The 115343-nt window shown below is 50.9% G+C and carries 88 protein-coding genes, 5 tRNA genes and 1 pseudogene (1 of these 94 only partly in view); 71 read left to right on the top strand and 23 right to left on the bottom strand.

The window, feature by feature from the left end; genetic code table 11:
* The 12 genes from urtA to ureG all read left to right on the top strand — a co-directional run.
* Window positions 1-354, top strand: the final stretch of a protein-coding gene (gene urtA / locus PJE062_RS03470) for an urea ABC transporter substrate-binding protein (protein WP_008547067.1). Its footprint begins 945 nt before the window's first position; 354 of the gene's 1299 nt are visible here — the last part of the coding sequence; its start codon lies off the left edge, out of view; the stop codon is at window positions 352-354.
* 77 nt (window positions 355-431) lie between these two features.
* Window positions 432-2051, top strand: coding sequence for an urea ABC transporter permease subunit UrtB (gene urtB / locus PJE062_RS03465; protein ID WP_208982121.1), 1620 nt, complete (start codon window positions 432-434; stop codon window positions 2049-2051).
* Entirely contained in the window at window positions 2048-3190 is a 1143-nt protein-coding gene (urtC, locus tag PJE062_RS03460) for an urea ABC transporter permease subunit UrtC (RefSeq protein WP_008546943.1), read from the top strand. The genes urtB and urtC overlap by 4 nt, the downstream gene beginning before the upstream one ends.
* Window positions 3187-3939, top strand: coding sequence for an urea ABC transporter ATP-binding protein UrtD (urtD, locus tag PJE062_RS03455; RefSeq protein ID WP_008546616.1), 753 nt, complete (start codon window positions 3187-3189; stop codon window positions 3937-3939). Before urtC ends, urtD begins: the two co-directional genes overlap by 4 nt.
* 3 nt (window positions 3940-3942) lie before the next feature.
* Window positions 3943-4641 (top strand): urea ABC transporter ATP-binding subunit UrtE, encoded by a 699-nt coding sequence (gene urtE, locus PJE062_RS03450; RefSeq protein WP_008546993.1) that lies wholly within the window; start codon window positions 3943-3945, stop codon window positions 4639-4641.
* Between the two features lie 46 nt (window positions 4642-4687).
* Entirely contained in the window at window positions 4688-5503 is an 816-nt protein-coding gene (locus tag PJE062_RS03445) for an urease accessory protein UreD (RefSeq protein WP_008546972.1), read from the top strand.
* A gap of 18 nt (window positions 5504-5521) precedes the next feature.
* On the top strand, window positions 5522-5824 hold the full coding sequence (locus tag PJE062_RS26850; RefSeq protein WP_008546448.1) for an urease subunit gamma: 303 nt from the start codon (window positions 5522-5524) through the stop codon (window positions 5822-5824).
* Between the two features lie 9 nt (window positions 5825-5833).
* Entirely contained in the window at window positions 5834-6139 is a 306-nt protein-coding gene (locus tag PJE062_RS26845; RefSeq protein ID WP_037035868.1) for an urease subunit beta, read from the top strand.
* On the top strand, window positions 6140-7852 hold the full coding sequence (gene ureC, locus PJE062_RS03430) for an urease subunit alpha (protein WP_008547070.1): 1713 nt from the start codon (window positions 6140-6142) through the stop codon (window positions 7850-7852).
* A complete protein-coding gene (locus PJE062_RS03425) occupies window positions 7852-8316 on the top strand; it encodes an urease accessory protein UreE (RefSeq protein WP_008546749.1) in 465 nt (154 codons plus the stop codon). The genes ureC and PJE062_RS03425 overlap by 1 nt, the downstream gene beginning before the upstream one ends.
* Complete coding sequence (locus PJE062_RS03420; protein WP_208982119.1) at window positions 8297-8992, top strand: urease accessory protein UreF; 696 nt, start codon at window positions 8297-8299, stop codon at window positions 8990-8992. Before PJE062_RS03425 ends, PJE062_RS03420 begins: the two co-directional genes overlap by 20 nt.
* Window positions 8989-9618 carry an urease accessory protein UreG gene (gene ureG / locus PJE062_RS03415; protein WP_008546513.1) on the top strand — a complete coding sequence of 210 codons (630 nt, stop codon included), beginning with the start codon at window positions 8989-8991 and terminating at the stop codon, window positions 9616-9618. Before PJE062_RS03420 ends, ureG begins: the two co-directional genes overlap by 4 nt.
* 1 nt (window position 9619) lies before the next feature.
* Here ureG and PJE062_RS03410 read toward each other — a convergent pair whose 3' ends face one another.
* From PJE062_RS03410 to PJE062_RS03390, 5 genes are all read right to left on the bottom strand, one after another.
* Window positions 9620-12064 carry an FAD-dependent oxidoreductase gene (locus PJE062_RS03410; protein ID WP_008546334.1) on the bottom strand — a complete coding sequence of 815 codons (2445 nt, stop codon included), beginning with the start codon at window positions 12062-12064 and terminating at the stop codon, window positions 9620-9622.
* Between the two features lie 7 nt (window positions 12065-12071).
* On the bottom strand, window positions 12072-12965 hold the full coding sequence (locus PJE062_RS03405) for a choline/ethanolamine kinase family protein (protein ID WP_008547213.1): 894 nt from the start codon (window positions 12963-12965) through the stop codon (window positions 12072-12074).
* Window positions 12962-14968 carry a proline/glycine betaine ABC transporter permease gene (locus PJE062_RS03400; RefSeq protein ID WP_008547063.1) on the bottom strand — a complete coding sequence of 669 codons (2007 nt, stop codon included), beginning with the start codon at window positions 14966-14968 and terminating at the stop codon, window positions 12962-12964. The genes PJE062_RS03405 and PJE062_RS03400 overlap by 4 nt, the downstream gene beginning before the upstream one ends.
* Window positions 14965-15996, bottom strand: coding sequence for a glycine betaine/L-proline ABC transporter ATP-binding protein (locus tag PJE062_RS03395; RefSeq protein ID WP_008546320.1), 1032 nt, complete (start codon window positions 15994-15996; stop codon window positions 14965-14967). Before PJE062_RS03395 ends, PJE062_RS03400 begins: the two co-directional genes overlap by 4 nt.
* 81 nt (window positions 15997-16077) lie before the next feature.
* Complete coding sequence (locus PJE062_RS03390) at window positions 16078-17019, bottom strand: ABC transporter substrate-binding protein (protein ID WP_008546432.1); 942 nt, start codon at window positions 17017-17019, stop codon at window positions 16078-16080.
* Between the two features lie 247 nt (window positions 17020-17266).
* On the opposite strand from PJE062_RS03390, the gene PJE062_RS03385 reads away from it, so the two are divergent.
* On the top strand, window positions 17267-18040 hold the full coding sequence (locus tag PJE062_RS03385; RefSeq protein WP_008546328.1) for a DeoR/GlpR family DNA-binding transcription regulator: 774 nt from the start codon (window positions 17267-17269) through the stop codon (window positions 18038-18040).
* 161 nt (window positions 18041-18201) lie between these two features.
* On the opposite strand, the gene PJE062_RS03380 is transcribed toward PJE062_RS03385, so the two are convergent.
* Complete coding sequence (locus PJE062_RS03380) at window positions 18202-18822, bottom strand: 2OG-Fe(II) oxygenase (RefSeq protein WP_208982118.1); 621 nt, start codon at window positions 18820-18822, stop codon at window positions 18202-18204.
* A 215-nt stretch (window positions 18823-19037) separates the two neighbouring features.
* Window positions 19038-21032, bottom strand: coding sequence for a BCCT family transporter (locus tag PJE062_RS03375; protein ID WP_008546253.1), 1995 nt, complete (start codon window positions 21030-21032; stop codon window positions 19038-19040).
* Between the two features lie 584 nt (window positions 21033-21616).
* Here PJE062_RS03375 and PJE062_RS03370 point away from each other — a divergent pair.
* The 5 genes from PJE062_RS03370 to PJE062_RS03350 all read left to right on the top strand — a co-directional run bounded on the left by PJE062_RS03370 (window position 21617) and on the right by PJE062_RS03350 (window position 27144).
* On the top strand, window positions 21617-22930 hold the full coding sequence (locus PJE062_RS03370) for a hypothetical protein (RefSeq protein WP_008547304.1): 1314 nt from the start codon (window positions 21617-21619) through the stop codon (window positions 22928-22930).
* 456 nt (window positions 22931-23386) lie between these two features.
* Window positions 23387-24295, top strand: coding sequence for an ABC transporter substrate-binding protein (locus PJE062_RS03365; RefSeq protein WP_008546667.1), 909 nt, complete (start codon window positions 23387-23389; stop codon window positions 24293-24295).
* 11 nt (window positions 24296-24306) lie between these two features.
* Window positions 24307-25476 (top strand): ABC transporter permease, encoded by a 1170-nt coding sequence (locus PJE062_RS26670; RefSeq protein ID WP_037035863.1) that lies wholly within the window; start codon window positions 24307-24309, stop codon window positions 25474-25476.
* Window positions 25473-26417: an ABC transporter ATP-binding protein gene (locus PJE062_RS03355; RefSeq protein WP_008546974.1), complete on the top strand. Its 945-nt coding sequence runs from the start codon at window positions 25473-25475 to the stop codon at window positions 26415-26417. Before PJE062_RS26670 ends, PJE062_RS03355 begins: the two co-directional genes overlap by 4 nt.
* A gap of 28 nt (window positions 26418-26445) precedes the next feature.
* Window positions 26446-27144: an ABC transporter permease gene (locus PJE062_RS03350; protein ID WP_008546872.1), complete on the top strand. Its 699-nt coding sequence runs from the start codon at window positions 26446-26448 to the stop codon at window positions 27142-27144.
* Between the two features lie 3 nt (window positions 27145-27147).
* Here PJE062_RS03350 and PJE062_RS03345 read toward each other — a convergent pair whose 3' ends face one another.
* Together PJE062_RS03345 and PJE062_RS03340 are read right to left on the bottom strand one after the other, a co-directional pair.
* Window positions 27148-28815 carry an acetolactate synthase large subunit gene (locus PJE062_RS03345; RefSeq protein ID WP_008547135.1) on the bottom strand — a complete coding sequence of 556 codons (1668 nt, stop codon included), beginning with the start codon at window positions 28813-28815 and terminating at the stop codon, window positions 27148-27150.
* Between the two features lie 345 nt (window positions 28816-29160).
* Window positions 29161-32832 (bottom strand): vitamin B12-dependent ribonucleotide reductase, encoded by a 3672-nt coding sequence (locus PJE062_RS03340; RefSeq protein ID WP_008546820.1) that lies wholly within the window; start codon window positions 32830-32832, stop codon window positions 29161-29163.
* A gap of 698 nt (window positions 32833-33530) precedes the next feature.
* On the opposite strand from PJE062_RS03340, the gene PJE062_RS03335 reads away from it, so the two are divergent.
* Entirely contained in the window at window positions 33531-34220 is a 690-nt protein-coding gene (locus PJE062_RS03335) for a two-component system response regulator (protein WP_037035861.1), read from the top strand.
* 169 nt (window positions 34221-34389) lie between these two features.
* Entirely contained in the window at window positions 34390-34776 is a 387-nt protein-coding gene (locus PJE062_RS03330) for an NADH:ubiquinone oxidoreductase subunit NDUFA12 (protein WP_008546198.1), read from the top strand.
* Between the two features lie 71 nt (window positions 34777-34847).
* On the opposite strand, the gene PJE062_RS03325 is transcribed toward PJE062_RS03330, so the two are convergent.
* On the bottom strand, window positions 34848-35507 hold the full coding sequence (locus PJE062_RS03325; protein ID WP_008547038.1) for an alpha/beta hydrolase: 660 nt from the start codon (window positions 35505-35507) through the stop codon (window positions 34848-34850).
* A gap of 328 nt (window positions 35508-35835) precedes the next feature.
* Here PJE062_RS03325 and PJE062_RS03320 point away from each other — a divergent pair, with 328 nt between their 5' ends.
* The 9 genes from PJE062_RS03320 to PJE062_RS03280 all read left to right on the top strand — a co-directional run bounded on the left by PJE062_RS03320 (window position 35836) and on the right by PJE062_RS03280 (window position 44052).
* The gene (locus PJE062_RS03320; RefSeq protein WP_008546605.1) at window positions 35836-37002 is read left to right on the top strand and encodes a cysteine desulfurase family protein; all 1167 of its coding nucleotides are present in this window, start codon (window positions 35836-35838) and stop codon (window positions 37000-37002) included.
* 143 nt (window positions 37003-37145) lie between these two features.
* On the top strand, window positions 37146-38618 hold the full coding sequence (gene sufB, locus PJE062_RS03315) for a Fe-S cluster assembly protein SufB (RefSeq protein ID WP_008546371.1): 1473 nt from the start codon (window positions 37146-37148) through the stop codon (window positions 38616-38618).
* Between the two features lie 63 nt (window positions 38619-38681).
* Window positions 38682-39434, top strand: coding sequence for a Fe-S cluster assembly ATPase SufC (sufC, locus tag PJE062_RS03310; RefSeq protein ID WP_008547274.1), 753 nt, complete (start codon window positions 38682-38684; stop codon window positions 39432-39434).
* Window positions 39435-39449: 15 nt separating this feature from the next.
* Complete coding sequence (sufD, locus tag PJE062_RS03305; RefSeq protein ID WP_008546535.1) at window positions 39450-40736, top strand: Fe-S cluster assembly protein SufD; 1287 nt, start codon at window positions 39450-39452, stop codon at window positions 40734-40736.
* Window positions 40733-41980 carry a cysteine desulfurase gene (locus PJE062_RS03300; protein WP_008546968.1) on the top strand — a complete coding sequence of 416 codons (1248 nt, stop codon included), beginning with the start codon at window positions 40733-40735 and terminating at the stop codon, window positions 41978-41980. Before sufD ends, PJE062_RS03300 begins: the two co-directional genes overlap by 4 nt.
* Before the next feature lie 5 nt (window positions 41981-41985).
* Window positions 41986-42381 carry an SUF system Fe-S cluster assembly protein gene (locus PJE062_RS03295; protein ID WP_008546804.1) on the top strand — a complete coding sequence of 132 codons (396 nt, stop codon included), beginning with the start codon at window positions 41986-41988 and terminating at the stop codon, window positions 42379-42381.
* 65 nt (window positions 42382-42446) lie between these two features.
* On the top strand, window positions 42447-42824 hold the full coding sequence (locus tag PJE062_RS03290) for an iron-sulfur cluster assembly accessory protein (RefSeq protein ID WP_008546742.1): 378 nt from the start codon (window positions 42447-42449) through the stop codon (window positions 42822-42824).
* 42 nt (window positions 42825-42866) lie between these two features.
* Window positions 42867-43526, top strand: a complete 660-nt coding sequence (gene tenA, locus PJE062_RS03285; RefSeq protein ID WP_008546838.1) for a thiaminase II — start codon at window positions 42867-42869, stop codon at window positions 43524-43526.
* A gap of 115 nt (window positions 43527-43641) precedes the next feature.
* Window positions 43642-44052, top strand: coding sequence for a TfoX/Sxy family protein (locus tag PJE062_RS03280; protein WP_256377895.1), 411 nt, complete (start codon window positions 43642-43644; stop codon window positions 44050-44052).
* Window positions 44053-44067: 15 nt separating this feature from the next.
* Here PJE062_RS03280 and PJE062_RS03275 read toward each other — a convergent pair whose 3' ends face one another.
* From PJE062_RS03275 to parE, 3 genes are all read right to left on the bottom strand, one after another.
* Window positions 44068-45126 (bottom strand): GGDEF domain-containing protein, encoded by a 1059-nt coding sequence (locus PJE062_RS03275; protein ID WP_008547239.1) that lies wholly within the window; start codon window positions 45124-45126, stop codon window positions 44068-44070.
* A gap of 110 nt (window positions 45127-45236) precedes the next feature.
* On the bottom strand, window positions 45237-46667 hold the full coding sequence (locus PJE062_RS03270; RefSeq protein ID WP_008547180.1) for a DEAD/DEAH box helicase: 1431 nt from the start codon (window positions 46665-46667) through the stop codon (window positions 45237-45239).
* A gap of 207 nt (window positions 46668-46874) precedes the next feature.
* Complete coding sequence (gene parE / locus PJE062_RS03265; protein ID WP_008546578.1) at window positions 46875-48971, bottom strand: DNA topoisomerase IV subunit B; 2097 nt, start codon at window positions 48969-48971, stop codon at window positions 46875-46877.
* 740 nt (window positions 48972-49711) lie between these two features.
* Here parE and PJE062_RS03260 point away from each other — a divergent pair.
* The 4 genes from PJE062_RS03260 (at window position 49712) to PJE062_RS03245 (ending at window position 51124) form a co-directional block, all read left to right on the top strand.
* Complete coding sequence (locus PJE062_RS03260) at window positions 49712-50461, top strand: tetratricopeptide repeat protein (protein WP_008546711.1); 750 nt, start codon at window positions 49712-49714, stop codon at window positions 50459-50461.
* Window positions 50462-50851: 390 nt separating this feature from the next.
* Window positions 50852-50928 (top strand) — tRNA-Pro (locus PJE062_RS03255).
* 20 nt (window positions 50929-50948) lie between these two features.
* Window positions 50949-51025 (top strand) — tRNA-Pro (locus tag PJE062_RS03250).
* Between the two features lie 22 nt (window positions 51026-51047).
* A tRNA-Pro gene (locus tag PJE062_RS03245) sits at window positions 51048-51124 on the top strand.
* Between the two features lie 352 nt (window positions 51125-51476).
* Here PJE062_RS03245 and PJE062_RS03240 read toward each other — a convergent pair.
* Complete coding sequence (locus PJE062_RS03240; RefSeq protein WP_174519212.1) at window positions 51477-52967, bottom strand: inorganic phosphate transporter; 1491 nt, start codon at window positions 52965-52967, stop codon at window positions 51477-51479.
* Between the two features lie 587 nt (window positions 52968-53554).
* Between PJE062_RS03240 and PJE062_RS03235 the strand changes: the two genes are divergently transcribed.
* From PJE062_RS03235 to PJE062_RS03205, 7 genes are all read left to right on the top strand, one after another.
* Window positions 53555-53860 (top strand): ETC complex I subunit, encoded by a 306-nt coding sequence (locus PJE062_RS03235; protein WP_008546405.1) that lies wholly within the window; start codon window positions 53555-53557, stop codon window positions 53858-53860.
* A gap of 80 nt (window positions 53861-53940) precedes the next feature.
* Window positions 53941-54017 (top strand) — tRNA-Arg (locus PJE062_RS03230).
* A gap of 310 nt (window positions 54018-54327) precedes the next feature.
* Complete coding sequence (bioB, locus tag PJE062_RS03225; RefSeq protein ID WP_371256218.1) at window positions 54328-55329, top strand: biotin synthase BioB; 1002 nt, start codon at window positions 54328-54330, stop codon at window positions 55327-55329.
* The gene (locus PJE062_RS03220) at window positions 55313-56452 is read left to right on the top strand and encodes an 8-amino-7-oxononanoate synthase (RefSeq protein WP_008547138.1); all 1140 of its coding nucleotides are present in this window, start codon (window positions 55313-55315) and stop codon (window positions 56450-56452) included. Before bioB ends, PJE062_RS03220 begins: the two co-directional genes overlap by 17 nt.
* Window positions 56449-57087, top strand: coding sequence for a dethiobiotin synthase (gene bioD, locus PJE062_RS03215; RefSeq protein ID WP_008546757.1), 639 nt, complete (start codon window positions 56449-56451; stop codon window positions 57085-57087). Before PJE062_RS03220 ends, bioD begins: the two co-directional genes overlap by 4 nt.
* On the top strand, window positions 57087-58346 hold the full coding sequence (locus PJE062_RS03210; RefSeq protein ID WP_008547277.1) for an adenosylmethionine--8-amino-7-oxononanoate transaminase: 1260 nt from the start codon (window positions 57087-57089) through the stop codon (window positions 58344-58346). Before bioD ends, PJE062_RS03210 begins: the two co-directional genes overlap by 1 nt.
* Window positions 58333-59325 (top strand): beta-ketoacyl-ACP synthase III, encoded by a 993-nt coding sequence (locus tag PJE062_RS03205; RefSeq protein ID WP_008546310.1) that lies wholly within the window; start codon window positions 58333-58335, stop codon window positions 59323-59325. Before PJE062_RS03210 ends, PJE062_RS03205 begins: the two co-directional genes overlap by 14 nt.
* 57 nt (window positions 59326-59382) lie before the next feature.
* Here the strand turns inward: PJE062_RS03205 and PJE062_RS26840 are convergent, their stop codons facing one another.
* A complete protein-coding gene (locus PJE062_RS26840; RefSeq protein WP_008546352.1) occupies window positions 59383-60324 on the bottom strand; it encodes a cytochrome c family protein in 942 nt (313 codons plus the stop codon).
* A 25-nt stretch (window positions 60325-60349) separates the two neighbouring features.
* Here PJE062_RS26840 and PJE062_RS03195 point away from each other — a divergent pair, with 25 nt between their 5' ends.
* The 3 genes from PJE062_RS03195 to PJE062_RS03185 all read left to right on the top strand — a co-directional run bounded on the left by PJE062_RS03195 (window position 60350) and on the right by PJE062_RS03185 (window position 62259).
* A complete protein-coding gene (locus PJE062_RS03195) occupies window positions 60350-60946 on the top strand; it encodes an RNA polymerase sigma factor (protein WP_247643095.1) in 597 nt (198 codons plus the stop codon).
* Window positions 60943-61698: a hypothetical protein gene (locus tag PJE062_RS03190; RefSeq protein WP_008546868.1), complete on the top strand. Its 756-nt coding sequence runs from the start codon at window positions 60943-60945 to the stop codon at window positions 61696-61698. Before PJE062_RS03195 ends, PJE062_RS03190 begins: the two co-directional genes overlap by 4 nt.
* A 102-nt stretch (window positions 61699-61800) precedes the next feature.
* Window positions 61801-62259 (top strand): MarR family winged helix-turn-helix transcriptional regulator, encoded by a 459-nt coding sequence (locus PJE062_RS03185; protein ID WP_008547118.1) that lies wholly within the window; start codon window positions 61801-61803, stop codon window positions 62257-62259.
* A 34-nt stretch (window positions 62260-62293) separates the two neighbouring features.
* Here PJE062_RS03185 and PJE062_RS03180 read toward each other — a convergent pair whose 3' ends face one another.
* From PJE062_RS03180 to PJE062_RS03170, 3 genes are all read right to left on the bottom strand, one after another.
* Window positions 62294-64240, bottom strand: coding sequence for a TonB-dependent receptor domain-containing protein (locus PJE062_RS03180; RefSeq protein WP_008546541.1), 1947 nt, complete (start codon window positions 64238-64240; stop codon window positions 62294-62296).
* Window positions 64241-64551: 311 nt separating this feature from the next.
* Window positions 64552-65046 (bottom strand): ferritin, encoded by a 495-nt coding sequence (locus tag PJE062_RS03175; RefSeq protein ID WP_008547124.1) that lies wholly within the window; start codon window positions 65044-65046, stop codon window positions 64552-64554.
* A 146-nt stretch (window positions 65047-65192) separates the two neighbouring features.
* Window positions 65193-66053 (bottom strand): AraC family transcriptional regulator, encoded by an 861-nt coding sequence (locus PJE062_RS03170; RefSeq protein WP_247643102.1) that lies wholly within the window; start codon window positions 66051-66053, stop codon window positions 65193-65195.
* Between the two features lie 261 nt (window positions 66054-66314).
* Here PJE062_RS03170 and PJE062_RS03165 point away from each other — a divergent pair, with 261 nt between their 5' ends.
* From PJE062_RS03165 to PJE062_RS03130, 8 genes are all read left to right on the top strand, one after another.
* Complete coding sequence (locus PJE062_RS03165; protein ID WP_008547245.1) at window positions 66315-68351, top strand: TonB-dependent receptor domain-containing protein; 2037 nt, start codon at window positions 66315-66317, stop codon at window positions 68349-68351.
* A gap of 107 nt (window positions 68352-68458) precedes the next feature.
* On the top strand, window positions 68459-70018 hold the full coding sequence (locus PJE062_RS03160) for an alpha/beta hydrolase-fold protein (RefSeq protein WP_208982116.1): 1560 nt from the start codon (window positions 68459-68461) through the stop codon (window positions 70016-70018).
* 151 nt (window positions 70019-70169) lie between these two features.
* Window positions 70170-71078, top strand: coding sequence for a siderophore ABC transporter substrate-binding protein (locus PJE062_RS03155; RefSeq protein ID WP_008546478.1), 909 nt, complete (start codon window positions 70170-70172; stop codon window positions 71076-71078).
* 59 nt (window positions 71079-71137) lie between these two features.
* Entirely contained in the window at window positions 71138-72091 is a 954-nt protein-coding gene (locus tag PJE062_RS03150; protein ID WP_008546364.1) for an ABC transporter permease, read from the top strand.
* Window positions 72066-73025 carry an iron chelate uptake ABC transporter family permease subunit gene (locus tag PJE062_RS03145; protein WP_037035857.1) on the top strand — a complete coding sequence of 320 codons (960 nt, stop codon included), beginning with the start codon at window positions 72066-72068 and terminating at the stop codon, window positions 73023-73025. The genes PJE062_RS03150 and PJE062_RS03145 overlap by 26 nt, the downstream gene beginning before the upstream one ends.
* The gene (locus PJE062_RS03140) at window positions 73022-73780 is read left to right on the top strand and encodes an ABC transporter ATP-binding protein (protein WP_008546664.1); all 759 of its coding nucleotides are present in this window, start codon (window positions 73022-73024) and stop codon (window positions 73778-73780) included. Before PJE062_RS03145 ends, PJE062_RS03140 begins: the two co-directional genes overlap by 4 nt.
* Window positions 73781-74749: 969 nt before the next feature.
* Window positions 74750-75457, top strand: coding sequence for a hypothetical protein (locus PJE062_RS03135; RefSeq protein WP_037035855.1), 708 nt, complete (start codon window positions 74750-74752; stop codon window positions 75455-75457).
* Window positions 75458-75508: 51 nt separating this feature from the next.
* Window positions 75509-79294, top strand: coding sequence for an autotransporter-associated beta strand repeat-containing protein (locus PJE062_RS03130; protein WP_008546793.1), 3786 nt, complete (start codon window positions 75509-75511; stop codon window positions 79292-79294).
* Between the two features lie 119 nt (window positions 79295-79413).
* Here the strand turns inward: PJE062_RS03130 and PJE062_RS25750 are convergent, their stop codons facing one another.
* Window positions 79414-80124, bottom strand: a complete 711-nt coding sequence (locus tag PJE062_RS25750) for a TetR/AcrR family transcriptional regulator (protein ID WP_008546324.1) — start codon at window positions 80122-80124, stop codon at window positions 79414-79416.
* A gap of 232 nt (window positions 80125-80356) precedes the next feature.
* Here PJE062_RS25750 and PJE062_RS03120 point away from each other — a divergent pair, with 232 nt between their 5' ends.
* Complete coding sequence (locus PJE062_RS03120) at window positions 80357-80926, top strand: GNAT family N-acetyltransferase (protein ID WP_083793208.1); 570 nt, start codon at window positions 80357-80359, stop codon at window positions 80924-80926.
* Between the two features lie 355 nt (window positions 80927-81281).
* Window positions 81282-82697 carry a serine hydrolase gene (locus PJE062_RS03115; RefSeq protein WP_157039030.1) on the top strand — a complete coding sequence of 472 codons (1416 nt, stop codon included), beginning with the start codon at window positions 81282-81284 and terminating at the stop codon, window positions 82695-82697.
* 701 nt (window positions 82698-83398) lie between these two features.
* Here the strand turns inward: PJE062_RS03115 and PJE062_RS03110 are convergent.
* Window positions 83399-83857, bottom strand: coding sequence for an HlyD family efflux transporter periplasmic adaptor subunit (locus tag PJE062_RS03110; protein WP_247643101.1), 459 nt, complete (start codon window positions 83855-83857; stop codon window positions 83399-83401).
* A gap of 316 nt (window positions 83858-84173) precedes the next feature.
* On the opposite strand from PJE062_RS03110, the gene PJE062_RS03105 reads away from it, so the two are divergent.
* The 11 genes and pseudogenes from PJE062_RS03105 (at window position 84174) to PJE062_RS03050 (ending at window position 103843) form a co-directional block, all read left to right on the top strand.
* Complete coding sequence (locus PJE062_RS03105) at window positions 84174-89609, top strand: autotransporter outer membrane beta-barrel domain-containing protein (protein WP_157039029.1); 5436 nt, start codon at window positions 84174-84176, stop codon at window positions 89607-89609.
* A gap of 453 nt (window positions 89610-90062) precedes the next feature.
* Window positions 90063-90613: pseudogene (locus tag PJE062_RS03100) on the top strand (tyrosine-type recombinase/integrase).
* A gap of 157 nt (window positions 90614-90770) precedes the next feature.
* Complete coding sequence (locus PJE062_RS03095; RefSeq protein ID WP_008546390.1) at window positions 90771-91460, top strand: Crp/Fnr family transcriptional regulator; 690 nt, start codon at window positions 90771-90773, stop codon at window positions 91458-91460.
* Between the two features lie 548 nt (window positions 91461-92008).
* The gene (locus tag PJE062_RS03085) at window positions 92009-92671 is read left to right on the top strand and encodes a hypothetical protein (RefSeq protein ID WP_008546768.1); all 663 of its coding nucleotides are present in this window, start codon (window positions 92009-92011) and stop codon (window positions 92669-92671) included.
* Window positions 92672-92817: 146 nt separating this feature from the next.
* Window positions 92818-95895: an autotransporter domain-containing protein gene (locus tag PJE062_RS03080; protein WP_198136813.1), complete on the top strand. Its 3078-nt coding sequence runs from the start codon at window positions 92818-92820 to the stop codon at window positions 95893-95895.
* 409 nt (window positions 95896-96304) lie between these two features.
* Window positions 96305-96718 carry a YgiW/YdeI family stress tolerance OB fold protein gene (locus PJE062_RS03075; protein WP_037035849.1) on the top strand — a complete coding sequence of 138 codons (414 nt, stop codon included), beginning with the start codon at window positions 96305-96307 and terminating at the stop codon, window positions 96716-96718.
* 403 nt (window positions 96719-97121) lie between these two features.
* A complete protein-coding gene (locus tag PJE062_RS03070) occupies window positions 97122-98315 on the top strand; it encodes a cytochrome-c peroxidase (RefSeq protein ID WP_008546887.1) in 1194 nt (397 codons plus the stop codon).
* A 316-nt stretch (window positions 98316-98631) separates the two neighbouring features.
* On the top strand, window positions 98632-99126 hold the full coding sequence (locus tag PJE062_RS03065; protein WP_050773824.1) for an RNA polymerase sigma factor: 495 nt from the start codon (window positions 98632-98634) through the stop codon (window positions 99124-99126).
* 156 nt (window positions 99127-99282) lie between these two features.
* Window positions 99283-100278, top strand: coding sequence for a FecR domain-containing protein (locus PJE062_RS03060; RefSeq protein WP_008547013.1), 996 nt, complete (start codon window positions 99283-99285; stop codon window positions 100276-100278).
* A gap of 257 nt (window positions 100279-100535) precedes the next feature.
* The gene (locus PJE062_RS03055; RefSeq protein WP_008547210.1) at window positions 100536-102965 is read left to right on the top strand and encodes a TonB-dependent receptor; all 2430 of its coding nucleotides are present in this window, start codon (window positions 100536-100538) and stop codon (window positions 102963-102965) included.
* A gap of 101 nt (window positions 102966-103066) precedes the next feature.
* Window positions 103067-103843, top strand: a complete 777-nt coding sequence (locus PJE062_RS03050; protein ID WP_008546373.1) for a heme acquisition protein HasA — start codon at window positions 103067-103069, stop codon at window positions 103841-103843.
* Between the two features lie 285 nt (window positions 103844-104128).
* Here PJE062_RS03050 and PJE062_RS03045 read toward each other — a convergent pair.
* Window positions 104129-104204, bottom strand: a tRNA-Lys gene (locus tag PJE062_RS03045).
* A 644-nt stretch (window positions 104205-104848) separates the two neighbouring features.
* Between PJE062_RS03045 and PJE062_RS03040 the strand changes: the two genes are divergently transcribed.
* Genes PJE062_RS03040 through PJE062_RS03015 form a run of 6 tightly spaced genes read left to right on the top strand, consistent with a single transcriptional unit; the run spans window position 104849 to window position 112556 of the window.
* Window positions 104849-107050 carry a NosR/NirI family protein gene (locus PJE062_RS03040; RefSeq protein ID WP_008546509.1) on the top strand — a complete coding sequence of 734 codons (2202 nt, stop codon included), beginning with the start codon at window positions 104849-104851 and terminating at the stop codon, window positions 107048-107050.
* A 35-nt stretch (window positions 107051-107085) separates the two neighbouring features.
* Complete coding sequence (gene nosZ, locus PJE062_RS03035; RefSeq protein ID WP_008546345.1) at window positions 107086-108993, top strand: TAT-dependent nitrous-oxide reductase; 1908 nt, start codon at window positions 107086-107088, stop codon at window positions 108991-108993.
* Window positions 108994-109006: 13 nt separating this feature from the next.
* Window positions 109007-110281: a nitrous oxide reductase family maturation protein NosD gene (locus tag PJE062_RS03030; RefSeq protein ID WP_008546637.1), complete on the top strand. Its 1275-nt coding sequence runs from the start codon at window positions 109007-109009 to the stop codon at window positions 110279-110281.
* Window positions 110278-111198, top strand: coding sequence for an ABC transporter ATP-binding protein (locus PJE062_RS03025; RefSeq protein ID WP_008546182.1), 921 nt, complete (start codon window positions 110278-110280; stop codon window positions 111196-111198). Before PJE062_RS03030 ends, PJE062_RS03025 begins: the two co-directional genes overlap by 4 nt.
* A gap of 3 nt (window positions 111199-111201) precedes the next feature.
* Window positions 111202-112032 carry an ABC transporter permease gene (locus PJE062_RS03020; protein ID WP_008546814.1) on the top strand — a complete coding sequence of 277 codons (831 nt, stop codon included), beginning with the start codon at window positions 111202-111204 and terminating at the stop codon, window positions 112030-112032.
* Window positions 112029-112556, top strand: coding sequence for a nitrous oxide reductase accessory protein NosL (locus tag PJE062_RS03015; RefSeq protein ID WP_008546397.1), 528 nt, complete (start codon window positions 112029-112031; stop codon window positions 112554-112556). Before PJE062_RS03020 ends, PJE062_RS03015 begins: the two co-directional genes overlap by 4 nt.
* A gap of 87 nt (window positions 112557-112643) precedes the next feature.
* Here the strand turns inward: PJE062_RS03015 and PJE062_RS03010 are convergent, their stop codons facing one another.
* Together PJE062_RS03010 and PJE062_RS03005 are read right to left on the bottom strand one after the other, a co-directional pair.
* A complete protein-coding gene (locus PJE062_RS03010) occupies window positions 112644-113075 on the bottom strand; it encodes a hypothetical protein (RefSeq protein WP_157039027.1) in 432 nt (143 codons plus the stop codon).
* Window positions 113076-113603: 528 nt separating this feature from the next.
* Window positions 113604-114023 carry a helix-turn-helix transcriptional regulator gene (locus PJE062_RS03005; RefSeq protein ID WP_008546318.1) on the bottom strand — a complete coding sequence of 140 codons (420 nt, stop codon included), beginning with the start codon at window positions 114021-114023 and terminating at the stop codon, window positions 113604-113606.
* A gap of 338 nt (window positions 114024-114361) precedes the next feature.
* Between PJE062_RS03005 and PJE062_RS03000 the strand changes: the two genes are divergently transcribed.
* Window positions 114362-115339 carry an arginine decarboxylase gene (locus tag PJE062_RS03000; RefSeq protein WP_008546628.1) on the top strand — a complete coding sequence of 326 codons (978 nt, stop codon included), beginning with the start codon at window positions 114362-114364 and terminating at the stop codon, window positions 115337-115339.
* The last annotated feature ends 4 nt before the right edge of the window (window positions 115340-115343 follow it).

Below are 115343 nucleotides of genomic sequence, written 5' to 3'. Positions count from 1 at the left end.
ATGGAAGCCCACTTTATTGGCTTCAATATGTGGGTGAAGGCCGTCGAAAAAGCAGGTTCCACGGATGTGGACAGCGTGATTGATGAAATCGTTGGTGTATCCGTGCCCAACCTGTCTGGAGGTCACTCCACCATGATGCCAAACCACCACATCACAAAGCCGGTTCTGATCGGTGAAATTCAGGAAGATGGCCAGTTTGATATCGTCGATGAAACGGACGGTCTTGTTGCAGGCGATGCATGGTCTGACTACCTGCCAGAATCCTCCAAACTCATAGCTGACTGGCGCAAACCGCTTTCCTGCGGAAACTTCAACGTCACTGCCGGCTCCTGTGGTGGCGCAGCCACCAACTGATCCAATTCCCACCAAGCCATTGCGGGTGCGCTCCAAACGCATCCGCGATCATATGACCCTTTAAAAATGAGGAGCACATGGGGAAGAGGATCTACCCAATAGTACTCTGCTTGTTCATGGCGTTTGTCCTGGCAGCACCAGTAGATGCAAGCGCGACACTGGAAGAAGCTGTTCAGACTCTGGCAACGGGTAAGCTTAAAGAACGCGCCACCCAGATTGATCAACTGGCAAGCTTTCAGGATGTGCGCGTGGTTCCGGTGCTGGAGGCTCTCGGGGCAGGGACTCTGTTTTACCGGAAGAGCGACAAAGCGGTATTCAGAACTGCGTTAACCAGGAATGGCTTTCAGCTTTTGGAGCCGTTGACCGGTTTAGTTGTGGCAACTGAAGTCAAAAAGAACCTGCGGAAAATCAAGGTCAACAACAAGCTGCGTCGTCAACTGAAAGCCGCAATTGCGGATCTCACATTAGCAAGCCCTGATGAAGGCATGCGCTTGCAAGCAGTGAATGCTCTTGCAAAAGCTGGAGACCATAATGCCTTGCCGGATTTGAAGGCAGCACTTGCAAAAGAGCAGCATGAAGCCATCAAAACAGCGCTGTCAGACGCTATCGCAGCCTTGACTTTGAAAGATCCTGAGGCACTCGAAGAAGATAGACTGTCGGCCCTCATTCTTTTTAAAGAAAAGGGCAACCAGCAAGCACTTGCAATCGTATCCGCTTTTGCAGCGCAAACTTCTTCGCCGCAGGAACAGGCTGCTGCTCAATCGGCTCTTGCGTCTATCGAAAAAACACTGGCCTTCTGGGAAACGGGGCAGAACATCTGGTATGGCCTGTCGCTCGGATCAGTTTTGTTGCTGGCAGCTATTGGTCTTGCCATCACATTTGGCGTTATGGGCGTCATCAACATGGCCCATGGCGAAATTGTGATGATCGGCGCTTACAGCACATTTGTTGTGCAAGATCTCATCCGTACTAGTTTTCCGGAAGCCTTTGAGTATTCACTGGCCATCGCACTGCCTGCCGCTTTCTTCGTATCAGGTGTTGTCGGTTTAGCGCTGGAACGCAGTGTGATCCGCTTCCTATACGGGCGACCGCTGGAAACGCTGCTAGCGACCTGGGGTGTCTCTCTCATGCTCCAGCAAGCGATACGCTCCATCTTCGGCCCAACCAATCAGGAGGTCGGTAATCCTGACTGGATGTCCGGTGCATTTGAACTGGGCGGCCTCACACTTATAGCTAATCGCTTCTGGATCTTGGTTTTTGCGCTGTTTGTGTTCGCGGTGCTGCTCGTGGTCCTCAAACGCACGCACTTCGGCCTGCAAATGCGCGCCGTCACTCAAAATAGAGGCATGGCCGCCTCCATGGGCATTCGCACGCCATGGGTCGATGCGTTCACATTCGCTCTTGGCTCAGGCATCGCCGGGATCGCTGGCGTAGCCCTCTCGCAAATATCCAATGTCTCACCAAATCTCGGCCAGCTCTATATCATCGACAGCTTCATGGTCGTCGTGTTCGGTGGCGTCGGCAATCTGTGGGGCACGCTTGTCGGTGCCATGAGTCTAGGCGTGGCCAATAAGTTCCTTGAGCCATACTCCGGCGCAGTTCTGGCAAAAATCCTCACCCTAACGGCCATCATCCTGTTCATCCAAAAGAAACCGCGCGGCCTGTTCGCGCTGAAAGGACGGGCGGTAGAAGTATGATCTCCCGATTTCTTCTCGAAAAACTGGAGGGACACATCCTCTGGTTTGCAGCCGCCATCATGATGCTGGCTGTTCTTGTGCCACTCTTCAATCTGGTTGTACCGGCAGAACATCCCTTGCATATACCGGGTTACATCGTCGGCTTGATGGGCAAATACCTGTGCTACGCTATGCTGGCGCTGGCCCTTGATTTGGTCTGGGGCTACTGTGGAATCCTGTCGCTTGGTCATGGAGCCTTCTTCGCACTCGGCGGATATGCCATGGGCATGTACCTCATGCGCCAGATTGGCGACCGGGGTGTCTATGCTCATCCGGAACTGCCAGACTTTATGGTGTTCCTCAACTGGCAGGAACTGCCTTGGTTCTGGTACGGGTTTGACCAGTTCTGGTTTACAGCCCTGATGATCCTCGCTGTGCCGGGTTTATTGGCCTTCGTGTTTGGGTATCTGGCATTCCGCTCACGGGTCACAGGTGTTTATCTGTCCATCATCACCCAGGCGATGACCTACGCCTTGCTGTTGGCGTTCTTTCGCAATGATATGGGCTTTGGAGGCAACAACGGCCTCACAGACTTCAAGGATATTCTAGGCTTTCCGTTACAAGCTGCCGAAACCCGGGCAGCGCTCTTCGCTGCAACAGCTGTTTTCTTAGCAATATCACTTGTAGCGTGCTCCTTTGTCGTGCGGTCTAAACTCGGCAAGGTCATGCTGGCAGTCCGTGATGCTGAGAGCCGTACACGCTTCATCGGCTACCGTGTTGAGCATGTGAAACTGTTTGCCTTTATCCTCTCTGCCATGATCGCCGGTATCGCAGGGGCGCTCTATGTCCCACAAGTGGGCATCATCAATCCGGGAGAGTTCGCGCCAGCCAACTCTATCGAAGTGGTGATCTGGACTGCTGTCGGTGGCCGGGGAACATTGATTGGTCCGATCATTGGCGCAGTGCTCGTCAATGGCGGCAAAAGCTACTTCACCGCTGCATTCCCGGATCTGTGGCTCTTCGCCCTTGGTGGCCTGTTTATCATCGTCACTCTTTTCCTTCCGAAAGGCATTGTCGGTCTGATGGAACAGTTACGCCACTCATTGGCACGCCGCATTCCTCAAAAGCAAAGTATAGCAACACCGGAGGCCGCGGAATGATCCAGACGCAAAACGCACCCCTTCTTTACTTAGATGGCGTTTCAGTCAGTTTCGATGGGTTCAAGGCCATCAACAACCTGTCGCTCGTGGTTGAAAAGGGGGAGATGCGCGCCATCATCGGCCCAAACGGTGCTGGGAAAACCACCATGATGGACATCATCACTGGCAAGACACGACCCGATAAAGGTGAAGTCTTCTTTGAAGGAAGCACTGACCTGACGCAATTGGATGAAGTCGATATTGCCCGTATAGGGATCGGCCGAAAATTTCAGAAACCAACCGTTTTTGAAAGCCAGAGTGTCTTCGACAATCTGGTACTGGCTCTAGCAGGTGATCCTGGTGTTTTTGCAGCGCTGTTCCATAGCCTGGACGAAGAACAGCACAAGCGGATTGAAGAGATCCTGGAGACAATCCGCCTGACATCGCGCTGTGATGTACTGGCAGCAGACCTTTCTCACGGTCAGAAGCAATGGCTCGAAATCGGCATGCTGCTGGCACAGGACCCCAAACTGTTGCTGGTCGACGAACCCGTTGCAGGCATGACGGATGCAGAAACCATCGAAACCGCGCGTTTACTGCGGGAGATCGCCAAAACCCGATCCGTCATTGTCGTTGAACACGACATGAGCTTCATTCGGGATCTGAACGTCAAGGTGACATGTTTGGCAGAAGGTTCTGTACTTTCCGAAGGCTCTCTGGCCCATGTTTCTTCCGATGAAAAAGTCATTTCAAGTTATCTGGGGAGGTAAAGCATGCTGAACTTGGAAGTCAGCGGTGTGGATCTGCACTATGGTGCTGCGCAAGCCCTGCGCGGTCTTTCTCTTAATGCGGAAGAAGGACAGATCACCTGTGTGTTGGGCCGCAATGGTGTCGGTAAAACCTCGCTTCTGCGTGCCATAACAGGGCATCAACGGATTTCTGATGGGGACATCTGCGTGGATGGAGCGAGCCTTGGCAGCTCAAAGCCATATACCCGCGCCGCACAAGGCATCGCCTATGTGCCTCAGGGCAGGGAGATCTTTCCTCTGCTCAGCGTGCTCGAGAACCTGCAAACCGGTTTTGCTCGCTTGCCACGCAAGGAAAGGTTCATTCCGCAGAAGGTCTTTGAGCTGTTTCCGGTCCTCAAAGAAATGATGGACCGCCGGGGAGGAGACCTGTCAGGCGGCCAGCAACAGCAGCTGGCCATTGGCCGCGCATTGGTCACACGCCCAGGTTTGCTGGTGCTGGATGAACCCACAGAAGGCATTCAGCCCTCAATTATCAAAGACATAGGCAGAGCCATCAAACAGTTGAAAGAGGAGGGGCTAACGATCCTGCTTGTAGAGCAGTATCTCGAGTTCTGCCGAGAACTTGCTGATGCAGTTTACATTCTTGACCGTGGTGAGATCGTCCATACAGGACCGGCCAGTGATCTGGATAAAGACCATGTCCGCCAGCATCTTACCGTTTAGGCAAGTTAGCCTGCCACTCGAAACGAAAGCGTCTCGGGTATCAGCTATGCAGCGCACAAAAGGCACCGGCAGAGTTGGGTTTAAAGCCGCTCAGCACGAAGGGGTGCCTCCGACCTTGCAGGAACTCTATCAGGAAGGTGCAGCCAAAATCCGTCTGCCAAAGGTCTATGATGATATGGCCGAGGCCGCGCTCATAAACACCAGTGGCGGTGTAACAGGCGGGGACGTGTTGAATTGGTACGTGAACCTGCAGACCGGTGCCAAAGCCGTGCTGACCACACAGGCTTGCGAGAAGATCTATAAGTCATCCGAAGGCTCCGCACAGATCACCAATACGTTGAGCGTGGAAGATGATGCTGAACTGCACTGGCTGCCACAGGAAACGATCCTGTTTAATGAGGCCAGCCTGTCTCGAGCGCTTCAAGTAGATCTCGCCCCCTCAGCGCGCTTTCTTGCGGTTGAAGCAGTCATACTGGGTCGTCAGGCCATGCGGGAAACAGTTGAACGCGCCTACTTCAAAGACACATGGCGTGTACGCAAAGCTGGAAAGCTTATTCATGCAGATGATGTGCTTTTAAACGGTGGTCTGGGAACGAGAGCAAAAAATGCTGCAGTCCTTAACGGAGCACGGGCCTTCGCCTCCATTCTCTATATCGGGCCAGATGAGGAAGAACTTTTGAAGGCACGCGCGCAAAACCTCCAGAAACTGCAAGATCCCAAGCAAGTAGCCCTCAGTGCTTTTCGAGGAAAGCTCGTTGGACGGGTGATGGCGCAAGATGGCTATACTTTGCGCCAAACCTTGATCCCGCTTTTACAAAGTCTGCGGTTGGGACGTGAGCTGCCGAAGCTCTGGAACCTTTAAGAAATATCGGGAGAAATCATGAACCTTACACCAAGAGAGAAAGACAAGCTGCTGGTCGCCATGGCCGCACAAGTCGCACGTAATCGACTTCAGCGAGGTGTCAAACTCAACCATCCTGAAAGTATTGCCCTCATCACCGACTTCGTTGTTGAAGGTGCAAGGGACGGTCGAACCGTTGCCGAGTTGATGTCAAACGGAGCTGACGTGTTGAACCGAGAGCAGGTGATGGAAGGTATCCCTGAGATGATCCATGACATTCAGGTGGAAGCCACATTTCCGGACGGAGTCAAGCTCGTCACCGTCCACAATCCGATCCGGTAGGAGGCGTTCATGATCCCTGGAGAATTCATAACATCCTCAGGTGAGCTGACCCTAAATGAAGGTCGTGCGAGTGTAACGATTAAAGTCTCCAACACTGGAGATCGACCGGTGCAGGTGGGTAGTCACTACCACTTTGCTGAGGTCAATAGTGCGCTCAGCTTCGATCGTGCAGCAGCTCAATGCATGCGCCTGAATATCGCGCCAGGAACTGCCGTGCGCTTTGAACCGGGGCAAACCAGAGAAGTCTCTTTGATCTCCTTTGGAGGTAGTCAAACTCTCACCGGATTTCAGATTAAAGAAGTGGAGACCGCTTAAATGGCAGCCTCGATTTCAAGAGCAGCCTATGCCGATATGTTTGGACCAACAGTCGGAGACAAAGTTCGTCTTGCGGACACGGAGCTCTTCATCGAAGTTGAAGCCGATCTGGCTACATACGGTGAAGAAGTGAAATTTGGCGGTGGCAAAGTCATTCGCGATGGCATGGGGCAAAGCCAGTTATCGCGAGCAGACGGTGCCGTTGATACGGTCATCACAAACGCGCTTATTGTCGATCACACCGGCATCTACAAAGCAGATGTGGGTCTGAAAGACGGTTTGATTCACGCTATCGGAAAGGCGGGTAACCCGGATACGCAGGATGATGTAACCATCATAATTGGTCCCGGAACAGAGGCCATTGCAGGCGAAGGCAAAATCCTGACTGCTGGCGGTATGGATGCTCACATCCACTACATATGCCCGCAGCAGATCGAGGAAGCGCTGACCTCCGGCGTCACGACAATGCTTGGTGGAGGAACAGGACCAGCCCACGGCACCCTCGCAACCACGTGCACCCCAGGGCCGTGGCATATTGCACGCATGATTGAAGCGGCAGATGCATTTCCAATGAACCTTGCTTTCGCTGGCAAAGGCAATGCTTCACACCCCAAAGCACTGGAAGAGATGGTCCTTGCTGGTGCCTGTGCCATGAAACTGCATGAGGATTGGGGCACAACACCTGCAGCAATCGATACTTGTCTGAGCGTGGCCGATGAACACGATGTGCAAGTGATGATCCATACAGATACGCTGAATGAAAGCGGGTTTGTTGAAGATACAGTTGCAGCCCTCAAAGGCCGCATGATCCATGCGTTCCACACTGAAGGAGCAGGAGGCGGGCATGCGCCGGATATCATCAAGGTCTGCGGTCTGCCTAATGTGATCCCGTCATCCACCAACCCGACGCGTCCTTACACTGAAAACACAGTGGCGGAGCATCTGGATATGTTGATGGTCTGTCACCATTTGGATACCAGCATTCCGGAGGACGTCGCCTTTGCGGAAAGCCGCATTCGCAAGGAAACCATCGCGGCGGAAGATATCCTCCACGACATGGGTGCTTTTTCGATCATCGCCTCTGATAGTCAGGCTATGGGCCGTGTAGGTGAAGTGCTGATACGCACCTGGCAAACTGCGGATAAGATGAAGCGTCAACGCGGACCGCTACCTGAAGAAACCGGAGAAAACGATAACTTCCGCGTCAAACGTTACATCGCCAAGTACACGATAAACCCTGCCATAGCTCATGGTCTTTCCAGACATATCGGCTCCATTGAGGTTGGCAAACGTGCGGACTTGGTGCTGTGGTCTCCAGCTTTCTTTGGTGTCAAACCAGACATGGTGCTTGTGGGTGGCACCATTGCAAATGCTGTGATGGGCGATCCAAACGCCTCCATTCCAACCCCTCAGCCTGTCCATTATCGACCAATGTTTGGCTCATTTGGCAAGAGCCTGACAAACTCCTCGGTCGTGTTCGTTTCAAAGGCTGCTCAAGCAGCTGGTCTGCGGGAAAAACTCGGTACCGCAAAGCAGATGGTTGCGGTCGAAAACACCCGATCCGGCCTCTCTAAAACGTCCATGGTGCACAACAGTTTGGTGCCTCACATGGAAGTTGATCCTGAAACTTACGAGGTACGGGCAAACGGTGAGCTGCTGACTTGTGAACCCGCCGACATCGTCCCAATGGCACAAAGGTATTTTCTGTTCTGATGACCAAAGCAACTTCTTTGAAACGGGCTGGCGATTACTCCGGCACCCCTGCATTCACCATCATGCTCGCTCATGATGAACGCCATCTAAGACGCAAACGCCTCATAACAACGTGCGGAACAGGCATCATGGTGGATTTACCGGAACCTGTAGTTCTGGGTGAGGGGGACGCCCTTGTTTTAGCCGATGGTCTGCTTGCGGTGATCGCTGCAACGATTGAACCACTCTACAAAATTACAGCGCGTGATCCGCTGCATTATGCTGAGCTTTGCTGGCATTTGGGCAATAGGCATTTATCGGCACAAATCACACCACCAGCCATTTTCATTGGCCGGGACCATGTCATCTATCATATGTTGGAAGGACTTGGAGCAAGGATAGAGGAAGTAGAACTCCCGTTCTCGCCGGTGCGTGGTGCCTATCATAAACATGGTGGTCACGCCCATGAGCATCGTCATGAATGAGGTTGCTCCAACGACGGCTCTTCTACAGCTCATGACTTGGTTTTCACCCGGTTTTCCGACTGGAGCATTCGCCTATAGTCATGGGCTTGAAAGCGCGATCCAGCGAGAGTTGATCACCTGTAGACAGGACGCAGAGGAGTATCTACTTGATCTGACCCATACCGGAAGCCTTTGGAATGATCTGGTCCTCGCATCACTATCTTGGAAAGCGGCCACGCAAGAAGATATTGCATTTCTTTGCCAGCTGAATGAACTCTCACTTGCTCTTTGTCCGGGAGAAGACCGGTTTATGGAAACAACCTTACAAGGGGATGCGTTTTCAAAAGCAGCAAAACCGTGGGGTTCTGAAAAGATTGCTCTCCAGCTCGACAGTGCTGACCTTGCTTATCCGATTGCCGTTGCAACAATCGCTGCAACTAACTGCGTTCCTCTGATAGCAACTCTAGCCGCATATCAACACAGCTTCTGCGCAAATCTGGTCAGCGTCATGATGCGTCTGGTTCCACTTGGACAGACTGATGGCATGCAAATTCTCGCAGATCTGGAACCTCATCTGGCTGAACTCTCTAAGAGGGCAGCAACTGCAAGCCTAGAGGATCTGGGCAGTGCAACACTCCATGGTGATTTTCTTGCCATTGCACACGAACACCAGCACACAAGGATTTTTAGATCATGACCTCTTCAAACGGACCGTTGCGTGTTGGTATCGGTGGACCGGTTGGTTCCGGCAAAACCAGTCTGACTGCAGCTCTTTGCTCGGCGCTGCGCCGCAGACTCTCAGTCGGAGTGATTACCAATGACATCTACACTAAGGAAGATGCTTTAGCTCTCGTGAAGATGCAGGCCCTTTCGGAAGATCGGATCATCGGTGTTGAAACTGGTGGTTGCCCGCATACTGCCATTCGCGAAGATGCCACCATCAATTTGCAGGCCATCGATCAGTTAAATAGGCGTCATCCGGATCTGGATATTGTCTTCATTGAATCTGGTGGAGACAATCTGGCAGCAACGTTCTCTCCAGATTTAGCCGACTTGACGATCTACGTCATATCAGTGTGCCAGGGCGAGGAAATCCCTCGTAAAGGCGGTCCCGGCATAACCCGGTCTGACTTGCTGGTGATCAACAAATCAGACCTCGCGCCTTACGTAGATGCCGATCTTGAGGTGATGAAGGCCGACGCCACCAAAATGCGCGCAGGAAAACCGTTTCAGTTTACTGACTTGAAAAGCAGAAAAGGGCTCTCCGAGGTTCTTGTGTTTCTCGAAGAGCTGGGTGGTTTTGAGGTCAATCAAGCTATGTAGATTATGCTTTCACACGTAACATCTTTGGATCATATAGCGGTGCAAGGTGTACCTCGCAGGGGACGCGTTCTGTGGCGACTTCAAGTTCGTAGTGGCCATCCAAAACGAAATCTGAATCGACACCATCGCTGTTTCGGACATATCCAAGACCAATGGATTTTTGTAGGGTATGCCCGAAACCACCTGAGGACAGCCAGCCGACACGAACACCATCGCGGTAGATCGTCTCGCGGCCCGAGAGGATGATGTCGCTATCTGTTACAAAGGTTGCGAGCATCTTCTTAACGCCGTGGGTCCTTTGCTGTTCGATCGCATCGCGCCCTTTAAAGGCAATGTTCTTTTTCAGCTTCACAGCCCATCCAAGGCCTGCTTCTTCCGGCGTATGGTCAGGCCCGATGTCGCTGCCCCAGGCACGATACCCTTTTTCCAGGCGCAGTGTTTCAATGGCTCGGTACCCCGCATTTCGGAGGCCTAACTCTTTGCCAGCTTCATGGAGAGCCGCATATACACTGGTGGCATACTCCACTGGCAAATGAAGCTCCCAGCCGAGTTCCCCCACATAGGTCACTCTCAGAGCGTGGACCGGGCAACCTGCAATGCCGATCTTTCGTGCTTGACCAAAATGGAAACTCTCATTGCTCACATCATCTCGCGTCACCCGTTCCAGGATGTCGCGTGACTTTGGTCCCATGAGGGAAAGCACCGAAAAAGCAGAGGTGACATCGACCAGCTGTACATTCATCCTCGCGGGGATATTGCGTGAGATCCAGTCGAAGTCATGGGTGACAAAACCGGTTCCAGTGACGATGTAGTATTCGTCCTCTGCAACGCGAACGCAGGTCAGATCGCACTCGATACCGCCATGGTCATTCAGCATCTGCGTATAGATCAATGTGCCGATTGGCTTGTCGACATCGTTGGCAGCGATCCAGCTGAGGGCATCAACCGCATCAGGGCCTTTCAGCGTAAACTTGGCAAAGGACGTCTGGTCAAAAAGAACGGCAGCAGACCGTGCTGCCTCGTGTTCCCGGCCCACAGGTTCGTGCCAGTTCGGCCTCGAGAACGTGTAGATATCCTGCTGCTGCTCGCCGTTTTCGATATCTGCGTACCAGTTGGGGCGCTCCCAGCCCAGCTTCTCACCAAATACAGCACCGTCTGCTTTCAGATGTTCGTAAAGAGGTGACTTGCGGCAAGGGCGACCACTTTCATGCTCTTCATTGGGCCATGCCATTGTGTAGTGTTTGGCGTAGGCTTCTTTGGTGCGTGTTCTGATCCAGTCACTGTCAAAATGCGGGCGGCCAAAGCGGCGGATATCAACGGGCCATAAATCAAACGGCGGTTCACCTTTGGCGATCCATTCAGCCAGAGCCATGCCAGCTCCACCACCAGCAGCAATACCAAAGGCGTTAAAGCCTGCATTGACGTAAAAGTTTTTCAGCTCCGGTGCTTCCCCCATGATGAAGTTCCCGTCGGGAGTGAAACTTTCTGGTCCATTGATCAACTCTTTGATCCCGGCAGTCTCCAGCGCTGGCACACGGCCAAGGGAAAGTTCCATTAAAGGCTCAAAGTGGCCAAAGTCGCTGTCGAGCAAGGTGTAGTGGAAGCCTTTTGGAATACCGTCTACTGCCCAGCTCAGCGGATTGGCTTCATATCCACCCATCACAAGACCGCCCACCTCTTCTTTGTAGTAGGTCAGTCTGTCCGGATCCCTCAATGTCGGCAGGTCTCTGGGAACACCAGGAATGGGTTCAGTCACGAGATACTGATGCTGCATCGGAACCAACGGCACATTCACACCAACGCTTTTTGCAAAGTCTCGTGTCCATTGTCCGCAACAGGCGACCACAACTGAGCAGTCGATCCGACCACGGGAAGTCTCAATGCCCTTGATTACGCCTTTTTCAACGTCGACGCTCAGCACTTTGGTGTCTTCAAAGATCTGCGCACCAGCCATCCGTGCACCTTTGGCAAGAGAGAGGGTAATGTCCGATGGGTTGGCCTGACCATCACTGGGCAAAAAGGCGGCCCCCACCACATCGTCCACCTGCATCAGTGGCCACAACTCCTGCGCTTCCTTCGGAGACAGCAACTGCATATCAAGCCCGAAAGAGTGGGCAGTCGTTGCTTGTCGTTGAACCTCTGTCCAACGTTCATGATTGCAGGCTAGCCGAAGCCCGCCATTCATTTTCCAGCCTGTCGCTTGCCCGGTTTCCTCTTCGAGGCGCTTGTAAAGATCTACGGAGTAGCCAAGCAGCTGCGTGATGTTCGCATTAGACCGCAACTGCCCCACTAAACCGGCTGCGTGAAAGGTCGTACCGGAAGTCAGCTTCTTACGCTCCAGCAGCACAACGTCCCACCCCAGTTTGGCAAGGTGATAGGCTGTTGAGCATCCAACAATGCCGCCACCAACGATCACAGCTCTGGCCGTTTTCGGTAATTCCTTCATTGCAACCTCATTTTAACTGTAGCGCAGCATAAGCACGTTCAAACCGGAGCAGGTTTTCTCTGGTGTAACTGGCGTAATCAAACTGGATTTTGGATGTCTGCTCGGAAACCATACTCCACATGCTTTCACGCAGCAAAGACGCGCATTTCATCGCGTTGTATCTCTCCCACAACTCATCTGAGACGGGCATGTCGAAATAGATTGCTAGAAGCAACTTCTGCAAGTTTTCCGTAAGACTGGCGTTGGTGGCTAAACCTCCAAGGTCAAACAAGGGAGAGTTCATGCCGGCATATTCCCAATCCACCAGCCAAAGCCGACCGTTTTCATTCAATATGTTGGCAGGTAGCAAATCGTTATGGCACAGCACCAGATGTACATTGCCAACAGCAGCCTCAAGCTTTTGCGCTTTTTGCATCAGATCATCCAGCTTGGGTATGTGATCGGAATCGAGCAAGCGTAGGGTTTCTGTGTAATCCCGCAGGATATGAAACACCCAGAAAGCCAAAACAGGCCCTCGGATCAGTTGCGTTGCGTCTCTGTGAACTTTTCCAAGCAGAGCAGCGATCAACTCAAGCATCTCAGGCTGCTGTATTTCTTCCTCACTGAGCGGATCAGCTGGAATGTAATCCTGAACAAGCGCGCCTTTTTGAAAATATCGAACCGCAGGGGCAACACCAGCTGCATGAGCGGCCCGGCAAGCAGAAAGCTCGTTAAATCGCATCACCCCATGTTCAACGATGTCTTCTCCCAGCCGAACAACATAGGTGCGACCTTCATCGGTGATCTTCACGTTGAAGTTCGTAATGCCACCGCCCAGTATCTCAGCATTGCTCGGCGCTTTCCAGAAGGGCAGTTCAAGTGCTTTGGTTACAGCTAATTCCTTCGTCAATGTCTCAGTCATGTCACCAGCCCCAATCTTGCTTGAGAGGATTTAGCGAGCGCAGATAAAATACGGTCCGCAATAATGGCAATGAAGGCAACGGCAAGACCCGCCACGATGCCTTGCCCAGTGTTTGCTTTGGTAAGAGCGATGTAAACTTCCTGGCCCAGATCGCGTGTTCCAACCAATGCGGTGATCACAAGCATGGAAAGAGCCAGCATAATGGTCTGGTTCAATCCCAGAAGAAGGGAAGGGACCGCCAATGGCAGTTTGATACGCCAGAGCAACTGCCAGCGCGTGCATCCTGAAACTTTGCCAGCCTCGATAACCTGCGGATTGATCTCGCGTATACCGTGGGCAGCATACCGTAAAGCGGGCGCCATAGCGTAAAGCACAATCGCCACCATGGCGGAAAATTCGCCAACCCTGAACAGCATGACAACCGGAATGAGATAAACGAAGCTCGGAAGCGTCTGCAGCGTATCAACCAGTGTGCCAAGAACCCGGTTCGCCAGTTCAGACTGCCCCGCCCAAACCCCAAGCGGCATTCCTATGGCTGCGGCCAGTAAGACGGATACGCCGCAAAGATAAACGGTGATCATCGCATCCCGCCAGAGACCGTTCACTGCGATGAACCCAGCAAGTGTCGTGCAAAGCAAGCCAAGCTTAAGGTCTCCAACGCGCCACCCTATAAGCCCCAGCGCAACAATGCCCCATGCCCATGGGATGCCAACAAAAAAGCGCTTTATAGGCAACAGAAGATAGGTCAGCAGTGCGGTCTTGAAAGCCTCAAACACCTCAAAGAAGTTGATGTTGATCCACTTGATAGCCTCATCCCAAAAGGAACCGGTCGTGACCGTCAACGTTTCTGGATAGCTTTGCAGAAATGGAAACAACTTCCCCAGCAATGCCAGCACAACAATGCTGAGTAGTACAATCCCAACCAGAGGAAGTGGCTTGATATGATCAATACCGAGCTTTTCATTTTGTCCGTGGTCTTGCTGCGAAAACGCCTGGCTCAGCCGGTCCAATGCAATTGCGATGACAACGATGGCCAATCCTGCTTCGATACCACCACCAATATCCAATCGCCGCAGGGCTGCCAACACGTCATAACCCAACCCGCCGGCACCAATGATTGATGCAATGATGACCATGTTCAGGGAGAGCATGATGACCTGATTAACTCCAACCATCAGTGTTGGCAGAGCTGAAGGCAGCAGAACCTTCCACATCATCTGGCGAGACGTACACCCAGCCATTTGCCCAGCTTCATGTAACTGTGTTGGCACAGATTGAAGAGCAACCAACACAACACGCACCATCGGCGGCATGGCATAAATGATAGTTGCGAACAGCGCAGAAACCGGCCCAAAGCCAAACAGGAACAGGATGGGCACCAGATAGGCGAAGATGGGGACCGTCTGCATAAGATCCAGAATTGGACGCAGAAGTCGTTCAAAACCCGCAGACTTGTAAGCCAGAATGCCAAGCACAAGTCCGCCAATCACACCAAACGGCACCGCAATAGCAATTGAAGCCAGCGTCACCATCGCGCTTTGCCATTGCCCGAAGACCGCGAGATAGAGGAAGCAGCCAGCGACCAACAGCGCCAAACGCCTGCCTCCAACACGAAATGCCAGCAGTGTAAGCAGCAGTGTAACAGCAATCCAGCTTAAGGACGGCAGAACCTCGACAGCCTGCTGACCCACGCCGGAGTTAAAACCATCTGCCAGCAAAGCCCTCACAGCATCATAGGGGACTTCAATCAAAGCCGAAAAGAAACGTGTAAGCTCACGAAACGTGAAAAGCTCAAAACTGGCATCTTCAACCAACCATGACATGAAACTGCTGATCCGGTTGTCCAACTTCCATTCCCACGCACTGGGAAATTTAATGATCCATCGCGCCCCCGAGGCCTTGTACAGCTGAAACGAGTAGGCGGAGAGCAACCAGGTTGCGGCAAAAAGCAAGCCCCAGAACAGAGCAGGACTGCGAAAGCGCTCCGAGAGTTGGTTGATCATTCCACCAACTCCTGTTCCAGCATCAAGCTAACAATCCTATCGCGATCTATGGTTCCAATCGGCTCACCATCATCATTCATCACACGAAATGGACGGTTTGATTTTCCGACTTGAACCGCCACATCCGCGACCTTCAGATGCGTACTCAAATCTCCAGAATACGAGCCCGCAGAGCATCCTGGCTCCATGATTGTTGCAAGCTGAATGACTTTGGTCTTGGGAATATGCTGGGTGAATTCTTCCACGTACTCTGTTGCTGGATGAGTGACCAGCTGTTCCGGCGTTGCAATCTGGACGATTTCGCCATCCTTCATCACGGCAATTCTGTCTGCTAACCGAATAGCCTCCTCAAAGTCATGGGTGATGAAGATGATCGTCTTGTGAAGTTTGCTTTGAAGTCGCAAAAATTCATTTTGCATCTCACGCCGGATCAAGGGATCCAGCGCAGAGAAGGGCTCATCCAGAAACCAGAGATGAGGATCGCCGACGAGAGATCGCGCAATCCCAACCCGCTGCTGCTGCCCGCCAGAAAGCTCGCGAGGATAGGCGTTTTCACGTCCCGTCAGGCCAACGGTATCAATCATTTCCTGTGCACGCGCCTCGCGTTCTGCGCGGCGGACACCCTGCACATCCAATGGAAAAGCAACGTTTTGAAGGACGGTCAGATGCGGCAGCAAAGCAAACTGCTGGAACACCATACCCATCTTCTTGCGCCGAACCTCAATGAGCTCGCGCTCAGACATACTGAGCAGGTCTTGCCCTTCAAAACGTATTGCACCTGCGGTGGGTTCCACCAAACGGGAAAGGCAGCGCACCAAAGTTGACTTTCCAGAACCGGAAAGGCCCATGATCACGAAGATCTCACCCTTCATAATCTGCAGATCTGCAGCACGAACAGCACCCGTCAGCCCAGCAGCATCCAGTGCCTCAAGATCTGGCGTGGACGATCTGTCACGCAGAAAGGTTTCCGCATTAGACCCGTAGATCTTCCAAAGATCCTGGCAATCCAAAAGGACAGACTGGTTCATGAAACGTCCCCACAAGCGCTGATCGTCAACTGGAAGCAAAGGAAGATCTGGCCTCGTATCAAGGCCAGATCCGGGGCTGAGTTATTTTAACCAGCCCTGCCATCTTTCTTCATTTGCAGAGAGCCATTCACCGACAACGGCATCAACGGCTTGACCTTCCAGGTCGACTTTGGAGATCATCGCGCTCATTTCAGCATTGCTGACGTGGAAGTTGGAGATTGCCTGCGCAGCGCCTGGCCATTTTTGACCTAGACCCGCCCAGGCAACCTTCCAGATGGGGCCAGTGGGTTTGCCACAATCATAGGCTGCACTGGTGTTAACTCCCGTTGTCGCATCCTGATAGCAGGCGGCAGAGTAGGGCGGAAACTCAATGAACTTTCCGTCATACTTTGCAGGCGCCCAATGCGGCTCATAAAGCCAGAGAATGATGGGCGCCTTGCGTTGATAGGCAGACTCCAACTCTGCAAACAACGCAGCATCGGTACCGGCATGGACAACTTCAAAATCCAACTCCAGAGCCTCAACACGTTCTTCATCAAAGCCACCCCAGGTGACCGGACCACCCAGATAGCGCCCTAGTGGTGCAGTCTCAGCGGTTGAAAATTCCTCGGCGCAGTCTTTGAGAGCTTCCCAGTCCGGTAAGCCGGGACAAACGTCTTCCATATAGGATGGATACCACCATTCCTCGATGGCGATCATGCCGCTTTCACCCAGGCTCACTACATTCCCGGTTTCAATGGCTTCATCCATCGCTTCCCGACCTGTGGTTTCCCAGATCTCCATGGCAACGTGTAGATCGCCGGTCTTCAGGCCAGCAAACTGGGCAATGTAGTCGGCTTGTACATACTCGATGTTATAGCCAGCCCGTTTCAGAACTTCCCCCATGATGGTGGTGGTGATGATCTGACCAGACCAGTCATGCGTTGTGATTTTGATTGGATCGAGAGATTCAACGTCGGCATTGGCTGCACTGATGCTCAAAGCCATGACCAAAGCAACTGATGGAATTCCAGAGTATTTCATCCTGTCCCCTCCTGCAGATGATTTTCCTCATCTCAACGCTGCAAGAATTGAAGCCAGCCCCCCGAACAACTCTATCAGCGTGCACTTAGCTTACGTTGAGGTATTTGAGAAAATCAACATAATCCCACAGATATAATTCTAAAATAATGTGCCAATGTGTGGGTTAATGTGGCTATTTGAGGTATTTTGTGTTTTGAGTAACGGGACTTAACACTGGCATGTGCAAAGCTGTTGTGGAGCGGATTTCATGGAAAACATTAATAATCAAACCCAAAGTGAAATCCTGGAAGCGGTCAGAAAGGCGGGAGGAACGAGCCGAATCGTAAGCCTCGCCAAGCACCTTGCAGTCTCCGAAGAAACCATCCGCCGCAATGTGAAATCTCTCGCGAAAGAAGGATTTCTGGAGAAAGTCCATGGGGGTGTGCGTCTACTCCATGAAGACAATGAAGAAAGCGACTTTCACGCACGAATGCTTGAGTGTCCGGCAGCAAAGAGAAAAATCGCTGCAGCAGTCGCAAACATGATCGAAGACGAAAGCTCACTCTTTTTGGATGTGGGCAGCACCACCGCTTTCATCGCCGATGCGCTCAAAGACCATAAGCGCCTGATGGTCGTCACCAACTCGGTCGCCGTTGCTTACAAGCTTGCCACACGAAATGAAAACCGTGTCTTCATGGCCGGAGGAGAACTGCGCGCCCATGATGGCGGCGCTTTTGGCGCCACAGCAGCAAGCTTCTTTGAGAACTTCCAGACAGACTACGCCATCTTGTCTGCCGCCGCCATAAGCCCAAGCAAGGGCATCATGCTGTTTGACCTTGAAGAAGCTCAAATCTCTAGAACAGTCATGCAACACGCCAACTGTAAAATCGTGGCCGCAGATTCCAGAAAGTTCACCCGAACAGCCCCAATCAATGTCTGCGATCCAACTTTGATTGATACGCTTGTCACAGAGCAGAAACCAACCGATACGTTTTATCAGTCAGCAGAGAGTTGGAAGGCCAAAATCGTCGTTGCCAACTAGTGCGATTTAGAGCCAAAGACCGCCATCAATGCAGGGCTGAGTGCCATTCTGCTCAATCCCAATTGTGTTGGTTGTCATTCAATCTAAAGGTAACGTCACTGACAGCTTTGAAACTTCCATGAAGCTCAACAGTCACACTCAGCCATAACAAACCAGCTGAATCAGTTAATCCGTAGCAGCCGCTTCAGCTTTGTTTGAAAACCACCACGCTTTTCCTTGCGTGCCAACTCTTCCTCTGAAATCAAGAACGTCGTTTGCACCACGTAGCGCTCGCCTTTAAAGGATGGGTGCCCGTGCCAGCTTGTTTCTGAGCGTTTGAAGGCGAAGACATTGCCAGCAAGAGGAGACACCTCTTCGGCATAGTCATCCATGTCCTTGTCACCGTTCAGCGCGCGAATAGCTCCGCCTTCTGCATTGTCCCAGTCATCATTAAGGTAGATGAGCATGGTGCAGATCTTGGACTTGGAATCGTTATGTATCCGGCCATCTCCATGTTTTGAAAGGCGGCGCACGGTGATCATCCGTGGTTTGTCTATGAGGTTCAGACCCAGCTTGTCAGAAAGGATCTCTGCAAGCTCAGGCTTCTGCAAATCCTCGATCAAGCTCTGAAAGGCACCAGTCGCCTCTAATTTGGAGAGAGGCAAGTAACCTGTCTGTTTGATCTCAGGATAATCACGACGAATGTCAGCAGCTTGCTCTTTGGTAAGAACATTCTCTCCAACCATGTACTGGAAAGGATTTGTGCGAGTATTGGAGGCCCTGAGAGCATCGAAATTGATCATTTTCTGACTTCCCTGAAAGCGCTGCTGCCGCGTCGTTAAACTTATATGAATGCAAGCTGTAACACGCTGCGAAAGCTTCCAAAATTGTCAGTTCTTAGTGCAGAATAATCACGTTTGGATTTTAAATGAGAAGAAGTCAGCGGCCTAATCCCACCGCTCTAGGGGAACGAGACGCATGCTGAAACTGTGAAGGCTCCAGCATGCTGTTTGGTGGCTCAGATCAGCTCTGCCTGAGAGAGATGCAGATACTGCATGAAGCGTTCGTATTGGGTCACCACATCCGCGATCAGCTGTTCTTCTGTATAGCCAAGAACATCGTACTCCTGACCACCTTGAGCCAGAAATACCTCAACACGGTAGTAGTTTGTGCCTTCATCATCGCTTTCTTCTTCACCGTCTTCATCATCAATCAGATGACCCGGACCAATCGCGAGGGCCGTGGTGAAGTAGCGCTTGCGCAGACCATAGACGAAGATGGTTTCCTCCGATTGCTCAATGGTCAACCGGTAGTTTCTGGAACCGGTCAACGTGGTGGTGAAACCGCGTTTCTCGAACTCTTCCTGAACCTTCTCCAGAGCAGGCTTGCCCACGGTCTGCATAAACTGCCGTGCATCCTGCAATGTCGCATTCTCAGTCAAAGTTCCAATACGCTGGCGCCAGTCCACCGTGCTCTTGGTGTATTGAACCGTAGTGTGGTGCATCTGCAGGTTTTTGGTGCGCAAGGCATCATCCTGCAAGGCTCTATATAGCCCAAAGCACATCAGTAGCATCACAATGAGAAAGGGCAAGGCACTGGCAATAGTCGCCGTCTGAAGGGCTCCAAGGCCGCCGGCGTACAATAAGATGATTGCCACAAGCCCCTGCAAGACAGCCCAGAACACACGCTGCCACACAGGTGAGTTGATGTCACCGCCAGATGTAAGGCTATCGATCACCAATGAACCGGAGTCAGAAGAGGTTACAAAGAACACAACCACCAGAACGATGCCGAGCATGGACAGCACGGATGAAAACGGCATGTATTCAAAGAACTTGAAGAGCGCCAGTGATACATCCGATGAGACTGCTTCAGCCAGATTGTCCGCACCGCCATGAAGGATCAGGTCGATCCCGGTGTTCCCGAAAATCGTGAACCAGATCAGACTGAAACCGGTTGGTACAAACAGCAAGCCAACAAGAAACTCGCGGATGGAACGGCCGCGCGAAACTCGCGCGATGAATGTACCAACAAACGGAGACCATGAAATCCACCAGCCCCAGTAGAGCAGGGTCCAGCCACCCAGCCATTCGTCTTTTCTGTCATAGGCATATAGGTTGAAGGTCTTATGGATTAGGTCTCCCAGATACGCACCCGCATTTTGAACGGCAGTCTGCAACAACGTAACGGTAGGCCCCACGATCAACACCAGCAACATGATGCAAACCGCAAGAATGAGGTTCGTCTCTGAAAGCCGCTTCACACCTCTGTCGAGGCCGGAAAAGACCGAAGCGGTTGCCATGCTGGAGATCAGGACGATCAGGATAATTTGCGAAGTTGTCGAAACCGGAACATCAAACAGATAGTTCAGCCCTGAGTTTACCTGAAATGCACCGTACCCAAGCGACGTGGAAACACCAAACAGCGTACCAAGAACTGCAAACGTATCCACCGCATGACCAATCGGCCCATAGATGCGTTCCCCAATGAGCGGATACAGCGCCGAGCGAGGCAGCAACGGCAGCTGATGGCGATAGGTGAAGTAAGCCAGCGACAACGCAACTACGCCGTAGATTGCCCAGGCATGCAGCCCCCAATGGAACATGGTGATCTTCATGGCCTCGCGAGCGGCTTCAATCGTGTAGCCTTCCATCCCCGGAGGAGACATGAAGTGCATGATTGGCTCAGCAACACCAAAGAACACAAGTCCGATCCCCATGCCTGCTGAAAACAGCATGGCAAACCAGCTTTTGTAGCTATAGTCCGGTTCTGCATGGTCGGGCCCCAGTTTGATGTCTCCAAACCGGCTCACCATGATGAACAGGATGAACAGCAGAAAGATCGCAACGGCGAGAATGTAAAGCCACCCGGTATTGGTTTCGATCCAGTCCTGAATGCTGGTGTAAAACTCCTGAGATCCTTTTGGCCAGATAACCGCAGTGAGCAGCAGCAGGAAGATCAGCGAGATCGAACTGATAAAGACGGGGGGATTAAACTTATGTTTTATTGTCATGGCGTGCTTCAACAAGCGCCGAAAAATGCAAAAAGACGCACGAGTGACGAGACCTGCATTTTTCATGGTCAAACTAACTTGGTTGTGTAGACGGTCCCTTAAAACAACCAGTCCAACTCTGGCTTGTTCTGATTGAAGTCTAAGCAGAACAGCAAAAGCGGGGCGCTGGAAATACGCTCACCCCATCTCCTAGGCAATTGCTTTAGTGTCGCAGTCCGCAATACCTATTACTCGGTGTTTTTCGCAGTTTGAGCTTACTTTAAAGTAATGCGCTTGGATGAAATGGTATTCACACCGCTAAAAGCCAAGAAAAGGCCGGCTCAACACGTTAATCATCTAAAAAAGGCACTCAAAAACGCTTCTCAGAGTGTTTTGGTGCAACCAATCCTGAAAAAGCCTGATTTAGCGCCTGTATGGTGTTGACCGTTCAAATCCAAAAAGGTTAGCTGCGGCATTACAACTGTTTCTCGTGTGGGCTGTGCCATAGGGGCACGAACCACCAGACAAAGAAAAACACCATGTTCGCGCAGCACCAACGTGCGCGCGAAGTGGTCTATCATTGTTAAACTCCTTGGAAGATCTTGATGAACACATCCAGACCGCTCGAAAAAATCAGTCACAACACCCTGTTCCGGGAAGGTGATATCTTCGTTCTGTTCGGCGAGCTTTTTGGACGCGGCTATGCCACTGGCCTGCTGGAGCAAGCCAAAGCTGCAGGCATGGACGTCATCGGCATCACCGTTGGTCGCCGTGACGCTGACAACACCCTGCGTGCGCTGACTGACGAAGAGCTGGCTGAAGCTGAAGCGAACCTTGGCGGCAAAATCATCAACGTGCCTCTGATGGCTGGCTTTGATCAGGATGCGCCGGAAGGCACACCAACGCCAACCGAACTGGTCAACGAAATGACCATGGACACCTGGCAGGAGCACAAGCTCGACTGGGATCATCTGGCAAAATGCCGTGAGCTGGGCACCGAGCGTTTTAAAGCGTCTCTGGCAAAGATCATGGACCAGCTGAATGGCATGATCCCAGCAGGCAAGAACGTGTTCTTCGCCCACACCATGGCTGGCGGCATCCCACGTGCAAAAGTCTTCATGGCAATCGCAAACCGCATCTACAAAGGCCGCGATGCACGTCACATGCCATCTCAGAACCTGATCGATAGCGATCTGGGCAAGCTGATCCTGCAGAACTTTGACGAAGTGACTGCAAACAGCTTCGGTCACCTGCTGGAAGCAAGTAAGTCCATCCGCGAGCGCATTGAAGCTGACGGCGGCCAGGTGCGTTACACCGCTTACGGTTACCACGGCACCCGCGTTCTGATCGACGGTGACTACAAATGGCAGACCTACACCAGCTACACGCAGGGCTTTGCCAAAATGAACCTGGAAAACTTTGCGAAAGCGGCTTGGGATAATGGCGTGAAGGCAACTGTCTTCAACTGTCCAGAAATCCGCACCAACTCTTCCGACGTTTTCGCAGGTATTGAGCTGTCTCTTCTGCCTCTGCTTGCAGCCTTCAAAAAAGAAGGTGGCGGCGCATGGGTGGATGGCATCTGGCAAAAGTGTCAGGATCTGCTGAAAGACGACGCGACCGTGGAAGACATGCTGCAGAAAGTCTCTGACTATCAGCAGGATGAAGCCATGCAGCCATTCTACAACTTCGAAGCATGGCCAATGCAGAACTCTGCAGCGCAGGTCGACAAGACCGTTGGCACCTCTCAGGAAATCGTAGACCTGCACAAAAACCGCAAAGAGCTGATCAGCGATGAACTGAGCCAGCACGTGGTCGCAGCAACCGGCGCGCTCATCTTCGGCGAAGCCAGCGAACCAGCAGCACCAGTCCTCTGGCTCGACCACGACATGGTCGCCCAAAGCCTCATTCAGTCAAACTGAACCTGAGCAGTAAAAGCGAAACATTTCGAGAAACGGCCCTTCATTTGGAGGGCCGTTTTTTATTGCAAACACAGATTGTCTTGGCAATTGATGCAAAACCTTGCGGTGAGGGCTGAGCTACGTTTATGCTGAGAAACTGACAGACAGCAAGAACAATGGATTAATCGGAAATTTGCGGTGGACTCCGGTTGTCTGGTGGCAAGCGGTTACCTATATGGATGTTTCCTTAGCACAGCTCGGAACCAAGTTTGGCTCACAGGAGCGTGCTGGAAGGCAAACATAGCCGCTGAGCTAGGAGAATTCTCAGGTGACATTCAAAGGAATTTGCGAAATCGATTCCATCAGGCATCCGCAAATTTAGGACAATCGTCCTTTCACGAGCGTCACATTCTTCCCATAATCGAAAATTCAAATTGCATTGCCAAAAACAGAGAGCTTTGAGGAGCTTACTTCGCTATGACACTTAATCGAATTCTTGCTGCAATCGGCATGACTGGAGCCCTCACAGTTGCGGCTCACGCTGAAATCGTTGTTTCTTCCAAAATTGACACAGAAGGCGGCCTCCTCGGAAACATCATCGCTCTTGCGCTTGAAGATGCTGGTCTGCCTGTCGAGCGTCGTTTGCAGCTCGGCGGTACGCAAGTGGTGCGTGAAGCGCTGCTGGCGGATCAGATTGATATCTATCCGGAATACACCGGCAACGCCGCTTACTTCCACAACGAAGCGGACAGCAATATCTGGAAAGATGCAAAGGCTGGTTATGCTCGCGCAGCTGAGCTGGATGGCGAGAAAAACGGTCTGGTATGGCTACAGCCAGCACCAGCAAACAACACCTGGGCAATTGCCGTAACTGGCGCTCTCGCAAACCAGAACAACCTTGCAACCATGTCAGACTTCGGCGCATGGGTTGCAAAAGGTGGTGACGTCAAACTGGCTGCTTCAACTGAGTTCGTGTCTTCGCCAGCTGTTCTGCCAGCAATGCAGGAAGCTTATGGCTTCAAACTTTCTCCAGACCAGACAGTTGTTCTTTCTGGCGGTGATACTGCAGCAACCATTCAGGCAGCAGCACGTGGAACTTCCGGTGTAAATGCAGCCATGGCCTACGGCACTGATGGCGGCGTTGCAGCAACAGGTCTAGTGGTGATGACCGATGACAAGGGCGTTCAGCCGGTTTACGAGCCAGCGCCGGTTATCCGCAGCGAAACCCTGAAAGAATATCCGCAGGTTGCTGAGGTTCTGAACCCAATCTTTTCTGGCCTGGATCTGGCAACGCTTCAGGAACTCAATGGCCGCATTCAGGTGGGTGGTGAGCCAGCAGCTGCTGTTGCGAAGGACTATCTGACCAAGACTGGTGTTCTGGACTAATTACCCACGTTATGCCTAGCAGGATCAAATCGTCAGTCTCAGGGCCCGGACTTTTGTTCGCGGTTCTGGGGCTTTTTGCCTTGTTCGCACCTTTTCTGACGCTCGCAGCCAACCGGATCGTAGCAGGTGATGGTATCCCTGTCTGGGCAGTTGCTGCACCGGAAGTGACTGGTCCTGGGCTGATCGTCATAGCTCTGAGCCTTGTTCTGGGCCTGCCAGCCGTTTTCCCCAAACTGCGGTTGATAGGTGCTGCTTTAGGCATCACGGCTTTGGTCTGGTTGCTCATGCAAGGCTGTGAAACGCTCCTGCAAGGGGCAGGGACGTATGCAAGGGTGTCTTTGGGAAGCGGGTTCTGGTTCCTCTTTGCGATCCTGCTCTTGCTCGCAGCAGATGCCTTGTCGTATCTCGCCCCTGGACCGCTCACACGAGGCGCGCTCTTGATTGGGACGATAGCGGCTCTGGCCTTGATCCTGTGGTCAGGGGCCTTAACCGACCTTTCCATCTTCAAAGAATACGCCAGCAGACAGGATGCCTTCTTTGATGCTGCAGGAAGGCATTTGGGATTAGCCTTCGGTTCTTTGGCCGTTGCCGCGGTCATAGGCTTCCCGCTTGGTGTTTTAAGCCACCGAAACGAAAATCTGCGCAGTACAGTGCTGCCGATACTCAGCTTTCTTCAGACAATTCCCTCGCTCGCCATGTTCGGTATCATGATCCCTATTTTGGCATGGGTTGGAACAACAATACCCGGAGCGCGGGAACTGGGCGTGGCCGGAATTGGATTTCTCCCAGCCTTTCTGGCGCTTGTCATCTATTCATTGCTGCCGGTCGTAGCCAACACCGTTGTGGGTTTGGAAGCGGCTCCGCCAGCGGCAATGGATGCTGCGCGTGGTATGGGCATGACACGCAATCAACGCCTGTTGCAAGTCCAGCTGCCACTTGGCCTACCTGTCATGCTCGCAGGCATCCGCATTGTCTTGGTGCAAAACATCGGTCTTGCAGTCATTGCCGGACTGATTGGCGGCGGTGGCTTTGGAACCTTTGTTTTCCAGGGCCTCAATCAAACCGCAACAGACCTGATCCTGCTCGGAGCTTTACCAACAGTGGCACTGGCTCTGATCTCTGCGATCACAATGGACATTCTGGTCGAGCTCGCCCAGCCAAACACAACGAGGCATCAATGATTGAGATCGACAACATCACCAAGATCTATGAGGATCGCCCTGCTGTTGATGCCGTTTCAATGACCATTGAGAGCGCAACGATCACCGCTATTGTCGGCACGTCCGGCTCCGGCAAAAGCACTCTGCTGCGCATGATCAACCGCCTTGTTGAACCAACTTCAGGTGAAGTGCGGATCAATGGAGAGCCAACAACAGGCATGGCAAAGAACGCGCTGCGCAGACGGATCGGCTACGCCATTCAGGGTCATGGCCTCTTTCCACACCACACCGTTGCTCGCAATATTGGCGCAGTACCAAGGCTGCTGGGATGGGACAAGGCAAAGATAAAGGATCGGGTAGATGAGCTCCTCGATCTGTTCTCTATGCCACCTGAAGAGTTTCGTGGCCGCTATCCGGCAGAGCTCTCCGGCGGACAGCAGCAACGCGTCGGTGTCGCCCGAGCCCTGGCCTCCCGTCCGGATCTTCTGCTCATGGATGAACCCTTCGGTGCGCTTGATCCTATCATCCGCACAAGAGCACAGGCAGACCTTCACCGTATCCAACGCACTCTCGGCTCCACAATCCTTCTTGTGACGCACGACATGGAAGAGGCCATCCAGTTGGGGGATCAGGTTGCAGTCATGGATCAGGGACGTCTGGTCCAGCACGGCACCCCGGCAGAGATCATCAGCAACCCAGCGACAGACTTTGTTGCGGAGATGGTTGGCGGTGTTGATCGCCCACTCCGCTTGCTGTCCTTGCTTCCCATCTCTGACATTCTGGAGGACGGAGCTGCAGAAGGTGAGCCAATAGATGAGAAGGCGAACCTGCGAGAGGCTTTGTCTGCGTGTCTGTGGAGCGGACGAAATGCTGTCCCGGTGGAACGAAATGGCGCTCTGATCGGTCAAGTGACTCTGAAGGCAATCCGGTCCAGAGCGGAGGGCACCCATGAGCTGGGCTAACCTCCTAAGAACCGTCGTTTGTGCCTTGATGCTCGCGCTGGTTCTGCGTCCTGAATGGTTTGAAGCCATGTTCGCACCATTCGCGCCACAAGGCGCTGCAATCATCTATGACCGTGCTTCACTTCTGTCGCTTTCGCTGAGCCACCTCGGCATCGTCGCGGCTGCATCAGTGGCCGCGATCATTGTTGCCGTGTTGCTGGCCATCCTTGTGACACGGCCTTCTGGCAAGGCCTTTCTGCCACTCTCCCGCACAATCGCGAATATGGGCCAGACATTTCCGCCCGTTGCCGTGCTTGCGCTGGCTGTTCCCATGCTGGGGTTCGGCTCAGGCCCAACGCTGGTCGCCTTGTTCCTCTATGGCATCCTGCCGATCTTTGAAAATACCATGACTGGCCTCTCAACCCTGCCACCAGCCACAATGGAAGCGGCCAGAGGAATAGGCCTCAGCCGTCGCCAGCGTCTGTTTCAAGTGGAACTACCGCTGGCACTCCCTTTGATCCTCACGGGTATCCGCCTGTCAGTCGTCATTGCCATCGGCACCGCCACAATCGGCTCAACCGTTGCAGCACGCACACTTGGAGAGGTCATCATCGCCGGCCTGCTCACCAACAACACCGCCTACGTCCTGCAAGGCGGTCTCATCGTCGGCCTGTTCGCCGTCCTGATCTACGACGCACTCACCCAGCTGGAAACCTTCTTCCAAAAACGCCTTGGACTGGCCCACTAACAGCTAAATCAAGCAGGTCTTTGCGGCCAGTTCGTCAATCAGAACCCGTTGGTTCTCGCTGTAATCAACGGGGACATCCACCAGATGTACACCGCCCGCTTCAAAGGCCTTCTCGAACGTCGGGACAAGATCCTCTGTACGCGTGATGCGATGACCGGTGGCGCCGTAACTGTTTGCATAGGCAACGAAATCCGGATTGCCAAATTGCAGGCCCCAGTCAGGAAAGCCGGCATGGGCCTGCTTCCAGCGGATCATGCCGTATGAGCTATCATCAAGAACAACGACCACCAGATTGAGCTTCTCCCGAACAGCAGTCTCCATCTCCTGACTGTTCATCATGAAGCCACCATCTCCACAAATCGCCATCACCCGCTTATCCGGATTAAGCTTGGCAGCCATCATGGCAGACGCCAGACCTGCACCCATCGTCGCCAGTGCGTTGTCCAGAAGAATAGTATTGGGCTTATGCGCCTTGTAGTTACGGGCATACCAGATTTTGTAAATGCCATTATCCAGCGCGATAATGTCGTCATCTCCCATCACCCTACGGGTATCTGACACCAATCGCTGCGGGATCACCGGGAAACGGGAAATATCGGACCCTTCTGAGGTGTGCAGGTCCGTTTCCTTCTTGATGCGCTCAAAATAGCTGCGATCAAACTCCAGCGGTCCGCCAAGGATATCTCCCAGACGTGTGATGGACTTCGCAAGATCGCCCACCACTTCCACCTGAGGGAAGTATACCTGATCCACCTGTGCGGCCTTATAGTTTAGGTGAATGACCTTTGTTCCACCGGGTTCCATCAGGAAGGGGGGCTTTTCAACCACATCATGGCCCACATTGATAATCAGATCCGCCCGTGCGATTGCGCAGTGGATGTAGTCGCCATCGGATAGTGCTGCCGTTCCCAAAAACAGATCAGAGCGCTCGTCGATTACCCCTTTGCCCATCTGGGTATTGAAGAACGGGATCTGCGTTTTTTCAGCAAATGCACTCAGCGCAGCGTGCGCATCCTTCCGGTTTGCACCCGCGCCTAGAAGGAGCAACGGCATCTTGGCGTCACGGATCATCTCCGCTGCTTCATCTAAAACTGTATCGCCAGCTATCGCGTAGTAACGCGGGTGAGGCAGCAGCAACGGCTCATCCGTCTCTTCAATTGCTATGTCTTCCGGCAGTTCCAGAAGCACGGTGCCGGGGCGTTCTTCTTCTGCGACCCGAAAAGCTTCACGAACGAGAGCAGGGATGGTGTTCCCGTTGATAATGGCCTTCGACATCTTGGTGATCGGCTCATAGAGGCTCACGATATCAACGATCTGAAACTGCCCTTGTTTGGATTGCTTGATCGGCTTTTGACCTGTGATCATGATCAGCGGCATCCCGCCAAGATAGGCGTAGGCTGCCGGTGTCGCCAGATTGGTGGCGCCGGGCCCAAGCGTTGCCATGCACACACCAGCCTTGCCCGTCAGGCGCCCATAGGTTGCTGCCATGAAGCCTGCGCCTTGCTCATGCCGGTTGAGTACCAACTCAATCGTTGATGTGCGCAGCGATTCAACGATATCGAGGTTTTCTTCGCCAGGAACGGCAAAAACGTACTCAACCCCTTCCGCCTCCAGTGCCGCCACAAGAAGATCAGAAGCTTTCATCGGCGCTTTCGGTGCAGTCTCAGGCATAAGAAGGCCTCCATTCAGTCAAGGCGTTGTTTTGGCGGGGCAGGTGGAAAACCTGACACTCACAGCCAGCCTAAAGTGAACAGTTCGCGCCCACAATCTTGGGAAATAGAGGGAAAGAGCAGATAGTTAATCATCTGCCATTTCTCACTTCACCTGTTTGATTAAAGAGATACGCACTTTCCTAAGGCAAAGCCTAGCTGCTTTGAGCGGTAAATTAAAAACATGGCGTTTGCCGATGTTCTTGCATCCAGACGCAAAAAAGGCCCTGAACCAAAGCTCAGGGCCTTTTTCATAATCAGTCGTCAAAGATCAGCGGAGTTATCTCGCGTTGATCTGGGGTTCCAATCAGCTACAGCCGCTTGTGGAGCCGCAGGTGTCGCATTTCAGGCAGGTGCCGTTGCGGACCATGGTGAAGTTACCGCACTCTGCGCAGCTTTCGCCCTCATAACCCTTCATGCGAGCCTGAGCGACCTGGCTGGCAACAGATGGCTGAGCAGCAGCTGGTGTTGCTGTGCCAACAGTTGCTGTTGCGGTTGCTTCGCCGCCACGTTGGAACGCAGTTGCAATGGCATCAGACTGAGCTGTGATCGCACCGGCCAGCTGAACAGCTGGGTCACCACCTGGAACCAGACGGAACTTCTCGGTCTGACCACGAACAAGGCCGTGAGACACGATCGCCGGTCCACCTTCATCACCCTGACCTTCAGCAGAAGAGCGGGAGGTGGAGGTTGCGCTATCTAGCGCTTCCGGCGGAACGTGAGCCAGATCGTTACGACCTAGGTAAGACACAGCCAGCTCACGGAAGATGTAGTCAAGAATGGAGGTTGCATTCTTGATCGCATCGTTACCCATCACCATGCCAGCAGGCTCAAAACGGGTGAAGGTGAATGCGTCTACGTATTCTTCAAGCGGCACACCGTACTGCAGGCCAAGAGAGATCGCGATCGCGAAGTTGTTCATCAACGAGCGGAACGCAGCGCCTTCCTTGTGCATGTCGATGAAGATCTCGCCGATGCGGCCATCTTCGTATTCGCCGGTTGTCAGGTACACTTTGTGGCCACCAACGGAAGCCTTCTGAGTGTAGCCTTTGCGGCGGTTTGGCAGCTTTTCACGGTTGCGAACAGCACGTTCAACGATGCGCTCAACAACACGCTCTGCAACAGCTTCCGCGCGAGCAGCCTGTGGCTGTGCGAGGATGTCATCAACGGTGTCTTCTGCATCATCCTCATCGTCTTCCAGCAGCTGAGCGTTCAGCGGCTGAGACAGCTTGGAACCATCGCGGTAAAGCGCGTTTGCTTTAAGGCCAAGCTTCCAGGAGAGCATGTAGGCGTCTTTACAATCCTCAACGCTGGCAGTGTTTGCCATGTTGATGGTCTTGGAAATAGCACCGGAGATGAACGGCTGAGCCGCTGCCATCATCTTGATGTGGCTGTCAACAGACAGGAAGCGCTTACCAATGCGGCCGCATGGGTTTGCACAGTCAAACACTGGGTAGTGCTCTTCCTTCAGGTGCGGTGCACCTTCCAGGGTCATTGCACCACAAACGTGGGTGTTTGCTGCTTCAATGTCTGCTTTGTTGAAGCCCATGTGGGTGAGGAGATCAAACTCCATGTCTTCCAGCTGCTCAGCAGAAACGCCCAGCTTGCCGGTCAGCAGATCGTCACCAAGGGTCCAGCGGTTGAATACGAACTTGATGTCGAAGGCAGAGCCAAGTGCACCAGCCAGTTTCTCAAGCGCTGCATCATCAAAGCCTTTTGCTTTCAGGCTGGCCTCATTAATGGCTGGAGCCTGAGCAATGGAACCGTGACCAACAGCGTAGGCTTCGATCTCGCCAATTTCAGCTTCAGAGTAACCCAGAGCGCGAAGAGCTTCAGGCACAGCGCGGTTGATGATCTTAAAGTAACCACCACCAGCAAGCTTCTTGAACTTCACCAGCGCAAAGTCAGGCTCAATACCAGTGGTGTCACAGTCCATCACCAGACCGATGGTGCCAGTTGGCGCGATAACGGTGGTTTGCGCGTTGCGGTAACCGTGTTTTTCACCCAGTTCCAGTGCCTTGTCCCATGCCAGACGAGCACGCTCAACAAGGTCCGCCTGTGGGCAGTTGGCAGCGTCCAAAGGAACAGGCAGGGTGCTGAGTTTCTCATAACCCTGCGTATCGCTGTGGGCAGCGCGGCGGTGGTTACGGATCACGCGCAGCATGTCCTTCGCGTTTTCCTCATAACGAGGGAACGCACCCAGCTCTCCAGCCATTTCAGCGGAAGTAGCGTAACACACACCGGTCATGATTGCGGTGATGGCACCACACAGCGCGCGGCCTTCGTCACTGTCATAAGCAATACCGGAGGTCATCAGCAGGCCGCCGATGTTGGCGTAGCCCAGACCTGTGGTGCGATATTCGTAGGACAGCTCTGCAATCTGCTTGGATGGGAACTGCGCCATCATGACGGAGATCTCAAGCACGATCTGCCAGAGGCGGGTCGCATGCTCAAACTTGTCAAAGTCGAACTGACCATCATCCTGACGGAACTGCAGCAGGTTCAGGGAAGCCAGGTTACAAGCCGTGTCATCCAGGAACATGTATTCAGAACATGGGTTGGATGCGCGGATCTCGCCGCCCTGCGGGCAGGTGTGCCACTCATTGATGGTGGTGTGGTACTGCAGGCCTGGGTCAGCAGATGCCCATGCCGCGTAACCAATCTGCTCCCAAAGCTCTGCAGCTTTGATGGTCTTCTTGGTTTCTCCGTCGATACGGCCAATCAGATCCCACTCACCATCAGCAGTAACAGCTTTCAGGAAGCCATCAGTTACACGAACGGAGTTGTTGGAGTTCTGGCCGGAAACGGTCAGGTATGCCTCAGAATCCCAGTCTGTGTTGTAGGTTGGGAATTCAATGGTCTTGTAGCCCTGACGTGCGAACTGAACCACACGCTGGATGTAGTTTTCAGGAACCATTGCCTTCTTGGCAGCGCGCATTTCGCGCTTCAGGGCAGGGTTCTTTTTCGGATCAAAGCAATCGTCGCCGCTGCCTTCGCAGTTGACGCAAGCTTTCATCACAGCCTGAAGGTGCTTCTGACACACTTTGGAACCAGTTACGATCGCCGCAACCTTCTGTTCCTCATGCACCTTCCAGGTCACGAATTCTTCGATATCCGGATGGTCGATGTCGACCACAACCATCTTCGCTGCACGGCGGGTGGTACCACCGGATTTGATTGCGCCCGCTGCACGGTCGCCGATCTTCAGGAAGCTCATCAGGCCGGAGGACTTGCCGCCACCTGCAAGACGCTCACCGCTAGCACGCAGAGAAGAGAAGTTGGTGCCGGTGCCGGAACCGTATTTGAACAGACGCGCTTCACGAACCCATAGGTCCATGATGCCGTTCTCATTCACCAGATCATCATCAACGGACTGAATGAAGCAAGCATGCGGCTGCGGGTGCTCATAGGCGGTTGCAGAGCGGGTCAGCTTGCCGGTTTCAAAATCAACGTAATGGTGACCCTGGCTCGGTCCATCAATGCCGTAAGCCCAATGCAGGCCGGTGTTGAACCACTGTGGGGAGTTTGGCGCGACTTTCTGAGTGGCGAGCATGTACCGCAGTTCGTCATAGAACGCCTGCGCATCAGCTTCGCTGTCAAAGTAACCGCCTTTCCAGCCCCAGTACGTCCAGGTGCCTGCCAGACGATCGAAGACCTGACGACTGTCTGTTTCAGAACCGAAGCGCTTGTCCTTAGGCAGCTTGTTCAGCGCCTTGTCATCTGCAGTTTTGCGCCACAGCCAAGAAGGGATCGTGTTTTCTTCAACGGCCTTCAGCTTTGCAGGCACACCCGCCTTACGGAAATACTTCTGAGCAAGAATGTCTGAGGCAACCTGAGAGAATTGCTTTGGAACCTGAATGTTCTCAAGGCGAAACACAACAGACCCGTCTGGGTTACGGATCTCACTTGTGGCATTGCAGAATTCAATATCTGCGTAGGGGGATTGTCCTTCCGCAGTATATCGGCGCTCAATTCTCATATTTAGCCCCTTATCGCACCCGGTGAAGGCCACCGCGGCGCATCTCGGTTTTGAGAGATCAGATAGCTAAGATTTTAATCAAAAATCCGCCGCCGGTTTCGACTAATCCGCCATCTGGTATTTATACTAGTTAACGCAGGCAAAGTGGTACGCAATCTGATGCTATCACAATATCTAGTGTGTCGATAATATATTAACACAATATTTAGCTTGCAATTGGCAAAAAAAAGCGACCGCCGGAACTGAAAATAAATCCATCTCCTAGCACTCGAAGCTACTTAAATTAGGTGAACTCCCGGCCGAGGCCGCACTATCCTGAACACGTCTTGATTTCGACCTCAAACTAGATTGAATCGGAAACCATCGTCAAGGTCGATCTGTCCACTGCTTGTGTGCATAAGAGGGATCGGAACACCAAATATTGTAATCTGTGTGGATTGTGTGGAGCTTCAAGTATGTCCGAAATGGGGCACAGGCAGCAGAACCCTGCCATTTCCGCAAAGCCAAGCGAAAAAGCAAACTCAACCTCATTTTTTCTGGGGGATATTTTTCGGAAAAATTATTCAGTGGATCACAAAAAATCGCAGGTAAAAAAGTCTGTGCACCCCACGCAATTTTACGCAGTAGTTGTATGGAGAGATCATATATAGTTTCTCAATTACCTTCAGTATCTGGTTAGGTTAAATTAGCGAGCAGATATGCATCACACCTCCTTCGGCAAGGACATTTCTCAGTTAGATGTGGTTCTTGTGGAACAGTCAAAACCCACCCAAGCAATCCTAAGGGGCATATTAGGTACCCTGAAGCTGGGGCGCGTACGTGTCTATGACAGTCCCAAGGATGCATTGCCGATGCTTATCTCGGACCCACCAGATATAGTGTTGTCCGGATGGGAGATGAAACCGGTCAGTGGCTTCCAGCTTTTAAAGCTGATGCGCTCAGGCCGAATCCCTGAACTCATCAACGTTCCGCTCGTCTTTATCACCGCTTACGGCACCCGTGCGCTCGTGACCCGCGCCATGGAAGCAGGGGCGCACCATCTGCTGGTGACACCTATTTCCTCCGCAGTACTGAAGAAGTCGCTGGAATCAATCTGTAAGGATCGCCGTCAGTTCGTACGCAATGAGGATGGTGGTTTCATCATTGATGGCACGGCAAGACGTCTGGAACAGAATCAGGCCAAGTTCGCAGCGCTCAACAAAGCGCGCGAATACCAGAAGGATGAAAACGCAACTGCCCCCGAATCTGAACCGGCGCCACCAAAGCGCAGACAGCGGGGCAGGGATGATAATGAGCCGCTTTCCCTCAAGGATCTGGAAGTCGGCAACATTTCACCGGCAGACAAGTTCAGTCAAAACCCGTACTTGCCGCGCAGAGCCAAGAAGTGAAGTCGCAAAATGAGGGGCAGAATTGGGAAATTGCTAACTGACCCTAGGATATTTTAAGCGACTTCCGGTGAATAGTTGAAACTACGGTACTCAAAGACTGGACAGGCAGGCCAACACTCGTCATATTCCAGCAAAATTTACAAGCCAGCGATCTGGAAAGGCCAGACACATGAAACACCTTCTGCTTACGTTCTTCACATGGTGGAACAGTGACACGTGGGGCACTCGCTTCTTCACTTGGAGAAAGGGTGAGTTCGTCGGTACCGATGAGTTTGGCAACAAGTACTATAGAGAGCGTGGCGGCAAGCGTCGCTGGGTGATCTATAAGAACCTCGCAGAAGCCTCCCAGATCCCTGCCGGTTGGCACGGTTGGATGCACTACCGCACTGACACGCCTCCAACTGAGATGGAATACGTCAAGCGCGACTGGGAAGCAGATCACCAGCCAAACCTGACAGGCACACCAAACGCCTACCGTCCAAAAGGCTCCATCCTGACCCCGGAAAAACGTCCGGAAGTGACTGGAGACTACCACGCTTGGACACCTGGCGAATAAGTCAGAACATCAGTTACAAAAAAAGCCCGGTCATCTGACCGGGCTTTTTTTATTCGGAAAATCTGCGCTGGTTACATCGCGTCTTCACCGATTAAACCGAGACGACGATCGAGATAACCGGCACAGTTATCAATCAGACCATCAACATGGTTCTCGAAGAAGTGGTTCGCGCCAGGCATTTCCTGGTGATCGATGATGATACCCTTCTGGGTCTTCAGCTTGTCGACCAGAGCCTGAACGTCTTTCTGCGGAACAACCTTATCCTGCTCACCATGAATAATGAGGCCGGAAGACGGGCAAGGTGCAAGGAAGGAGAAGTCATGCAGGTTTGCTGGTGGAGCAACGGAAATGAAGCCCTCCACTTCCGGACGACGCATCAGAAGCTGCATACCAATCCACGCACCAAACGAGAAGCCTGCAATCCAGCACGCACGTGCATCCGGATGAACAGTCTGTACCCAGTCCAGCGCTGCTGCTGCATCAGACAACTCGCCCTGTCCATGATCGAACTGGCCTTGTGAACGACCGACACCGCGGAAGTTGAAGCGCAGAACCGCAAAGCCACGTTTCGCAAACATATAATACATCTGATAGATGATCTGGTTGTTCATCGTCCCGCCGAACTGCGGATGCAGATGAAGCACCAATGCGATTGGAGCATTGCGTTTTTTAGCTGGATGGAAACGGCCTTCTAGCCGCCCTGCAGGGCCATTGAAGATCACCTCAGGCATATACTGCAAAATCCTTTTGTTTTGGTCGGCAGCAAATGACCGCCGATTTTTTGGTACACTGGATCAATGTCGATTAAACTTGACTGCGAAGGGCAAGTTTATTAGAACCAGTTTAGAATTATTCTACGGTGAATCTCAAGGACTACACTGAAAATCGACCTCTATTGGAGAAAGGTATATCCAACTCGGCGCACTCACGTTATAGACCTCAACGAATTCAAAGGGAACTCACTAACCCTTATCGTAAGCACCGTGGAAAATATCAAGGTTTCCATTTCCATAGAGACCCAATTAGGGCACTAAAGAACCCCATTTTCTGTGTTAAACTATGACAACGAACCGCGAACTGACATATTTAGACTATAACGCCAGCGCTCCGTTGAGGGAAGAATCTCTTTTAGCTCTTCAGGAAGCATATAAAGCCGCTGGCAATGCGTCCTCTATTCACAGCAGCGGTCGGCGCGCCCGGGCGATCATCGAAGATGCAAGGCACAAAATTGCAGATCTGGTAGATGGCAATCCGGCAAACATTGTTTTTACAAGTGGTGCTTCTGAGGCGAATGTAACGGCATTATCGCCCACTTGGTTGAAAAATGGCGAGCCCTATATTCTGACCCAGGTTTTTGTGAGCGCAATCGAGCATCCCTCCGTGATCGCAGGTGGCCGATTTGCAGCTCAGAACGTACAGAGCATACCGGTTGACGAAGAAGGCCGTGTCATCGTCGGCGAACTTTCCAATATGTTGGATGCTCTGGGTGAAGATGAAACAGTTCTTATTTCTGTGATGGCCGCAAACAGCGAAACCGGTGTTTTGCAGCCGCTGCAGGAAATAGGCGTACTGGTTGAAGATAAAGGTCACATCTTCCATGTGGATGCAGTCCAGATGGCGGGTAAGGAACCAATTTCCATGGCCATGATTGGCTGTAACTCCATGTCGATCTCCTCCCATAAAATCGGAGGTCCGCAAGGGGTAGGCGCTCTTATCTTAGGTAAGGGTGACTTCAGACCAATCCCGCTGCTCACCGGTGGCGGACAAGAGTCGTGGAGAAGAGCAGGCACAGAGAACACAGCAGGGATTGCAGGATTTGCAGTTGCGGCAGCGCAATCAACTGATCCTGATGAACATGCTAGAATTTTGCGCCTGCGAAACCATATGGAGGAGAGAGTGAAACAAATCTCTCCTGATGCGATCATCTTTGGTAAAGATGTCGCGCGTCTTGGCAACACGACGTGTTTCGCAGTTGAAGGGATTTCAGCTGAAACCGCGCTCATCAACTTTGATTTGTTTGGTGTGGCAGTTTCATCTGGATCAGCTTGTTCTTCCGGCAAAGTAGGCGCATCCCATGTGCTTCTTGCGATGGGGGTGCCGGAATCACTGGCGCGGGGCGCAATCCGGGTAAGCCTGGGTTGGGCAACGACCGAAGACGACGTCGAGCGCTTTTTAGGCGCTTGGACGAAAATTTATAAACGAATGAAGCCCACACAGAAGGGGTGAGCGCCAAATATAAAAATAAACGAGGACAAAACCCTCGTATAAATAAGGATGCACTGTGTTGCGACAGCGCATCTGTTAGATAGGGCAAAAGGGTCCAATAAGGTGTACCCAATGCGGCTTTGAACCGCGTATGGAGACAAAGCATGGCGGCAGTCCAGGAAACAATTGATCAGGTCAAAGCAATTGACGTTGATCAGTATAAATATGGCTTTGTAACGGATATCGAAAGTGAGCTTGCTCCCAAAGGGCTCAACGAAGATATCATTGCGTTCATCTCAGCCAAAAAAGAAGAACCGGAATGGATGCTAAACTGGCGTCTGGAGGCGTTTCGTCGTTGGAAAACGATGGAAGAGCCAACATGGGCGCGTGTTGAATATCCGAAGATCGACTTCGAAGACCTTCACTATTACGCAGCACCAAAGAACACTGAAGGGCCCAAGTCCCTTGATGAAGTGGATCCTGAACTGCTGGAAACCTACAAGAAGCTAGGTATTCCGCTGTCCGAACAGGAAATCCTCGCCGGTGTCGCACCTGAAAACCGTGTCGCAGTTGACGCCGTGTTCGACAGTGTGTCCGTTGCAACCACCTTTAAGGAAGAGCTTGCCAAAGCTGGCGTGATTTTCTGCCCGATCTCCGAAGCGGTTCGTGAGCATCCGGAACTGGTGCAGAAGTATCTTGGCTCAGTCGTGCCGGTCTCCGACAACTTCTACGCAACTCTGAACTCCGCAGTCTTCTCTGACGGCTCGTTCGTGTACGTACCACCAGGCGTTCGCTGCCCGATGGAACTGTCCACGTACTTCCGTATCAATGAGAAGAACACCGGTCAGTTCGAGCGTACACTCATCATTGCAGATAAAGGCTCTTACGTCTCTTATCTGGAAGGCTGTACAGCTCCTCAGCGCGATGAAAACCAGCTTCACGCAGCTGTTGTTGAGCTCGTTGCGCTCGAAGATGCAGAAATCAAATACTCCACCGTTCAGAACTGGTATCCAGGCGACTCTGAAGGCAAAGGTGGTATTTACAACTTCGTGACCAAGCGTGGCGATTGCCGCGAAAAGAACTCCAAGATCTCTTGGACACAGGTTGAAACTGGTTCTGCTATCACTTGGAAATACCCAAGCTGCATTCTGCGCGGTGATAACTCACAGGGTGAGTTCTACTCCATTGCGATCTCCAATGGTCACCAGCAGATCGACAGCGGTACCAAGATGATCCACCTGGGCAAGAACACGGCCAGCCGGATTATCTCCAAGGGTATCTCAGCAGGTGTTTCTCAAAACACCTATCGCGGGCAGGTTTCCGCGCATCGCAAGGCATCTAACGCACGTAACTTCACCCAGTGTGACTCGCTTCTCATTGGCGATAAGTGCGGTGCCCACACCGTCCCATACATCGAAAGCAAGAACTCCTCAGCGGTGTTCGAGCACGAGGCGACAACCTCCAAGATCTCCGACGATCAGATGTTCTACTGTCAGGCCCGTGGTCTTGATGAAGAAGAAGCTGTCGCGCTGATCGTGAATGGTTTCGTCCGGGACGTAATCCAGCAACTGCCAATGGAATTTGCAGTTGAAGCTCAAAAACTGATTTCCATCAGCCTTGAAGGAAGTGTGGGCTAAAACGCGGATAGATCCCGCGTTTGCCTCGTACCTATTGAAGAATTGAAAAGACGAGAACGATAGATGCTTGAGATTAAAAACCTGCACGCCGAAGTTGATGGCAACAAAATCCTTCGCGGCATTGACCTGACTGTTCGCCCGGGCGAAGTCCACGCAATCATGGGACCAAACGGTTCTGGTAAGTCCACCCTGTCTTATGTTCTGGCAGGTAAAGAAGACTACGAGATCACCGAGGGTTCCATCACCTACAACGGTGTGGACTGGTCTGAGCTTGGCGCTGATGAGCGCGCAGCAGCTGGCATGTTCCTGGCATTCCAGTACCCGATCGAAATTCCGGGTGTTGCGACCATGACCTTCCTGAAGACGGCTTTGAACGCACAGCGCAAAGCACGTGGTGAAGACGAAATCTCCACCCCGGACTTCATGAAGCTCGTACGCGAAAAGTCCAAAGAGCTCAAAGTCACACCTGACATGCTGAAGCGTCCGCTTAACGTTGGTTTCTCCGGCGGTGAAAAGAAGCGCGCTGAAATCCTGCAGATGTCTCTGCTGGAGCCAACACTCTGCGTTTTGGATGAAACAGATTCAGGTCTGGACATCGATGCACTGCGCATTGTTTCCGAAGGCGTCAACCAGCTTCGTTCCCCAGAGCGCTCCATGATCGTGATCACTCACTATCAGCGTCTGCTCGATCACATTGTACCAGACGTCGTGCACATTCTGTCCAAAGGTAAGATCGTAAAGACCGGCGGCAAAGAGCTTGCTCTTGAGCTGGAGAAAAACGGCTACGCTGACTACGTCGACGAAGAAGCTGCTTGAGCTGGAGGGTAACCGATGAATGCTCCGGCAAAAATTCAAGAGACAAAAGCAGAGCAGAGCCTGAACGCTCAGTTCGACGCAACTCTCGCGCAAACAACGCAAGATAACGCAAACCAACGCAAACAGGCGTGGGACGCTTTCAAAGCAAAAGGCATCCCGCACCGCCGCGTTGAAGAGTGGCACTACACTGACCTGCGCACCAAGATGACTGATGCGTTTGCATTGGCATCCAAGACGTCGCCAAAGGCTGACGCTTTGAAGGGTGCTGGTGGTGGTCTGGAGACCTACCGCATCGCGATCGTCAACGGTCGCTATGTGCCGGAACTGTCTTCAAATCAGGCACTTGCAGGTCTGACTGTGACAGAAGCAGACGGCTTCCTGGCCGCTCAGCTTGGCACAGACGATGCCATGGCGCACCTCAATCAGGCTCTCGTTCAGGGCGGCATCACCATCAAGATTGATGCAGATGCAACCATTGAGACGCCAATTGAGATCGTGCGTTACACCGACGGCACGGAAGTCAGCTCCTATGCAGGCACCTCTGTCGAAATCGGTTCTGGCGCAAAAGCGCTCATCATCGAAAGCTTCGAAGGTGACGCAGAAGCCGCTTACCAGTCCAATGCTCTGACCGAAGTGAAAGTGGGCGATAAAGCCAACATTCACTGGCTGAAATTGCAGGTGGAAAGCGAAAAAGCGCAGCACATCGAGACGCTTAGCATTGAGCTGGGTGCGGAAACCAATTTCCAGCACTTCATCTACAATGAAGGCTCAGCGCTGTCCCGTGCACAGCTCTTCCTGGAGTTCAAAGGCGAGGGCACCCACGCAGGCCTGCGCGGTACATGTCTGCTCAAAGACAGCCAACATGCTGATATTACACTGTTTGTGAACCATGCAGTGCCAGAATGTGAAAGCCGCGAATACTACCGCGCCGTCGTAGATGACAAAGCCCGCGCAGTCTTCCAAGGCAAGATCATTGTGGAGCCAGGCGCCCAGAAGACAGACGGTCAGATGATGATCAAGTCTCTTCTTTTGAGCGATACTGCTGAAATCAATGCCAAACCTGAGCTGGAAATCTTCGCAGACGACGTTCAGTGTGCCCACGGTTCTACCACCGGCGACATTGATGAAGACCTGCTGTTCTACCTCATGGCTCGCGGTATTCCGGAAGCACAGGCGCGTAAAATCCTCGTTCTCGCATTCCTCTCTGAAGCTATTGAGGAATTTGAAGAGGAACGCTCTGTAGAATTGCTGGAAGCAATGACACGCAAGTGGCTCCACGCCGACGAGATGGTGAGCGAATGACCAAGGTCGACAACACGGCTTTCACAGCTCCATACGACGTAGAGAAGGTTCGGAAAGATTTTCCGATCCTCTCGACGCAGGTCTATGGCAAGCCGTTGGTGTACCTGGATAATGGCGCTTCGGCCCAGAAACCGACTGCGGTGATTGACGCAATCACCAAAGCCTACAGCCAGGAATACGCCAATGTGCACCGTGGCTTACACTATCTGTCGAACACAGCCACTGAGAACTTTGAGGCGGCACGCGAGGTCGTGCGCCGCTTCTTGAATGCTCCAAGCGTGGACGAAGTGATCTTCACCAAGTCAACCACGGAAGCAATCAACCTTGTGTCCTACGGTCTGGAAGAAGACATTCAGGAAGGCGATGAAATCATCATCTCCATTCTGGAGCACCATTCCAACATCGTTCCTTGGAACTTCCTGCGGGAACGCAAAGGCGCGGTCATCAAATGGGCACCGATTGCGGAAGACGGTACGTTCCTGATTGAGGAGTTTGAAAAGCTCCTGACGGATCGCACCAAAATCGTTGCAATCACCCAAATGTCCAACGTCACCGGAACAGTTGTTCCTGTGAAGGAAGTGACACGTCTTGCGCACGAACGTGGTGCAAAAGTCCTGATCGACGGCTCACAGGCTGCAGTTCATATGCCTGTAGACGTTCAGGATATCGGCTGTGACTTCTATGCGGTCACCGGGCATAAGCTGTATGGTCCAAGCGGCATCGGCGTGCTCTACGGCAAGAAAGAACTTCTCAACCAGATGCGCCCGTTCCAGGGTGGTGGTGAGATGATCAAGGACGTGACTGAGTGTCTCATCACCTATGCCGAAGCACCGCATCGCTTCGAAGCTGGTACCCCGCCAATCGTCCAAGCTATTGGATTAGGGGCCGCTCTTGACTATATGGATAGTCTGGGGCGCGAAAATATCGCATTGCATGAAGCGTCCCTACGTGATTATGCAGAGCAGCGCTTAAAGGAAGTCAATTCCCTCAAGATCTTTGGTAATGCCAAGGATAAGGGATCCATCTTCTCCTTCGAGATTGAAGGGGTGCATGCCCACGATATCTCAATGGTGATTGACAGAGCAGGCGTTGCAGTTCGGGCAGGTACGCATTGCGCGCAGCCGCTGCTGGCTCGCTATGGTGTGACCAGTACATGCCGTGCGAGTTTTGGCCTGTACAACACCCATGCAGAAGTCGACCTTCTGGTAGAAGCCTTGCGTAAAGCGCAGATGATGTTTGGTTAGGACCTATGACAGACAACACACAAACAAGCGAGTTCTCTGACGGACCTTTGACAACTCCGGAAATCAACCAGAGTTCTGCGATTCCTGCAGAAGAACTGGAACGTTTGACCGGTGATATCATTGCTGCGATGAAGACCGTTTTCGATCCGGAAATCCCGGTCGATATCTACGAACTCGGTTTGATCTACAAGGTTGATATCGAGGACGATCGCACGGTCAAAATCGACATGACCTTGACCGCTCCAGGCTGCCCGGTTGCTGGCGAAATGCCGATCTGGGTAGAAAACGCAGTAAGTTCAGTGCCTGGCGTTGGTGCTGTGCAGGTAGACATGACCTTTGATCCTCCATGGGATCCAAGCCGCATGTCTGACGAAGCTCGCGTCGCATTGAACTTCTTCTAAGGTTCGAACAGCGCTTACAATGTATGGCACCTCGACTGTGTTGAGGTGCCCATGGAGGGTGCAAAATGGCCTCAGGATTTCAGGTATTACAGCTGACAGAGGAAGCAGCTGAGCACATCCGCACACTGCTTGAAGCAAGTGACGCTGATCCACTCGGATTGCGCGTTTCCATCAAGTCCGGTGGCTGTGCTGGTATGGAATACGAACTGGATCTGGTAACAGAAGCAAAGTCTGGTGACGATGTGGTGGAAGACAAAGGCGTGAAGGTCTTTGTTGATCCAGCTGCAACACTATACCTGCTTGGAACGGAAATGGGTTTTGAAACCACCAAGTTCCGCTCTGGCTTTACCTTCAAAAATCCAAATGAAGTTTCTGCTTGCGGCTGCGGTGAATCCGTAGAGTTGCAGGCGGCTGATCTTTCAAAGTTCGCTCAGAAAAATTAATAGTGCTCCTTTAAGAGCAACTATGGCAATAGGTGGGGTGCCATGTCTCTTTTTAATTCATTGAAAAACGATAATCTCGAGACGTGGCATTCCTACACAAAACATGAGTTTGTCCAGGGCCTTGGCGACGGCACGCTGCCGATTGAGGCCTTCAAAAAGTATCTGGTTCAAGACTATCTTTTCCTCATCGAGTTTGCCCGCGCCTATGCGCTTGGCATGTACAAGTCCACTGATTTGACGCAGATGAGAAAGTGCCTTTCCTCCGCTAAAGGCATTCTGGAAGTAGAGATGGGTCTTCACATCCGCCTTTGCGAAAGTTGGGGTCTTTCTGAAGCTGAAATCGTGGCAACGCCGGAAGAGCCAGCCAATCTGGCCTACACCCGATATGTTCTCGACACTGCGATGAAAGGCGATATGCTCGACCTGAAAGTCGCACTTGCGCCCTGTGCAATTGGATATGGCGAAATCGGCGCGGAACTGGCAAAGCAGGATGGTGCACTTGATCCAAGCAATCCGTATGCGGAGTGGATCAAAGAGTACTCCAGCGATGAGTATCAGGAACTCGCAGCGGATGCTGTGAAAGAGATCGATGATCTCGGTGAACTCTACGCCACAGACGCCCGCTACGCCAAATTGTCTAGAATATTTAGAGAGGCCACTAGACTTGAGGCCAATTTCTGGCAAATGGGCCTCGAGCTATAATCATTCAAAAGATCACATCACATTTCTGTGAGTGGATGAAGTAGGCAATATTCTTGTCGGTGTTTGACTGAATATTGCAAGCTTTCGGTATATTTATTTCTTTTGGTGATAGCTTATGTCTTTGTCCGCATTTTTTCTATCTGATAAACGCCCGTTATTTCTAAAGAATATCCGCTGCCGCCCTATGTTTGGTGGTCACGGATACTATGCAAACGGCAAAATGTTCGCGCTTGTGCGTGAGAAGTCTTTGTACCTCAAGGCAGGTTCCGGCAACGTCGCAGACTTCCTTCTGACGGGTCAGTTGCCTTACATCCATCAGTGTTTTGGCGAGTATTTCCCGACAAACTTCTATTCAGTTCCGCTGGATGTTATTGAGGATGAGGATCAGCTGACTAAGTGGATCGCAAAGGCAATCCGGCAACTGGAACAGGCCGAGAAAACGGCTAAGGCATCCATCACATTGGACAGCCGACAAAAAAAGACGGCAACCATACGATCTGCCGTCCCGAACCCGTTCTTCTTTTAAAGTCAGTCGCTTAAATCAAGCAACTTGTGTCACGCTGGGGATTTTCTTCTCTTCCTCAGCTTTCACCAGATTGCGACCAGCTTTCTTCGCTGCATAAAGCGCAAGGTCAGCACGAGAAACCATGCTCTCCGCACTGTCACCCGGACGGAAAGTGGAGATGCCGATAGAAATCGTGATACGGCCAAGGTTCTCACCCGTGGAGCGCTTCACCAGTTCCTTTGCAACAACGTTCTTACGGATCTTCTCCGCAATCACTTTCGCATCTTCAATGGTGGTGCGTGGCAGAATGATGCCAAACTCTTCACCGCCGTAACGACATGCGATGTCATTGTTCTTCACGTTCTGCTTCACAGCCAACGCAACAAGGCGAAGAACTTGGTCACCAGTCTGGTGGCCGTAGTTGTCATTGAACTGCTTGAAATGGTCGATATCTGAAATCAGCAAGGAGAGGGGCGCATGGCTCTCTTCCGCTTCCTTCACCGCGCGCACCAGACTTTGATCGAAGTGCTTGCGGTTGTTCAGCGTGGTCAGCTCATCGGTGAGCGACTCATAACGGATCGCTTCCAAACCTTCTTGCAGAACGCCAATCTGGCGACGAGAATCAACCAGCTGTTCGCGAAGCTCCTGATTGCTTTCAGCAGTTTCAGTGGTCAGCTTGGCAAGATGGATCACAAGTTTGGAAAGCTGGGAACGATCACTCACGTTCTCCAGAGCGCTCAAAGTGCGGGCAAGCTCTTCACCGTATTCGGTGGTCTTCAACGTGCCTTTATCAAGAGCAGAAATCAGTTCCCGGACTTCCTCTGAGATCTTGTCGCCAACTTCGTCAATGCGCTCACCCAGACGGTTTGGCGACAAAAAACGGTTGTAGATCTTCTGAGTTTCTTCAGGAGAGATTTTGCCATCACGGGCAAGAATCTTATTTATGGTCCGGTTGAGAGCCCGGTTAAATCCGGATGCGTAAGAATACCACAGCTCATAGTTGCGTGGAAACGCTGGAAGCTTATTCGTTTTGATGTAATCGAGCGCACTGTCTGCATAAACAATAGTACGCTTGAACTCGTCTTCTTGACTCATGATTGCATCACCGCGTCACGGATAGGGCTACCCCATAGTTAATAAGCTAATTTAACATTAGCTTATTTAATGGGATATACCTAACCAGTGGTTAACCTCAGGAAAATGGGCTATCGGCTTTGAACTTTGGAACGAGTTTCCCGCAGCAGGAACGCCGGAATGTGGCTTGCATTACGGAAAATCGCTTCATCCTTAGGTTGGTTAGCGCGGCGACCACCTCGTGCACGTGCTGGAGCACGGCGTTCGGTGTGCATTGGAACCATAGGTTGCTCTTCCAAACCAGCTGGAACAGAATCAGCTTCCTGAACTGGAGCCTCCTGCGCTTCTGCTTTGGACTTACGTGAGCGATTTTTATCTTTCTGGCCACGGGTAGAGCGGCGGCGAGATTTCTTTTCTTCGACAGGCGCTGAGAAGTCGACTGGTTCGCCAACCCATTCCAGTTCCTTGCCAATGGTCTCGTTGATCGCTTGCAATGCTTTCTCGTCCTTACCCGTCACAATGGAGATTGCGGTGCCGTCACGGCCTGCGCGTCCTGTCCGGCCAATCCGGTGGACGTAATCTTCGGCCTGAATCGGAAGATCGAAGTTGAATACGTGACTTACGCTCGGAATATCCAGACCGCGTGCTGCAACATCACTGGCAACAAGGATCTTGATGTTACCTTTTTTGAAGTTGTCCAGCATGGTCATACGGGAGCGCTGGTCCATATCGCCGTGCAAGGCGCCAACGGAAAACTCGTGACGAACAAGCGAGCGGAAGAGGGTGGCTACATCGCGCTTGCGGTTACAGAACACAATCGCGTTCTGAAGATCTTCAGCGCCTTCGATCAGTTCGCGCAGCTTCGCGCGCTTCTCATAATCTTCTGGCTCAGCTGCAGCAATACGCTGTGTTACCGTTTCAGCCGTAGTGGAAGCCTTCGCGACTTCAACCTTGGCAGGATTCTGCAAGAATGTATCGGTCAAACGTTGAATTTCGCTCGGCATTGTTGCAGAGAAGAACAGGGTCTGACGTGTGAATGGGATAAGCTTACAGATGCGCTCGATGTCTGGAATGAAGCCCATGTCCAACATGCGGTCGGCTTCATCAATCACGAGGATATCAACGCCCTGCAGCAACAGTTTGCCACGCTCGAAGTGATCCAGCAGGCGGCCTGGTGTCGCGATCAGAACATCTGCGCCACGCTCTAGCTTGCGATCCTGCTCAGCGAAGGAAACTCCGCCGATCAGCAGAGCCACGTTCAGCTTGTGATTGACACCATAACGGTTGAAATTGTCTTCCACCTGCGCAGCAAGCTCGCGGGTTGGCTCAAGAATAAGAGTTCTTGGCATCCGGGCGCGCGCACGGCCTTTTTCCAGAAGAGTAATCATCGGCAAAGTAAAGCTTGCCGTTTTCCCGGTTCCGGTTTGAGCAATGCCGAGGACATCTCTGCGTTCTAAAACGTAAGGGATGGCGCCTGCCTGAATGGCAGTCGGCTCTGTGTAACCAGAGGCTTCAACAGCGGCGAGAACTTTCTCACTAAGTCCGAGAGTGGAAAACGACATATGGCATGTTCTTTACGATAATTAAGGAGAGAAGCTGGAATCCGTATGATTTACAGGTTTCTCCAACCAGTTTGGCGGAACACTACATTTCTAAGCAGCGTTGTCAATAAATTCTGCGGCATAACCGATATATTCCTTCAAGTTATGCCAAGGTTGCTGAGTTCTAACCTACGTAAAACTCAGCAACTATTCAGAATTAAGGCTCTTTTAAATATCCAGATCAGTCGCGAACTCCGCGCGCTCCTGAATGAAGTTGAAACGAGCCTCAGGTTTGTTGCCCATCAGCTGCTCAACAGCGCTGCGGGTCTCAATCACTTCATCTTCGCCAACAACCACCTTCAAAAGGGTGCGGCGTTTCGGGTCCATGGTGGTCTCTTTCAGCTGCGCAGGCAGCATCTCACCCAGACCCTTAAAGCGACCGATTTCAATCTTGCCGTTCTTCTTGAAGGAGGTCTTCAGCAGCTGCTCGCGATGCTCATCATCACGGGCATACAGAGTCTTGCCTCCCTGACTGATGCGATACAGCGGAGGAACAGCCAGATAAAGGTGCCCATTGTTGATCAGATCAGGCATCTCTTTATAGAAGAAGGTAATCAGCAGCGCCGCAATGTGCGCACCATCTACGTCCGCATCGGTCATGATCACGATGCGTTCATAACGTAGATCTTTGTCATCGTAGTTGGAACGCGTGCCACAACCCAATGCTTGAATAAGATCAGAAAGCAGCTGGTTAGCCACGAGCTTGTCACGACCAGCGTTGGCAACGTTCAGGATTTTACCACGCAGTGGCAGAACAGCCTGCGTTGAGCGGTTACGAGCCTGCTTTGCAGAGCCACCCGCTGAGTCACCCTCCACGATGAACAGTTCAGTGCCATCAGACTTGCTGGTAGAACAATCCGCCAGCTTACCCGGCAAACGCAGACGGCGAACCGCAGTCTTACGGGCAACGTCTTTTTCCTGACGACGCTTCAGGCGCTCTTCCGCACGATCAATAACCCATTCCAGCAGCTTGTTGGCCTGGTTTGGAGAAGCTGTCAGCCAGTGATCAAAAGCATCACGAACGGCATTTTCTGCAATACGCGTCGCTTCATTCGTCGCCAGTTTGTCCTTGGTCTGACCAACAAACTCAGGTTCACGCACAAACACAGAAAGCATACCAGCCGCTGACGTCAGAACGTCATCGCCAGTGATAATGGAGGCTTTCTTATTGCCGATCAGCTCACCATAAGCTTTCAGGCCGCGGAGCAGGGCATAACGAAGACCGGTCTCGTGTGTGCCACCTTCCGGTGTTGGAACGGTGTTACAGTAAGAGTTGACGAACCCATCGCCTGCGAACCACGCAACAGCCCACTCAACAGCGCCATGCCTGCCAGTTGCCTGCGTGCGGCCAGCAAAGACCTCATCAGTCACGCGGCGCTCTTTGCCCAACGCTTCTTCCAGATAATCCTTCAGACCACCTGGGAAATGGAAGGTTGCGCTTTCAGGAACACCATTGGCTTCATCTGCCAGAGACTTGGCACAGCGCCAGCGAATCTCAACACCGCCAAACAGATATGCTTTGGAACGGGCCATCTTCATAAGACGAGCAGGTTTGAACTTCAGTGTTTTGCCAAAGATCTCTGCATCCGGCTTAAAGCGCACCATGGTGCCGCGGCGGTTGTGAACATCACCAACCAGCTCCAGACCGCCATCAGCAAGGCCGCGGCGGAATGTCTGGCGATAAAGTTTCCGGTTACGGGCAACCTCAACCACCAACTCTTCAGAGAGCGCGTTCACTACGGAAATACCCACGCCGTGCAAACCACCGGAGGTCTCGTAGACTTTACTGTCAAACTTACCACCAGCGTGCAGGGTCGTCATAATGACTTCCAGCGCGGATTTGTCTTTATATTTAGGATGCGGATCAATCGGGATGCCGCGACCGTTATCTGTAATGGTCAGATAGCCATCTTCACTTAAGGAGACATCAATCCAGCTGGCGTGGCCGGCAACGGCCTCATCCATGGAGTTGTCAATCACTTCAGCAAACAGATGGTGCAGCGCTTTTTCATCCGTACCGCCAATATACATACCCGGACGGCGACGGACTGGCTCCAGCCCTTCAAGCACCTCAATGTCGGCAGCAGTATATTCTGCATCACCCGCAGCCGCAGGAGGAGGAGTCCGGCCTGCGCTGGAAGATTGGGCAGGGGAGGACGGTGCGCTTGCTGCTGGTGCTTGTTTCTTCTCAGTGCTGCCAGAAGAGGATGTCAGCTCATCCATGCTTTTGGTAACATCTGCAAACAGATCATCAGGCGTGCTCATCGTACCTCTTTGGTCTTGCGCTCAGTAGTCTCGAATCAAACGGCAGTTTTGCAGGACTGAGAGAAAAGGGCAAAGATCTGCCGGAGTTCTACTCTTGTTCCTTGTGGGTAAGCGCCAGATATACGCTTTTTCGCTTACCTGATTGTGCCGAGCCCCACCTTTAGCGGGCATCTGACAGCCATATGCGCCATTCGCGGCGAAAATACAAATGGCATTTCTGATTACCCTATGGCCTGTGGTCAAAACTTTACACCGCGCATACACAATGCAGTAGCGTCATGTGCTGTAGATTGTTGCGAGCTTGCAACATGAAATTACGCTGACCCGAATGGTCGAAACTGACACTGGTTCGGTAAAGGCAAATTGGATAGTTTGCCTTGTCCATGTTTGAGAGGTGGTCGAACTGTGTAGGTTTTTTGTCAATCAGATTGAAAGCTAGGCATTTGTAAGATCATTTGTGACAATTTGAAGATATGTCGCCTTTGGAAACAAAATTGACATTTTTTCCTTTCATAGCCTGAACCTACAACGACGGCATGAAAACATGAGAAGTCAGAACCGTTGATCATTCGACAGCGGTCAAGTGAGGCACTTTGAAAAAAGCATTGTTTAAAGATGGAATGGTGACGCACCGCGCTGCGTTTACGCGTCTTATAACAAGCTTGAGCTGTGTCTCGGTTCTCACGTTCGCTACAGTTGGAAATGTTTACGCACTCGATTCAAATAAGAGTGCCGATGCTATGGCCGCCGTCAACCAGATGGCAAACGTCACACCTCAGCAGGCTCTGAAGGAAGGGGCCCGCGCTTATTATTCCGGTGAAAAAGACAAGGCACTTTCTCCGCTTCGTTACGCTGCTGAAAACGGGCAGGCCATGGCCGCCTGGAAACTCGGCAGAATGTACGCGCAGGGAGATGGTGTGCCAGAAGATGATCTTCAGGCATTCCAGTACTTTTCTCAGGTCGTGCGCGAGTACTCTTCCGATGGTCCCAACGCGCGTTCCGCTCCATTTGTGGCAAGCGCACTCGTTGAACTGGGCCGCTACTTCCTGACAGGCATTGGCGATACCCCAGTCAAGCAGAACACCTATAAGGCACGTGAGGTCTTCACCTACGCCGCGTCTTACTTCGGTGATGCAGACGCACAGTACAATCTCGGCCTTATGTATCTGGATGACAAACTTCCCGATCATGACCGCCGTCTCGCGGCGCGTTGGCTCAAACTGGCTGCGGTAAAAGGACATGTGGGCGCACAGGCTAAATTCGGCGAACTTCTTTATTTTACAGAAGAGCTCACCACAGCACGCATAACCGGTCTGAAGTGGATGACTTTGGCGCGCAGGCAGATTGTCGGCGGTGCCAATGACACCTGGATCGTCACGCTGCACGAGAAAGCATTTTCTCTGGCCTCTGAAAAAGAGCGCCGCAAATCCGCTGAATGGGCTGATGAATGGCTCGCAAAACGCGGTCACGTGGTTGCTTCCAGCAACTAATCCACGTCCTTCCTGTATTTTCTTCTAAATATGACTTGACCACTCAGGTTATTTCTGCGATTTAAATCATGAGTTCAATATTCAAGTTTTGTTATTGACCTCTGTTTGGCGATTGTAGACCCCGATGCGGGTCTCTGGAATGTACTTGGGGTGAGTCTTTTGGCTCACCCTCTTTTTTTGCCTGAACCCCGCAGAAAAGCTAAAATTTTCACAGTCTTCACGCATATTGTTTAAGCCCCTGAAATTTCAGCCTTTTCAACAGCTGGAAGCTGATTTCTCATTTTTCACGCATGATTTGGGAAAAACTACAAAACGCTATTGCCAAGCTTTAAAACTCTGCCTATATACCTGCCTCAACAAGACGCCACGGGGCGTCACGTTGATGAGTAACGGAGCATAGCGCAGCCTGGTAGCGCATCTGGTTTGGGACCAGAGGGTCGCAGGTTCGAATCCTGCTGCTCCGACCATTCATCAACCCGAGATAGATCGGAGCATAGCGCAGCCTGGTAGCGCATCTGGTTTGGGACCAGAGGGTCGCAGGTTCGAATCCTGCTGCTCCGACCATCTATCGACCCGAAGATTAGTTCGGAGCATAGCGCAGCCTGGTAGCGCATCTGGTTTGGGACCAGAGGGTCGCAGGTTCGAATCCTGCTGCTCCGACCATCTTCTCTTTCTCTCTTAAAATTTAAGACTGAAACGGCACGGATCACTTCCGTGTTTTTTGTGTTTGCACCATGCTTTCAGAGGCTGTGAGCTCATCAGGCAAGCCGAAACTTTCTCATACAATCAAAGATCTTTAGGCTGGAGCGGCAGCCTACTCGCAGGCCTCTCTAGTTGCGTTCGCAGGCCCATATAGCAAAGGTTGCGCGAAGAGCTTCAAGCGGGCGCTACAGGCGGTTCTATGCGCCTCATAAAGAGCATTCAGCTTGGTGATGAGGGAAGGGCGCTGGCGCAATAAAAAAGCCCAGAGGCGTAAACCTCCGGGCTTTTGAAATCTTGTGTTGTTCGGCTCTTCTTAGAAGATGAAGAGGTCCACAACGAAGAACATGCAAGCAGACAGGATCGCTGCCAGCGGCACGGTGATAACCCATGCAGCAATGATGGTCATGAAGTGCGAGCGGCGAACCAGCATACGGCGCTTCTCGTCTTCCTTGACGCGATTCTGCTTGAAGGTCTCCATGCCGGTGCTCTGCTTTACGAAAGCAATGCGACGCTTGGACTTCATGGTGTACCATTCACGGAAGAAACCAACACCGAAGATCGCACCCACAGCAATGTGAGTGGAGCTCACAGGCAGGCCGAGCCAGCTTGCAAAGATCACGGTGATCGCAGCGGACAGGGACACACAGTAAGCGCGCATTGGGTTCAGCTTGGTGATCTTCTCGCCAACCATGCGGATCAGCTTAGGACCAAACAGCATCAGGCCGAAGGAAATACCAAACGCACCGATCAGCATCACCCACAGAGGGATCGCAACAGCTTTCGCAATACCACCTTCCTGAATGGTGTGCACGATTGCAGAGAGTGGACCAATCGCGTTCGCAACGTCGTTTGCGCCATGCGCAAATGAGAGAAGCGCAGCAGAGAAAATCAGAGGCCAGCGGAACAGCGTACGCAGAGACTGGTTGCGGTTCTCCATGCCTTCAGACTGCTTGCGGATCAGTGGGCGACAAACCAGCAGTGCGATAACAAACGCAGCTGCACCAATCAGAAGAGCGATCTCGATGTCGATCTTGACGATCTTCTTCAGGCCCTTCATCGCCAGGTAGGTCGCAAATGCACCTGCCATAATTGCGATCAACAACGGCACCCAGCGGCGCGCAGCAGCGATTTTATCGTGCTGGTAAATGATGAAGCTTTTGATGAAGGCCAGGAACAGTGCAGCAATAATACCGCCCAGAACCGGAGAGATAACCCAGCTGGCCGCGATACCGGCCATAGTGCCCCAGCTTACAGAGCTGAAACCAGCAGCAGCAATGCCGCCACCCATCACGCCCCCAACAATGGAGTGAGTGGTGGAAACAGGTGCGCCGATCCAGGTCGCAAGGTTCAGCCAGATTGCAGCGGAAATCAGCGCCGCCAGCATCAGCTTTACAAAGTCGGTGTAGTCACCAACCTGACTTGCGTCGATAATGCCCTTGGAAACCGTTTTGACAACGTCACCACCGGCAATCAAAGCGCCAGCACTCTCAAAGATAGCGGCCAGCAGCAGAGCGCCGCCGATTGTGAGAGCTTTGGAGCCCACGGAAGGGCCCACATTGTTTGCCACATCGTTTGCGCCGATGTTGATCGCCAGATAGGCGCCAATACCAGCTGCAGCAACAATAATAATAGCGTTTGGTTGGTCAGAGACATAAAAACCAGCCATCGCCATAGCGAACATTAGAAAAACAAATGCGACCGCAGGAGCAACCAATGGCCGTGCCATTGCGTTGCCGGCCAGCTCTAGCCTGGAAAACTTTTCTAAGTCTTTGTCTAGAGTAGGCTTTTTTCTAAGGTTAGACATGCTGTATACTTTTTTCGCCGCGTCTTCTTCGCGTAGTTTCTCATGCACCGCGCAGCAAGCATCATACCCACTGCAATTTGGCACCCAACCCCTCATCATCCGATAAGGACAGGTGAGTGCATGTCATTTAGTGTGGCATCTTTGCCTTCAAATGAGCCTGCGCCGGAAACATTTCTCGAGGAACTTTGTGTATTAAAGCTACCTGCAAGCGCTTTTATTTCCGGTGAACGCTCAGTTCGCGCGCAAACTAGTTTTTGCGCCGGTATATTTCAAGTTAAAAATACCTATAAACTTTGGAGAAGTAACTAGTCACAGATATTTCACAAAAATTTCGCACTACCTTCACTCAAAATGGCTCAGCGTCAAGTCCAATAATACTGAAGTCAAAACCGCAAATATTGCACCTATGAGCGCAATTATTGCACTTGCTGCCGCAATGAGTGCATCTATAGTTATTTACTAAGAGAAATCGGTATAGGTTTACCAAGTGCATTGACACCAATGGCATAATTGGAGAAGAAACAGGAAAACTGGTATTTCGCCTTGGAAAACGCGTTTCCGATTCCGATGCGAGCAAGAGAGGTGACATGGTAGCTAGAATCTACAATCCAGCCAAAACGGCCATGCAGTCCGGAACCGCCAAGACCAACAACTGGGTGCTGGAGTTTGATCCGCAGTCTCCAAAGTCCATCGATCCGCTCATGGGCTACACATCTTCCGGCGACATGAAGCAGCAGGTGAAGCTGAAATTCTCCTCCAAGGAAGAAGCGGTCGCATATGCTAGCCGCAACAACATTCAGTACCGTGTTGACGAAGAGGCCAAGCGCAAGCACCGCCGCGCATCTTATTCAGATAATTTCCGTTTTGACAGATTATCTCCGTGGACACATTAAGTTTCGCCATTGAGATTATTCTCTAACGGCCTTATGAAACATCTCACGCAAGGGGCGAGCTGATCGCCCCGAGCCAAAGCGGTCCCTTAGCTCAGCTGGATAGAGCACCGGCCTTCTAAGCCGACGGTCGCAGGTTCGAATCCTGCAGGGATCGCCACTTTTCTCTCCCCAAAAATCAAGCAGCAGCTACACACATTGCCATCAATGGCGATGTGGAAACGACTTTCTCCGTTTTTGCGCCTAAAGAGTAAATTCGTCTCATCAGTTGAGCAGTGCAGCTTTGTATTCCACGATTGTAAAGCTCTTTGAAATCTGCAGTTTTGAACCTGTCAAAACCCCAGCAAAACTGAAGGGATATAAGGTGTTCAATCCGCCGCAGTTTTAATAAATTCCTCTAATAGATCATTGTGCATGCCACATTTTTGCTGTATTTGACGGCAAAACACGCCCTAGGGGAAATCAACGAGTTGAACTGCGTGCAAAATTCATCAGAAATCCGTACTAACTGGACACGTGAAGAGGCTGAAGCCCTTTACAACCTGCCGTTTAATGACCTGCTGTTTAAAGCTCATTGCGTTCATCGCGAGCATTTTGACCCCAACGAGGTCCAGCAGAGCCAGCTCTTGAGCATCAAGACAGGCGGCTGCCCGGAAGATTGTGCTTATTGCAGTCAGTCCGCTCGCAACAACACCGAGCTTTCCGCTTCAAAGATGCTTGAAGTGCAAATGGTGCTTGAAGAAGCCAAGAAGGCGAAGGAAAGCGGCGCAACCCGTTATTGCATGGGGGCCGCCTGGCGTTCTCCAAAAGACCGCGACATGCGCGCCATCGAAATGATGGTGGAAGGCGTCAAAGAGCTCGGCATGGAAAGCTGCATGACACTTGGCATGCTGACCCCTGAGCAAATCCTGCGCCTGAAAGATGCCGGGTTGGACTATTACAACCACAACATCGATACCTCAGAGCGCTACTACAGCGAGATCATTACAACCCGTAAGTTCTCCGACCGTATCGACACCCTCAACCTGGTGAAGGAAGCGGGCATCAAAGTATGTTCCGGTGGCATCGTCGGCATGGGCGAGAAGGATATGGATCGCCTCGACATGCTGGTGTCTCTTGCCACATTGGACGAACATCCGGACAGCGTGCCGATCAACATGCTTATCCCGATTGAGGGCACGCCGCTTCAGGATGCTGAGCCGGTTGATCCGATCGACTTCGTTCGTCTGATCGCTGTTGCCCGCATCATGATGCCAAAATCCCACGTGCGCCTGTCCGCAGGCCGTACGGAAATGTCTGATGAAACGCAGGCGATGAGTTTCTTTGCGGGTGCAAACTCCATCTTCAAAGGCGACACGCTGCTCACCACAGACAACCCTGAAGACTCCAAGGACGCAGCTCTGTTCAAACGCCTTGGCATCCGCCCAATGGGGCTGAAGAGCTGTGCGGCTGCCCATGAGCCTGCTGAATAAGCATCAGGGTGCGCTGGAGCGTCTGGCGGAACGGGGGAGATCCCGTTCCCTGCTCAAAGCGCATGGCTGCGATTTCTCATCCAACGATTATCTGGCGCTGACAACAGCGCCAGAATTGCGTTTGGCAGCAGAAAATGCACTGCAACGTGGCGTTGGCATGGGAGCAGGCGGCTCCCGTCTGCTGCGCGGCAATGATCCTGAGCATGAGGCACTGGAAGAAGAAGCCGCCAAGCTCTTTGGGGCTGAGCGGACCCTGTTCTTCGGCGGCGGCTACAACGCCAATCTGGCCATGTTCTCCACGCTTCCTCAAAATGGCGATCTGGTGCTGCACGACAGCCTGATCCACGCCAGTGCGCATGATGGCATTAAGCTGGGCTCAGCTCAGTCCATGGCCTTCCGCCACAATCAGGTGGACGACGCGCAGGACCGTATCAGGCAATGGCGCGAGCAGGGTGGCACTGGTCGTATCTGGTTGGCCTGCGAAAGCCTTTACAGCATGGATGGTGATCAGGCGCCTATCAGGGAACTGGTAGAGCTTGCCGATCAGCACGACGCCTTCCTGCTGGTTGATGAGGCCCATGCGACTGGCGTCCTGGGCAAGGGGGGTCGAGGTCTGGCAGCTGAGTTTGAAGGCCGTGAAAACGTTATTTCACTGCACACCTGTGGCAAAGCACTGGGCGCATCCGGCGCTCTGGTCTGCGGTCCATCGGTCATGATCGATTATCTCATCAATCGCGCCCGCGCATTCATCTACGCTACGGCGCCATCTCCTCTGGTCGCTGCCATCGTCCGTGCGTCTTTGCAACTGGTGCAGAACCAGCCGCAGCGCCGTGAACAACTGGCCGATTTAGTCGCCCACGCAAACGCAGAGATGGAACGTCTGTGCGGTCAAAAGGGCAGCGGAACGCATATTCTGCCGTTCCTGATTGGCGATGACAAACGCACCATGCGCATCGCGAAGGCCCTGCAGGAAACCGGCTACGACATCCGCGGCATTCGCCCGCCAACCGTTCCGCGTGGCACCTCCCGACTACGTATTGCTTTGACCTTGCATGGCAGCGAGGCTGATGTATCCAGCATGTTTGAAGTGCTTGCAGAAGAAATGGATCTGGTTCCGTCATGACACAACCAATCATCATTACTGGTACAGACACCGGCATCGGCAAAACAATCTTTTCTGCAGCGCTGACTCAGGCTCTTTCCGCCACCTACTGGAAACCTGTCCAGTCTGGCCTGGAAGAAGAAACAGATACGCAGGCTGTCACACGCCTCACAGGCTGTACGGCTTTGCCCGAAACATATCGCTTGCAAATTCCGGCATCTCCGCACTTTTCTGCAGAGGAAGAAGGCGTCCTGATTGATGTCGAGAACCTGACTATACCAGCAGTTGATGGTCCTCTGGTGGTTGAAGGGGCAGGCGGCCTTATGGTCCCGCTCACCCGCGAGACGCTCTACATCGACCTTTTCAAAAAGTGGCAGGCACCCATTGTGCTGTGCGCCCGCACCGGTCTTGGCACCATCAATCACAGCCTGCTTTCCATTGAGGCGCTGCGAGCCCGTGGCTGCAATCTGCTCGGCATCGTATTCATTGGCGATGAAGTGGCAGATTCTGAGCGCACCATCGCAGAATACGCAGGCGTCAAAAAACTTGGCCGCTTGCCGCTGCTGAAAGACATCACCCCAGAAACAATAAGAACAGCGTTTGCTGAGAACTTCCGTCTGGAAGATTTTCGCGCGCAAACCGGGGAGACCGCTTAATGTCCAAGAGCTCACCGATTTGGCATCCGTTCACCCAGCACGCTGTGCTGCAGGAAATGACCAAGATTACTGGCGGTTCCGGTGCTTACCTGACCAAGGCTGACGGCGAAAAACTGTTAGATGCCATCGCATCCTGGTGGGTCGTCACCCACGGTCACTGCCATCCGCACGTCATAGGCGCCATCAAAGAGCAGGCCGATAAGCTGGATCAGGTGATCTTCGCTGGTCACACCCACGAACCAGCTGAACGTCTGGCCCAGCAACTGCTGAACTGCACGCCAGATGGGCTGGATTACGTGTTCTTCTCCGACAGCGGTTCCACCAGTGTGGAAGTAGCGCTGAAGATGGCACTCGGCTATTGGCATCATCTGGGCGAGAACCGCCAGCGCATCATCGTGATGGAAAACAGCTATCACGGCGACACCATCGGCACCATGTCTGTTGGTGAGCGTGGGGTGTTCAACCAGCCCTATAACCCGCTGCTGTTTGATGTGGCCAAAGTGCCGTTCCCGTCTGCGGGCAATGAGCAAGCCACAATCGACGAGCTCGAAAAGCTCTGCGCTCAAGGCGATGTCGCTGCCTTTATTGTCGAACCGCTGGTTCTGGGCGCAGGTGGCATGCTCATGTACTCCGCAGAAACGCTGCGAGCGCTTTATGAGACCTGCAAAAAGCACAACACTCTGTTTATTGCCGATGAAGTGATGACCGGCTGGGGCCGTACCGGCAAATTGTTCGCCTGTGAGCATGCCCAGATCACACCAGACATCGCGTGCTATTCCAAGGGCCTGACCGGCGGGTCTCTGCCACTTGCGGTCACCATGTGCTCCTCAAAGATCTATGATGAGCATTATTCGACAGACAGAAGCAAAACCTTCTTCCATTCCAGCTCCTACACGGCCAACCCGATTGCGTGCGCCGCAGCAGTGGCCAATCTGGAGATCTGGGAGAACGAACCTGTCTACGAGCGCATTGAAAAGCTCATTGAAATGCAGGCAGCAGGTCTGGCGCGCTTTAAGGATGACGACCGCTTCACCAACATCCGCCAAACCGGCACCATCGCTGCAATGGATATCAACGTGAAGGATCACGGTTATCTGTCCGATGTTGGTCCGCGCCTCTATGAGTTCTTCAAATCTAAGAACTTGCTTCTGCGTCCACTGGGCAACACGCTCTATTCCATGCCGCCTTACTGCGTAACGCAAGAGGATATCAACCGGATCTACGACGCAATTGCTGAGGCCGCTGATGAACTCCTGTAAGGATCGCGGTGGACTGATTGGTTTTGGGCACTACGCCCCGCAACGACGTGTAGCAAACGCAGAAATCGAGCAGGATCTGGGCCTTGAAGAGGGCTGGATTGAACGCCGCACCGGCATTCGCGCACGCCGCTATGTGGCGCCAGATCAGGCCCTGACAGACATCGCTCTGCCAGCTGCACAAATGGCCATCGAAGATTCCGGCATCGATCCGTCCAAGATCGGCCTGACACTGCTGGCTACCAGCACGCCGGATCACCTGCTGCCACCATCTGCTCCGCTGCTGGTGCACAAGCTCGGCCTGCCGAACTCTGGTGGCATCGATATGGCAGGTGCGTGCGCTGGGTTCCTCTATGCGCTGGCCATGGCTGATGCCTATGCCAAAACGCAGGGCATTGCTGTTCTGGTGGTCGCCGCCAACATCCTGAGCCGCCGTATCAACCCGGAAGAGCGTGCCAGCCGCGTGCTGTTTGCTGATGCAGCAGGTGCCGTTGTGGTGACACCACCAACGCAGGACGGGCAGGGCATCCTTGCTTCCGACCTCGCCTCAGATGGCGCTTACTACGATCTCATCAAGATCTCAGGTGGCGGCAGCCGCAATCCGTACCGACCGGATATGGACCCCAACGAATACCTGATGAGCCTGAAAGGCGGTCAGACCGTATTCGCCAAAGCGGTGAACACCCTCACAGACTCTGCCATGAAGATTCTGGACAAGGCCGGGTTGAAACCATCTGATGTGGACCACTGGGCACCCCATCAGGCCAACGCACGGATCATTCAGGCTGTCGGAACCAATCTTGGAATAAACACCGACAAGACACTGATGACTCTGGGTGAGTATGGCAACAGCTCCGCGGCAACGATCCCATTCAGCCTGTCCAAATGCCGCGAGGAACGCAGCTATAAGCCCGGTGACAAGCTGTTACTGTCTGCCATCGGCGCCGGTTTCGTCAGTGGCTCATTGCTGATCGGCATGTAACAAGGGGCGCCCACTCGCGGTGGAAAAACGAGCGGGCGCTGGCGCATTAAACCGCAGCTATTTTGATGCGCTGTCCAGATAAGCCAGCAGGTTTTCAATATCTGCTGGCTTCTTCAGGCCCGCAAAGGCCATACGGTTCTTCGGGATGAATTTCTTCGGCTTGGCGAGAAACTCGGTCAGGCTCTCCGCATCCCAGGTCACATCCGCATTCGCCATGGCTTTGGAATACTTGAAGCCCTCAACAGCACCAGCTTGGCTGCCGATCACGCCATAAAGGCTCGGCCCGACCTTGTTCTGGCCTTCCTTCACGCTGTGGCAGGCTCTGCACTTCTTAAAAACCTTCTTGCCCGCTTTCACGTCACCTGCCAGCGCGACCTGAACCGGGGCCGCCACTGGTGCAGGCGCAGCAGCTGCCTGTTTGCCATCCGCATTCAAAACAAGGCGTAGGGTCACCGGCACAGTCCGCGTAATGCCGTTCAGTTTGGCAAGCACCTTCAGCTGATCAACGCCAGCATTCACGCCAGCCTCTTCTGTCCCCAAAAACAGCATGTCATTGGTGGTCGCCAGAACCTTGCCCTCAGAAATCCGGGCCACAAACACTTCCGTCTCCAGCGGAACCTCGGTTCCCAGCAGGTTCAGCGTGGCTTCCAAATCAACGACGGTTGTCTCACCCACACCAAGCTTGTTCAGCTCTGCCATATCCAGCTGCGCTGTCAGATCAGCCGCACCAATGCTTTGAAACACAATCTGGCGCATACGCTCGTTGCGGATATCGATGTTGGTTTCAACTGATCCCAGATCAATTGCCAGCTGCAGCTTGCCGTCCTCAGACACCGTGCCGGAAAGCTTCTCAAAGCTGTTCACCTCGCCAACGGAGTTCTTCTTAATTGTGCCGTAGGAAAGACGCGAGCTGTCACTGTCGACAGTCCAGCTCTGTGCAAGAGCGCTGCCGGACAACAATAAAAGCATCGCGGAGGTGCGGAAAAAGGATTTTACCATAGGTATGTCGCCTTCGTGATTTGATGTGATTGACGATTTTTGGTTGCTATCAAATGGGAAACACACGACAGCTGGCTTTTATTCGATGCATTTTGGAAAAAAATATCCGAAGCGTTTTCAGGGGGATCTGATCACAGTGATACCAAGGCTCTGGCGCTTTGCGCTATCGCTGGCCGGGCAAAAGGATCTGGCCGACGATCTGGTGCAGGCCACATGCCTGCGCGCGCTGGAAAGGGAAAGCCAGTTCAAGGCCGGATCAAACTTTGCCGCCTGGACGATGACTATCTGCCGGTCCATCTGGCTCAACGAAATGCGCAGCCAGCACTTGAGGAAGACCGGACAGCTCGATGCAGCCGTCGAATCTGGCCTTATTGACCCATCGCCATCTCCAGAAACGAATATTTTCGCCGCTGAAGTGTTTAAGCAAGTGATGCAGCTGCCAGAAGGTCAGCGTTCTGTGGTGGAACTTGTCTTTGTAGAGCAATTCACCTATCGCGAAGCAGCCGCAATTTTGGGTATTCCTATTGGGACGGTCATGAGTCGATTATCTGCTGCCCGCAAAACACTGGCACCTTTGCAACAGGATCACGCCAACCAGACGAAGAAAGGAGAGCTGGCATGACATACACCGATGCACAACTGCGTTCCTATCTCGCTGGTTCAGCGGAAGCCTCTCTGATACAGCAGATCGAGGCTGATCTGGAAACCGACCCGATCCTTGAGCAACGCCTTCTGGCTCTGGAAGGCCTGATCCCAGTCGTCCAGCACGGCTTTGCAGATCAACCAGCTCCGGAACACCTGAAGGAACTGGAAGAGAAAATCTTTGAAGATACCGCCAGTGAACAAGTCCCGGCCACACCGTTCTATCGCCAATGGGGCGCACGCGCAGCAACGCTTGCAGCAGGCCTTGTGATCGGCACTGGCATGATGATCTGGGCGGATGACGCACCTGACTGGCGCCAGGAAGTTGCCAGCTATCAGGCCCTTTATGTCAAAGACACCATCGCCTCTCTCAACCGCTCAGAAGACGAACTAAAGCAGGAGCTTGCCATAGCCTCTGCCGCAGTGGGCCAGCAGCTTAACCTGAGCGATTTGACGGACCTGCAAGGCCTGAAACTGCTCAGAACTCAGATCCTCGGCCATGAAGGGGCTCCGCTGATCCAGATCGTCTTCGCTGATCCAAACGGCGCTCCCATCGCATTCTGCATCCTGAAAGACACCGGCGCATCAGATACTGCCATGCACTCCGATAATCTGAAAGGCATGGCCGCCGCCGACTGGACCGGCAATGGCTACCGCTATCTGGTCATAGGCGGCGATAACCAGAACCGCATCGACACCGTGGCCCAGCAAATCCACTCCCGCGTTCTGTAGGTCATCTAAGCACTTATCTTTCTGTCAGTATCTTCAAGAGCCCCTGCATTGCCACGGGTTCTTATGATAAGTCTTCGGGATTGCCGATCAGGATGTTGTTTTATGAAGACTTACAATGAGATTGAAGCGGAAAATCAGGAAGAACTGGCCAGTCGTGCCTGGTTTCACCTGATGCGGGCTCATCGCTACCTCTACCCAAGATTTGAGCGGAGCTTGCGTGACTACGGCATTGATAATCCGGTCTGGTACGAGATCATGCTGGAGATTGAACGGGCAGGAGAGCAGGGCGCAAAGGCCGCTGATTTGCAGGACAAGCTCTATATGGCCCAGTTCACCATGTCGCGCCATATCTCACGGATGGAAAAGAAGGGCTTGGTGGAGCGTCACCCCGATAAAGAAGATGGCCGCGCACATCTGATCTTCCTGACGAAGAAGGGAGCAGACGTCAACAAAGAGCTCTGGCCCCATTACTTCCGCACTATTCAAAAGGAAGTCGGCGCCCATCTCAGTAAGGATGAGGCCTTTACGCTCTTCAAACTGCTGACGAAGATCTACTCATAAAAAAAGGGCCGCTCAGCAGCGGCCCAAATTCATTTTAAAATCTGTAGTTCGCCGTGAGGCTGAAGGACCGGCCTGGTTCTTTCAGAGTGTTCACTGTCTGATAGTCGCCACCATAGGTGCCACGGTCTGAGTAATCTTCATCAAAGATATTATTCGCTTCAAAGCGTAGCTTCAGGCCGTCAATCTGTTCAGGTTGATACTCTGCGAACAACCCAACAACTGCGTAACCGTCTATCGTTCTGTTGGAGTCGCTAGATCCGGTGTCATAATCCAATGCAGCCTGAACATCTCCGCCAACGGTCAGATCATAGTTTTCCAATTTATGAGAGACATTGAATGCGATGACTTGTCCAAGTGGTGCGGCAAAATCCGTTGCAAGATCGGAGGAAGCCGCATCACTATCAACTTCCACACGTGTGTTGGAATAGGTGATTTTTGCTGCACCTGAGCTCCATTTGTAGCCTGCAGCTAAGTTGAAACCTTCGGTAAGAACGTCGACATTTTCGACTTTGGACCGGGCATCACTAATGTCAGTCCTGAAAACTTCGCCTGAAAGCAAGAAGCCGGACCGTTCAAATTCAAAACCCGTGGTTATATTGTGAGAACGTGATGGTTTGATACCGGAGTAATCCCAGGACGCATCGAAGACATAGTTGTCTTCCAGCGCGATCCCACCGAAAACAGTGGCATAACCGGCTTTAAGTTTGAGACCTTCCAGGATTTCATAGGATGCAGACCCGTTACCGCTGAGCCCTGTTACAGAAGTATCAAAATCTCCAAGACCTTCAAACCGCTGATGATCAACACGTAAGCCTGCTGAGAGCTTTAATGCTGACAATGGTGTCCACCGGACTTGCCCGAAGCCGCCAAAGTTATTGGCAACCTCTTCTAAATCAGAGGACGGACCTTCATAGTTCGCCGTTTTTCTGTAAAAATCGAAGCCCGTTGTAAAACCAATATCTTCACTAAAATGGAAAGTGTTTGCGACTTTTCCGTTTAGTGTGTTGGAGGTGCCTTTACTTCCATATGGCACAGGCACGTCAATGTTATTCTCGCTAAAGCCTAAAACCACCTCAGGATCATAAAGATCAGTTGGTTCCAGATGTTCATAACGGAATGAGAAGCTTTTACGCGTGGTGTCATACAACCTGATAGTATCATTAGGTTTATTAGTTAGCGATCCAAAGTTAGCTCGATAAGGCCGCTCTTCCTTGTCCTTCAGCATCATTCCGGAAACCTCAAATCGGTGTCCGGTGTCTGAAGTGTAACCGCCTTTGAGAAGGCCGGTTTGCAGGTTTGCGCCGGTACCCGGGATTTCCCAGTCACCGCCGGAGGTGTAATCCTGTCCCTTGGCGTTCTTGGCAAAGGCGAGAATATCAAAACCGTTATGTTCAGCAAAACCGGTCAGGGCTTGAGAGAACGTGTTGCCGTTCGTGTCAACGCTCAGCGTGGCTTTGCCGCCCATGGTCTCACCATCTTCCAGCAAGTCCAGCGCATCGATCAGCTGAAAGGCGATAGAACCGCCCAGAGCATTTGGACCGGAATCTGCAGCCGCGATACCTGCGTCCACACGCACGGCACGCAACAAGGCTGGATCAATGGCATTGGCTGTCACATGGTGAAAGGCGCGGTTGTTCTGCATCGCCCCTTCAATGGTCATGTTCAGGTTGAGCGCGTCCACACCATTGACGAAGATCTTTTGGGCAATCGGAATACCGCCACCAACAGTCACTGAGGCGTCTTCAGCAAACACATCCCGCAGAGTGCCCATCTCCGCTGCTTCAATCGCCTGTCTGGAAACGTAGATTGAGGTGTTTCTGTCTGCAGCCACCGCAAAGCGGTCGTTGTTGAAACTGTAAACAACAACAGGATCCAGCTCCTCGCTGGCATCCACGCTATCTTGTGCTGCAGCCCCGGTAGAAAAATAAGCACCGTTTAAAACACAAACGGAAACAAGCAACCGCCACCGAAGTTTCTTCATTATGGTCCCCACCCACATATTGGCCGTATTACCTACGGCGAATCAAATATGAGAAAATCACTCATGTTTATTCACGTGGGTATATGGGAAGGAAATTATAGATGCAAGTGCATCTAAATAGACAAAATGGCACTGCAGATGGAGACAATCTCTATTCTTTATTTATATCAATATGTTAGTGGGTATTTTGCACTGAATTGCACCTGTGTGTATTTAGCAGTTTTTACAGGTACGAGCCGTAGCAGGCAGGCCAAAGGCACAAAAAAAGCCCCCACCAATCGCTTGGCAGGGGCTCATAAAAACAAAGAGGATTAAGCTTGGCGCTGACCCATCTGGTCGTCGAGTGTCAGCAGGTGCCAACGGTCATCTCCAGCTGCTTTGACCTGATCAAGAACGCGGCGGAACAGGTCTTCCTCTTCAATCTGTTCTTCCAGGAACCAATGCAGCATGTTTTGAGTGCCGTACTCTTTTTCCTCATGGGCAAGATCGAACAGAGCGTGGATCTGCTCTGTTACTTTTACTTCCATTTTCATAGCCAGTTCAATCGCAGCCTGAGCTGAATCAAATTCAACAGTCGGAGCGGAAATGCCTTCCAGCGTCACGCGGGAATCGCGCTTGACGATGAAGTCGTAGATACGCATGGCATGCTCAGTTTCTTCCTTGGAATGAAGGCGAAACCACTTTGCGAAGCCCGGCAGTTCGCAAGAGTCAAAATAGGCAGCCACAGCGAGATAAACGTAGGATGCGCTCAGCTCAGCATTGATCTGCTGGTTCAGGGCATCAGCAACTTTTGTGTTCAGTTTCATCACAATCTCCAATCAAAATTCGTGGAGACAGATTTGAAAAGCTACAAACTAATCGCCTTGACCAAAGTCAATTGCAACAGAATTATCTTAGCAATTGCAAGTGATTGGCAATTTCACAAATGCACTTGCGACGCATGTTTTTGCTCTCACGCCCGCCAGTTTTTCGGAGCAGAGCCATAGACCCGTTTAAACGCATTGCTGAAGCTGGACGGGCTGTTATAGCCAGCCATATACGCCGCTTCCGCAACCGTAATACCACCCTTGTTGATTGCTTGCCTTGCTTTTTCCAGACGCTGTTTGCGGATGAAGTCGGAGACCGTCAGATTGTACTTTTCTTTGAAATGCCGCTGAATGCTGCGCTTACTGAGGCCCGTTTCTTTGGAAATCCGTTCAATGGAAAGATCCTCTCCCAGATGCTCCAGCAGGTACTCGCGAACCTTCAGGCCTTTGATCCGCAGTTTCGTGTCATCTTCCTGCGCTTCTGCTTGCACAGCCCCGCGCAAATGCGCACACGTTTGCGCCAGAAGCCCCAGAGCCTCCGCCTGTCGCTGCAAGCCACCAATCTCATCACAGTTCTCAGAGCTCATGGAAAGAACACGAGCAGCACATTCCACCATCTGCTCATCCGGTTGCCAGATGAAGTAGTTCAATTGCCCGTTCATGAAGCTGCGCAGCTCCTCAGAAAGAGCAGGGGACTCCAACCCAAGAGATCCAAACCAGTCCGGCTGTGCCGCTATGCCAACTTTGCGCAAAGAATGCCCGGCTTCACTCGGCCTCAAGCGCAGATTGGCACTCTTTTTCAGGTTAAAGAGCAGTGCCTGAGGTTTGGGTGCATCTCGACTGCCCGCATCCAGATCAAAATAGACATCATCAATGTAAAACTGCTGCTGTCCTTCCAGATAAATGAAGATCTGAAAAATGGGTGAGAGCTCCACCAGACTATCATGCGCATGATGCTCCATGGTCTCATCCAGAACTTTGACTCGAATCTGCTGCGCAATCTGCACCAAAAATGCCCCCTGACTTTTCATTGGCGCGCATGAAGATGTTTTTGGCGCACACGCCAATGCATTTCCAATCGACGAACACCCCCTCATAAATATATTATGAGTTTTGAAGTCAAGTTTAAAACTTCGTATGATTGAAGTTAGTCCAGCGCGACCTTCCAGCTAACCAACATCTCTGAATGAGGTGCCCAAAGTGCTTGTTATCCCCGCAGGCGCTCATGGTGCTGTGTTGCCGCGCGGACAGGATTGGAGAATGTCTCGATGACCAGCCGCGGCGTTGAAAAAGCACCTAAGAACGGCCTTTTCTGCAAAAAAACGCAAACCAACGCACTAAATCTCTTATTGATGTCAACGGCGCTGACCTGCTCAACAGCGGCTGTCGCGCAGGAGAATAACTTGCTGGATGAGGTGGTCGTCACAGCCTCAGCCTCTGAAGTGACCTACAAGAACGCTCCGGCCAGCATCTCGGTTATCACCGCAGAAGAGCTGGAAAATCAGGGCGCTAAGGATGTTCGTTCCCTGCTGGAAAGTGTGGAAGGCCTCACCTTCAACAGAGCGGGCAACCAGAGCAAGGTGCAGATCCGCGGCCTGAATGAGAATTACACGCTCTTCCTGATCGATGGAAAACGCGTCACCTCCGCCCCAAACGCTTTCCGCGGCAACGACTACGATTCCGGCTGGGTACCACTGGAAGCCGTCGAACGCATTGAAATCGTTCGCGGCCCCATGTCTTCGCTCTACGGTTCAGACGCCATTGGCGGTGTGGTCAACATCATCACCAAGAAGGAAACGGATGAGTGGCACGGCTCACTTACCACCGAATATACCCTTCAGGAAAACCGCAAATCCGGTGATTATGGCCGTACAGGCTTCAATCTCTCTGGGCCGTTGCTGAAGGACAAACTCTTCATGCGCACCTACGGCAGCTGGGATTTCCGCCGTCAAGATTCTGGCAGTCTGAACCCTGACTTGCCCAGTGGGCGGGCAAACCCCGGGTTCGCTCGTAGTGACAACAAGTATATCGATACAACTGTGACTTGGGATGTGAATGAAGAAAATTCTCTCGATTTTAACGGGGGTTACAGTAAACGACAGCACGATCTGACCACCCTAGACAGATACTCGGCGGGTATAACCCATCATGGTTCCTATGAGTTCGGTGAGACAGAATTGCGTGCTTTCGGTGACCGGATCGAAAACTCATATGGACACGGAAACACTTCGGGCAAGAATGAGCCAAACACCGCCTACAACTTTACGGGAGACGGTAAGGTCAGCTTTGATGCAGATTTCGTTGTCCCACAGTTCATTACCATTGGTGCCACCTATCAACATCAATCCTTGGAAGACAAGCATGTGCTAACTGGAGAGGGGGGCTCTTACAACTCTATCTGGCAAGCATCGACATTCTTGGAAGATCGTTTTGAGATTTCAGATAGTTTTGAAGTAACACTCGGCGGTCGCCTCGACAGACATGAAAAGTTTGGCTGGAATGTTAGTCCTCGCGTATATGGCGTTTATCATCTGACTGATGCGCTTACTTTCAAAGGTGGCTGGTCGTCTTCCTTCAAAGCCCCAACTTTGCTTCAGCTGTCTCCGGGCTGGCAGCAAATATCCTGCGGTGGTAACTGCTATCTAGTGGGCGCAGATGACCTGAACCCTGAAGTTGGAAGTAGTTTCGAAGCGGGTTTCAAATATGATGAAGTAAAATGGAGCGCTGGAGTTACCGGTTTTCATAATACAATCAAAGATATGATCCCATTTCCGCCTGCCAGAACTCCAGATGCGGTAGCGGCTAAAAACTTCTCAAATTATGTTGGCGAAACTCCCGATGGAAAGCCAATTTTTAAGTTTCAAAACATCGAAGAAGCACGAACAATGGGTATCGAGGCAAGTTTGACTGTTCGTCCGATCGACAAGCTAACAGTCTTTGCCAACTACACTTACTTAGATGCGAAAAACATAAGCGCTAATAATGCGCCATTGGCCTTTCAACCAAAACATTCAGCGAATATTAAGTTGGACTACGCATTTAGTGAAAAGTTGAGTTTTGCCTTATCTGCCAACTACGTAGGCGAGCAATATACTTGGATACCTGCAGACGGAAATACAACATTCGCCAGTAAAGTTGACGGATACATCACCGCCGACTTTAGCGGTCGTTATGATGTGAATGAAAACTTCACGCTTCGAGCTGGAGTTATGAACATCGCTGACAATCAAATTCTGAAAGAAGATAGCGATGCTTTCAACGTCGATGGCCGCCGCTACTTCATCTCCGGCACCACACGTTTCTAACGAGTTGGCACATTGAAACGGGAAGGTGGGCACAGCTCACCTTTTTCGCGTAAAGGCATACCACCATGTTTTCATTCAGGAAAACTCTTCTAGGCCTGTTGGTTCTTATGACTTCACAAAGTGTCGTGCCGAGCAGTGCAGCACGTTCCCTCAGCCCCGAAACAGCAGCAGGAGCTGTGGCTCTTCAACAGGGACAGGAGCTGTTGTTTGAGTTGCAAGCCGAGCCGGGTGATTACATCCAGCTCGGCTGGTCCGCCCCATACGGAAGTTTTCACTTAGACAGCGTTGAAAGAACAACCGGCAAACACATACGCCGGTTCATCTCCGAGAACGTCGGCAGAGCGCCATTTCTTTTGGTGGCCGGAGAGCAACCGATCGATCTTAAAGTCTCAGCAGTTCAAGCAGGCCAGTTCACGCTTTCTGTGCTGAGAAAGGTAGCTGTGAGCGAGCAAGTTTCCTCACAAAAAGAATACCTTAGCCCACGCATTGCAAAACTGGCAGAGCACCTGAAAACTGGAGGTACTCCCGATGATTTCTGGTCGGAAGTAGTGGAAACCGGCACTCCTCTTGTTGAAGATCAAGGGAACGGTAACAGCATCCTGACCTTTCTGGCCAAAGATGCGAAAAACGCCGTTCGTTTGCTAGGCGCCCCAACCAGCAATCACGAAGAGTTGGACAGACTTGGCATCAGCGATGTCTGGTTCAAATCATTTGTCGTGCCCAACACGACCCGATTGTCCTATCAGTTGGCAAAAGACGTTCCTCAGATTACCGGCTCATGGATAGAACGCCGCAGAGCAATCCTTGCAACTTTATCAGCTGACCCATTCAACAAATATCCATGGCCTTCAGACGCAATCGATCCATATAATCAACACTCTACGGTTCTTTTGCCCAAAGCCGACAAAGGCCGTTTTTTGCAGGATCGTGGTGGCGCAAAAGGCTCTCTGACCAAACATGTGATAGAGAGCCGGATCCTTGAAAACAAACGCAACATCTGGATCTACCGCTCAGTAGGTTATGAGGTATCAAAAGAAACAGCTCCGCTCCTGCTGATGTTTGACGCAGAGCACTACAACGGTCGCATCTCAGTTCCAACCATTCTGGATAACATGGTCGCGGAAGGCGTTATCCCGCCACTTGCTGCAGTTTTCATCTCCCATATCGACGGAAAAACACGGTCCAGAGAGCTGCCAAACAATGCTGATTTTGCGCAGTTTATGGCCAAAACTCTGCTCCCGTTTGTGGAAGAGGAGTTGGGGGCGCCTTCATCACCGGATAGAACCATTTTGGCCGGGTCCAGCTACGGCGGATTGGCCTCTATCACTGTAGCCCTCCGCTATCCGCAGCAGTTTGGAAACGTCCTCTCCATGTCCGGTTCCTACTGGTATTCAGAGGAGGGAGATGAGAACTATGTCGCCCAACTCATTGCAAGCAAGCCAAAGCAAGACCTCTCATTTTTCCTGAGTGCGGGGCTGTTTGAGAAGGGAGTTGGCGGTCGAGATCGCGGTATCCTCTATTCCAATCAACATGTTAGAGATGTCCTGATAGCAAAAGGCTATCCCGTTCAGATGAGAACATATGCTGCTGGACATGACCTGTTTTCATGGCAAACCATCCTCAGCGATGGCCTCATTTACCTGCTTGGAAATGCCGCACGAAAGTAACCACGCATCACAATTAGATGCACCTGCATAAAAATCTGAGTGTAACCTTCAGGTATTGTTGGACAACTTTTGGTTTTGATTTTAGATAGAGACAAAGCTCAACAGCCAGGCTGCGGCCAAGCCATGAGACATCTATCCAACGGAGTTAGACATGTTTCATCGTGTAAAAAGGTCTGTAGCTGCATTGGCTTGCCTAGCAATGGCCGCATCTCCAGCCCTTGCTGATCAGGTAGAAATCACCACTGCAACAGGCAAAGCCAACGTCACTGTCACACCAAAAAACCTTGTCGTGTTTGATATTGGCGCAGTTGACAACCTGAACGCCTTGGGCGTGCAGCCCTCAGGCGTCGTCAATAAAATGTACGTTGATTATCTGGATGGCGTGCAGTCCAACGCTGAAGTCATCGGCACTCTTTTTGAGCCGGACTTCGAAGCCATCAATGCTCTGGAACCTGAGCTGATCATCGTTGGCGGTCGTTCCAGCAAGCAGGCAAAACCACTCTCCGAGCTTGCACCAACCATCGATATGACCCCGAGCGCCTCTGAGGTGTCCCAGACGCTGCTTGCTCATCTGGAAGCATATGGTAAGGTCTTCAATAAGCAGAAAGAAGCTGCCGAACTTACCAGCAAATACAATGAGTTGCTGAGTGAAGTGAAAGCAGCGGTTAAAGGCAAGGGCAAGGCGCTCTTTGTTTTAACTAACGGTCCAAAAGTTTCTGTTTTCGGCCCGGGGTCACGTTTCGGCTGGTTCCACGATGAACTGGAAATCGAGCCAGCAATGGCCGAAATTGCAGTTGCCTCCCACGGCGAAGCCATTTCGTTTGAATACATCCAGAAGGCAAATCCGGATTGGCTACTGGTTATGGATCGCGCAACAGCAATCGGCAGCGATGCTGAAAATGCACGTCAGGTTCTGGACAATGAACTGGTGACCTCCACAACAGCCTGGAAGAAGGGGCAGGTGATCTATCTTGATCCAGCTGCAACCTACATTGCTCAAGGCGGCTATCAGGCCACCACACGCATCTTCGATCAGCTGCTCGAAGCCTTTAATAAATAACAACTATAGCCAGGAGCTGGGCAAACGTTGCTCAGCTCTAGCCTTTCTCTCGGTGCCCCATGAAAAACATCGGCGTTGCCATCGTCGCTCTGTTCGCTCTTTGCTGCTTCAGCCTGTTTGTAGGTGTTCAGGAAGTCTCCATCACAGATTGGTGGCAAGACCCACAAAATACCGACCTCTTTCTCATCAGCCGAATCCCACGGACACTGGCCGTGGTTTTGACTGGCGCATCGCTTGCGGTCTCAGGCGCCGTCATGCAAATGCTTGCACGCAACAGCTTTGTTGAGCCATCCAGCGTCGGAACGGCTCAAAGTGCAGCTCTCGGTATCTTATTGGTCACATTGCTTTATCCGGCGAGCCCTCTAATCGTAAAGATGATTGTGGCTGCTGCAACTGCCATGATCGGAATGGCAGTTTTTCTGGCAATGATCTCCCGACTACCTGTGACGTCGCCTCTGCTTGTGCCGCTTGTTGGATTGATCTTCGCCGGCATAGTGGAGGCCTTGACCGTCTTTATCGCCTTCCAGACAGATATGCTCCAGTTTCAGGGCACATGGATGAGCGGCGAGTTCTCAGGCATCCTGCGCGGCCGCTATGAACTGCTTTGGCTCTGCGGGGTTCTGGCAATACTGACTTACATCGTAGCCGACCAGTTCACCATCATCGGCATGGGCAAAGACGCCAGCATCAATCTGGGTCTTAACTACAAACAAGTGGTTATCCTTGGTCTGTTTATTCTGGCGCTCTCAACGTCTCTGATCGTCGTAACTGTCGGCATGATCCCGTTTGTCGGGCTGGTCGTGCCCAACATTGCAAGGCGCATGATGGGAGATAACCTGCGGGCGAGCTTGCCCTGGGTGGCTGTTCTCGGTGCATTACTCGTGCTGACCTGCGATCTGATTGGCCGACTTATTCATTTTCCCTATGAAATTCCAGTGGGCACAGTTCTGGGCGTGATTGGCTCCTTTGTTTTCCTGTATCTGCTTTATGCGAGACCAGCCCATGCACGCTAAAAAGCTCATCATTATGGGCGTGTTGCTTGCATTGGCCTGCATCGCGTTCATGACCATTGGCGCCAAGGGCAGCTGGAGCTTCCTTTTGGTGTTCCGTGGCACCAAACTCCTCGCATTATTGCTGGTTTCGGTCGCCATCTCCGTTGCAACACTGCTGTTCCAAACCATCAGCGGAAACCGCATCCTGACCCCATCCATCATGGGATTCGACTCTCTTTATCTGCTCGTACAAACACTGCTGGTCTTCACGCTTGGCGGCTTTACCTACGTGGCTTTGGATGGACAGCTGAAGTTTCTTGCAGAAGTGGGTGTCATGCTCTTTGCGGCAACACTTCTCTTCACAACAATCATGGGTAAAGGAAAGCAGGACCTCCACCGCATGGTGTTGGTCGGCATCATCTTTGGTGTGCTCTTCCGCAGCCTTTCGGGCTTTCTTCAGCGCATAATCGACCCTAATGACTTCGCCATCCTGCAAGGTGCCAGTTTCGCCCAGTTCTCCAGTGTTGATAAGGAGCTATTGGGCGTCAGCATTCTGTTGGTATTCGGTTGCTGCATCGTGATCTGGCGTCTCAGACACACTCTCGATGTCATCGCACTAGGGCGCAACAATGCTATCAATCTTGGTGTCAGCTATGAGCGGACAAGCTTTATCGTTCTCGTTCTGGTCGCAACGCTTGTATCGGTCTCAACCGCTCTGGTTGGGCCTGTAGCCTTCTTCGGCTTGCTGGTCACCAGCCTAGCTCATTTCATTATGAACACGCATCGCCACAGCATTCTTCTGCCTGCATCCATTTTGATCGCAGCGATCATTCTTGTGACTGGCCAGACTGCCTTTGAACGCATTCTGAAGAGCCAATCCACGCTCAGCGTAACCGTAGAGTTCTTTGGTGGCCTTCTCTTCCTACTGCTTCTTTTCCGAGGGAAAATGAAATGATTGAAATAACTGGTGTTTCTCATAGGTATGGAAAGAGCAAGATCCTAAGCGACATCTCGCTCACCATTCAAGACAGCGGCATTACAGCTCTGATTGGTCCAAATGGGGCAGGGAAGTCAACGCTGCTCTCCCTCATGGCCCGCCTTCAACCACTTCAAACCGGCTCTATCTCCTTTGACGGAAAATCCGTCGCTCAGACACCAACCAGAGAACTAGCCAAGACACTCGCAATCCTGCGGCAAGACAACGCCTTAAGCAGCCGCATGTCCCTGAGGGATTTGGTGGGTTTTGGTCGCTACCCTCACCACAAAGGACGGCCAACTGCAAAAGATCACAAAGCCGTAGACGAAGCCCTCGATTATTTTGATCTTCAGGATATGGCGGACAGGTTCATTGATGAAGTTTCTGGCGGCCAAAAGCAACGCGCGCTCGTGGCCATGGCATTCTGTCAGGAAACCAAGTACCTGCTGCTCGACGAGCCCCTGAACAATCTCGACATGTACTACGCCCGTAGCCTCATGAAACGCTTGCGAGAAATTGCCGACGCCCGCCAACGCTCCTTCGTCATCGTCCTCCACGACATCAACTACGCAGGCGCCTACGCCAACGAAATCATAGCCCTAAAAAACGGAGGACTCGCCATCCATGGAACCCCACATGACGTTCTGGAAACCCAAGCCCTGAAGTCTCTATACGCCATGGAAATCACAGTTACCCAGCACCAAGGCCAGCGCGTCGCGCTGCATCATTTGTAAGTGGAGGTAGGGAACTTTGAACTTGCTGATACGAAGCCAAATATAGTGGTGAAAATCACAGAGTTAGAAACAAGTAAATAACAGCTTGCAATCTTATAGTTCGAGCAAACACTTATATGACTTACTCCACCAACATGAAGTAAGTCATATAAACGAGAACGACTGCGCCGTTCTTGTTGATCTTTCAGGTCAAATCTGCACAAATAATTATAATAGCATTAAACAGTACTCTCCCTTTCTTTCGGCAATCTACTACGATCCCAACTGGAACGGATTTCAAGTTAACGATGAATTCAATTGCGTATATTTGGGTTACGCAACTTCGGAAGCTGCTGTAAAGGTTTAAGACTATTAGAAGGAGAAAATAGCACCATAGATAAAAATACTTCAATATTTAATTTAAACTAGCCGAATGTCTACTTATGGCCAAGAGCCCATTACCTTCGCCTCTGCAATATAGCGAATACTTTGCTTGCCGGCTATGTTGCAGCTCACAAGCAATGTTATCTGAGGCAACTAACTGCATCAGTAGTTAAGGTGATAAAGACATTTCAAAGAGGAATCGCTGCCTCGATAAATAGTCAGATTGTTTGCAATCTGAAGATAAGGAGAACACTGCCGGTACCCGCGTTAGCGCGCACATCCAAATAACTTCAAGGCGCTTAAGGGTCAGGCACTACACTATTACAACAACTAACTTTGCCTAGGTATCATCAAAGACGGATGAAGCATGAAATCTTACGCGCCAAGTATGTGTAAGATGAATTAATTTTCACTATTGTAATTTTTCATTACTTATCATTGTGTCGATTTAATAAATATTAATTTATTGTTAATTAATTTAATGAATTTCCTATTTTGCGGTGAACTTATCTGGAGATCTTCTAGAATGAAAGCTGATAAATCGTAATGAATGGACAGTAAATGGTGTTCTTGTGCTTTCGACAGTCAGTTTTAGCACTAGGATTATTGGTATGGTTCCATCCTGACGTTTATGCGCAGGCCGTGATTGATGATGATAATCCCTTGGGCTCAAACCAGACGGTTGGCGGGCCCGGTTCCACACATGGAGATACCTGGAATGTTGGTGGCACAGTCGTCGTTGGTGATAACGGTGCTGGCACTTTAACAGTTCAGCAAGGTGGAGAGCTAACCAGTGGCTTAAGTACGTTAGGCACAAATGGCTCATCAGGAACCGTAACAGTGACTGGCAGTGGTTCGAATTGGACTGCAAGTAGCGGTATTCGCGTCGGGCGCGGAGGGACCGGTATCTTCAATATTGAAGACGGTGCCACAGTTACCAGTACACAGGGTCGTGTTGGGGTGATTGGATCACAAGGCACAGCTACTATTACCGGAACTGGGTCTGCATGGACCATTAATACCGATTTGATTGTTGGGAATGGTGGAACAGGCAATCTTATCGTTGAGCAAGGCGGAGCGCTTATTACTGGTGAAAGCTCTGTTGGCGAGAACAATGGTGGCAGTGGTACGGGCGTTGTAACCATTCGAGATGCAGGATCAACTTGGGATCTCAGTGATCGCTTGCGGGTTGGTATAGCTGGCACTGGCACCGTAAATGTTGAAAATGGCGCTAGCGTTACAAGTACAGAGGGTCAACTTGGCGTATCGAACAACTTAGGTACGGTAAATGTGACTGGAGCAGGGTCTACCTAGGACATTTCTGATGAGCTTGTTGTTGGAGCGACTGGGGCTGCGGGTGGCAACTTGAATATCTCTGATGGTGGATCAGTAACCTCGCAGGGCTCCATTGTTTCTGAGTTTGCGACCAGCAATGGGGCGGTAACGATCACTGGTGCGGATTCAATATGGACTGTTTCTGGAAATATAATCATTGGCCGTCAGGAAGATGCAACTGTTACCATTTCCGATGGTGGGACGCTTGATACCCGTGGGAGCAATACAATTGGCCTCTTTAACGGTACGGGTTCTGTTGTTGTTACGGGTGCAGGTTCGAATTGGACGGCTGCGAACAATATTGTGGCAGGCCGTTCTGCCAGTGCGGTGATCACACTTTCTGAAGGTGGAGTTCTTGAGATTACCGGCGGAAATCGCAGGCTGGTCCTCGGTCAGGAATCTGGTGCTCGTGGGACGCTGAACATTGGTGCCGCAACTGGCGAAGCAGCAGCTGCTGCTGGCACATTCATTGGCAGCCAAGTGCGCCTGACCGCTGGCCGGGATGTGATCGTCTTCAATCACACGAGTACAGATTATACGTTCAGTGCCGGGCTTTTTGGGGATGGTGATGTTCTCATTGAGAACGGCACAACCACGCTGACGGGGAACAATAGCTCTTATTCAGGAACCAACACGATCACGGGTGGCACGCTTCGCGTTACAGATATCGATCAACTCGATGATAGCTCTACTGTCCTTAATGGCGGGAGATTTGTATATGCCGACACATCAAATGGCTCATACTCTGCACTAACGATTGGCAGTAGTGCCGGAACAATTGAGGTCTCGGAGAACTCTGCAACTTTTACAATCTCAAGCGGGCTGACAGGAACAGGAAGCATTACCAAGGACGGAGCCGGCGTTCTTCGTTTAACTGGCGCAAATGATTTTAGCGGCGGAATAACCATAACTGACGGAAGTGTGCAGGTTGATAATATCAGCAGTTTGGGCACGGGCACGACGACTGTTAATGGTGGAACGCTGAGCTACAGTGGAACAGCGAGTGCGACTTACTCCAATCTTGTCTTGAGTGCTGCAGGCGGCGCCTTGGAAGTTACTGAGAGTTCGGGAGTACTTGAGGTTAGCAGCAGTCTTTCGGGGACGGGAAGCCTAACCAAAGATGGAAGCGGAACGCTAGTTCTCTCCGGAACGAACACCTACAGCGGTGGAACGTTTATTACAGGTGGAGTACTTCAAGTCGATGATCTGGACCGCCTGGGAACGGGAGTAACCACACTCAACGGTGGATCCCTCAATTATACAGGAACAGGCGCTGTCACGCTCTCTGATTTGGTTTTAGGTGGTGCTGACAACACGCTTGATATCAGCAATAGTGCGGCGAGTATTACGGTTTCGAGCGGTCTTTCGGGTACGGGCAGCTTAACCAAGAGTGGAGCCGGTACTCTCATCCTTACCGGGACGAACACCTATAGTGGTGGAACAACTGTTTCAGCAGGTACACTGCAAGGTGATAGCTCTAACATTCAGGGAGATATGTTGATTGCCAGCGGGGCTGCTGTGGCTCTTACTCAAGCGACAAGCGGAACCTATAGCGGAGACCTGTCCGGCTCTGGTGCTCTGACTAAGACCGGATCTGGTATTTTGACCCTATCAGGTAATAACTCCGGTTACTCCGGCGTGATCACCGTCAATGGCGGCGGGCTGTCGATCTCGGCTGCCAACCAGTTGGGTACTGGAACCACTCTGCTTAATGGAACATCACTGAGCTATACTGCAGGTACCGACACTACTCTAACCACCGTAGCTTTGGGAGCTGGTGCGAGCACACTAGAGGTGGCCAATGCTGCAGCGGCTGTGACGCTTTCTAGGGATCTATCGGGCACGGGTAGTTTAACCAAGACCGGAGCGGGTACACTTATCTTATCCGGCACCAATACCTATAGCGATGGGACGACTGTTTCTGCGGGAACATTGCAAGTTTCACAGGTTGCGAACTTGGGAACAGGAACCACCACTCTTAATGGGGCGACGCTGGCCTATAGTGGCGTAGGAACAGACAGCTATGGCGCGCTCGCAGTAGGAGCAGCTGGAGCTACTGTCGAAGTGCTGGATCGCAGTGGAGCTCTGCAGTTTACGAACACTGTGACCAGTACGGGAACTTTCACCAAAACTGGCGCCGGATCTCTCGCCTTCAATAGTTCTAGTAACTCATTTGTGGCAGGTCTGACAGTTCAGGAAGGAACGTTGCTGATTGGCGATGCAACGGACTTTAGCGCTGCATCTGTTGAGTCAACTTTTACAGTTGATGCAGACGCTCGCCTTGGGGGGCACGGAACTGCTGACGGGAGTGTTACACTTGACGGTGGCACCATTGCTCCCGGCGCCTCCTTTGGTACCCTCACGCTCGGCAGTCTGGACGCAACAGGCGCTGGAGGCGCGCTGGAAATGGAGATCGGCTCAGACCCAGTATCTGGAATGGTAAATACAGATCAAATCCAGATCCTCGCGGGCGGAAGCGTGGATCTGAATGGCATTGCGCTTAATCTTGTTAACGTAATGGGCCCAACACCCGTCAAAATCGGCGATGAGTTCGTTATTATTGACAATCTCTCCACTCCGGGAACAGAGCCTCCGACTAGCACATTCAGTTCAGTCAACCACGACATGTTCATGCTCGATGTCAACGTTATCTATGGCATCCCAGGAGATGCAAATGATGTTGCGATCCAATTCATCCGAAGCTCAAACAACTTCAATTTTCTGGCAGATACGCGCAACGAACATGCTGTCACGCAAGCATTGGATACCATCAACGAGAGCGGTGACTTATTCACACAACTTGCATCGATGAACAACGCGCAAATTAAAGCTCTTCTCAACCCACTCGCCGGCGAAATCAACGCTTCAACCCGCGCCATCCTCCTTGCTGATAGCCGGTTCCTGCGGCAGGCCGTAAATGATCGTCTCTATACGGCACACAGTGCTTTTGCATCCAAAATGGATGATGACATGGTTTCCCGAACCGTTGGCGACTTTGCGATGTGGGGACAAGCCTATGGCAGCTGGGGGGAATTCTTCTCAGACGGCAATGCCCGGACCTCCGGCAGAAGTGTGGGCGGTGTTCTGGTTGGTATTGATGCGACCTACTTCAATATGGTGCAGCTCGGTGTGGTTGCGGGCTTCGGCAGAACCTCCATCGACATCAGCTCAATCGATGCGTCTTCGGACAGCGACAGCTACAGTGTGGGCGGGTACGCCAGCGCTAATCCGATCGACAATGTCAAACTGCGCGGAGGTGTTGCCGGCACATGGTACAACATCGCAACTGATCGCAATGTTGCTCTCTTTCCGGAAGAAACACTTTCAGCTGACCAGTTTGCTGGCTCCGTACAGGTTTTTGGTGAACTCGGTTACACACTGGAAAGCACCTACGGGAATCTGGAGCCCTTCGCCGGTATCGCCTACGCTTATCTCTCTGGTCCTGGCTTCAACGAAACCGGCGGTGCGGCGGCTCTCAAAGCAGATGGACAGTCCAACGGACTCACCTTCCTGACACTGGGAACACGCGGCGAGTTTGATCTTTCCAACTACCTGTATGGTGAGACAAGCTTTGTCGGCCTCGCAGCCTGGCAATACTCTTCCGCCGACACACTGGACTACACCCAAAGCTTCATCGACAGCGGTATCCCATTCACGGTTGCCAGCGTACCAATTGCCCGCAACGTGGCCCTAATCGAAGCCGGCCTTCAGTCCAACCTCAGTGATCACATCCAACTCAACATAAACTACTACGGCCTCCTTGCCGACGAAGCCGTAGACCACGGCGCCAACGCAAGGCTGTTCGTGCTGTTCTAAGTTGAGAAAAAAGTGCGCTCAGAAATGGAAGGGAAACTATATAATACGGCCCAATTTGTTAGCCACTTTGAGTTTAGGTCGAAGTAGCGCCATCTCTTGTTCAGATCATTTGTGTTGATCTAACCAGCAGGCTTTGTTTCCATTGTTGCTTTGACAGCATCTGGCCAACCAAAGTTGGTGGTGCCGTCTGGTAGGCCGAGCACTCGGTCTATTGTCAAAAACTGTAGGTCGATTGCGGACTGTAGTTTCTCGCCTGCTAACTTTGCATTCTCTGTTCCTCGCGCATCTATAGCTCGAGTGAGAGCAAAATCCAGGAAATTGCTAATATGAAGGATCAGCTCGGCTGCTGTTTCAACGTCTTTGACATTGAATACTCCTTCTTCTCGACCTTTTTGCAGGATTTTTGAAAGAATTGGTGTCGCACCTACGCGCACTCGGCGCTTGAACTGTTCAAGCAAAGCAAGATTGCGATCGAGGTTCATTGTCCGGAAGATTTCCACTTGTGCAGGATAGTCATGTTCACGCAAATAATTTGCCCGCAAGTGCGTGAAGTTGTGCAAGAGATCAATTGCTGAAGACGTCTCGTCTGCGACAACAACGGCCATTTGAGAGAGCACGCCATCAGCCAAACGATCTAAAACTCCAAATAGTAGCTCCTCTTTGGATTTGAAGTGATGATAGAAGCCACCTTTTGATACGTTTGCGAACTCCAATACATCTTGCATTGTTGTTTCTTCGAAGCCTTTGGAGAAAAACAGGATTTGCGCACAATCCAATAGCTGAGCTCGTCTGTCTTCTGGGCGCATGTTCTTGCGTGCAGGTGTTTTCATAAAAATTCCCTTGAAACCGACCGTTGGTCTGTTTATACGGACCCACGGTCGGTTTTATATCCTGGCTACCTCACATGGCAAAGCTCTTTGCCTGCCAAAGTGATGGATACAACTTTCTGGCACAGCATGTTCCCCCAATGTTGCTGTGCCAGAGCCCCAATTTTGAGTTGAGGTTGAAGTCGTGACACATTTCATAAATGCGATGCTGAGAGTTGCTTGATTGATGCGAAAAATGGATACCCTGGCCGGATATTGCAAGGCCAAAACAAAACCTGAGTATTACCAATCTTTCAAACAGTTCACTGTTCCATATCTTAAAACTGAGAGGCTCATACTTCGATCTCCTCTCATGGATGACTGGCCAGCATATCTGAACTTAATGGAGTCACCTCGATCTCACTTTATGGGAGGCCCAGTCTCTGAAAGGTTTGTTTGGGGGATCTTTTGCCACGACGTAGCTCAATGGAAACTATTAGGCCATGGTGCGCTTATGATCGAGGATCGTAGTTCTAAACATTGTGTCAGACAGGTCGGCATAAATGCTGGGCCGTTCTTCCCTGAGCATGAACTAGGTTGGTTTGTATATGAAGGCTTTGAAGGCAATGGATATGCCTATGAAGCAGCAGAAACTTTAAAGTGTTGGGCTTTTAAAGAACTCAGATTGCCAACTCTTGTTAGCTATATTGATCCTGAAAACGCAGAGTCCTGCAGACTTGCTGAACGCTTGCACGGAACCCTCGACATCAATGCTCCCAGGGAAGATCCCGAGGATCTAGTTTTTCGATATGAGGACGACACGTGAGATTAACGCCACAGATGTCTAAAGCTTCGATTGCGTTTCTTGCATGCTCTCTTTTACCGTGCTGGGTAATCAGGCGTTGATTAATGTTTAAGTCCTTGAAAATGATCGGTTGGTTCCTCTGGTGGCCAACACTACTAGTACTCGTGAAGTTAGTCTCATCAAGTCCGAACGACGCATTCCTCTGGCTTTACATCGAGGCCTGGCGTTTCTTTTGAGAAGGGCACAGCGGTGTCCGAGAAGAAAGAGGCACACTTGGGCACGCATCTCAACTAAGCTTGAAGCTTCTCAGTTCTAGAAACGAGCGCCTTCTGATCCAGCATTTTCAATATGCGTTTGAAGTGATGGATACTGATGCTTGGTCAAGGTTTCACCTTTGATTTATTTAGGATATTCAAAGTTTATGTCTGATGGTCGCAAACTACTTTTCTGGACGTCTCTTGGCTTTACCGTCTGTGGTTTACTAATACCACTGGTTACGGATGCCAGCGGCACGCAGACCTATATAAATCTTGCTAGTTTTATTCTGATCTACACTATCGGTGTTGGGCTCTTAACAGCCATAACTTTCGGGATGAACCGATTGAGGGCCAAGGCAAACTTAAGTTGGCCGGCAATAGCTTTGCTACCGAGCAAGGCCATGGTGGTCTTCATGATTGGTTTTGGCCTGTTTTGGTATGATTTCAGTACACCAAGACCGCATGCGATATTGGGTGAGTATACTTACTCTTATGCACTCCCAACTTTAAGAAAAGATGGCTGGCCTGTTGGAGAAGCAGCAAGTGAAGGCATCGATACAAAGGTCATAAAGACAATTGTTGAGCGCTTTGTAAACGATCCTAAGTTCAAGTGGCAACATAGCTTTATCTTAATCAAAAACAACAAGGTGCTGGTAGAAGAATATTTCTATGAGCATACAGCTGACACTTTGCATGACTGGCGATCAGCAAACAAATCCATAACATCAATCTTGGTTGGAATAGCGCTCCAACAAGGATTTATCTCTGGTGTTAATGGCCCAATTTCTATGTACTTGCCTGAGTATGGGGAGTTGTTTGCAAGAGCTCCCCGTAAAGCAGCTATTACGATAAAACATATGCTCACCATGCAATCAGGTCTTGATGCCAACGATTGGAATAAAAGCTCTCCTGGAAATGAAAACAGGATTTATCAAAGTGATGGAGATTGGATACGTAAGCTGTTCGCTCTGCAAATGATTAATGAGCCCGGCACTACATTTTCTTATTCGAGCATCGGGGAAATTGCACTGCGGCAAGCTATTGTGAATGCAAGTGGTATGCCGCTCGATGAGTTTGCGAAGAAATACTTGTTTGAGCCTTTGGGTATTCAAAACTACCAATGGACACACAGGCTTCTTAACCGGAGTGATGTTCCTTATCGGGTTCAGTTAACAAGCCGTGATTTCGCGAAACTTGGACAGCTCTACTTAAACCAAGGGACTTGGGAGGGTGAGCAGATAGTTTCCTTTGACTGGGTTAAAGCTTCCACGACTAAGCATGCAACGACTACCGATAAACGGCTAGGTTTTCCCGACTACGGATACCTCTGGTGGAAGCACGATTTTTGGGTAGAAGATGAGCTGTTTGAGGGTTTCCAGGCCCAGGGGAATGGAGGACAGTTCTTGTTTGTCTTTCCCAAACTGAACTCAATCATTGTGTTTACCAGCAGAAACTTCAGCAACAGCCGCCAAATCAATCCGTTACTAATCACGCGTGATGAGATTGTGCCGATGTTGGCTGCCATGCCGCGCTAGTTTTGGACGCTTGATGAGAGTTAACATAGTTAAAGGGCGCAGTTATGCACCCATTATCGCACGCTTCATATCGAGGGCGTTATAGCTGCAACCAGAAGCGGCCTTCACCTCGCACAGCAACTAATACATACCTAATTATGGCCCCTGAAATACTAAATATGCTCCGAGTAATCATCACACTGCCGCCTTGTAGACACTGATTTCAAACCCATCTTTTGCATACGACAATTTTGGCTCGATGAGGTGGGTGAGGGATGGCATGGAGGAGTGGTCGTGATCTCGTAAACTTAAAAGTTGTCGATGTATTTTCTGCTAGGCGGGTTAAAGAGAGTACATCGATTATACAGGGTAAGACCGGCAAGCCAGTTCAGCTTGAGATTACAGATGGAACCAGAGTAACCTTGTCCAAGTAAATGAATAGTCCTGAAGTGATTGGATCTCGTCCGTAAGGCCAGAACTAAGATCTTATGGGATACATTGGGATCGACCTGAAAGATGCTTTCTCAATTTCAGAGAAAATCGAGATTTAGTATCTGGGGAACTGGAAAGAGGCAGCTCTCCAATCCTTTCTAGCAATTCACCTGATTATTGCGGATATTCAACTAAGTGAAAGATCTAAACCGCTGTCTTACCTTTACTATTCGTCATTATGCGCTTTTCCGATAGGTTCGAATTTTTTGAGCTAGCCACACGTTTTTTCGTTACTTCTCCTTAAGCGCGTGTGCGATTTGGTCCTGTAGAGGTTTTACGAAGTAGGAGAGGACGGTGCGTTCTCCGGTCTGGCCGTTGAGCTTTGGCATCTCGCTCTCCAGGATCTTCAGGCGTGCCAGATAGAACGGCTCGCCGGTGACCTCATCACGGGTCAGATCCGGAGAGACGTTGAGCACGGCAGCGCTCAGCTCCGGTGTGGTGCGCTGGTCGAAGGCGGTAAGGCGCACGTAGGCGTCCTGTCCCACTTGCAGCTGGTCCACATCAATTGGCTGCACCCGGCTTTCGATCACCAGTTCGCTGTCTTCGGGTACCACCAGCATCAAGGTATCGCCCGGTGCTATCACGCCGCCCACGGTGTGAACCGCAAGCTGGTGCACATAGCCGGATTGCGGCGCGCGGATGTCGATGCGCTTGAGGCGGTCCTCAGCGGCAACTTCCTGTTCTTCCAGCTCGGCAATCTGGTAGCGTATTACTCGCCATTTATCATGCCGTTGTAAGTGGCATATGATTTCATAGAACGTACAAATCGCCTCAATGAGCTTAATGTAGTTAGTTATACCTTACGTAAAAGTAAATAATAATAAATCCTACAACCTATGATATAGCGCACATGAAATATGTATTTAAATGTAATCGGAACTGCATTTGCATTCATATTTATCGATTTATCTGCTACTTACATATTAAATGTTGGGGTGGGTAAATTTTCCGATGTATGTGAAGCGTTTGTTCTCTACGACTGCGTTAAGCGGTCTGTTGTATTTTATGGCTCAGTCCGTTTATGCGGAACCAATTGAAAACAATACTACATTACAGAGACCAGAAGGCGATTACGCTGGATTTGATGGCTCAGCCAGTGACAAGAAGGCACTATTTTACCGTGAAACCTTAGGCTCAACAGATGCTTTGACTGGCAGTGTCGATGCCGGAGCAACTTCTGATCCTGCCGAAGTACAAAGCTGGAATGGGGTCGATGCCTATGACGCCTTTACTGAGGAAGTATACCTTGCAGCTCTCTCATCACCTACACCATTTACTTCTGACGTAGACATCACGCTCTATCTGACACGTCAGACATCGACAGACGCAGAGAGTCTGTCAATCGATGCAGTCGGCTTATGGTCTGAGACAGATGATGAGATCACCAACTCTGGCAGCATCCTCATTGATGCGACCGCTGGCGATACGACTTCCGGCGGAGATGCATACTCTAAAGCAGAGGCCGTAGGTATCCGTGGTGGAAACATTGCGAACACTGGTGATGTCACTCTTTGGGCACACAGTGGAGAGGCAACAGCTCACAACAACGCATTTGTAAACTCTGAAGCTACGGGACTGGTTGGCACAAATATCGAAAACTCAGGCAAGATTTCGGTTACAGCTCTTGCAGGTAATGGCGAAGCCTCCACAGGGTTTGTCAGCGCAGATGCATACGCTTACGGCATTCGTGGCGACTTGATTACCAATCACGGAGAACTGAGTGTTACTGCCTCTACCGAAACAGGTACTATTCAGGCCCGTGGCCTCTACGCGTATGAAGAGACAGTAACCCTAAACACCGGTGATATTACAATTTCCGGGACGGCTGGAGACAACGCGCAGCTCTTCGGAATATATGCATATGACGGAACAGTGGGTACAAGCACTGGCAATATCAACGTTATTGGCGTTACTGTTGATGGCCGGGTTCAAGCTGCTGCAATCGATGTTCATAGTGGGTCTCTTAGCAATAATGAGGGCACACTTTTTGTCGATGCATCTTCCACACACGGACGCATCGAAACCTATGGCATACGCGCAACCAGTGGGCAGGTGGGGACCAACACCGGCAATATTTCCGTTCTGAGTGAAACAGAAGATGAAAAGGTCGAGGCTTACGGCATAAGCAGTGGAACACTCGACCTGAACTCCGGTGATATTCACATCTCCGCAGTTAGCAGAGATGACATCGTCCGAGCCTATGCCATTGAGGTTGAAACGACAAAGAACACTGGTAGTCTCGAGGTTAGCGCTAGATCCAGCAAAAAAGACGTCTCCGCATACGGTATTAAAGGCCAGACAGAGACCAATGAAGGCTCGATCTCCGTTTCTGCAACTTCTGACGAAAGTTACGTGTACTCCTACGGAATTCAGGGAGTTGTGGACACTAACACGGGACTGATTGAAGTTGAAAGTATCACCACTGAAGGCTTTGCCTATGCTCACGGCATCCAAGGAAACACTCAGAAGAATGAAGGCGACATAAGAGCCGAAGCAACTGCAGTTGAGGACTATGCCTACGCTTTTGGTATCCAAAATGGTGTGACTGAAAACACTGGTGACATTCAGGTAACTGCAAGAAGCACAGAGCAACAAGCCTATGCCTATTCAATCCAAGGCGGAGCAGGCACCAACACTGGTGATTTGACCACCACGAGTATGAGCGAGAACTCATACGCGTATGCTTACGGCATTCAAGGCGAAGTCACTACGAACAGCGGTAATATTCAGGTCACAGCTCGTGGAGCTCAACAAGCTTTCGCTTATGGAGTACAAGGCAACACAACCGCGAACTTGGGGGCGCTCACTGTTTCAGCCCACTCGACAAATGAGTATGCTCAAGCATTCGGCATCAGTGGTACCGTCAACACAAACGATGCCGATATCTCAGTTGAAGCTTTCGCTGGTACTGATAACTACAGCACATTTGCACGAGCTTATGGCCTGCACAGCTATCAAAGCGGAGATACCCCTGACAACATTTCTCGAAACAGCGGTGACATTAGCATAGTTGCAGCAGCTGGTGACACAGACGATACGAACGGCAACATTCACGCCTCTGCCAAAGCCTATGGAATATTTCTTGAGGCTTACAATGCAGACGATCCAATCTATGGAACCATCTCTGAAAACCATGGTAACATAGAGATCATCGCAAACGGCGCAGAACTCACAGGTTCTTCTGACATCAATGAGGAGAATGGTCGGGTAGACGCAATTGGCGTTCTTGCAAATGTGGACACGAACACCGGTGATATTAAGGTAGCAGCAACTGGCTCTTCCATTGTGGGGGCCAGCAAAGCGGACCTGGTTGTAGAGGCCTATGGCATTAGAGGCAACGTTGCCACAAACTCCGGCACTGTCTGGGTCAAAGCAGTTGCGGGAACGAACGATGGCGGTACCGTCAGTTCATATGTACAAACCTCTGGCCTCAGAGGAGCGGTGGGCACAAACAATGGCGACATAACTGTTCATGGTGAATCTGCAGCGGACTATGTTCACGCTTACGGCATCGATACATACAAAGGCGATTTGACTGCAAACTCCGGCTCTATCAATGTGACAGGCATTTCAGGTACCGACCACGTGCAGGCATCAGGTATCGACATTTACGAAGGCGATATTGGGACCAACAGCGGAGCCATTGAAGTTTATGGCCAATCTGAGCAGCGGTATGTTCAGGCGACAGGCATCGACATCTTTCAAGGCTCAATTGATACCAATAGCGGTAAGATCAGCGCTCGCGGTTTTTCTAAGGAAAGCTATGTTCAGTCTACGGGTATCGATCTTACAGACGGTAACCTGACCACAAACACTGGCGATATCTATGTGAAAGCCGTTTCCGAGCAGGATTATACTCGCGCGAAAGGTATCGATGGTCCGTTGGACAACAACCACGGAGCCATAACATCCATCTCAATCGCGCAGGCAGATTACAGTAGGGCCTACGGGATCTACGATTTTGATGCAGGCTCTACGCCAAGCGACCTTACTGAAAACACTGGTATTATTGAGGTTTTAGCTCAATCCGGCGATATCGTTGAATCTGATCGTGATATCAATAGCACTGCAGAAGCTTATGGCATTCAACTCACCGCTTTCAACTCCGATGATCCAATTCATGGAACTATTGCGAAAAACACTGGCGACATAACGGTTTTTGCAAACGGTGGCTTGGTTACAGGTACATCGAACACACACAATGTAGATGCCACAGTCCAAGCCTATGGTGTTCAGGCGAATATTACCGAAAACACAGGCCACATCTACGTAGAAGCCAATGGAACTTCTGCTAACAACCTGAGTAACGGAGATCTGTTGACAAGAGCATACGGCATTGATGGGGACGTTGAAGTAAACTCCGGAAACATCACTGTCTTTGCACGTGCAGGAACAAGCGATACAGGGACTGTCAATACTGGCACTTACGCCTACGGCATCAATGGCGCTACTGGTATAAACGAGGGCCAGATCCATGTTGAGAGCCACTCAGAAGATTTTGTCTATGCCACCGGCCTCAATGATGTGGTTTCACTCGAAAACCGGGAAAAAGTAACGGCTCTTGCTACCTCAAAAGACGACTTTGTCTATGCAACTGGTATTGCTGGGGATGCAGGTGCTGAGGTCACAAAGAATAGCCATCAGGTTCATGCAATAGCGGAAAGTGAATCCCGTTTCTCATATGCATATGGTATTCGCGCTGATGTTGGAGAAAACAGCGGAGATATCATTGCTCAAGCAATCAGCGGGACATCAGCTTCAAGCACTCCAGCCGAATATGTCTATGCCTACAGTGTCAGTGGAGGTCTTGAAAGCAACAGTGCAATCATTAAGGCTGACGCAACTTCATATGGAGACCAGGCAACTGCCTATGGCGTAGCACAAGCCTCAGGAACACTCACAAACACAGGTGTCATTTCTGCGAGGGCGCAATCCATTTCGCATGGGGGAGACAATGATACAGCAAACGCTTACGGCATTTATCTTAAGAACGATCTGACATTAGATTCTCAAGGACTTATCCTTGCCAGCGCGTCCGGAGACGCGGATAGTAAAGCCTACCAAGTCCATACTGATGGTTTTGACCTGAGCATCGAGAACTACGGCATGCTACTGGGTTCAGATCTACAGCTTACTGATTATGAAGGAACAATTCAGTCGGACACTGGCAACAACGTTACCTTTGATAATGCAGATCTTTACGTCTACGTTGATCCAGTCAACTTGCAGGAAGGAGAGTACAGCTTACCAAGTCTTGTCGAAAACAAGACACTAACAGAAGGTCAGTTTGAGGACTTCGCCAATATTGATGTGCTTCGTTCTCAACTTGGCACAGACTGGACTGTTGGATTTGTCGAGCAAACCGGTACGGCAGGTGAACAGAAAATCATCTTCAATTACGCTCCAGAGAGTTCCGCTGCGCTTGTATCTGCTGCGGCAACCCGGCAAATGGCGTTAAACTTGCAAAATCTGGTCGATGGGCAACTGGACAACCTCTGGCTTAACAGCCTGAGTTCCTCAATTAATTCAGAACAGTCCCTCAACAGTTATGCGCCAGTTGCTCCAAAGAGCGAGGGACTAGCTGCGATTAACAAAGCCGCACCGTCTGGGATGTATGGCGATGGCTTTGAACAGACAACTCAGGTTTACATGCAGGGTGTCCTATCCCAGCAAGCTGCCAACTATGACCCCGTGGGTTACAATGTTTACTCTCAGGGATTGCTTGTCGGCCTGAATAGCACAATCACAGAAAATATCCTTGTTGGAGCAAGTGGTTACAACGGCCAAGGGAAGCTTGATTTTACCGGGAATGGCTTTGAGAACGGCTCCGAAGATATCAAAATTTATGCCGTAGGTGTACAGGCATCCTATCAGTATGGCTCAGCTCTTTTGGGCTTGAGTTCACTTTACACGCATTCTGAGAATGATTTTGCCAATGCCACAAGTACAGGATCCAGAACAGGCTCTTTCACAACAGATACTCTCACGACAAGATTGGCATTGAAGTACAAGAGTGAATTCGCTGGTAACCGCTTTACGCCCGAAGTTGCTTTAACTCATGTGTGGTTCAAGCAAGATGACTTCACCACCTCTGGTACAAGCCACTTGGATACTCGTTACAGCGATTTGAACGAGAATGACCTCTATTTGTCTGCCAACCTCGGTTGGAGTCGCGACTTCAATCTTGGAGAATGGGTTGTAAAGACAAATGCAAAACTTGGGGTACTTCACGCACTTACGAGCAATGAAGTTGCCGGCGAAGTTTATCAGGCAGCTGCAGTGGAAGAATTAGTCTTCGGCGCAGACCGGACATATCTTAACACCTCAGCAGGGCTCACTCTCACATCAGGGAATCTTTCCGCCTCACTCAACTACACAGGCAGCTTTTCTGAGAATACTTCACACAGAACACTGCAAGGTAGAGTTAAATACCAATTTTGAAGGAATGCTGTTTTCCGATGAATGCAGTTGTTTGAAAAGCGGGCAGCCAGTTCTAATCAACAAAGTCCGGCAAACTTTGTTCACGTACGAAATACATTTGATTTTGTATGTAATTAAATGATTGCATGAGGATCTTGAAACGCTCAACGGCATTAGCGCTAGGATGTTTCTTCGACCCTAGCTGAAACAAGCCGAATGTCTGCAGTTAGTCCGACATCATTGCAATTTCAGTCAGTAAGAAACTTTTCCGAAAACTATACCGCACAATGCAGGTCCTTTAAATTACGCTTGCCAAGCTGACCTCATTACTGTCTTCTACCTGCTGTAAGATTAGCTAGATGTGGTGGTTAAGGGTGGTATGGAGGAGCCGTCATGACCATATCAAACCTTCCCATGATCTGACCAGTAAAACCAGCCTGGAATCGTGGTAGGATTGTCGGGCAAAAGCGTCCTTTGCTACCAAAACACGTTTGGGCCATTCGTGTTCGCCTTGAGCTTGCAGGCAAAGTACGTGAACTAGCTTTGTTCAATACAGCAATCGATAGCAAACTCAGAGGGTGTGACCTTGTACGCCTTAAGGTTGTCGATGTCTTTATTGCAAGGCGAGTGAAAGAGCGTACTTCAATAATACAGAGTAAGACCGGCAAGCCTGTGCAGTTTGAACTCATGGAGGGAACCAGATCAGCTTTGTCAAAATGGATAGACAGTCCAGAAATGATTGCGTCAGAGTACCTGTGGCAGGTCGGTTTCATGACAGGCCGCATGTTTCGACACGACAATATGGCCGAATGCTGAAAGAGTGGGTTTTATCAATCGGGTTAGAACCAAGCTCTTACGGCACACACTCAATGCATAGAACTAAGGTCGCGCAGATCTACAAGGAGATTGGTAACCTTCGTGCTGTGCAGCTTCTTCTTGGCCACACAAAGATGGACAGTACTGTCAGATACCTCGGTATAGACCTTGAAGATGCACTCTCGTTATCAGAGAAAATCGACATTTAGCAATCAAGGAGCTGGTAGGGAGCAGCTCCGAACTCTTCGGTTGTCAACGTGACCAATTGAAACTCTGCAACTAACAGTATGGTGTGTTGACAATAAGAGCGATGTTCAGAATACGTGATAATGTGTACACCTCAACGTATTTTAAGGAACCTTGGCCATGACAGGATTGTTGGATCACGGGAGCCTCAAGTTCGTTGATCTACTTAGCCCAAAGGTCGAGGCCGCTTTTGCAGCTGTCGAGCAGCGCCATACCTATCAGGACGGCCGCACGATCTTCTCGACCGGTGATGAGGGTGATCGCCTGCTCATTGTGCGTTCAGGGGCAGTTAGAATGGGGCGTTTCAGCTCCAGTGGCCGAGAAACAATCCTTGCAGTGCTTGGCGAGGGCCACTTCATTGGCATCATAGGCGTGCTGACTGGGCGCAAGCGAACGCAAAATGCTGTTGCAGTTGGTAAAACGACGATTGGTTATGTTCACAAAGCTGATTTTCTGACGCTAATGGATGCCCATCCCGAAATCGCCCGCGCAGCTTTGCCGGCTACGTTGAGCCGTTTGAATGTGGCGCTGAACATGCTGGACGATCTGCGTTTGCTGCCTTTGCCTGCTTATACAGCGGTGTTTTTGCAGAACATGCTCGAAGCTTCAGAAGTGCGAGGGATGCTCAACTGGAACCAGTCCGAGTTGGCTGTCGCTGTGGGCACCTCACGTGTTTCTATGGGTAAAGCGCTCAAACAGCTGGAAAAAAATGGTCTGATCGTACTGAAGTATGGCGCAATTGCCGTGCCGGACGAGCAAGCTCTGTCAGACTGGATTGATGCCGCCAGAGCCGAGCATTTATCTCTCTGAGATCGGACCGCCCATGCCATGTGCATAAATCCGAGTAAACAGCCAGATTGCTAAGTTCTTAGCATTCTTTGCGTTACCGACTACGTACAATCCCTCTGTATTTTCATCCCATTGATATTCAAGTGTCAGCATTTTGACCGCTGCCGCCTGAATATCAGAGCGTCGTCTGGCGAGTGACTGGGAAGAGAGCTTTAGCGACTACGCTTAGGGGACATTCTATGTATGCGGTCAAACACATTTGAGAGCGCTCCAGAGGCAGCATTTTGGGGCGTTGGTTCAAAGCTCAGATTCAGTCCTCCGCGAGTTGCCATCAAGCGCCCCCCTGTTTGCATCTCTGCTCCGCTGGTTGGTGGTGTTGGTGCTGCTGACTGCGGGAGTGTTCTTCGCTGGATTAAGTGCACGAGCACAAATCATCCTCACCGTCTCACCGCTTGGCGTTCTGTATGTAGGGCTAAACATGGTCCATTCCTTCAATGCTGAAGATTGAAGCTCCCCGTTTTTCGCTGCGCAACGACAACATTACAAATACATAAAAGCCGAGGAAATGAATGTTCCAGAATAGTTTTGGTTCACCTACAAGACGAAAGCAAAAAACCGTTGTTGCAGCATTGCGAGTCCCGGTGATTGCACTCATTGCTCTGGACTTTGTAGTCGCCAGTCGGTCTGCTCGTGCAGAGGACATTGATGGGTCTTCTTCTCTAACAGTTGATAATGATCCAACCGTTTCGGACCATCCTAGTCCATGGGATGTGGATGGCTCCCTGAATATTGGGGTGACAGTTGGGCTCGATGCCAAGCTTACCATTCAAAATGGTGGTGAAGTCACGAATACTGGTGGAACTATCGGCGTAAACTCCGGTTCTTACGGCACCGTAACGGTGAGCGGATCGGGATCCCAGTGGCAGGCCTCCGGGGAGTTCAAGGTTGGCAGTACTGGAACGAGCGCTTTGAACATTGCCGATGGCAGAATCCCTGGTGGGGTGGGCACGATCAACGGTCCAACAACAATCACGAACGGCACCGTCACTGCTGGAAACAGTCCCGATACGCTGACAATTGATGACGACCTCGATCTTACCTCCGCCTCAACTATGGATTTCGAGCTTGGCTCTCCATCCGGAACAGCGGGCTTAGACAGCGCTCTGATCCCTCTATGGTTTTGCTTTTCCGATTTTTCTTACGCTAGGGATAAACGCAGATGCAACGCTTGATCTTTGCATACAAAAACACATCAGCCTTAGTTTCGCATAGGCTTGCCATGTTAATCATTGCAGGCGCGTTGACGGCAACTCCCCAGATTAGTCAGGCAGATGTTGTCTTTACTGGCAATAACTACGGCTCTTTTAGCGGTAGTTATATGAGCATTGGTGACGGGGGGATTGGCACGCTCACAGTTTCTGGCGTGGATAAACATGGCGTCAGAGAAGATAAAACTATTGTCGGCGATTTGCATCTTGGCCGCCGTGATTCTGTTGGTAGCGGTATCGCCCGTGGTGAGCTTTACGTGCTTGACGGTGCGCGCTTGACTGTGAACAAAGATATTAATGCTGGCTTTTACTTCGATGGCCCTCCAGCACCGACAGAAGGAGCCCAAATACTGGTTTCCGGCGAAGGGTCTGTACTATCAACTTTAAGTAGGCTGGGTTTCGGATATGGAAACAGCGCACTCACTGTTGCGAATGGCGGTACTTTTTCTGCACCCTATTGGATCAGACTTGGAGATAATAGAGACGCCCGGTTTGCCGTCAATATCGGTGCCGCGAAAGGTGAAGCTGCGCAGGCCCCGGGCATACTGGATATTCCAAGCATCTATTTTCGGTATGCCACGAGCGAGCTTAATTTCAATCACACGGATGATGCTTATATTTTTGATGTCGACATCGGATCGGTATTAGCCTCTGAGGGACCTAACCACACAATCAATCATTTAGCGGGCACAACGATCTGGACCGGCGGTGTGGGTGTATTCTTTGGCAGTAACAATAGATTTGCTGGCACGACGAACATCACTGGCGGTGCGCTGATCGTCAATGGCGAGTTGCCTGGGCAGATCAAATTGACGGGTGGCACGCTGGGGGGCGCGGGCACTGTCGGCAATGTCGAGGCAACAGATGGTACGCTCTCTCCAGGTTCCAACGGGAGCGGCACATTGAAGATCGGCGGCAACCTTGTTCTGGATGAAAATGCGACACTCGCTTTCGGTCTAGGCACACCTGATGGTACTGTTGGCCTCGATAGCGACCTGATCACCGTTGGTGGCGACCTGACCTTAGATGGTACGCTTGATGTAACCGATACCGGCACGTTTGGTGCAGGTGTATATACATTAATCACCTACGATGGGGGCCTGACTGACAATGGTCTCACAATTGGAGATGCCCCTCTTGATTACGACTATGCCCTGAGTACCACTGTAACGCCTGGTACTGTGTCCTTATTGGCCTCGACGCGGGATTTACTGTTTTGGAACGGCACTTCAACTGCTGACGGCACCGTGCATGGCGGCGCGGGCACATGGAACAGTTCAAGCCGTAACTGGACCAACTCTGCTAGTTTCACAGATCTGGCCTATGACCCTGATAGCTATTTCGTTTTTCAAGGTACGGCGGGAACTGTCACGGTCGCTGATGAAGGTGTCTCAGTTGCATCTGGCCTGCAGTTTGCTGTCGATGGCTATCAGGTCACAGGTGGTGAGGTTACGCTCGACAGTGAAACCTCAATCCGTATTGGCGATGGCACGAATGCTGGTGCAGACTTCACTGCGACCATCGCTTCTGACATTACAGGGACCGGATCTCTGAACAAAACCGACTTAGGCACACTTATTCTAGAGGGCGATAATAGCTATGCAGGTGGCACAACCCTGACAGCGGGTAAACTGGTTGTTAATGGCACCGTGGGTGATGTTACAGTCAATGGCGGTAGCCTTGGTGGTTCGGGGACTATCGGGGCCGTTGCCTTCAATTCAGGTGCTGTGATCGCTCCGGGAAACTCCATCGGAACTTTGAATGCAACTTCTCTTGTTTTCAATGGTGGTTCAACCTTTGAGGTTGAGTTGAACGATGGGGGCAACGCAGCAGGTATCAACAACGATCTGTTGGCCGCCAGCGGTAATGTGACGATCAATGGTGGCACAGTGCATGTTAAGCCAGAAAACGGAACTGACGATGGTTCAACCTACGCTGCAAATACGGTCTATACGATTATAAGCGCTGTAGGGGGCGTCTCCGGAACATTTGATTCGTCCACCCCAACAGATGACTTCGCGTTTCTTGATTTTGCTCTGTCATACGATGCCAACAATGTTTATCTGGGTTCCCAAATGGCATCCAGCTCGTTCTGTATTCCCGGGATGAGTGCTAATCAGTGCGCTACAGGTGAAGGTGTGTTCTCGCTTGGCAGCGGAAGTTTGTTCAGTTCAGTCTTGAACCTGTCCAACTCAGATGCATCAAGAGCACTTTATCAGCTTTCAGGCGAAGCCCACGCCTCAATAAAAACAGCGCTGATTGAGGATAGTCGCTTTGCCCGTGAGGCTGCCCTCAGTCGTGTGCGTATTGCAATGGATTCCGTTGCTGCGGATGGACAAGAGCAAGTGGAAAAGCGAGTTGGCGAGAGCCTCGCGTTCTGGGGGCAAGGTTTTGGGTCCTTGGGACGCTGGAGCGGAAACAGCAATGCCGCAGGGCTTGATCGGTCAATCGGCGGTTTCCTTCTGGGTGGAGATGCCCAGATTGGTGAAAATTCCCGTCTTGGCTTTTTCGGTGGCTACAACAACAGCAGTTTCGAAGTGAATGGCAGAAGGACCTCTGCGACAGCAGAAACCCTGCACCTTGGTGCTTATGGAGGCACAGAATTTGGGCCTTTGGGGCTGCGCGCAGGCGCTAGCTATGCATGGCATGATATCGACACGACCCGCTCGGTTGCCTTTACTGGCTTTGCTGAGAACCTGTCAGGGGCCTACATGGCGCAAACCGCGCAAATCTTTGGTGAAGCAGGATATCGTTTTGATTATGCTGCAACCAGTCTGGAGCCTTTTGCCAATATATCCTACATGCAATTGTCCAGTGATGGGTATTCCGAAGCAGGTGGATCTGCTGCGCTGAAGGCTGGTCGCCAGGCAATGGACAGCACCTTCACCAGCATCGGACTGCGTGCAGAGACACAGGCTAATCTTGGTCAATTCACCGCGAAGTTCTCAGCACAAGCTGCCTGGCAACATGCGTTTGACGATGTAACGCCTGTTGTCAATCACGCCTTTGCCGGAGGCGATGATTTTTCTGTTGCCGGTATCCCGATTGCCAGAGATACTCTTCTGTTGAATCTGGGAGCATCGGTGGATCTGGGACGGAACACAACCTTAGGCCTAGCATACGAAGGCCGGTTTGGTTCCGGCTTCACCGATCAGGGGCTCAAAGCAAACATTGCTCTGAAGTTTTGACCGTTTCTTGTCTGTGCAAGGCCAACTACTCCATATAAACCTGCCCGCCGCCTGTAAACTGAAGTGGCGGGTAAATGCTCTCCAACTGTCAAAAATCCATATCCACCAATCCCGCTATTTTGTCCCCGGCCTGAATATGCCTTTACTCATCAGCGCCGCGACCTTTGCACAGGAAATGAAAGCAGTCTCGGGAACTCTGACAGTCTTCCGTCCAGACCGCTTCAACCATTAATAGAACAGCTCGAATGTCCGCTAATGGCCCGATATCATTGCGATTTCAGTCAGCAAGAAAATTTACAGAAAACAAACGATGCTTTTCGGCTGGCTTACCAGAAGTCTTAAGTACCCCTTCAGACAGAGTTCAGCTTGGTGTGTTTCCTGGCCTTCAAGAAGAAGAGAGGAAGACAACATGAAAACAAGCATGAAGCTATCCATTATTGCAGCAACAACTGCTGTGACCCTCGTAAGCCCGTTTATTGTTATGGCGGATGATCATCGCAGTGAGTATGGTGACAGCCGTGAAGGGGCAGCAATTCAGTACACTGGACCAGCAGCTGTTGCGAAAGTTTCCACGTTATCTACCAGCTTGAACCCTTTTAAGGACGACAGTGTCGTTCTTGAAGGCAAGCTTATTCGCCAGATTGACGAGAGCTCATTTGTCTTTGATGACGGCTCCGGCGTAATCACAGTACATGTCGATGATCATGACCGGCAAAACCCTCTATCCGTTTCAGCATCAGACATGGTTCGCGTCTTTGGTGAAGTTTCAGGCTGGATAGGGGCCCCAAGCATACGTGTCCACAACATCCAGATTGTAAAGTAGGTTTGCATACTCAAAGCGCTAACTCTAACTTTGAAGTCCCGCTCAACCAAGCGGCCTCACTCATAACATACTTTGAGAAGCAGCAGTTCTACTTGTGGTAGCCTTATCGGTGTCGAAAATATCGGGCTTTTCCTCGTTTTTAGAGTCACGATAACTGATGCCGTATCTGTAATGCCAGTGAACCGCCTTACCACTGCTTCACCACTGAAATAACGGCCTCTGAAAGCACTCATGAAATCACCAAACCAACATTGAATGACGTCTTATCAAAGCCACCGACAATTTTTGCAGCAGAAACCTCCAGATACCTCAACCTATATTCCTACTCCTTTCCTCAAGTTTTCCGTTGAAGCTCATTACAAGGAAATGTAAATGAGACGCAGTCGCAAAATGAGTTTATAGAATGCGTAGTTTCTATCAAAAATCGGGCTTCGCCCTGCTTAGCCTTTCTGGCGGCCTCTTAATTTCAGCGAGTTATGCGCAGGACGCCGGTGTTTCATCAAAAAACCTTTCACAGCTGGAAAACCTCGGCAATCAGTTGTTCTTTGACTTCAACCTGTCAAAGAACCGCACCATGTCTTGCGCCACATGCCACACGCCAGAGACTGGTTTTGCGGACCCAAGAGATAACGGCTTCGACACGCCAGTAAGTACGGCTGTCTCCCTAGGCGATGATGGAGAATCTATTGGTGACCGCAATGCGCCATCAGCCGGATATGCCGCATTCAGCCCCAACTTCCATAAAACCAAAGAGGGTAAGTTCGTCGGCGGCCAGTTTTGGGATGGCCGGGAGAAAGACCTTGAAGGTCAGGCCGGCGGCCCACCGCTGAACCCAATTGAAATGGGCATGCCTAGCAAAGCCTCTGTTGTCGAGCGTATCAAGGAAAACGACGATTACATAGCAACCTTCAAGCAGCTCTTTGGCGAAAGCATTTTCGAAAGCGACGAAGAAGCTTATGTCGCCATGACCAAAGCAATTGCAGCCTTTGAGCGTACTGAGACTTTCGCGCCGTTTGATTCCAAGTATGACCGCTTCCTGCGTGGTGAGGTAGAGCTAAGCCCACAAGAAGAACTGGGACGCATTCTGTTCTTCTCTCCTCAGTTCACCAACTGTAATGTCTGCCACCAGCTCAAGAAGGTGCCGGGCTCTGAAGGGGAAACCTTCACCAACTACCAGTACTTCAACATCGGTGTGCCAATGAACAAAGCCGTGCGCGCAGCCAATGGTTCTCCAGCTGGTACAGTTGACCACGGCTTGCTGGCTAATCCAGCTGTAGATGATAAGTTCTGGGATGGTAAGTTTAAAACTTCTACCTTGCGCAACGTGGCAGTTACAGGGCCTTACATGCACAACGGCGTGTTCAAGGATCTCAAAACTGTTGTTCAATTCTATAACCGCTACAACTCGCGAAAGAAATCTGCTCAGATCAACCCGGAAACAGGCAAGCCATGGGGTGCGCCTGAGGTGCCAGCAACGTTGGACGTCAAGGAACTGACCACTGGTCCTGCACTGGATGACAAACGCATCAACGCACTGGTTGCTTTCATGAAAACGCTCACGGATGAACGTTACGAGCATCTACTGGAAGAAGAATAAGACAAAACTTCAATGTTTTTCTTCATAAGCCTCGCAGTCATTTGCGGGGCTTTTTTATTGCCATCGTGCACACATCCCCACAGTAACCACCAATCTCAAATAGAGTTTTCAGTCTCTGCTTGCTTTGCGAGCAATAGCTGGCGGTTTTTCATTTTGAATAAGTGGAACAGAACTGACGGAAGAAGCTTTCCGGACCTCTGGTAAGAATCTTTGAGGTGATTAAATTATGCACTTTAAAACTTGACTATTATATTCATATTAAACATATTCCGGTTGTTAAATTATCCAGTACTCGCAAAAGTAACGGCACCGGTTATTGACCAAATCACAGCAACGCATCCAAGTTCATACCAAAAGCTATGAGATATTGGTCCGGTATGCGGCATCGATTACCAAAGATTGGGCACTAAGTGAGGATATTGTGCAGGAAGCGTTTTTGCGCTTTGATGCCAAGTCGCCCAATAACGCAGAGAGTTATCTGCGCCGGATTGTTCATAATCTCTCCATCGATCATTTGCGCAAACAACAACTCGAGCTTCAACGTTTTGATCACGAAACGCCGGTCGCTTCATTTGTGGAACAGACCCCCACTCAAGAGAGTGCTTTGGCCCAAAAGCAAGAGCTTGAGCTGGTGTTGACCGCTCTTGCGGAGCTGCCGGAAATCACGCGAAGAGTTGTCGAGATGCATCGGTTAGAAGGGCTCAAACTGAGAGAGATTGCGAGTAGCTTGAATCTTTCTGTGACACAGACACATGAGCATTTGCATCGAGGCATCAAGCATTGCATGAGGGTCCTCAATGCAAAGAAGTAGGATCTTAAATAAGGTAAAGTGCACAAGTTATCGCGGAAAACATATTTGGTTCAAAATTGACTTTTTTGCGAAAAAAACAGCCCTTCAAACGTCTCTTCTCAAGATGAACAGCATCATAGCCGTCCCGAACTCAGCGACTACTTCAGGATTAAGCCAATGACACTTGCAGATTTCAGAAAAGAAATATCGTCTACTGTTGAAGATGCTGCAATCAGCTGGTTCATCCTTTTGGGAGAGTATCCCGAGGATTTGAAGCTTTGGGAAGAGTTTGACGACTGGTTTCTTCAAGATCCAACTCATCAGGAGGCATGGCTTAAGGTCAGTCAAACATCCGAAGTACTGGGGCAGCTTGAACTTAGCAGTACTGAACAGGGCTCGAAGCAGGGGATTGATGTCGAGCCAGCCTTTGCCTTTCAGAATTTCTTTGCACGCTCAAAAATGTTTTTTGCTGCTGGCTTCTCTTTTCTTCTGCTGCTCTACATAGGTCTGACCGTTCCTCAACATTTGACGGTTTGGCTCTATGCAGATCATAAAACTGAAGTGGCACAGACAAAGGAAGTTGAACTTGAAGATGGTTCGACAATCTACCTTTCAGCCTACTCGGCGATTGATTTGGATTTTACAGATGAAATGCGAAAAGTGAGCCTTCTGAGAGGGGAAGCTCTCTTTGATGTGGACCGAGATGAGGAACGGCCATTTGTTGTCACAGCTGGCGATACGACAACGAAAGTGCTTGGCACACGCTTTAATGTAAACAAAGGCCTTTCTGCCGTGTCTGTTGGCGTCGAACATGGGCATGTACAGGTTGCCGGAAGCTCTGATGTGAATGAAGTAATCGAGTTAAGAGATGCAGATTGGGTCAGGATGCATGAGGATGGGCATCCTGATATTCGATCACCTAATGCGGAATACATCGCTGCGTGGCAAAGAGGTAAGCTTTATGTCGATGACCAGAGCTTTGAAGAAGTTCTGTTTAAGCTGCGCCGTTTCATGAAGACGCCGGTTTTGGTGCTCGACCCTCGTATCAACAGCAAACGTGTGACTGGGGTGTTTGACTTGAGTAAACCCCGACAAAGTCTGAATGCTATCGTTGCAGCTCATACGGTTAAGCTGAGAGATTTTGATTTTTTTATCACAATCTCAAAGATATAACACGTTGATAATAATGTGTTATTTGTGTTTTTGTCATCTGCCTACAAAAATATGAGTATTTTTCTCAGAAAATAAAGCTCTCCGGATCGTCTCCTAAAAGAAGTTGGGACTGCAGGTTCTATCTACTGACAAATTGATGACGACTTGGAAGTGATTTAAGAATGGATATGGGGAACCAAGTGGGGTTGCGCTTAGGGGGGCGTCCCACAAAAAGACTAGCGAGCTTATTACTTGTAGCACTGTTTCAAACGACGTGTTTGACGTTGCCAGCAGCTTATGCGCAATCAGAAGCAAGTCGATCTGAGCTTTCAAAACAGGTTGCGTTCAATATACCTGCCGGGTCTTTATCTGGCGCTCTTTTGCAGGTTGGACAACAGGCAGGCATACGGCTTTCAGTGAACGCGCAGAACATAAAAGGCATCAACGTATCTGGCTTTAAAGAACTGATGACAGCTCAAGGTGCGCTGGATGTTCTGCTGGATGGTACGGGGTTGGTTTATGAGATTGATCCATCCGGCATCATTATCATCTCCTCTCTGCAGGATACAGTTTCAGCTGGTGATGGTGACCCATCCTTGCTGCCTGTAATTGTGACTGCCTCCTCAGGAGATGCCGCAGGATGGCAGGGGGCACCTGAGTGGGTTTATGAAACACCACGGGCCATTAGCGTTGTCGGGCGCGATGAAATTAAAAACTCCAATGCTCGCGGCGCTGCTGATCTATTTGTAGGCGTCCCGGGAGTAAACGTAGCGGATAATCCGCAGGATCCAGGTATTAGCATTAACATTCGTGGTCTTCAGGATCAGAACCGTGTGAACGTCATGATTGATGGTGCTCGTCAGAACTTCCAGAAAGCTGGGCACGACGAGGTTGGACGTTTTTACATTGATCCAGCTTTTGTAAAACAAGTTGAGATTGAAAAAAGTGCCATATCCGGTGTTGGTGGTGCTGGGGCTATGGGAGGCATCGTCAACTTCCGCACCATTGAAGCTTCCGACTTGATAAAACCTGACAGGTCTTATGGGATAGAAGGAAAACTGGGTGCGGGCACAAATGCTTATAACTTAAACGGCAATCTTGCAGCAGGTATGGAACTCACAGAAAATATCAGTTTTGCTGCCGGTGTGAGCAAGAAAAATTTGGGCAAGTACGAGTCTGGTAGCAATGGTAGTTTGAAATACAGTGAGACTGGGAAGCCTGTTGTTTTTACTGGTTCTGAGGCGCTGTCTTGGCTCACGAAATTTAATCTCAGATTAGGTGATGATCACGAACTCGTATTGGGAGCGCTTGGATTCCATGATGCTTTCACAAACAGCACGATTGATGGTGGCTTCAGAAACAACAGTGATGTCTCCAATATCACAGGCACCGCAACTTATACTTGGCAACCGGATGACAGCTGGTTTGATCTGGAAGCCAAGATCTGGGCAAACCATACACAAAATGATCAGGAACGCACTGCGCGTACCGGTGGGCCAAGTACAATCTACAATGATGTGGTCATGCAAACCTTTGGTGGTAGCCTACAAAACACCAGCGAGTTTGATTTCAGGTTAGGAAACCTCTTTTGGAATGTTGGCGTAGAAGCTTTCTATGATGACGGTGACAGAAAAACTAAGAAAGCAAATCTCACTAATGATCCAGATAATGTCTGGTTTGGAACAGATCCTGTAGGAACACGAAGTGTGTTTAGTGCATTTAATCAGTTGACCTTCGAGCACAATGAATGGCTCGAACTGGGCGCAGGTCTACGATACGACCATTTTCAGCTAAAAGGAGACTCTACCTTTTATCACCTTGATAGCTCCTTCCTTCCTTCCTTGGTTGAAGAGCATATCGAAAACTCAGGGAACAGATTGTCTCCTACATTTTCGGTCGCAATCACACCATTAGACGGGCTTCAATTTTTCGGAAAGTACTCAGATGGCTATCGCATCCCAACAATCATGGAAACGCTCTTAGGTGGGCAGCACATCAATGGTGGTACCAACTTTCTGCCCAATCCTGTTCTTCTCCCGGAAACTTCAAAGACGTGGGAAGCCGGTGTTAATATCAGTCTTGATGACAAAATCCTAGCAAATGATCGCCTCAGAATGAAGATCTCATACTTTACGCGAAAGATTGATAACTATACCGCGCAAGGTCCTGTTTGGGACATTGACCCTGCAACTTCACTTCCGAAGGCAATCGGGACACAGTATGTGAATTTTCTGGATACTGTGGGCACGCAAGGATTTGAAATTGAAGCTCTTTATGATGCAGGATTATTTTATGGCGGAATTTCTGCATCTCGGACCTATACTGATCTCCCCGAACTTGCCAGATACGCCGACAAAGATCCTTATACTTCACCTGAGCTCTCAGGCTCTATTGTGTTGATAAATGCTGCTCCGCAAACGAAATTGAGCTTGGATGCTGGTTTTCGTCTGTTCGATAAAAAACTTGTCGTTGGAGGGCGTATGAAATACGTCAAGCCAGACACACAAGTTGGCGTCTTAGCAAGTGGTTACGAGGCAACTGATTACACCATCGTTGATCTCTATGGTTCCTATGAGTTCAATGAGAATGCAACGCTTCGGGTTGACGTAAACAATCTGGGTGATGTTGCATATGTAGATGCGCTCACTGCGGGTGGGTTTCCATCTCCGGGCCGTACCATCACGGCCGCTTTAAACTTCACTTTTTAACTTCTTAGCCAGCCAGCTTTCTGCCAGCCAGCCTGACCGATCGCATCTGCGATCCCTCTCAACGTTCTGTAAAGAACAAACAACCATCTGATGAGGATATCATGGCTGTAACTATCAATTTGAGCGATGCAAACAATGACGGCACCGGCATCAACATGCCAGCTTACTTTGCGGACTTTAATCAAAACTTTGATCGCTCAGGTTGGGGACACTTCTCCTCAAACCCATTCGACTTTAACGGCAATAATTATGCCGCGACAAACGGATCCGCACTGCTTCCATTCGTAAGCGATGATGCCCAATCCTTCATTGTAGTCTCCGGATCTGCAGGCGATATCTCCTATAGCCTGATCAACCATGCACTCAGTGGAACACTTGATAGCGTTTCCTTCGGACATGGTCTGGATTACAATTCATCTTCTGACTCCTTTGCACACACCACAAACGATATCAGTATTTCTGGCTTAGGATTGTCAGGCTCTGGTTCCGGCAATTCGGTTCACAATGTTGTCTATGGTCTTATGAGCCACGACACCACCGCGCTGGAAGCCCAACTTGACGCCAATGATCTGATCATCAATGGCAGCTCTGGTGCTGACACCATCCAAAGCTATGCGGGGGATGACACTCTGACTGGTAATGCCGGCAATGATATCTTTGTCTTCAGTTCAGGTTCCGGCACTGATGTCATCACGGACCTTGCAGCAGGGGATGTCATTGATGTGCTTGGTAACTGGAATGGTGTTAGCGAGTTTGATGATCTGATCATCGATTACGCTTCTGACCCAGGGAATGCTGTCATTTCCGCTGCTGGTACAACGGATACGATCACAGTAGAAGGCTTCTCTTCAGGTCTGGACGAAAGCTTCTTCATCTAAGTCCTTTTGCATAGGCGTAAAATGCAGCCTCACTGAACTATTATTGAGATCGAGAAGCAGTTTAGTGGGGCATTTTTATTGTGGCTTAGCTGGTTGCATGAACCGATTAAGGGCCTGCTTGGGTTTCTAACTGAGCTGATGAAAAGGTATTTGCAGGAGCAAAGAGGAGGGAAAATGGGAATTCAAACACTCTCATTTGCTTACATAGTGCTGATACGGAGCACAAAAGCAAAAAGCTCCCGGGAGGGAGCTTTGCTAAACCTCTTTATATACCACAAGGTTAAATGGTGAGCCCGCACGGGTTCGAACCGTGGACCTACTGATTAAAAGTCAGTTGCTCTACCAGCTGAGCTACGGGCTCTTGGGCGGTGACCGCTGGGTCGCTGCCTGTGAGGGGTCTTCTAAGGATTGCAGGGGCTTAGCGCAAGAGCTTTTTTTCATTTTCCACACAGTGCAGCAAAAATCCAATTTGAAAGCTTGGAAGCCATCACCTCGAACTTAAAGAGGGCTGGCTTTCGATGCACCATCAATGCGGTCCCTAAATATGAATGATGAAGCCATTACAAAAAATAGAAACTCATTCAATTCACGGAATCGCCACGAGCACACTAATCAGACGAGTGAGAGCAGGGCAGCTTCAAAGCATTCCCCATCGCGATTTTCGCCCTAGGTCAAATTGTCCCGTTTTCTACGCAGAAATACAACCAAACAACTTCTCACTTACGTATATTCACTGCGTTTACTGTAATCTCAGCCCATACTATCGCAATTTAAAATTTCGAATAATACCAAATAAAAACAATATATTAAGCAGATGTATCACAACAAATCGTGCGACACATATCTGCAAAATCAATCAAAAGTTGTGAAATATCTAAATACTGTGGAGATGCCGGTTTTCATCGATAAGGGCAAAACGCTTTTTGATTTTTCGCAAAGAACTCCGTCCCGAATAAGCGCACCTACTTAATGTATATTTTTCATGCGAGATAAGGTGTCTCGGAAATGCGAGCTCTCAGGTTGCGCACTGTCTTCCTTCTTATTTTTACGTTCTTTCTCAGTGCGTCGAACTACGCGATAGCTGCGTCGGACTCTTCAAATCGTGTCCTTAATTTCTCTAAGAAAGTTGAGGTCACCAAATTCTTCCCGAAAGCCGACAGATATGGGGAACTGCGCGAGGACATCGCGGTTCTACCTGCAATGGCTGGGGAGGAAGTGCTGGGCTGGGTCTTTCTGACCACCGACCTGGTCTCCACCACAGGATACTCCGGTAAGCCAATCGACACATTGGTTGGCATTGATCCTGATGGCATGCTCACAAGCGTGCAGCTGGTAAAACACGCAGAACCAATCGTTCTTATCGGCATCCCTGACAGCGAGATCAAGCAAGTCACTGAGAACTACGCTGGCCTCGACATCAAGAAAGAAGCAGAGCAGGGTGGTTCTGCTCACGAGCTCGACATTATTTCTGGCGCAACCGTCACCATCATGGTGATCGACGATTCTGTTGTGAGAGCGAGCCTGAAAGTGGCGCGCACCCTTGGAATCGGCGGCCTGAAAGGCGCAGAGGCAGACACTGGTCCAAAATTCGTCATTGATCCGGACAAGACAGCAGCTTCAGATTGGATGACACTAACAGGTGACGGCTCACTTCGCCGCCTCACGCTTGATGTGGGTCAGATCAATGCTGCCTTTGTTGAACAAGGCAATCCAAAAGCTATCAAACGCCCTGCAAAAGGTCCCGATACCGACCCTTATGTTGATATGTATATGGGCCTTGCTGACGTCCCGGTTATTGGTCGTACCATCCTGGGAGACGCAGAGTACGCCAACCTCAAAAAACGCATGAAGGAAGGTGACCACGCCATAGTGGTGCTTGGTCGTGGTCGGTATTCCTTCAAAGGCACTGGATATGTTCGGGGTGGTATCTTCGACCGTATTCAGTTGATCCAGAACGATATTTCTGTCCGCTTCAAAGATCGTCAACATAAACGTTTGAATGTAATTGATGCAGGTGATGCACCAACATTCAAAGAACTGGACATCTTCACAATTCCAGCAGATTCAGGTTTTGATCCAAGCAAGCCGTTCCGTCTGCAGCTTCTGGTTCACCGCGAAATTGGCGCGATTGAAAAGACCTTCCTGACCTTTGATCTGGGCTACCAGTTGCCGCAGCAATACCTGAAGAAGGTGGAAGTTGCGCCAGTAGCAGCAGAAGGCACAGGTGAGGGTGCAGCTGCAGCTCCTGCTGAAGAACAGCGCGTTGAGTTGTGGCAACGCATCTGGAATGACCGTCAGGTGGATATTGCAATCCTCGGTGTCGCTCTGACGATCCTGACTGGTGTCTTCTTCTTCCAGATGCAGGTCGCTAAGTCTGAAAAGTTCACCTTCTGGTTCCGCATTGGCTTCCTGACCTTTGTTCTGGTCTGGCTCGGCTGGATGGAAAATGCACAGCTCTCTGTTGTAAACGTCTTGGCGCTCTTCTCAGCGCTGACCACAGAGTTCAGCTGGAGCGCATTCCTGATGGATCCGCTGGTCTTCCTACTTTGGTTTGCAGTTGCAGCAGCTCTCATCTTCTGGGGTCGCGGCGCATATTGTGGCTGGCTCTGCCCATTTGGCGCCCTGCAGGAACTTTCTAACCGGATCGCAAAGTTCTTCAAAGTGCCACAGGTTACCTTGCCATGGGGGCTCCATGAGCGCCTCTGGGCTCTGAAGTACATGATCTTCTTGGGACTGTTTGGTCTCTCACTCTACTCACTGGCAGTGGCTGAGCATTATGCTGAAGTCGAACCATTCAAAACCGCAATCATTCTGAAGTTCCAGCGCGGGTGGCCATATGTGCTCTTTGCAGTAGCACTCTTGGCAGCTGGTCTCTTCATCGAGCGGTTCTACTGCCGTTACCTCTGTCCTTTGGGAGCAGCTCTCGCCATTCCGGCACGCCTGCGCATGTTCGATTGGCTCAAGCGTTACAAAGAATGCGGCAACCCATGCGCTCGCTGCGAAAAAGAGTGCATGGTCGGAGCTATCCATCCTGAGGGCCACATCAATCCAAACGAATGCCTGAACTGCCTGCACTGTCAGGTTCTGTATCAGAGCGACGATAAATGTCCGGTCTGCATCAAGAAGCTTGCACGACGCAAGAAATTCGAAGCGCAGACGGGTATTTCAAAGACGGAAAAGGGCACTTCCGTCAAACAACCGGCTTAAGCCAAATCAACTCGAAAGTATCAAGGGAGACTTTCATGACTGATAAAAAAGAAACAGGCCTTTCACGCCGCGCACTGCTTGGTGGTACCGCAAAGACCGCTGCAGTAGCTGGTTTGGGTGCCGTTGCTGCAGCAGGCGCTGGTGGTTTTGCACCAGCTCGCGCTGCTGAAGGTGGCCTCAAGTACCATGTAGGTCCAGGCGAACTGGACGAGTACTACGGCTTCTGGTCATCAGGTCAGACTGGCGAACTGCGCATTATGGGTCTGCCATCCATGCGCGAACTGATGCGTATTCCTGTATTCAACCGTTGTTCTGCAACCGGTTGGGGTCAGACCAACGAATCTAAGAAGATTCTGCAGGAAAACATGCTGCCAGAAACCAAAGAGTTCTTGGCTGCGCATGGTATGGAACACTACGACAACGGTGATCTTCACCACCCACATATGTCCTTCACCGAAGGTACATACGACGGTCGTTACCTGTTCATGAACGACAAAGCGAACACCCGTGTTGCACGTGTACGCTGTGACGTTATGAAATGTGACAAGATCACTGAAATTCCAAACGCACACGACATTCATGGTCTGCGTCCTCAGAAGTACCCACGTACTGGCTACGTCTTCGCAAACGGTGAGCACGAAGCTCCACTCGTAAACGACGGCACAATCCTGGATGAGCCAGATAAGTACAGCTGCATCTTCACTGCACTCGATGGTGATACCATGGAAGTTGCATGGCAGGTCATCGTAACCGGTAACCTGGACAACTGTGACGCTGACTATCAGGGTAAATACGCTTTCTCTACCAGCTATAACTCAGAAATGGGTACAAACCTGGCAGAAATGACAGCCTCTGAAATGGATCACTGCGTGGTATTCAACATCAAACGCATCGAAGAAGGCGTCAAAAACGGCGACTATCAGATGCTGAACGGTGTTCCAGTTCTTGATGGCCGTAAGGGCTCCAAGTACACCGCGTACATCCCTGTACCAAACAGCCCACACGGCTGTAACACCTGCCCAGACAAAAAACACCTGATGATCAACGGTAAACTGTCTCCAACAGTTTCTGTTATCGACGTGACCAAACTGGACGCAGTATTCGACGGTGCAGATCCACGCTCCGCAGTTGTTGCTGAACCAGAGCTGGGTCTTGGCCCACTCCACACTGCATTCGATAACCGCGGCTTCGCTTACACCACTCTGTTCCTCGACAGCCAGATGGTTAAGTGGGACATCGACAAAGCGATCCGTCAGTATGCAGGCGAAGACGTCGATCCAATTCACTCAAAAATCGATGTGGCTTACCAGCCAGGTCACAACCACACCTCTATGGGTGAAACATCAGAAGCAGACGGCAAGTGGCTTGTTTCTCTGAACAAGTTCTCTAAAGACCGCTTCCTGAACGTTGGTCCTCTGAAACCAGAAAACGAACAGCTGATCGATATTTCTGGCGATGAAATGAAAATCGTTCACGATGGTCCTACCTTTGCAGAACCGCACGACGTCATCATCGTACACAACTCCGTTGTGAACCCAGCATCTGTCTGGCAGCGTGACGACCCAATGTTCGCTGATGCTGTCGCACAGGCTAAAGCTGACGGTGTGGATCTGGAAGAAGCAGAACACGTCATCCGCGACGGCAACAAAGTTCGTGTGTACATGCACTCTGCTGCGCCAACCTTCTCTCTTGAGAAGTTCACGGTTAAGCAGGGCGACGAAGTTACCGTTTATGTCACCAACATTGATGACATCGATGACCTGACACACGGCTTCTGTATTTCCAACTACAACGTAGCAATGGAAATTGGGCCTCAGGCAACTGCTTCCGTAACCTTTATCGCTGAGCGTCCAGGTGTTCACTGGTTCTATTGCCAGTGGTTCTGTCATGCACTGCACATGGAAATGCGCGGTCGTATGTTCGTTGAGCCACGCGACGCATAAGGGAGTTGCGGGCATGACAAGGTCCTTCTGGCAATTGCTGCTAGGTGCGACGGCTTTGGTTGGCGTGAGCGTTTCTGCTCACGCCGCTGAAATCATTGTACCGGCACAGCCTGATGCCTTAGCCCGCGCCTTGAGAGAGGCGCAGGACGGAGACGTTTTGCGCCTGTCTGCTGGAGTTCATCAGGGACCGGTCGTCATCGATCGGTCTTTGGTGCTTAAAGGAGAGCCAGGCGCAGAGCTTAAAGGCAATGGCAAAGGCTCAGTAATAACTGTCGAAGCACCAGATGTGGTCGTCGATGGACTGGTCATCACCGGTTCAGGTCTTTCCAACCAAACAATCGATTCAGGCGTGAAGCTGACCAAAAAAGCAGATCGTGCCCGAATTACAGGTAACAAGTTCCTCAACAATCTGGTTGGTGTCGATGCACACGGACCGGATGATGCTTATATTGCCGACAACCTGATTGAAGGTCGTCGCGATCTGCGCCCTAACGAGCGCGGAAATGGCATCTATGTCTGGAACTCACCAAGACTTTTGGTGGAATACAACACCATCAAATATGGTCGGGACGGCGTTTTCGTAAACACCAGCCCGAACGATACTTTCAAAAACAACTATTTCGAAAAAACCCGCTTTGCAGTGCATTACATGTACGGCAATAAGGGCACTATCTCCAACAACGTGTCAGTCGGCAATCACATCGGTTATGCGCTGATGTTCTCAGACAAACTCACGATTACGGGCAACATCTCTAAAGATGACCGTGACCATGGCTTGATGTTGAACTACGCCAACAATGCCGTGATTACCGGAAACTATGTGAAAGCTTCTCCTGAGAAGTGCTTGTTCATGTACAACGCCAACAAAAACATTGTTGACGGCAACAAGTTCGAGCGCTGTGACATCGGGGTTCACTTTACAGCAGGTTCTGCAAAAAACAAATTTTCCAACAATGCCTTCATTGGAAACAAGACACAGGTGAAGTACGTGGGCACACGCCACCTGGAATGGACATACGAAGGTCGCGGAAACTTCTGGAGTGATCATTCAGCCTTTGACATGAATGGAGATGGAGTAGCTGACACCGCCTACCGGCCAAACGACATGGTCGATCAAATTCTCTGGACACAGCCTGCCGCAAAGCTGCTTACCGGAAGTCCTGCAGTTCAGCTCCTCAGCTGGACTCAATCGCAGTTTCCAGCACTTTTGCCAGGTGGCATCGTAGATACCAAACCTCTGATGCACGCTCCGGAAATAGCAATGCCGAAGGTAGGAGCAAGAAGATGAATAATACAGTTCTTCGAGCTGAAAACGTCCGCAAGACCTTCGATGGACGGGATGCTGTGAAAGATCTTTCCTTTGAACTGGGAGGCGCAGAGAGGGTAGCGCTGCTCGGTCATAACGGTGCAGGTAAGACGACATTCTTCAAAATGTCACTTGGCTTCCTGACACCATCTGCTGGACGGATTGAAGTTTTGGGCGCAGAGCCTGGTAGTGATAAAGCGCGCTCTTCCACCGCGTTTCTGCCAGAATCTGTAGCCTTTCAAAGGACTTTGACAGGTGTTGAAGTTCTCAAATACTACGCCAAGCTTAAAGGCGAAGACCCGAAGAAAGCAGTCGGACTGCTCGAACGTGTTGGTCTCGCAGAAGCTGGTACACGCCGTGTCGGCACCTATTCAAAAGGTATGCGGCAACGTCTTGGCCTCGCGCAGGCTCTAATTGGTACACCCAAACTGGTGTTGCTCGATGAGCCAACCAGTGGTCTGGACCCAATCTCACGCCAAAACTTCTACGATCTCGTAACAGAGATTTCTGGAAACGGAGCAACCGTACTTCTGTCATCTCACGCCCTGACAGAAATGGAAGCGCGCACAGATCGTATCCTGATCATGTCCAAAGGCAAACTTGTTGCCAACGACACTCTGGAACACCTGCGCACAGCAGCCCGTCTGCCAATTCGTCTGAAGGTAAAAGCCAAGGAAGAACCTGCCGAGCAACTGGCAAACCGCCTTGGCGGCACACCAGTTAATTGCCGCAGTGTAGAGATCATGTGCGCACATGAAGACAAGATCGCGAGAATTGCAGCTGTCACCAGCTTGGGTGCCATGATCGAAGATATCGATGTGCATCTGCCGACACTGGATGACGTCTATAAACACTTCTCCGAAAAGGCGAATGCCGAAGATAGTGCAGGGGAGGCCTGAGTCATGTTTCAGCGTATCCTAACAGTAGCCGGTCAAGAGTTCCGTATTGGATTGCGCAACCGCTGGATCCTTCTGTCCGTTGTTATTCTGGCAGCATTTTCCATGGCGCTCGCACTACTTGGTTCCGCACCAGCAGGCACACTTGATGTAAGTCGCATGACCATCACCGTGGCATCACTCTCAAGCTTATCAGTCTATCTAGTTCCTCTGATTGCACTTTTGCTGGCTTTTGATGCCGTTGCTGGTGAGATCGAACGCGGTACATTGCTTCTGATCTTCTCCTCTCCGATGACACGAAGTGAGTTCCTCATTGGTAAGGCAGTCGGACACATCTGCGTTCTCTTGTTGGCTCTAACACTCGGTTACGGAGCTACGGCGATCATGCTGGCAGCAACAGGCGGTGGTGACACAAGCGGCTTCATCGATTTCGCACGGTTGATCGGCACCTCAGCTATCCTTGGCTTTGCATTCCTTGCCCTTGGCTACATTGTCAGCGCATTGGTTCGCCAGGTCACAACCGCAGCTGCAATGGCGATTGGTATCTGGCTTGTTTTGATCGTTCTTTATGATCTGGCTTTGCTCGGTGCACTCGTTGCAGATAGCGAAGGGTTCTTTGCGTCTACCGTCTTCCCGTTCGCACTATTGGCAAACCCAGCAGATGCTTTCCGTCTCTTCAACCTGTCTGCATTGAATGCAAACGCTATGGTTGGCGGCATGGCAGGCGTTGCAGAAAGCCTTCCATTCCCACCAGCAGCAGCACTCGCTTCCATCTTCGTGTTCGCTGGTGCTGCCATGTCTGGTGCTATCCTACTGCTTAAGAGGGTCTCCCCATGATGAAGAAACTGTTTGCAGTCGTTGGTGTCACGTTGCTTCTGGCAGCTTGTCAGGAAGAGCAGCAAATCGCTAAACCAGCTGCTATGGAGCTGAGTGCTGAAGCTGCGGGGCACTACTGCCAGATGACCATATTGGACCACGAAGGACCAAAGGCACAGATCCACCTTGCCGGTAATCCATTCCCGTTATGGTTCTCTCAAATACGTGACGCTGTCGCATTCACGCGTCTCCCGGAAGAATCCAAAGACTATGTAGCTATCTATGTAAATGACATGGATAAAGCAGAAAGCTGGGAGCAGCCAGGTAACAACAACTGGATCGATGCAGATGCCGCTTTTTTTGTGATTGAGAGTTCACAGATAGGCGGAATGGGAGCCCCAGAAGCAATCCCATTTGGTACCAAAGCAGGCGCAGAAAAATTCTCAGCTGAGAATGGAGGTAAGATTGTTAAACTTGCCGAAATCCCTAGCGAGTATGTACTCAAACCAGTTGAGTTTACACTCAGCGATGCTTCCGACAACTAATCGTTGATCAAGCTCTAAAAAACAAAACGCTCCAGAAATGGAGCGTTTTTTGTTTGTAATATCTGAGCTGACTGATAACAGCTTCGATCAATTTTTGCAGTGAACTGGATAGCCAACCCGAAGTTTTGGATCCCCGACCACTATCAGCTCATCTGGATCACAGGTTACGCTCTCAGTTGGGGCACTATCAAAAGGCCGAAACTTGAACGCACGAAGCCCGGACAGCATCGTCGTCTCACCGCACACAAATCCAACTTCCTCTGTATCTCTGTGCTTTACAATAGAACCCAGCTCGGGTTCACAAAGCGTGATGTCTGAACCAAACATGTTCAGAAGATCGACATCAGATCCGGTTTCAGACCCATGTGCAGTTGCTGATTTCAGAAGTTCATCAAAAACATCTTGCCGCGCAGTTGAGTGCCTATTTTCCACTTCATTAGAATGATCAGCGCGATTTAAGTCGATGGGCATAAGAGCTCTTTCAACTAGAGAACTAAAAGCAAAATCAAAAAATACCAATCAAGACAAGCCGTCCAAACAGGTTTCCAATCCCCAAAGCTATTCCCCGCAGAATGGGACAGGGCATACAAATCAAAGTTGAATTGGATAATAAATCCATATCTTAGATTTAAGATGGTGGAAAGGTAAATAAACTCAAGCATTATACAACATGCATCATGCACATAGTTGATAGATAGCTTCTTAAACAAACCTCATTCGAAATTATTTATAAAATACAGACGTATAGGATTACATCAACGGCATTGGATAAGTTGTCAAACTGATGAATACACAAAACATATTCCAAGGAAAATATCTCGGATAACTCACAAAAAGAGTTTGCTTCTCACTCTAACCAGTAGGTGGAAACCCCCTATAAGGTTTAACAGAGATCACGAACGGACGACTAACTAGGATTTGAGGAGCTTCAGAACAGGGAGGCTAAGCTATTCCCACTGCGTCGATTTTCGATAAGTTAACGAACACTCATGCAATCCGATCTATCAGAGTTTAGTTGAACTCCTTTAACAGACAAACCTGCAGTAGTTAGTGCTCATTACGCTTCAACATCTCTTGGTAGATACGCGCAAACATCATCGATACAAAATTCGTGGGAGCTTTGCTGCCGGGGCCATACACTTGAGATTCAATCTCGAGCGCTTGTTTCCAGGCACTATCAATCAGATCTAGGTCAGTCTGGCTCGTATCTTCTGCCAACTCAGCCCAAACTTGCGCATCATCAAGATACGTTGCGTCTCCAACTCCATGAAGACCAAAGCGAAGAAACTGTTCATTTACGCCAAGCGCTTGCGCTAGCTTCCCAAGCGTGTCCCCACGTGGATTCTCGATGAGACCTTTTTCGATCTTGTAAAGATTGTCATAACCAACGTTCGCACGCCTTGCCAAATCTTTAACTGTAAGGTCATTCTGCTTGCGAAGTTTTTGAAGTCGCTCTTGCCAAGTCATGGTTGCTCTGCAGTCGCTAAAAACAAAGTCTCATGGAGAAGTAATCCGGTTAGTGCAATTAATCTATCCCCCGATTGCTCGCAAATAAATAACCAAGAAAGATATCCGCAAAAAATCAGGGGGACATCCTACTGATGTCTTCAGCTGGCTTACACCTTTTTGAAAACTACTCATTTTTCAACATCATCAAAATCTTAGGTTGTAGATTTATTTTCCGCAAAAAATGATTTGTGCACCTGTTCTGTCCGCTCTGATGTTTAGAACGCTAAGATTGGGCTTGTCAGATGGATACACCATGAGTAAATGGGGCAAAATCAATTCTGGAAGGGGATAAATGGTTGCCAAATAATCAAGGTACTGCTCATGCCATTTACGGCATGGGGCGCTGGGGTAAAGATCTTCTCTCTGTGCTGCCGAACGGCGATATTGCACTAAGTAATCCTTTGATGCCGGACGCTCCGAAGGTGAGTCTTCCGGAGATCGTTCACGACCTTGAACAACGTGGTATCCATTCTCCACTTTTGCTGCGCGTCAGTTCGTTTCTACAAAACGAAATCGCGCACATCAATAATTCCATGGCAGACGCGATCAAGCGTGTTGGCTACAAGGGTAAATATCGCGGTGTTTTCCCAATTAAGGTGAACCAGCAGGCACAGGTCGTTGACCGCATCGTTGAGTTTGGTCGCCCTTACTCCTACGGCTTGGAAGCCGGTTCAAAACCTGAGCTGGTCATTGCACTCGCGCACCGTTTGCCAAAAGACGCCTTAATTGTCTGCAACGGGGTAAAAGACGAAGAGTTTATTCGCCTTGCAATCCTGTCGCGCAAGCTCGGTTTCAACACCATCATCGTTCTGGAAAGTCCAAAAGAGCTTGAAACGGTCATCGATGTGGTTGAAGAACTGGGCGAAGAGCCGCTTCTCGGCGTGCGTGTTAAGCTAACCAACCAGATTGGTGGCAAATGGGAAGAAAGCTCCGGTGACCGTTCCACTTTCGGGATGAACACCGACCAGCTCGTCTCCGTGATCGATAAGCTGCGCGAAGCAAAGCTTCTGCACTGCCTGAAACTTCAGCATTCCCATCTCGGCTCACAAGTACCTGACGTCAATGACGTCCGCCGTGCCGTTGGTGAAGCCTGTCGCTACTTCGTTGAGCTGACAAGGGAAGGGGCTGAACTGACCCATCTCGATCTGGGCGGCGGTCTTGGTGTTGACTATACCGGTGAGAAAAAGGCTAATCGAAAACTCCACCAACTACTCTGTCGAAGAGTACTGTGCCAACGTGGTGGAAACTGTTGCCTATGCGATGGACGAAGCTGAGCTC

Origin of the sequence: Pseudovibrio sp. JE062 (assembly GCF_000156235.1) — a bacterium.
Classification (GTDB): domain Bacteria; phylum Pseudomonadota; class Alphaproteobacteria; order Rhizobiales; family Stappiaceae; genus Pseudovibrio.
The sequence above is the reverse complement of the archived record's forward strand: the minus strand, read 5'-3'. Positions and strand labels throughout refer to the sequence as shown.

Excerpts from the sequence above, each read along its gene's own strand:
- PJE062_RS03350 (WP_008546872.1), top strand. The coding sequence starts at position 26,446 with ATGCTCGCGCTGGTTCTGCGTCCTGAATGGTTTGAAGCCATGTTCGCA.
- PJE062_RS03185 (WP_008547118.1), top strand. The coding sequence starts at position 61,801 with ATGAAGACTTACAATGAGATTGAAGCGGAAAATCAGGAAGAACTGGCC.
- PJE062_RS03280 (WP_256377895.1), top strand. The coding sequence starts at position 43,642 with ATGTCTTTGTCCGCATTTTTTCTATCTGATAAACGCCCGTTATTTCTA.
- PJE062_RS03260 (WP_008546711.1), top strand. The coding sequence starts at position 49,712 with ATGGCCGCCGTCAACCAGATGGCAAACGTCACACCTCAGCAGGCTCTG.
- urtD (WP_008546616.1), top strand. The coding sequence starts at position 3,187 with ATGATCCAGACGCAAAACGCACCCCTTCTTTACTTAGATGGCGTTTCA.
- nosZ (WP_008546345.1), top strand. The coding sequence starts at position 107,086 with ATGACTGATAAAAAAGAAACAGGCCTTTCACGCCGCGCACTGCTTGGT.
- PJE062_RS03240 (WP_174519212.1), bottom strand. The coding sequence starts at position 52,967 with ATGTCTAACCTTAGAAAAAAGCCTACTCTAGACAAAGACTTAGAAAAG.
- PJE062_RS03095 (WP_008546390.1), top strand. The coding sequence starts at position 90,771 with ATGACAGGATTGTTGGATCACGGGAGCCTCAAGTTCGTTGATCTACTT.
- PJE062_RS03165 (WP_008547245.1), top strand. The coding sequence starts at position 66,315 with ATGACCAGCCGCGGCGTTGAAAAAGCACCTAAGAACGGCCTTTTCTGC.
- PJE062_RS03150 (WP_008546364.1), top strand. The coding sequence starts at position 71,138 with ATGAAAAACATCGGCGTTGCCATCGTCGCTCTGTTCGCTCTTTGCTGC.
- PJE062_RS03145 (WP_037035857.1), top strand. The coding sequence starts at position 72,066 with ATGCGAGACCAGCCCATGCACGCTAAAAAGCTCATCATTATGGGCGTG.
- PJE062_RS03210 (WP_008547277.1), top strand. The coding sequence starts at position 57,087 with ATGTCCAAGAGCTCACCGATTTGGCATCCGTTCACCCAGCACGCTGTG.
- sufB (WP_008546371.1), top strand. The coding sequence starts at position 37,146 with ATGGCGGCAGTCCAGGAAACAATTGATCAGGTCAAAGCAATTGACGTT.
- PJE062_RS03080 (WP_198136813.1), top strand. The coding sequence starts at position 92,818 with ATGAGCATTGGTGACGGGGGGATTGGCACGCTCACAGTTTCTGGCGTG.
- PJE062_RS03395 (WP_008546320.1), bottom strand. The coding sequence starts at position 15,996 with ATGAACCAGTCTGTCCTTTTGGATTGCCAGGATCTTTGGAAGATCTAC.
- PJE062_RS03140 (WP_008546664.1), top strand. The coding sequence starts at position 73,022 with ATGATTGAAATAACTGGTGTTTCTCATAGGTATGGAAAGAGCAAGATC.
- PJE062_RS03335 (WP_037035861.1), top strand. The coding sequence starts at position 33,531 with ATGCATCACACCTCCTTCGGCAAGGACATTTCTCAGTTAGATGTGGTT.
- PJE062_RS03205 (WP_008546310.1), top strand. The coding sequence starts at position 58,333 with ATGAACTCCTGTAAGGATCGCGGTGGACTGATTGGTTTTGGGCACTAC.
- PJE062_RS25750 (WP_008546324.1), bottom strand. The coding sequence starts at position 80,124 with ATGAAAACACCTGCACGCAAGAACATGCGCCCAGAAGACAGACGAGCT.
- PJE062_RS03190 (WP_008546868.1), top strand. The coding sequence starts at position 60,943 with ATGACATACACCGATGCACAACTGCGTTCCTATCTCGCTGGTTCAGCG.
- tenA (WP_008546838.1), top strand. The coding sequence starts at position 42,867 with ATGTCTCTTTTTAATTCATTGAAAAACGATAATCTCGAGACGTGGCAT.
- bioD (WP_008546757.1), top strand. The coding sequence starts at position 56,449 with ATGACACAACCAATCATCATTACTGGTACAGACACCGGCATCGGCAAA.
- PJE062_RS03295 (WP_008546804.1), top strand. The coding sequence starts at position 41,986 with ATGACAGACAACACACAAACAAGCGAGTTCTCTGACGGACCTTTGACA.
- PJE062_RS03325 (WP_008547038.1), bottom strand. The coding sequence starts at position 35,507 with ATGCCTGAGGTGATCTTCAATGGCCCTGCAGGGCGGCTAGAAGGCCGT.
- PJE062_RS03345 (WP_008547135.1), bottom strand. The coding sequence starts at position 28,815 with ATGCCTGAGACTGCACCGAAAGCGCCGATGAAAGCTTCTGATCTTCTT.
- sufC (WP_008547274.1), top strand. The coding sequence starts at position 38,682 with ATGCTTGAGATTAAAAACCTGCACGCCGAAGTTGATGGCAACAAAATC.
- urtE (WP_008546993.1), top strand. The coding sequence starts at position 3,943 with ATGCTGAACTTGGAAGTCAGCGGTGTGGATCTGCACTATGGTGCTGCG.
- PJE062_RS26840 (WP_008546352.1), bottom strand. The coding sequence starts at position 60,324 with ATGGTAAAATCCTTTTTCCGCACCTCCGCGATGCTTTTATTGTTGTCC.
- PJE062_RS03030 (WP_008546637.1), top strand. The coding sequence starts at position 109,007 with ATGACAAGGTCCTTCTGGCAATTGCTGCTAGGTGCGACGGCTTTGGTT.
- PJE062_RS03355 (WP_008546974.1), top strand. The coding sequence starts at position 25,473 with ATGATTGAGATCGACAACATCACCAAGATCTATGAGGATCGCCCTGCT.
- urtB (WP_208982121.1), top strand. The coding sequence starts at position 432 with ATGGGGAAGAGGATCTACCCAATAGTACTCTGCTTGTTCATGGCGTTT.
- PJE062_RS03320 (WP_008546605.1), top strand. The coding sequence starts at position 35,836 with ATGACAACGAACCGCGAACTGACATATTTAGACTATAACGCCAGCGCT.
- PJE062_RS03160 (WP_208982116.1), top strand. The coding sequence starts at position 68,459 with ATGACTTCACAAAGTGTCGTGCCGAGCAGTGCAGCACGTTCCCTCAGC.
- PJE062_RS03340 (WP_008546820.1), bottom strand. The coding sequence starts at position 32,832 with ATGAGAATTGAGCGCCGATATACTGCGGAAGGACAATCCCCCTACGCA.
- parE (WP_008546578.1), bottom strand. The coding sequence starts at position 48,971 with ATGAGCACGCCTGATGATCTGTTTGCAGATGTTACCAAAAGCATGGAT.
- PJE062_RS03365 (WP_008546667.1), top strand. The coding sequence starts at position 23,387 with ATGACACTTAATCGAATTCTTGCTGCAATCGGCATGACTGGAGCCCTC.
- PJE062_RS26850 (WP_008546448.1), top strand. The coding sequence starts at position 5,522 with ATGAACCTTACACCAAGAGAGAAAGACAAGCTGCTGGTCGCCATGGCC.
- PJE062_RS03410 (WP_008546334.1), bottom strand. The coding sequence starts at position 12,064 with ATGAAGGAATTACCGAAAACGGCCAGAGCTGTGATCGTTGGTGGCGGC.
- PJE062_RS03275 (WP_008547239.1), bottom strand. The coding sequence starts at position 45,126 with ATGAGTCAAGAAGACGAGTTCAAGCGTACTATTGTTTATGCAGACAGT.
- PJE062_RS03290 (WP_008546742.1), top strand. The coding sequence starts at position 42,447 with ATGGCCTCAGGATTTCAGGTATTACAGCTGACAGAGGAAGCAGCTGAG.
- PJE062_RS03105 (WP_157039029.1), top strand. The coding sequence starts at position 84,174 with ATGGCTCAGTCCGTTTATGCGGAACCAATTGAAAACAATACTACATTA.
- PJE062_RS03005 (WP_008546318.1), bottom strand. The coding sequence starts at position 114,023 with ATGACTTGGCAAGAGCGACTTCAAAAACTTCGCAAGCAGAATGACCTT.
- PJE062_RS03085 (WP_008546768.1), top strand. The coding sequence starts at position 92,009 with ATGTTCCAGAATAGTTTTGGTTCACCTACAAGACGAAAGCAAAAAACC.
- PJE062_RS03050 (WP_008546373.1), top strand. The coding sequence starts at position 103,067 with ATGGCTGTAACTATCAATTTGAGCGATGCAAACAATGACGGCACCGGC.
- PJE062_RS03385 (WP_008546328.1), top strand. The coding sequence starts at position 17,267 with ATGGAAAACATTAATAATCAAACCCAAAGTGAAATCCTGGAAGCGGTC.
- PJE062_RS03155 (WP_008546478.1), top strand. The coding sequence starts at position 70,170 with ATGTTTCATCGTGTAAAAAGGTCTGTAGCTGCATTGGCTTGCCTAGCA.
- PJE062_RS03070 (WP_008546887.1), top strand. The coding sequence starts at position 97,122 with ATGCGTAGTTTCTATCAAAAATCGGGCTTCGCCCTGCTTAGCCTTTCT.
- PJE062_RS03075 (WP_037035849.1), top strand. The coding sequence starts at position 96,305 with ATGAAAACAAGCATGAAGCTATCCATTATTGCAGCAACAACTGCTGTG.
- sufD (WP_008546535.1), top strand. The coding sequence starts at position 39,450 with ATGAATGCTCCGGCAAAAATTCAAGAGACAAAAGCAGAGCAGAGCCTG.
- PJE062_RS03040 (WP_008546509.1), top strand. The coding sequence starts at position 104,849 with ATGCGAGCTCTCAGGTTGCGCACTGTCTTCCTTCTTATTTTTACGTTC.
- PJE062_RS26845 (WP_037035868.1), top strand. The coding sequence starts at position 5,834 with ATGATCCCTGGAGAATTCATAACATCCTCAGGTGAGCTGACCCTAAAT.
- ureC (WP_008547070.1), top strand. The coding sequence starts at position 6,140 with ATGGCAGCCTCGATTTCAAGAGCAGCCTATGCCGATATGTTTGGACCA.
- PJE062_RS03400 (WP_008547063.1), bottom strand. The coding sequence starts at position 14,968 with ATGATCAACCAACTCTCGGAGCGCTTTCGCAGTCCTGCTCTGTTCTGG.
- PJE062_RS03120 (WP_083793208.1), top strand. The coding sequence starts at position 80,357 with ATGGATACCCTGGCCGGATATTGCAAGGCCAAAACAAAACCTGAGTAT.
- PJE062_RS03420 (WP_208982119.1), top strand. The coding sequence starts at position 8,297 with ATGAGCATCGTCATGAATGAGGTTGCTCCAACGACGGCTCTTCTACAG.
- PJE062_RS03180 (WP_008546541.1), bottom strand. The coding sequence starts at position 64,240 with ATGAAGAAACTTCGGTGGCGGTTGCTTGTTTCCGTTTGTGTTTTAAAC.
- PJE062_RS03445 (WP_008546972.1), top strand. The coding sequence starts at position 4,688 with ATGCAGCGCACAAAAGGCACCGGCAGAGTTGGGTTTAAAGCCGCTCAG.
- PJE062_RS03425 (WP_008546749.1), top strand. The coding sequence starts at position 7,852 with ATGACCAAAGCAACTTCTTTGAAACGGGCTGGCGATTACTCCGGCACC.
- PJE062_RS03370 (WP_008547304.1), top strand. The coding sequence starts at position 21,617 with ATGAACACATCCAGACCGCTCGAAAAAATCAGTCACAACACCCTGTTC.
- PJE062_RS03025 (WP_008546182.1), top strand. The coding sequence starts at position 110,278 with ATGAATAATACAGTTCTTCGAGCTGAAAACGTCCGCAAGACCTTCGAT.
- PJE062_RS03235 (WP_008546405.1), top strand. The coding sequence starts at position 53,555 with ATGGTAGCTAGAATCTACAATCCAGCCAAAACGGCCATGCAGTCCGGA.
- PJE062_RS03270 (WP_008547180.1), bottom strand. The coding sequence starts at position 46,667 with ATGTCGTTTTCCACTCTCGGACTTAGTGAGAAAGTTCTCGCCGCTGTT.
- ureG (WP_008546513.1), top strand. The coding sequence starts at position 8,989 with ATGACCTCTTCAAACGGACCGTTGCGTGTTGGTATCGGTGGACCGGTT.
- PJE062_RS03380 (WP_208982118.1), bottom strand. The coding sequence starts at position 18,822 with ATGATCAATTTCGATGCTCTCAGGGCCTCCAATACTCGCACAAATCCT.
- PJE062_RS03330 (WP_008546198.1), top strand. The coding sequence starts at position 34,390 with ATGAAACACCTTCTGCTTACGTTCTTCACATGGTGGAACAGTGACACG.
- PJE062_RS26670 (WP_037035863.1), top strand. The coding sequence starts at position 24,307 with ATGCCTAGCAGGATCAAATCGTCAGTCTCAGGGCCCGGACTTTTGTTC.
- urtC (WP_008546943.1), top strand. The coding sequence starts at position 2,048 with ATGATCTCCCGATTTCTTCTCGAAAAACTGGAGGGACACATCCTCTGG.
- PJE062_RS03175 (WP_008547124.1), bottom strand. The coding sequence starts at position 65,046 with ATGAAACTGAACACAAAAGTTGCTGATGCCCTGAACCAGCAGATCAAT.
- PJE062_RS03220 (WP_008547138.1), top strand. The coding sequence starts at position 55,313 with ATGAGCCTGCTGAATAAGCATCAGGGTGCGCTGGAGCGTCTGGCGGAA.
- PJE062_RS03405 (WP_008547213.1), bottom strand. The coding sequence starts at position 12,965 with ATGACTGAGACATTGACGAAGGAATTAGCTGTAACCAAAGCACTTGAA.
- PJE062_RS03300 (WP_008546968.1), top strand. The coding sequence starts at position 40,733 with ATGACCAAGGTCGACAACACGGCTTTCACAGCTCCATACGACGTAGAG.
- PJE062_RS03375 (WP_008546253.1), bottom strand. The coding sequence starts at position 21,032 with ATGACAATAAAACATAAGTTTAATCCCCCCGTCTTTATCAGTTCGATC.
- PJE062_RS03015 (WP_008546397.1), top strand. The coding sequence starts at position 112,029 with ATGATGAAGAAACTGTTTGCAGTCGTTGGTGTCACGTTGCTTCTGGCA.
- PJE062_RS03060 (WP_008547013.1), top strand. The coding sequence starts at position 99,283 with ATGACACTTGCAGATTTCAGAAAAGAAATATCGTCTACTGTTGAAGAT.
- PJE062_RS03390 (WP_008546432.1), bottom strand. The coding sequence starts at position 17,019 with ATGAAATACTCTGGAATTCCATCAGTTGCTTTGGTCATGGCTTTGAGC.
- PJE062_RS03020 (WP_008546814.1), top strand. The coding sequence starts at position 111,202 with ATGTTTCAGCGTATCCTAACAGTAGCCGGTCAAGAGTTCCGTATTGGA.